Here is a 115,343-nt window from a genome sequence, read left to right as displayed (position 1 = left end):
CGCCAGCAGTTCCTCGTGCGAGAACTTGCCGAAGTCGGGAAGCGACGGCGCGGTGAACGTCTTGCGCGGGTCGGTGGGCCCGCTGGGCTGGACTCGCTCAGTCATGTCACATGCCTCCCTTGTCCTCGGTGCCGCCCGTGCCGCCGGCATCTGGGCCCGTTCCGCCACCGGACTCGGTCTTCGGCGTGTGCGGGTCCAGCTTCGGGTCGTAGTGCTTGGTGAGTTGCTGCTGCACAGCCCACATACGCTGACGGTGCCGCGCGTCCGTTTCCGCGTATCCGTTGTGCGCGCCCTGGATCGCCAGGCTCAGCGCCTCGATCTGGTCGGCGAACAGCTGCGACAGCGTGGTCAGATCCTCGTGCACAGCCAAATAGGCCGCATGGAGCGCCCCCACGGAGTCGAAGCCCTTGCCCAGATGGGCCTGGTTCAGCCGGGACGCCCCGATACGCGAAGGAGCGGCTTCCGAACTCCCCAGTTTCGTCAGCGCGTCGTCGACGCGTCCCTTGAAGGACTTGAGCGTCTCCAGTTCTTGCCGTTGCTTACCAGTGGACCACGCCACTTGTAACCCCCACCTCAACAACCCCGTGAGCCCTGCAATGAACCTCGCTAGCCTACCGACAGGTAGTCAGCCCCGCATCGTGCATTCCCTCAACTCACATGAGTACGAATACGGATAGCGCGCTACAGCCCCGCCCCCACCGCCGCCTGCGGGCGGATCGGCAGGCGGTTGACGGGGCGGCCCGTCGCGGCGCGGACGGCGGAGGCGACGGCGGCCGGGGCGGTGACGACGGGGACGGCGCTGATGGCCTTGGCGCCGAAGGGGGCGACGACGTCGCGTTCCTCGACGAGTTTGACGATGCGGATGTCGGGGGCGTCCAGCGACGTGGGGAGGGCGTAGCCCGCGAAGTCGGGGCGGCGGACCTGGCCCGCGTTGGTGCGGAGGTTCTCCGTCAGGGCGGCGCCCACGCCCTGGGTGATGCCGGCCTCGATGCGGGCGTGCGCCTGGGCCGGGTTGAGGACGCGGCCCACGTCCTGGGCGACGGCCATCTCGACGACGCGGACGGAGCCGAGTTCGACGTCCACGTCGACCACGGCGCGGACGGCGCAGAAGGCGATGCCCACGAACGCGTCGCCCTGGCCGGTCTCGTCCAGCGGCTCCGTGGGGTGGGGGCGGCACTGGGCCGTGGCCCAGAGCTCCTTGCCGTCGAGGGCCTCGGCGACGGTCGTGCTGAGGACGCCGTCGTACGAGGTGATGCGGCCGTCGGCGATCGTCAGCAGCTCCGTCGACATGCCGAACTGGGCCGCCAGTGGCTGGAGCAGCTGCGTACGGACCATGCGCGCCGCGCGCTCGACCGCGCCGCCGGAGACCCAGGTGTGGCGGCCGTGCGCGGCGGGGCCGCAGGGCGGCTGGTCGGTGTCGATGGGGGCGACGTGGACGTCGGTGACGCCCAGGACCTCCTGGACGATCTGCCGGGCGAGGGTGGAGAAGCCCTGTCCGGTCTCGACGGCCGCGCAGATGACGGTGGCGACGGAGCCGCTGACCTTCACCGTGGCGGTGGAGACCTCGTCGGCGCCCTCGGCGCCCAGCATGTGGACCATGCCGACGCCGTAGCCGACGCCGCGGCGGACGGCGGAGGGCTCGCCGGCACCCTCGGGGCCGCCGGGGAGCCAGTCCTCCTCCTCGGGGGAGGTCGCGGGGAGGGGGAAGTCGCGGACGGCGGCGAGGAGTTCGGCGACGGGCGCCGGGCAGGTGACCGTCTGGCCGGTGGGGAGGAGGTCGCCGGTGGCCATGATGTTGCGCATGCGGAGGTCGGCCGGGTCGAGGCCGAGTTTCGCGGCGAGCTTGTCCATCTGGCCCTCGTACGCCGCGCAGACCTGCATGGCGCCTTCGCCGCGCACGTGCCCGGAGGGCGGGTTGTTGGTGCGCACGGCCCAGCCCTCGACGAAGGCGTGCGGGACGACGTACGGGCCGCAGGCGAAGGCGACGGCGGCGGCGAGCGCGTCGCCGGAGGAGTCGGCGTAGGCGCCGGCGTCCATGAGGATCTGGGCCTCGACCTTCACCAACTTGCCCTCGGCGTCGGCGTGGTGGCGGTAGCGCAGCAGGGTCGGGTGGCGGTGGGCGTGGCTGAGGAACGACTCCTCGCGGGTGGCCGCGAGCTTGACCGGGTGGCCGGTGCGCAGCGCGAGGAGGCCGAGCGGGAGCTGGACGCCGGGGTCCTCGCGGTCGCCCATGGCGCCGGGCACACCGGTCACGACGATCTTGACGCGCTCGGGTTCGAGGGCGAACGCGGCGGCGGCCAGGTCGCGGTCGGCGTGCGGGTCGGTGGAGGCGGTGTAGATCTCGACGCCGCCGTCGGGCCGGGGGACGGCGAGCGCGGCCTCGGCGCCGATGGGCGCGGGGTCCTGGCGGCCGATGCGGTAGAGGCCCTCGACGACGACCTCGCCGGTGATCTCCGGGTCGCCGAAGCGCAGCGGGATGTGCCGGATGAGGTTGCCGTCGGGGTGCAACGGCTCGGCGGAGAAGGCCAGTTCGGGGTCGGTGACGGGCTCCAGCAGCTCGTACTCGACGGCGATGGCGGCGGCGGCGAGCCGCGCCGTGTCGGGGTGGTCGGCGGCGACCGCGGCGATGGGCTCGCCGTGGTGGCGGACGACGTCGGAGGCGAAGACCGGACGGTCGGCGACGCGGCGGCCGTGGGCGGCGTCGCCGGGGACGTCGGCGTGGGTGACGACGGCGTGGACGCCGGGCATGGCGGCGGCGGTGCGGGTGTCGATGGACAGGATGCGGGCGTGCGGGTGCGGCGAGCGCAGCACGGCGGCCCACAGCAGGCCCTCGGCCCACAGGTCCGCGGCGTACGGGAAGGTGCCCTGCGTCTTGGCGTCCGCGTCGGCCGCGGGCACGGAGACGCCGAGGCCCTGCGGGGGGCCGTCGGGCGCCGCGGGGGGCGCGGCGACGGCGGACACGGCGAGCGAGCCGAGCACGCCGGTCACGTCGTCCGGTCCGCCGGATCCGGCCGTTCCGGCGCTGCCGCCCATGCCGCCCGTCATGCCGTCGCCTTTCCGCCGCCGCCGTTCTGCGGCCCCGCCTGGTGCGGGATGCGTCCCGTCGCTGCGTCCGGCCCGTCGCCGGACTGGTGTGCCTGTGCTTCCTCCAGGGCCGCGGCGGCCTCGGCGCGCTCGTCGGCGACCTTGCGGACGGCTTCGAGCACGCCGCGGTAGCCGGAGCAGCGGCAGAGGTTGCCGCAGAGGGCCTGGCGGGTCTCCCGTTCGGTGGGGGCGTGGTTGCCCTCCAGGAGGTCGTGGACCGTCATGGCGAGGCCGGGCACGCAGAAGCCGCACTGCACCGCGCCGCACTCTGCGAGCGCGCGCTGCACGTCCGAGGGCCGTCCGCCCTCGGCGAGGCCCTCGACGGTGCGGATCTCGGAGCCGGCCGTGGTGGCGGCCGGGACGAGGCAGGACGCGACGAGCCGGCCGTCCACCTGCACGGAGCAGGCGCCGCACTCGCCCTGCGAGCAGCCGTCCTTGGCCCCCGCGAGGCCGAGGCGCTCGCGCAGGACGTAGAGCAGGGACTCGCCGATCCAGGCGTCGCTGACCGGCCGGTCGGTGCCGTTGACGCGCAGGACGTAGGAGGCGCAGGGGTGCTCGGTGGCCGGGGCCGGGGGAAGGAGCTCCTCGTCGGACAGCGGTTCCTCCGGCAGCGGCTGCCCGTCGGCGGAGGATCGGCCGGCGTCGGGGCGGCCGTCCTCGTGTCCGGGGCCGGCCGGGGACTCCGGAGCCTCCGAGGTCTCCGGAACCGCCGGGGTCTCCGGAACCGCCGGGGTCTCCGCGGCCTCGGGGGCCTCCGGGGTCGCGGGGCCCGTCGGTGCCGCGGCCTCGGCGGGCGGCTCCGGGGCGGACGCCGCGACGGGCTCGTGGGGGTGCGGGAGGTGGGGCTCGTGCGCGTCCGGCGCCGCGGCTTCGGTGCGCACCGGCTCCGGGGCGGACGGCTCCTCCACCGAGGCGGCGGGGGCGACGGGCGCGGGGGAGACGGTGGACGTGGCGGAAGCGACGGACGTGGAGGATGCAGCGGAAGGGCCGGACGCCGAAGGCTCGGCGAGCCCCGCGGCCCCGGCCGGGCCGGCGAGCCCCGCGGCGGCGGGCACGGCGGAGGCGGCCGCCGGGACGGGGGCCTCGGCCTCCGCCCGCTCGGCGGCGTGCGGCGTCACTCCGGGGGCGCCCGGGACGCCGTTCGCGACCTCCCAGGCGCCGGAGGCCGACGTGTCGCCCGTACCGGTGACGCCCATGGCGCCTCCCCCGGTGGACGGTCGCGTCAACCCGTCGCCCGCGTACGCGTTCGCCGTGTACTCCCCCGTCCCCTCGGGCGTGTCGCCCTGAACGGGCGAGGCCGCGGGGGCTTCCGGGGCACGTGAGGCGTGCGGGACTGACGGTAGGTCCCACTGGCCGGCCGACGGACCCGTCGCCCCGTCACCGACGGGCTGGTGCCAGACGCCGGCGCCGGTGTCGCCCGGCGCGGGGGCCGGCCAGGGCGCGGTGGCGTGGGGGTCCGGGTCCGCGGCGCCGGCGGATCCGCCCGCCCGCATCGCATCGGCCGACGCGGCCCGCCCGTGCGGCGCGTACGCGCCCGCGGCGTACTCGCCGGACTCGTCCACCGGGTCGTCCCCGGCGGCCGGGACGGACCACTGCCCGGTGGAGGCGTCCCCCGGGGCGTCGGGGAACGGCACCGGCCACTGCGCCGTGTCGTGCACCGTGTCGTGCTGCTGCCGGTCCGGCCCGCCCGGGGCCGCCGCGGGGGGCGCGTACGCGTCGGCGGTCACGGCCCATTCGCCCGAGTTGCCCGAGACGTACGGCCCGGCCGGCCAGTCGTCGACCGGCTCCGGCGCACGGCCGTCCGCGGGCCCCGCGGCCTGCTGCGGGACGGACGCCGGGGCGTGGGCGTGGGGCGCGTTCTGCGCCTGGCCCGGCGCAGCACCGGCCTGGTGACGCCCCGCCGACTGATGCGGAACGGAGTGCTGGGGCGCGGCGTGCTGGGGGCCGGCGTGCTGGGGCGCGGCCGGATAGGCGGGCGCCGCGTCCCAGCCGGAGGCGGCGGGCGGCGCGTAGCCCGTGCCGGGCGCGGCCAGCGGCGCCCAGCCGTTGCCGCCGCCCGGGTTCGGGTGCGCCAGGAGCTCGGGCGGGAGCTGGACGAACGCGGTGCCCTCGGCGTCGATCTCCACGCCGCGGGGCATCGGCTGCCAGCCGCCCTCCACGGGCGTCCGGGCGTGTCGCTTCTGATCGTCACTCACGCGAGTGCCCTCCCCAGTGCTCGGCGGGCCAGGGTCGCCACGGTACGCCGCAGGTGCAGCACGGCCGGCGGCAGGGTGCCGGGCTCACCGCCCTCCGGAGTGGGTACGGGATCGGGGATGCAGGCGGCGGCGACGTAGTCGCCGAAGGCGGTCAGCGCCTCGGGGGCCAGGGTGCGCTCGCCGTCCCAGTCGATGAGCGAGGCCACCCAGTGCTCGGCGTCGTAGGGCCGCAGCGGCATCGGCGCGACGGCGCCGACGGCGCAGCGCACCATGCGCCGGGCCGGGTCGAGGACGACGGCGACCGAGGCGGTGGCGCGGCCGGGGCCGGTGCGGCCGGTGGCCTTGAGGAAGGTCTGCGGGGCGTGCAGCAGGGGCACGCGGACGTAGCCGATGAGCTCGCCGGGGTGCAGCAGCTCGATCCCGGCGAGCAGCCGGCCGACGGGGATCTCGCGGTGCCCGGCGGGTCCGGCGATGACGAGGGAGGCCTCGAGGGCGGCGAGGACGGGCAGCGCGTCACCGGTCGGCGCGGCCGAGGCGATGTTGCCGCCGAGGGTGCCGGCGTTGCGGATCTGCGGCGGGCCGGCGGCGCGGGCGGCCGCGGCGAGGGCGGGGATGAGGGCGGCGAAGTCCGGCCGGCCCATCCGGGCGTGGGTGAGTCCGGCGCCGAGCAGGGCGTGGCCGTCCTGGTACTGCCAGCCGCGGATCTCGCTGATGCGGCCGAGGCCGACGAGCGCGGCGGGCCGCAGCAGTCCCGAGTTGACCGCTGCCATCAGATCGGTGCCGCCCGCCACGGGCACGGCCGCGGGCATGGCGGCCAGCGCCGCCACGGCCTCGTCCAGCGAGCCCGGCAACGTCACCGTGTGCGTTGCGTGCGGTGCGTGCGTGGTCAACCCAGCTGCCCCTTCCCCGGTCGTCCCGGCTGTCCCGGCCGTCCTCCCGCTTGCGTTCCGCCGTACGGTACGTGCTGACGGCCCGGACGTGGCAACTCTGGCACATCTTCCGAGTCCGCCGTCGCGAGGGTCCGCGAACGGCCCTCCGTTCCCGGCCGTCACCAGCGTCCCGTCCGGCTCCGGTTCCTCGGGGGCGCGGGCGCCGTCGGCGTCTCCCGGGCTCGCTCCCGGGCGCGGCGGGGGCGCCCTCCTGCCGCTCCGCTTCGGGGCGTATGGCCATCTTTGGGCGTTCCTTGTACGACTTACGGCGGTGTGTGAAGGTCCACCGTGCCAGGGGCGGGCGGCACGGACCGTCACCTTCCGCCGTGCCTCACACGATCGGGGAAGAGTCCTCGATCGGGCGTCCGAGGATGCCCGGGCGGCGCTGCTCGGGGCGGGGGCCGCCGGGCGGGCGGTAGGCCACGCCCAGGGCGTCGAGCCGGGGGTAGTGGGCGCGCATGCGCTGTTCGAAGCGGGCGAAGTCCCGCTCGGCGGGCGCCGGGAGCGCGGACCAGACGGTCTCGGCGAAGGCGGCGAGGCGTGGGAACGCCTGGTACTCGCGGCGCTGCTGGTCCTCCGTCACCTCGGTCCAGAGGTTGGCCTGGGCGCCGAGGACGCGCGCGGCCGCGTCGCCGGTGAGCTCCGGGGGGACGGGCTCGAAGCGGTAGACGTCCTCCAGGGTGCGGACGAAGCCGATGGGCACGGGCTCGTCGTCGCCGGGGGCCTGCCGGTGGTCGAGGTAGACGTGCCGTTCGGGGCACATGACGACGTCGTGGCCGGCGCGGGCGGCGGCGACGCCGCCCGCGCAGCCGCGCCAGGAGGAGACGACGGCGCCCCGCGACAGACCTGCTCCCGGCCGCCGGCCGTCCGGGATCCCGTCGCCTCCCAGGATCTCGTCCCAGCCGACGAGCCGGCGGCCGCGCGCGGCGAGCCACCGGTCGAAGTGCCGGACGAACCAGCTCAGGAGCTCCGCCTCGTCGGCCAGCCCCTCCGCTCTCGTCCGGGCCCGGGCGGCGGGGGAGGCGCGCCACTGGTCCGCGGGGCACTCGTCGCCGCCGATGTGGATCCAGGGCGAGGGGAAGAGGCCGAGGACCTCGGTGAGCACGTCCTCGTAGAAGGCGAGGACGGTGTCGGTGGGGGCGAGTACGTTCGGACTGATGCCCCAGGTGTCCAGGACGGTGAGGGAGGTGGTGTCGACGACGTCGGTGTTGCCCAGTTCCGGGTAGGCGGCGATGGCGGCCTGCGAGTGGCCGGGCAGCTCGATCTCGGGGACGACGGTGATGTGCCGTTCCGCCGCGTACGCGACGATCTCGCGGAGGTCGTCGTGCGTGTAGTGGCCGCCGTGCGGGCGGGGGTCCCACAGCGGGGAGGCGCGGTGCCCGATCTTCGTCCGCGCGCGCCAGGAGCCGGTTCCGGTCAGCCGGGGGTGGCTCCTGATCTCGATGCGCCAGCCCTGGTCGTCGGTGAGGTGGAGGTGGAGCACGTTGAGCTTGTGCGCGGCGAGCAGGTCGAGCCAGCGCAGGACGCCGTCCTTGGGTGTGAAGTGCCGTGCCACGTCGAGGAGGAGACCGCGCCAGCGGAAGCGGGGGCCGTCCTCGACGGCGACGGCGGGGAGGCGCCGGGAGCGCCCGGGGGTGACGGGGGCGCTGCGGAAGGCGTCCGGGCCGAGGAGCTGGCGCAGGGTCTGGGCGCCGTGCAGGACGCCGGCCGGGCCGCCGCCGTCGATGCGCACGCCGTCCTCGCCGGCCCGCAGCCGGTAGCCCTCGGGGCCGAACTCCCGCTCGACGGCGGGGTCGAGGCGCAGGGCAAGGCCCGTGCCGTCCGGCAGGGGCAGCCCGGTGCCCGCGCCGAGCACGGTGCGCAGGAGGCGGACGGTGCCCCCGGTGCCGGGTCCGGCGTCGATCCCGGTGCGGTCGTCGAGTACGGGTCCGGGGCCCGGCAGGCGCACGAGCCGGCGCGGGGCGGGGACGAGCCCGGTCGCGGTGTCCGTCATGGTGTCAGTCCTTGACCGCGCCGCCCGGTCCGGAGACCAGGCGCCGCTGCACGAGTACGAAGAAGACGAGGACGGGAACGGTCATCAGGGTGGACGCCGCCATGATGCCGCCCCAGTCGTTGCCCTCGTCCTTGAAGAAGACGAGGAGGGCCATCGGCAGGGTCGAGTTCTCGGTGGCGCTGATGATGAACGACTTCGCGAACAGGAAGTCGTTCCAGGTGGAGATGAACGAGAAGACGCTCGTCGCGACGAGCCCGGGGAGGACGAGCGGGAAGAGGATCCCCCACAGGAAGCGGGCGCGGCTCGCGCCGTCGAGGTACGCGGCCTCCTCCAGCGACTCCGGCACGGCCTTGACGAAGCCGCGCAGCATCCAGATCGCGAAGGGGAGGGAGAAGGCGAGGTGCGGGAGGATCAGCGCGCCCAGGGTGTTGAGGCCGACGCCGGGCACGGTGGCGCCGGCGTCGCGCAGCACGAAGAACAGCGGGATGGCCAGCGCCTCGACGGGCACCGTCTGCGCCACGAGGACCATGACCAGCAGCGTGGTGCGCAGCCGGAAGCGGAAGCGGGTGACGGCGACCGCCGCGAGGAAGGCGACGAGCGCCGAGGCGACGACCACGGTCCCGGCCACCAGCAGGCTGTTGAGGAAGTACCGCCCGAAGTCCTGCTGTCCGAGGACGCGGCGGAAGGAGCCGAGGGTGGGGTGCAGGGTCCACGGCCGCGGGCGGTCCGAGCGCACCTCCCCGTCGGGCTTGACGGCGGAGAGCACCATCCAGAAGAGGGGGAAGGCGGTGACGGCGGCGGCCAGCAGGGCCACGGCCTCGGCCGCGAGCCGCCCCGGGCCGCGCGGGACCGTGCTCATATCTCCTCCCCCCGGCGCCGCAGCAGCCTCAGGTGCACCAGCGTGACGGCGAGCAGGACGAGCAGCATCACCACGCCGATCGCCGAGCCGAGGCTGTACTGCGAGGAGGCGAACGCCTTCTGGTACGCGTAGACGTTGAGCGTGAGGTTCTGTCCGGCGATGCCGCCGCCGTTGGTCATGACGTAGATCTGGGTGAAGACCTTGAAGTCCCAGATGACGGACTGGAGGGTGACGACGGCCAGCACCGGCCGCAGCATCGGCGCCGTGACGTGCCGCCAGGTGCGCCAGGCCGAGGCGCCGTCGAGCGCCGCCGCCTCCAGCACCTCGCCGGGCACGGCCCGGATGCCCGCGTAGACGGTGACCATCACGAACGGGAAGGAGCACCAGACCACTTCGAGGAGGACGAGCGCGAAGGCGCTCCACCGGTCGTAGGTCCAGGAGTGGCCGTCGAAGCCGGTGAGGCCGAGCGCGGTCAGCGCGCGGTCCACCGGGCCGGTGTCGGGGTCGAAGAGGAAGAGCCACACCGTCGAGCCGGTGACCGCGGGCGTCGCCCAGGCGCCGAGCGCGGCGAGCATGAGGGCCAGGCGCGGCAGGGCGCGGACGCGGGTGAGGAGCACGGCGGCGGCGCAGCCGGTGGCGAGGGTGGCGAGGACGCAGGCGGCGGCGAAGCCGAGGGTGGCCACGAGCGCCCGGCGGAACTGCGGATCGCCGAACACCTCGCGGTAGTTGGCCAGTCCGCGGAAGGAGGTCGGGACGCCGCCGCTGACCTGGGCCTGGGTGTAGTCGAGGACGGAGACGAGGCCGAGCTGGTAGACGGGGTAGAGCAGGAGCCCGCCGAGGAGGGCGAGGGCGGGGGCGAGGTAGAGCCAGGGGGTCCAGGGGCGGGTGTTCCTGTTCATCGGCGGAACGCCTCGTCCATGCGGCGGGCGGCGGTGGCCGTCGCCTCGTCCACGTCCTTCCGTCCGCTGACGATCTCCTGGAACATCGTCGGCAGCACCTGTCCGGCGTCGATCGCCGACCAGCCCGGGGTGGCGGGGACGGCGACGGTGCCGGCGTCGAGGGTGCGCACGAAGGGCGCGGCGAAGGGCTGCCGGCGCGCGGCCGCGCGGCGGGCGTCGGCGGAGGCGGGCAGGAAGCCCATGGCGTCGAAGAGCCGGTCCTGGGTGCGGCGGGAGGTGAGTGACCTCATGAGGCCGACGGCGAGGGTGCGGTGCGAACTGCTCCTGAGCACACCGATGTTGTTCCCGCCCGCGAACGCCGGGGCGATGCTGCCCGGTTCGAGGCCGGGCAGCGGGACGACGGCGTAGCGGCCCTTGGCCGGGCCGCCGTCGACGGCCGCGCGGTTGAAGTCCCCGGCGATCGCCATGGCGGCGCGGCCGGAGGCGAACGCCTGGACCGTGTCGTTGCCGCCCATGGCGGCGCAGCGGCTCGCGGGGCAGTTGTCGTCGCCGAAGAGGGCGGTCCACTCCCGCACGCCGGCGCGGGACTTGGGGTCGTCGATCGCCGCGCGCCAGGTGCGTCCCGTGCGGCGGGCGACGTCGCCGCCGTGGGCCCAGACGAAGGGGAGGGCGCCGTAGGTGTAGGCGCCGCCGACGGCGATGCCGTAGAGGCGGGGCCGCTCGCGGTGGATCCGCCGTGCGGCGGCGGCGAGTTCGGCGAGGGTGCGGGGCGGGGCGAGGCCGAGGTCGCGGAGGACGTCGGTGCGGTAGTAGAGGGCGCGGACGCCGGTGAACAGCGGTGTGCCGTAGAGCTTTCCGTCCACGGTCACGGAGGCGAGGGCGGCGGCGTCGGCGGCGGGGCGGGCGGCGAGTTCGGCGGTGACGTCGGCGAGACCGCCGTCCCGGACGTAGCCGGCGGTGTCGGTGTTGCCGTACTCGACGAGGTCGGGGGCGCTGCGGGGGTCGTTGAAGGCGGCCTTGAGCTTCTGGGCGCGGGTGGCGACGGGGATGTAGTCGACCTCGACGCGTACGCCCCGGTGGTCGCGGACGAAGGCGTCGACGGCGTCGGCCACGACCTCCTCCTTGGGCCGGTTGTTCACCTCCCGGAACAGCCAGACGCGCAGGGTGCCCGTTCCGCGGTCGGCCGCCGGGGAGTTGGGGGAGGTGGAGGGGGCGCAGGAGACCGCGAGGGCGGCGAGGGCGAGGAGGACGGCGGCGGCGGTCCTGGCTGCGTGCGGCGCCATGGGGGCTCCCCTCCCGTTCGCGCACACCGCCGTTGCAGCATGCGCAACGCGCGTTTCCCGGTGCGCAATTGGGAGGAGGCTAAGGGCGTCCGTCCGCGCCCACAAGGGTCCGCGCCCGGAACGTGGCCCGGCGATGCGCCCCGTGCAACGCCCACGGCTCCCCGGACACGCCGCGCGTGCCGGGGAGCCGTGGGGGATCCCGGGGTGGGGCCGGGGGCGGGGGCTACTTCTTGCCGTCGCCGCCCTTGCCGCCCTTGTCGTCGCCGGCGCCCATGCCGTCGAAGATCTCCTTGCACATGGGACAGACCGGGTACTTCTTCGGGTCGCGCCCGGGCACCCAGACCTTGCCGCACAGGGCGACGACCGGGGAGCCGGAGAGCGCGCTCTCCATGATCTTGTCCTTCTGGACGTAGTGGGCGTAGCGCTCGTGGTCGCCGTCGCCGTGCGACACCTGCGGCGTCGGCTCTACGAGGGTGCCTGTACCTGCCCCGCGCTCGGGCTCAAGAGTGCTCATGGTCCCCAAGGGTACTGGGGAGCGCCGCGGTCGGCCGAGGGCCGTCGGCGCGCGCGGCACGGCCCGTCGCGGCGAGGTGCGCGGCCAGGCCGAGCGCGGCGGCCGCGGCGGTGGCCCAGGGCAGCGCGCGGGGCGCCAGCCCGGCGGCGAGGGCGGCGCCGCCGAGGGCGGAGCCGACGGCGCTGCCCAGGTAGAGGGCGGAGCCGTTGAGGGCCAGGACCACCGGGCCCCGGCCGGGACTCAGCTCCAGCAGCCGGTGCTGCTGGGGCACCTGGAGGGCCCAGCCGCCCGCGCCCCACACCAGCAGGGCCGCCCCGGCCGCGAGGGCGTGCGGCGCCAGGGCGGGAAGCAGCGCCTCGGCGGCGACGATCAGCGCGAGGACGGTCGTGACCGGGGCGGCCGCCCGGCGCGTGCGGTCCACCAGCGGGCCCGCCACGACGCTGCCGAGGACGCCGCCGAGGCCCCAGGCCCACAGGTAGGGGGTCACGGCGTGGACACCGCCGGCCTCCCGCAGGACGGGCGCGAGATAGGTGTAGAGGCCGAGGCTGGCGACGGCGGCGAGGAAGGAGACGCCGACGACCGGGGCGACGCGGCGGTCCGCGACGGCCGCGAGGCGGTCGCGGACGGACGCCTGCGGCTGCGCGGGCAGGGGCGGCAGCAGGCACAGCAGTCCGGCCAGGGCGGCCGCGCCCAGGGCCGTGAGCAGCCAGAGGGTGGCCCGCCACCCGGTGTGCTCGGCGAGCAGTACGCCCAGTGGGACGCCGAGGACCGTACCGCTGCCCATGCCGCCCATGACCAGGGCGAGCGCCCGGCCGCGCCGGGCGGCGGGGACCATCGTGGCGGCGGCGGCCGTGGACAGCGCGGCGTAGAGCCCGGCCCCCGCGCCGGCGGCCACGCGGGCCGCGACGAGGAGGGCGAAGGTGGGCGCCAGCGCGGTGAGGGCGTTCGCCACCGTGAACACCGCGAGGGAGCCGGTGAGCGCGGCGCGCGGTCGGCGCCCGGCGAGCAGGCTCGCGAAGAGCGGCGCCGAGACGGCGTAGGCGAGCGTGAAGGCGGTCACGAGCTGTCCGGCGAGGGCCACCGTCGTCCCCGTGTCGTCGGCTATCGCGGGCAGCAGCCCGGCCATCACATAGGCGTCCAGCCCCAGGGTGAACGAGCCCAGGGCCAGCAGCAGGACGTTGCGCACGGCGGTCTCCCCCATCTCTTCCGGTTGCGGTGGGCCGGGAGCGTAGGCAGCCCGCACGCGCGTTCGGAAATGCCCCGGCGGGCCCGTTTATGCTCGGTGCGCATGACTGACCCGAACGGTGTCGAACTCCGTCACCTGCGCTGGTTCCTGGCCGCCGTCGAGGAGCGCAGCTTCACCTACGCGGCCGCGCGGCTGGGCATCGGGCAGCCCGCCCTGACCCGCGCCGTCCAGTCCCTGGAGGCGGCCCTCGGCGCCCGGCTGCTGGAGCGCACCACGCGCAGGGTCGAGCCCACCCCGGCCGGACAGCGGCTGTACGACGAGCTGACGGTGGCCCTGGCCCGCCTGGACGAGGTCCTGCGCGCCCCCTGCCGGGACGCGCCGCTGCGGCTGGGCTTCGCGTGGCTGCTGCCGGACCGGGCGGCGGCCCTGGTCGAGGAGTTCAGGGCGGCCACCGGCGCGGGCGTCCGGCTGGTGCGGCGGGACGCCGCGTTCGCCGGTCTCGACACCGGGGACGTGGACGCGGCCGTGCTGCGCGGCCCGCTCCCGCCCGGGACGCGCGGGGTCGAGCTGTGCCGGGAGGACCGCGTGGCCGCCGTCCCCCGCTCCTCCCCGCTCGCCCGGCGCCGCGTCCTGGACTGGGCGGAGCTGGCCGAGCTGCCGCTGGTCGTCAACACGGTCAGCGGGACGACCGCGCCGGAGCTCTGGCCGGAGGACGCCCGGCCGGAGGTGGCCTGCACGGCCGGGAACGTCGACGAGTGGGTGGAGTCCGTGGCGGCCGGGCACGGGGTCGGCGTCGCGCCCCGGCCCGCCGCCGGGCGGCTGCCGCACCCCGGCGTACGGTACGTCCGGCTCAAGAACGCCCCGCCCGTGACCGTACGGCTCGCGCTGCCCGCGCGCGGGGCGCACCCGCTGGCCGAGCGGTGCGCCGCGCTCGCGGGCGGGACGGCTAGTTGAGACTCGGGTCGTCGGGGTAGGTGGCGACCATGGCCAGCTCGTTGCGCTGGCGGCGCAGCACCGACCGCCAGAGGCGGGCCGGGTCCGGGGAGGACACGTCCCCCGGCTCCGACTCCACGACGTACCAGGCGCCCTCCACCAGCTCGTTCTCCAGCTGGCCCGGGCCCCAGCCGGAGTACCCCGCGAAGATCCGCAGGGAGCCGACGACCGGTCCGAGCAGCTCGGGCGGGGCCTCCAGGTCGACGAGACCGATGGCGCCGTGCACCCGGCGCCAGCCGAGGGGCCCGTCGCCGGCGGAGGCACCCTGGGCGCGGCCGTCCCCCGGGACGACGGCCACGCCGAGCGCCGAGTCCAGCGAGACGGGCCCGCCCTGGAAGACCACGCCCGGCTCCCCCGCCAGGAAGGCCCAGGAGGCGAGGATGTCGGCGACGCCCACGGGGGTCGGCCGGTTGAGGACGACGCCGAGGGAGCCCTCCTCGTCGTGGTCGAGAAGCAGCACCACCGCGCGGTCGAAGTTCGGATCGGACAGCGCCGGCGTCGCGACGAGCAGTCGTCCTGTGAGCGAGGACACCTCGGGCATGGCGACATGATCCCGCATTTCCGGGCTCCGCGGGGAGGGGGAAGGGCGTGCCGGGGACGACGCTAACCGGTAGCGACTACTCCGTATGCGGAGCGTGTTGTTGCAAACCCATGACGTACGCGAAAGCCCCGATTGGCGCGGAGCGCCCCCTCCGGTCGCATTACCCTTTCTTCTTGCCCACTGCCCAACTCCAGGAACGCGAGATCCATGACCGGCCCTGACGATGTCCTGCTTGTCCACGGCGGTACCCCGCTCGAGGGCGAGATCCGTGTCCGCGGTGCGAAGAACCTCGTGCCGAAGGCCATGGTCGCCGCGCTGCTCGGCAGCGGCCCCAGCAGGCTGCGCAACGTCCCCGACATCCGGGACGTCCGGGTCGTCCGCGGCCTCCTCCAGCTGCACGGGGTGACCGTGCGCGCCGGCGACGAGCCCGGTGAGCTGGTCCTCGACCCCTCGCACGTGGAGAGCGCCAACGTCGCCGACATCGACGCGCACGCCGGCTCCTCGCGCATCCCGATCCTCCTCTGCGGCCCGCTGCTGCACCGCCTCGGCCACGCCTTCATCCCGGGCCTGGGCGGCTGCGACATCGGCGGCCGGCCGGTCGACTTCCACTTCGAGGTGCTGCGGCAGTTCGGCGCCACGATCGAGAAGCGCGAGGGCGGCCAGTACCTGGAGGCCCCGCAGCGGCTGCGCGGCACCAAGATCCGGCTGCCGTACCCGTCGGTCGGCGCGACCGAGCAGGTGCTGCTGACGGCCGTCCTGGCCGAGGGCGTCACCGAGCTGTCCAACGCGGCCGTGGAGCCGGAGATCGAGGACCTCATCTGCGTGCTGCAGAAGATGGGCGCGATCATCTCCATGGACACCGACCGCACCATCCGCATCACCGGTGTGGACTCGCTCGGCGGCTACAACCACCGCGCCCTGCCGGACCGCCTGGAGTCCGCCTCCTGGGCGAGCGCGGCGCTCGCGACCAAGGGCAACATCTACGTCCGCGGCGCCAGCCAGCGCGAGATGATGACCTTCCTCAACACCTACCGCAAGGTCGGCGGCGCCTTCGAGATCGACGACGAGGGCATCCGCTTCTGGCACCCCGGGGGCGAGCTCAACGCCATAGCGCTGGAGACGGACGTCCACCCCGGCTTCCAGACGGACTGGCAGCAGCCGCTCGTCGTCGCCCTGACCCAGGCGTCGGGCCTGTCCATCGTCCACGAGACGGTCTACGAGTCCCGGCTGGGCTTCACCTCCGCCCTCAACCAGATGGGCGCCCACATCCAGCTCTACCGCGAGTGCCTGGGCGGCTCCGCCTGCCGCTTCGGCCAGCGCAACTTCCTGCACTCCGCGGTCGTCTCCGGCCCGACCAAGCTCCAGGGCTCCGACCTGGTCATCCCCGACCTGCGGGGCGGCTTCTCGTATCTCATCGCCGCCCTGGCCGCGGAGGGCACCTCCCGCGTCCACGGCATCGAGCTCATCAACCGCGGCTACGAGAACTTCATGCAGAAGCTGCGCGACCTCGGCGCGAACGTCGAACTCCCCCAGGCCGCCTGACGCGTCCCCCTCTCCCCCACCGAAGGGCGGCTCCGGGGCTTCCTCGCCCCGGACCCGCCCTTTCACCATTTCTCCCGGGCGGGGGGCGGCACGCAGGGGCTGCGTGCCTTCGTGCCGTGCCCCCTAGCGGGCGGGGACCTGGGTGCGCGCTCCGCGCGGGGAGGCCGGGCCGGGGCCCGCGCTCCGCGCGGCAAGCGGGGCGTGCCCCTGCGCTTCACCCGGGCCGCGCCCCTTCCTGCCCCCGGCGGGCGGGGACCGGTGCCCGCGCTCCGCGCGGCAAACGGGGCTTCGCCCCCGCACCCCAGCCGGTGCACCCCAGCCGGGGGCTGCGCCCCCTGGCCCCGAACAGCCCCCCACACACTCAAGCGCCCACCGGGCGCGGCGGAAGCCCGGACGAGCCGCATCGCGCTGCTCGGGGCTGGATTCCGGACACAGGTGGGCGTCCAGGGCGCCCGGTGGTTGGGGGCGGAGGCGGCGCGGCCGCGTTGCGGGGTTGCGAAGGGGCGCGGCCCCCGGAAACGGTGAAAGGGCGGGGCGGGGGCGGAAAAAAAGGGGGCGGGAATGCCCGAGGGCGGCCGCTCCCGGTCGGGAGTGGCCGCCCTCGGCGCGGACCTGCTTACTTGCCCTTGGCGGCTTCCTTGAGCTTGGAGCCCGCGGAGACCTTCACGCTGTAACCGGCAGCGATCTGGATCGGCTCGCCCGTCTGCGGGTTACGGGCGGTGCGAGCGGCACGGTGCGTGCGCTCGAAGGTCAGGAAGCCGGGGATGGTCACCTTCTCGTCACCCTTGGCGACGACCTCACCGACGGTCTCGGCGAGGGCGGCCAGAACGGCGTCGGCGTCCTTGCGGGTCACCTCGGCACGGTCGGCCAGAGCGGCCACCAGCTCACTGCGGTTCATGTTGTACTCCCGTGTTCATCTTGCCAATGAGGCGTGAGATCGAAGCCGATGCTGCCAGGGCCCTCGGACAGTCCCCGGACCCGGGTCCGCCACTAGATCCCTCGCGCCCTGGGGGATGCCCCCCGGACGGAGTCCTCGGGGGAGCATCCTGCCCCCACCAGTGGCGGGAAAGCCAATCCGGCACCCTGGAGAGTCACACGGAAAGCGCCACAGCCTCGGGTGGGGCCGCGTTTCCGCGGCCCGATCACTGCCCGACACCCTATGGGGGCCGCACGAGCGCCGCGCCACGCGACGCGCCGTTCTCAGGCCGTCGTGGCGGCCGTCACAGCCGCTCCGGCGGCCTTCGCGGCCTCGCGGACCGCCCCGGCCACCGCCCCGGCGACCTTCTCGTTGAAGACGCTGGGGACGATGTAGTTGGCGTTGAGCTCGTCCTCGGTGACCACGTCGGCCAGCGCCTCCGCCGCCGCCAGCATCATCTCCGTGTTCACCGTCCGCGACTGCGCGTCCAGCAACCCCCGGAAGACACCCGGGAACACCAGCACGTTGTTGATCTGGTTCGGGAAATCCGAACGCCCCGTCGCCACCACCGCCGCCGTCCGCCGCGCCACCGCCGGATCCACCTCCGGATCCGGATTCGCCAGCGCGAAGACGATCGCCCCCTCCGCCATCGCCGCCACATCCGCCTCACCCAGCACATTCGGCGCCGACACACCGATGAAGACATCCGCGCCCCGCACGGCCTCCTTCAACGTCCCCGTCACCCCCTCCGGATTGGTGTTGTCCGCGATCCAGCGCAGCGCCGACTGCGGATCCGCACCCACCAGGTCCTCGCGCCCCGCGTGGACGACCCCGTGGATGTCGGCCACCACCGCGTGCTTGACCCCCGCCGCCAGCAGCAGCTTCAAAATCGCCGTACCCGCCGCGCCCGCACCCGACATGACGACCCGTACGTCACCGATCCCCTTGTCCACCACCCGCAGCGCGTTGGTGAGCGCGGCCAGCACCACGATCGCCGTACCGTGCTGGTCGTCGTGGAAGACCGGGATGTCCAGCGCCTCACGCAGTCGCGCCTCGATCTCGAAGCAGCGCGGCGCCGAGATGTCCTCCAGATTGATCCCCGCGAACCCCGGCGCGATGGCCCTGACGATCTCCACGATCGCGTCCGTGTCCTGCGTGTCCAGACAGATCGGCCACGCGTCGATCCCCGCGAACCGCTTGAACAGGGCCGCCTTGCCCTCCATCACCGGCAGCGCCGCCTTCGGCCCGATGTTCCCCAGACCCAGCACCGCCGACCCGTCCGTCACCACGGCCACCGCGTTCCGCTTGACCGTCAGCCGGCGCGCGTCCTCCGGATTCTCCGCGATCGCCATGCACACCCGCGCCACCCCCGGCGTGTACACCATCGACAGATCGTCACGGTTGCGGATCGGATGCTTCGACGCCATCTCGATCTTGCCACCCAGGTGCATCAGGAACGTACGGTCGGACACCTTCCCGACCACCACACCCTCGATACCGCGCAGCTTCTCCACGATCTCGTCCGCATGGGCCGTCGACGTCGCGGCGACCGTCACGTCGATACGCAGCCGCTCATGACCGGACGCGGTGACATCGAGACCCGTGACCGAACCGCCGGACGACTCCACCGCCGTCGTCAGCTGGCTCACCGCGGTACCGCCGGCGGGCACCTCCAGTCGGACCGTCATCGAGTACGAGACGCTAGGCGCCGTTGCCATGGCCGCTTCCCTGCTTTCCCTGATCACGATGTGCTGCGCGCGCACCGTCCGCGCGACGTTCGATCGTCCCACCTACCCACGGGTAGACGGTAACCGGGCGGGGGATTCCGGAAGACGGCTTTCATGAACGCGCGACGGGCGCCCTTCGGATGAAGGGCGCCCGTCGTGACGTTCAGCGGCACCGACCCGCCATGCTCGCCTCGCGGCAAGTGGTCGCTCGAAGCGACAAAGGTTGGGCCCGGGGGCTTGGATCGAGCCGGTGCCGTACTCAGGCTAACAAACGCCCCCGGAAAGTCATTCCCGGTGGCGCCCGTTCCGGTGGAATCCGGCCGGGCCGCCCCCTGCGGACGCCCGGACGCGCATCGCGGCCGTCAGTCGCGCAGCAGGTCCGGTACGCCGTCCGCGTCCGGCTCGTCCCGCTCCCCCGCCAGCACGGTCAGCCGCTGCGTGGCGCGGGTCAGGGCGACGTAGAGCACCCGCAGGCCCGCCGGGGACTCGTCGGCGATCTCGGCGGGCGTGACGACGACCGTCGCGTCGTACTCCAGGCCCTTGGCCTCCAGGCTGCCGAGCACGACCACGCGGTCGCCGAGCCCGGCCAGCCAGCCGCGCGCCTCGGCGCGGCGGGCCATCGGCACGACGACGCCGACCGTGCCCTCGACGTCGTCGAGCAGGTGCCGGGCCTCCGCGCGGACCGACGCCGCCAGGTCGGGGCCCGCGACGGCGAAGCGCGGCACCACACCGGTCGAGCGGACGGCGGACGGCGACTCCATCCCGGGCATCGCCAGGGCCAGCACCTTGGCGGCCAGCTCGGCGATCTCGGCCGGGTTGCGGTAGTTGACCGTCAGCCGGAAGCGGCGGCGCGGGCGGGTGCCCAGCGCCTCGTCCCGGGCGAGGCCCGCCTCGTCGGGGTCGGACCAGGACGACTGGGCCGGGTCGCCGACCACCGTCCACGTCGCGTGCCGGCCCCGGCGGCCGACCATGCGCCACTGCATCGGCGTCAGGTCCTGCGCCTCGTCCACGATGACGTGCGCGTAGTCCCGCCGCTCCTGCGCCAGCCGCTCCGCCCGCTCGCGGCGCGTCTCGCCGCGCTCCGGCATCAGCTCCTCCAGGCCGGTGAGCTGGTCGAGCGGGTCCGCCTCGCGGGGCTTCCGGGGCCGCGCCGGGGCGCCGAGCAGCGTCTCCAACTCGTCGAGCAGCGCCACGTCGTGGACGGACAGCGGGCCCTTGCCGTCGCCGTCGAGCCGGCCCAGGGAGCGGGCCAGCAGCCGCGTCTCGCGCGGGTTGAGGACCCGGCGCGTCCAGCGCGCCAGCCGGCGCTCGTCGGCCATCAGCGCCAGGACCTGACGGGGCGTCAACTCGGGCCACCAGGCGGCCAGGAAGGCCAGGAAGTCGTCCTCCGTGGTGACGTCCTCGTCGAACGCGGCGCGCGCCTCCGCGGCCAGCTCCGGGTCCGTGTAGCGCCGGGCGCCGCCGGCCTTGGCCCACAGGGCGTCCAGGATCAGCCGGCGGGCGCGCGGGCGCAACAGGTTGACCGGTGCCGTGCCGCCCAGGGCCGTCTGCCGGATGCGCTGCAGCTCCTCCGCGCCGAGCTCGACACGGGCGCCGAAGGCGACGACGCGCAGCCGGTCCGGGACCTCGCCGCCGTCGCGCGGCACCTCCAGCGCGCCGCGGGCCGCCTTGCGCAGCACCTTGAGCATCCGCGACGAGCCCTTGATCCGGGCCACGGCCGGCTCGTCGTAGGTGTCCGCCTCGGCGCCGTCCACCAGCGAGCCCAGCGCCCGGATCGCGACCTGGCCCTCCTCGCCGAGCGACGGCAGCACGCCCTCGGTGTAGGCGACGAGCAGCGGGGTCGGCGAGACGACGAGGATGCCGCCGGCGTAGCGGCGCCGGTCCTGGTAGAGCAGGTACGCGGCGCGGTGCAGGGCGACGGCGGTCTTGCCGGTGCCGGGGCCGCCCTCGACCTCGGTGACGGAGGCGGCGGGGGCGCGGATCACCAGGTCCTGCTCGGCCTGGATCGAAGAAACGATGTCCCTCATGGTGTGGCTGCGGGCCTGGCCGAGCGCGGCCATCAGCGCGCCGTCGCCGACCACCGGCAGCGCCTCGCCGTCCAGGGTGGTGCGCAGCTCCGGGCGGAGCAGGTCGTCCTCGACGCCGAGCACCCGGCGGCCCTTGGAGCGGATGACCCGGCGGCGCACGACCCGGCCGGGGGCCACGGGGGTCGCCCGGTAGAAGGGGGCGGCGGCGGGGGCCCGCCAGTCGATCACCAGCGGGGAGTAGTCGGCGTCCAGGACGCCGATGCGGCCGATGTGCAGGGTCTCGGCGATCTCGGCCCGCTCGTCGCGCACGGCGTCGTCGGCGGGCTCGACGGAGGTGTACGCGCCGTCCGGGCCCTTCTTGCCGTCCTTGCCGAGCAGCAGGTCGATCCGGCCGAAGAGGAAGTCCTCGAACTCGCTGTTGAGCCGGTTGAGATGGATGCCGGCGCGGAAGACCTGGGCGTCGCGCTCGGCGAGCGCCCCCGGTGTGCCGACCTGGCCGCGCTTGGCGGCGTCGTCCATGAGGAACTCCGCCTCGTGGATCTTCTCCTCGAGGCGCCGGTACACCCGGTCCAGATGGTGCTGTTCGGCACCGATCTCGCGGTCGCGGATCCCGTCCGCGGCCTTCTCAGGTTCCGTCGCCACCTGCGCGCTCGTGGCGTTCTGCGCGGCCACCCAGGCCCCCTTCTGTGTGCGTAGGGCAGCCTTCAACCGTACGCGAACAGGGGGACCTGGCGCACCTGTCAGGACATGGGAGGTTTGACACCTTCCTGTCCGTCGTTCCCCCTTGCGGTCTTCCTGTCCGCCGCCCGGCCGTCCGCCGGGTCCCCGTCCGCCACGTGGCCGTTCCCCGCGTGACCGCTCGCCGCCCGGCCGTTCATCGCCCGGCGGCGGTGGCGGGCGACGCGCTCGCGGTTGCCGCAGACCTCGCTGGAGCACCAACGGCGGCGCCGGCCGCGGGAGGTGTCGAGGTAGAGGAGGGTGCAGCTCTCGCCCTCGCACTGGCGCAGCAGGGCGCGGGCGGCTGGGTCGGTGAGCAGCTCGACGGCGTCGCGGGCGACCAGGGCCGCCAGCCCCGCGCAGTCCGGCGGCGCGGCCATGGCCCGGACCAGTCCGCCGTCGCCGTCGCGCACGGCGCGCGGGGCCGGAGGCGCGGCGGCGGCCAGGGCGTTGACGCGTTCGAGGTCGGCGTCGGCGGCGCGGGCGCCGGGCCCGCCGACGGCCTCGGCGTGCACCACGCGGTGCAGCAGGCCGCGCAGCGCGTGGAAGCGGCGCAGCCACGACGTGTCCACGCCGTCCAGCGGCGTGCCGGGCGGGACGACGCGGGCGCCGAGCAGCCAGCTGCGCAGCCGCTCGGGGGTGGCCAGGCGCTCGTACGGCTCCTCGCCGGGGCGCCCGGCCGCGGCGGCGGTGGCCATGAGGTCCAGGCAGAGCCGGCCGGAGTCGAACCGCAGGTCGTGAGGGGCCGCAGACATGTGCGTGTCACCTTTTCCCTGGGGGGATGCCTGTCGGGCGGTGCGCCCGTCGGTACGCCTCCCCACAGGGTGCCCGGCCGGGGGCCCGCCCGGAAGCCCCGCGGCCGCGCCTCAGCCCCGCAGGAAGCCGTCGCCGTGCGCGGAGATGTGGGCCTCCAGGGCGGTCAGCGCCTCCTGGGTGGCCTGCTCCGTGCCGCTGCCCCGCTTCTCCGCGTAGTACGCGGCGCCGAGCTTTCTCAGCAGGTCGCTGCCGGCGCGCTGCGCCTGCACCTCCTCGACCTTCTCCTTGCCCTGTTGCAGGGCCTGCTGGGCCTGTTCCTTGGCCCGGTCCAGAAATCCCGCCATGTTCGGCCTCCGTGGACGGACGGTACGAGGGTTTTCCTGCCGCTTGCCGCTCGGCGGATCAATTGTCGAGGGCGGCGCGGACAATCGGCAAGCGGCCGGGGTGCCCACCACCCCCGAGGGGGGCCGGGCGACAGCGCCCGCCTCGCGCTTCCGCACGGCGGCGCGCCGGGGGGCGGGGGCGCACCTCACCGCCCCGCGGCCCCCGCGCGCCTCCGCCGCACCACGACGCCGGCCGCCGCCAACACCGCGACCGCTCCCCCGGCAGCGGCGGCCACGGCCACCGGCCCACCGCCCCCGCCGGAGGCGGAAGCCGCGGGTGCCGCGGGGGCCCGGGGACCGGACGCGGCCTCGGTGGCGGCGGCCCCGGCAGGCGTGACGACGAGCCGGCCCGTCCGCCGTACCCGCCCGTGGTGGCTGACCACCGTTACGGGGTACGCCCCCGGCCCCAGCGCCGGGCGGATCCGTGCCGGGCCCAGGTAGCGGGGGTCGTCGCCGTCGCCGGCCCGGCTGTGGTCGCGGCGCAGCGGGACGGGCCGCTCGAAGGCGGGGGAGGTGGCGGTGAGCCGCCCGTCCTCCCCGGGGTCGGGGGACGCGTCGCGCCAGAGGACGTTCACCGTGCCGCCGGCCGCCGCGGGCCCGTGCGCGCGGGCCCGTCCCGGCCCGCCGGGCGCGGTGAAGAAGGCGGGCCCGCGCGTCCGGCCCAGATAGTCGCCGTCGCCGGGACGCGCCGCCCGGACGGCCACCGTCCGCTCGCCCCGGGCCCGTCCGTCCGGCCCGGTGAGGACGATGCTGTAGGTGCCCTCCTTGGCGTCCGGCGGCAGCGTCACGGCGCCGGTGAACATCCGGGGGTTGTTCCAGTGGCTGCCCCGCGGGTCGTGCACGAGCCGCACCGGCCGGGGCAGGAGGGGCGAACGGGCCAGGAAGGAGGAGCCGGTCGCGCCGGGGCGGAGGTCGTCGAACCACAGGGCGAGGCGCTCGCCCGGGCGCAGCACCCCGTCCTCGTCCGAGAGCCGGAACGACGGCGGCTTCTGCGGCCGCACCCGCACCAGGTCCCGGGCGACGGTCCGGCCGCCGACGCGGACGGCGAGCGGATACGCGCCGGGGCGGGCCGTCCACTCGACGGCGGGCCGCCCGCGATGGCCGGAGCCGCGGCGGCAGGGGGCGAGCCGGACGGGACGCCGGCCGAAGGCGGCCGAGTGGACGGTCACGGGCGTCCTGGGCCCGACGCCCTGCACGTCCACGTCGACCAGCTCCCCGGGCCGGTTCTCGAAAGCGCTGTTCAGCACGACGTGCACGGCGCCGCCCGCACCGTCCGCGATGGCGTCGGACGCCGCCGCCCCGCCCGTGAGCAGCACCGCACCGGTGACGGTCAGCACTGTGGCGGCCGCTCGGATCCCCTTCATGGCGCCACCCCCTCTGTCCAGTAAGAGGGCCGTCCCGGGCCCCTGGTTGCGCGCGTTCCGGCCGGGAGACCGGCCGCGGATACGGCGAAGGCCCCACCGCCGGGGGCGGTGGGGCCTTGCCTCACATGGGATGAGTGGAGATGGCGGGAATCGAACCCGCGTCCAACGGTGCGGAATCAGGGCTTCTCCGAGCGCAGTCCGCTGCGATTTTCTCGGCCCCGGAGATCACGCGGACAAGTCTCCGACGGGCTCAGTCACTGTTGGGTTTCCCACCAGGTCCCGTGACCGGACCTAGTGGTCGAGTTCCCTAGCTGATGCCAGGATCCGGGTCGGGAACGGCCCCGGGCTGACACTTCGCAGGTCGCTGCTCAGGCAGCGAGGGCGAAGGAATCGCGCTTGGTGTTGGCGATTATTGGTTGCGACATATGGTTTACGAGATCATTGCCGCTTCCTCGGCTCGCTTCCCCTGCTTCGACATCCGCTGTCGAAACCGATCATCCCCATGTTGTGTTTTCAAAGTGCAGCGCCCCTCGCGGGGCGTGCTGCGCACCATCGTACGTGACCAACAACGGCCGGTGCCAGTGAATTCCCGGGGCTCCCCCCGGAGGGGTCACCGGGCCGCGCGCTCGCGCTGACGCCGGCGGGCCGCCGCGATGGCGCGGTCGGACTCGCGGCGGTCCTGCTTCTCGCGCAGGGTCTGCCGCTTGTCGTACTCCTTCTTGCCCTTGGCGAGCGCGATCTCGACCTTCGCCCGGCCGTCCTTGAAGTAGAGCGCCAGCGGGACGATCGTGTGCCCCGTCTCGTTCGCCTTGGACTCCAGCTTGTCGATCTCGGCGCGGTGCATCAGCAGCTTGCGCTTGCGGCGCGCGCTGTGGTTCGTCCACGTGCCCTGGCTGTACTCGGGGATGTGCACGTTGTGCAGCCAGGCCTCGCCGCCGTCGATCTGCACGAAGCCGTCCACCAGCGAGGAGCGGCCCTGCCGCAGCGACTTGACCTCGGTGCCCGTGAGCACCATGCCGCACTCGTAGGTCGTCAGGAGGTGGTAGTCGTGCCGTGCCTTCTTGTTCTGGGCGACGAGCTTGCGCCCCGGCTCTTTCTCGTTCCGCTGCTTTCCCATGGTGCGGTCATTCTCGCACTAGGCCCCCGGTCCGAGGCCACTCAATACCGCGCGGGCCCGGGGCTCCGGATCGCCGTGGACGACGAGGTCGGGGGTGAGGCCGCCGTCCTCGACGGTGCGGCCGGCGGGGGTGCGCCAGTGGCCGACGGTCTGCTCGGCGACCGAGCCGTCCGACAGCCGGCGGGGCATCTGCACCGACGCCTTCCCGAAGGTCCGGGAGCCGACGAGGACGGCCCGGCCCCGGTCCCGCAGCGCGCCGGCGAGCAGCTCCCCGGCGCTCATGGTGCCGCCGTCCACCAGGACGACCAGGGGCCGCCGGGTGTCGCCCCCCGGCCGCGCGGTCAGCGCCCGCTGCCGGCCGCGGACGTCGTACGTGGCGACGAGGCCGCCGTCGAGGAAGGCGGACGCGGCGGTGACGGCCTCGGTGACCAGGCCCCCGGCGTTGCCGCGCAGGTCGAGCAGGACGCCCTCGCACGGCCCGGCCGCGCGTACCGCCTCGCGCACCGCGCGGCCCGTGCCCCGGGTGAAGGAGGCGACCTCGATCCGGGTGCCGGCGGCCGTGCCGTCGCGGAACCGGCCCGAGACGACGCTCCTGGTGCGCAGGCGCTCGCGGCGGAGCGTGCGCTCGCGCACCGCGCCCTCCGGGGCCGCCGCGTCCCCGGCCCGGACCAGCCCCAGCCGTACCGGGCTGCCCGTACCGGCCGTCCCGGAGGGGCCGCCGCGCAGCCGGGCGACGACGTCGGTGACCGGGCGGCCGGTCACCTCCACCCCGTCCACGGTGCGCAGCCGTTCGCCCGGCGTGATCCCGGCGCGGGCGGCGGGGCCGCCCCGTTCGACGCCCTCGACCTCCATCGCGCCGTCGGCGAGGCGGCGGACGGAGAGGCCGACCCCCACGTACTCGCCGCTCAGGGCGCGCTCGAAGCCCTGGTACTCACGGGCGCTGTAGACGCCGCCCCAGCGGTCGGACGCGACCGCCGCGGGGCCGTGGGGGCGGGCGGCGGACGGGGCGGGGCGCCTGCCGTCCTGCGCGCCGGCGGCGCGCGGCGCGGACGCCCCGGACGGGAGCCCGTGCCGGGCGTCCGCGCCCCACGACCCGGTGGCCGCTCCGGTGGCCAGCGTTCCGGCGAAGACCAGGGTCAGCACCGCGCCGCGACGGAGGCGGCGCCGCGGTACGGACATCGGCGGGCCGGACATGCGCGAGAGTCTAGGCCACCACCGGCCCCGCCACGGGGAGTTGACGGGGACGCCGCCCCCGTCCCGTCCGTACCGCGAACCCTCCGCTACACCTTCAGGTACTTCCACAGCGCGGCGAAGGCGGCCAGCGCGGGCATCAGCAGTCCGGTCGCGAGGACGAGCGGCAGCTTGGTCAGCACCGCGTCCCAGCCGATGAACTGGATGACGTCGATGTGGGTGGCGAGCAGGTTGTTGACCAGGAACTGCTGTCCGCACACCAGCAGGACGCAGGCGAGGATCCCGCCCAGCAGTCCGGCGACGGCCGCCTCCATGATGAACGGCACCTGGATGTAGAAGCTGGACGCGCCCACCAGCCGCATGATCCCGGTCTCCCGCCGCCGGCTGAACGCCGAGACGCGGACCGTGTTGACGATCAGCAGCAGGGCGACGACGAGCATCAGGAACATCACGCCCAGGGCGCCCCAGTTCATGTAGCGGAGGAGGTTGAAGAGACTCTTGAGGGTGTCCTTCTGGTCCTCGACGGTCTGCACGCCCGGGCGCTTCTGGAAGGCGCTGGAGATGACCTCGTACTTGGTGGGGTCCTTGAGCTTGATGCGGAAGGACTCCTGCATCTGGTCGGCCGTCACCACCGTGGCCAGCGGCTGGCTGCCGAACTCCTCCTTGTAGTGCTTGTACGCCTCCTCCGACGTCTCGAAGTGGATGCTCTGGACCAGCGGCATCTTCTCCAGATCGGCCTTGATCTGCTTCTTCTGCTCATCGGTGACGGCGCCCTTGGCGCAGGAGGAGAAGTTCGCCTTGTCGGTCTTGTTGCAGAGGTAGATCGAGACGTTGGCCTTGTCGTACCAGTAGCCCTTCATCGAGTTGACCTGCTCGTTCATCAGCAGCGAACCGCCGAAGAGGGCCAGCGACAGGGCGACCGACACGATCACCGCGAAGGTCATCGTGAGATTGCGGCGGAGACCGACGCCGATCTCCGACAGAACGAACTGGGCGCGCATGGCGTCCTTTCACTGCCTTTCCGTGCTGGCTGTTCAGTGCTGGTAGCCGTAGACGCCGCGCGACTGGTCGCGCACGAGACGGCCCTGGTCGAGCTCGATGACGCGCTTGCGCATCTGGTCCACGATCTGCTGGTCGTGGGTGGCCATGATGACGGTCGTGCCGGTCCGGTTGATCCGGTCGAGCAGCTTCATGATGCCGACGGAGGTCTGCGGGTCGAGGTTGCCCGTGGGCTCGTCGGCGATCAGCAGCATCGGGCGGTTGACGAACGCCCGCGCGATGGCCACCCGCTGCTGCTCACCGCCCGACAGCTCGCCGGGCATCCGGCTCTCCTTGCCGCCGAGCCCCACCAGCTCCAGCACCTGCGGGACGGCCTTGCGGATCTCGCCGCGCGGCTTGCCGATGACCTCCAGGGCGAAGGCCACGTTCTCCGCGACCGTCTTGTTGGGCAGCAGCCGGAAGTCCTGGAAGACGGTGCCCAACTGGCGCCGCATCTGCGGCACTTTCCAGTTGGAGAGGCGGGCGAGGTCCTTGCCCAGCACGTGCACCTGGCCGTGGCTGGCCCGCTCCTCCCGGAGCAGGAGTCTGAGGAAGGTGGACTTGCCGGAACCGGAGGAACCGACCAGGAAGACGAACTCGCCCTTCTCGATCTCGAGCGAGACGTCCCGGAGCGCCGGGCGGTTCTGCTTCGGGTAGGACTTGGAGACGTTGTCGAATCGAATCACGAGTGCACCACGTGCGACCTGGAGAGCGGCACGGAACGCCACGGTCGCGGCGCCCGTCGGTGTGCGTGACCATACGCGAACGACCCGTGTACGCGCAGTCGGCGTCCTGTGTTGACGGGTTTATTACCGCCTCCTACGGGGACAAATCGAGGACAATCGGGCCCCGGCCGGGGTGGAGCGGCGCCGGCGGTGTCCCCTCCCGGGTACCGGTCGCGCCGAAGGGCGGGAAAGCTGGCACAGTGGTAGGGGGAACCGCCCGGCTCTCTCTCACGTTGGACGTACCGGAGGAGGAATTCGCATGACATGCGACCGACTGGTGTGCGCCAACTGTGCAGCCCCGGTCAGCGAGGGCCGGTGCCCGGTGTGCCGGGCGAGCCGGGAGCGGCTCCAGCAGGAGGGCGGCCTCGCCGGCCTGACCCCCGCCACGCTGCTCGCACTGCTGGTGGCACTGGTCGCGGTGGCCATGCTGGCCCACGGCTTCGCGGGCTGAGCGAACGCGTGAGGGCCCGGGCGCGACAGCGCCCCGGGCCCTTCTCATGCCGCGTGCCTCAGGCCCCGCTCACGCGGGGGTGTTGCGGTTGATCACCCGCGGCAGGAGGCGGAAGCCGATGCCGCCCGCGATCATCGTCGCGGCGCCGGCCACGAGGAAGGTCGTCTGGCCGGCACCGGTCTGGGCCAGCTCCTCCTTCGGCTTGGCCTGCTGCACCGGCTTGACGCCGGCGCTGTCGGCGGCCGTGTTGCAGTTGCCGCTGCCGGTGTCCACGGGGCAGGTGGTGGCGTCGTCATGGCCGGGGGTGCCGTGGGGAGCGGGGCTCTCGCTGGTGCCGGGGGTGGGATTGCCGGTCGGGTCAGGCGTGCCCGTCGGGTCGGGCCTGCCGGTGGGATCCGGGTTGCCCGTCGGGTCCGGCTTGGACGTGGGGTCGGACGTCGGGTTCCCCGTGGGCTCGTGCGTCGGCTCCCGGGTGGGCTCGTGCGTGGGCTCCCGGGTCGGCTCGTGCGTGGGCTCCTGCGTGGGCTCCTGAGTCGGCGGGATCGTCGGCTCGTGCGTGGGCTCGTGCGTGGGCTCCTGAGTCGGCACGCCGGTGGGCGGATTCTCCGTCGGCTGCGGAATGCTCGTCGGCGGGATCGACGGGGCCGGCGTCGCCGTACCCTCGGGCCCGTCCGGGGCAGCCACGCCCCCGCTGCCGTGGACTCCGGCCGTCTTCGACAGCCCGCCCAGCGGGACGTCCACGCCGGCGGCCGAGGCCGCGCCCGCGGCCGTCAGCGAGGCGCCGGCGGCGATCACCGCGCCCGCGGTGATGCGCGCCATGCGCAGCCGCGTCTTGTTCGTCATATGCCTGCTACCCCCAGTAGCTGGTCTCGTCGGTGGGGCAGCCGTGCACCGGGCGGTGGTCCCGGGAGGTCCGCGAACGTCAGCGGTGGCCGTCGTACGGCCCGGTGTCGCCCCCCGCCACACGTATACCGGTGATACGCATGCCGCCCGCCACCCTCCCGAGTTTTCGGGCACACGTCAAGGCGGATCCGGGCCGTATGCCCGGATCCGCCCTGGTCAGTCCTACTTCTCCTGCTGTTCCTGCTGCTTGCGCCAGCGGATGCCGGCCTCCAGGAAGCCGTCGATGTCGCCGTCGAGGACCGCCTGCGGGTTGCCGACCTCGAACTCGGTGCGCAGGTCCTTGACCATCTGGTAGGGGTGCAGGACGTACGAACGCATCTGGTTGCCCCAGGAGTTGCCGCCGTCGCCCTTGAGCGCGTCCATCTTGGCCTGCTCCTCCTGGCGGCGCCGCTCGAGCAGCTTGGCCTGGAGGACGTTCATCGCGGTCGCGCGGTTCTGGATCTGCGAGCGCTCGTTCTGGCAGGAGACGACGATGCCGGTCGGGATGTGCGTGATGCGCACCGCCGAGTCGGTGGTGTTGACGCCCTGGCCGCCGGGGCCGGACGAGCGGTAGACGTCGACGCGCAGCTCGGACTCGTCGATGTCGACGTGGTCGCTCTGCTCGACCACGGGCAGCACCTCGACGCCCGCGAAGGACGTCTGGCGGCGGCCCTGGTTGTCGAAGGGCGAGATGCGCACCAGGCGGTGGGTGCCCTGCTCGACCGAGAGCGTGCCGTAGGCGTAGGGGGCCTGGACGGCGAAGGTGGTCGACTTGATGCCGGCCTCTTCGGCGTACGAGGTCTCGTAGACCTCGGTCTTGTAGCCGTGGCGCTCGGCCCAGCGCAGGTACATCCGCTGGAGCCGCTCGGCGAAGTCGGAGGCGTCCACGCCGCCGGCCTCGGCGCGGATGTTGACCAGGGCCTCGCGGGCGTCGTACTCGCCGGAGAGGAGGGTGCGGACCTCCATCTCGTCGAGCGCCTTGCGGACGGCCGTCAGCTCGGCCTCGGCCTCGGCCATGGTGTCGGCGTCGCCCTCGGCCTCGGCGAGCTCGAAGAGCACCCCGAGGTCGTCGATGCGGCCGCGCAGCGTCTCGGCCTTGCGCAGCTCCGCCTGGAGGTGCGAGAGCTGACTGGTGATCTTCTGCGCCGCTTCCGGGTCGTCCCACAGGGACGGGGCGGCCGCCTGCTCCTCGAGCACGGCGATGTCGGCCCTCATCCTGTCGAGGTCCAGGACGGCCTCGATCGACCCCATGGTGGAGGAGAGGGACTTGAGCTCTTCGGATACATCAACGACTGCCACGCACCCAGCCTAACCGCTGCGCGGGGCGGGGCGCCCCGGTCCGGCGTTCACGGCAGCTCGCCCTGGGGCGCGTCCGTGCGGTGGACGCCGGGCCCGGTCCCGCCCGAGTCGTGGCCGGCGGTGGCGTACCAGCCGCCCACGCCCGCCGCCGCGGCCAGCGCCACGGCGGCCGCGCCCAGCTTGATGCGGCGGCGTCTGCGCTCCTCGGCGGGGGTGCGGCGGCGGGCCGAGCCCGCCCGGCGCTCACCGGCCGCGCGGGGCGCCCGTGCCGTGCCGTGCGCTCCGCCCGCGAGCTCCTCCGGGCCCGGTACGCGCATGCTGGTGTGGGTGTCGCGGCTGGAGTCGAAGGCGGGGGCCGGGACGAGCGGGACGGCCCCGCGGCGGGGCGCCTCGGCGGCCGTGGGCGGCGGGGCGTACGCGGCGCCGGGCGCCGGCTCGCCGCCGTCCGCCGGTTCGGTCCCGGTGCCCGGTTCGTCGATGTCGAGCGGCGGCAGCCCGGCCAGCGCGGGCAGCAGCTCGCGCAGCCGGGAGCCGAGCTCGGGGGCGCGCAGCCGGGAGGCGGGCGCCTTGGCGAGGCACTGCACGATGAGCTGCCACAGCTCGTCGGGGATGCCGGGGAGGGGGGCGACCGTCTCGGTGACGTGCCGGCGCAGCACCGCCCCGGGGTGGCCGCCGCCGAACGGCGTGAAGCCGGCGAGGAGTTCGTAGAGGACGGTGGCCAGGGCGTAGACGTCGACGGACGCCCTCGGCGGCAGGCCCTCGACGATCTCGGGGGCCACGTAGTCGGGGGTGCCGATGACGCTGCGCGGGGCCGTGGCGCGGCCGCGGTCGCGGGCCGGGCGCGGGGCGTCGACGAGGCGGGCGATGCCGAAGTCGGTGAGCAGCGCGGGGTGGGCGCCGCCCGGGCCGAGCGGACCCTCCATGTCGAGCAGGACGTTCTCGGGCTTGACGTCGCGGTGGACGATGCCGGCCCGGTGGGCGGCGGCGAGTCCGTCGGCGACGTCCGCGACGATGGCGACGGCGGCCTCGGGGGCCAGCCGGCGCTCGTGGTCGAGCCGGGTCCGCAGGTCGGTGCCCCGGACGAGGTCCATGACGAGGGCGAGGTCGGCGCCGTCCACGACCAGGTCGCGGACGCCGACCACCCGGGGGTGGTCGAGGCCGAGCAGGGCCGCCCGTTCCTGGACGAAGCGGCCGACGAGCTCCTGGTCGGACGCCAGGTCCTCGCGCAGGAGCTTGATGGCGACCGGGCCCTCGGGCCCCTCGCCGAGCCACACCGTTCCGGCGCTGCCCCGGCCGAGGACCTGGTGGGCGGTGTACCGGCTGCCGATCTTCCGTGCCAAGACTGTTCCCCGACTCCTCAGACATCCCGACAGGCGCGTCGCCGACCAACCTACGCGGCTGAGGGGATGCTAGGGGCACCGGCCGGTGCCCATCCTCACTTCCGCGGCACAAGCCGCCCGATCCGGTGGGCCGGGGGCCCGCGGCCCGGGCCCGGGGGCTACCGGCCCGAACTGTGGCTCGCGATCCAGTCCTTGGCGTCCGTGACCCAGTCCCACGCCGCGTCCCAGAAGTTCTTGCCGTCGGCGACCCAGTCCTTGAGCGGGGTGAACTCCCACACGGCCCAGGAGCCGAGGACCAGGATCACGATCAGGAACAGACAGCCCTTGAGGCAGCCGAGGCCCGGGATGCGCATGGGGTTGGCACTGCGCTGCCGCGGCGGGCGGGGTTCGCGCCGGGGGGCGGGTTCGGGCGCCGGCGGGGCGTACGGCTGCGGCTGGGGCGCCTGCGGGGGCTGCTGGTAGCGCGGCTCCGGGGCGCGCCGGGGCGGGCGCTGCGGCGCGTACGGCTGCTGGGGCTGCCGGTACTGCTGTTGCTGATGCTGCTGGTGTTGCTGGTGTTGCTGGGGCGGCTGCGGCGACTGGCGGTACGGCGGCTGCGCCGGTGCCTGCGGGGGCGCGTACTGCTGGGGCTGCTGGGGCTGCTGCGGTGCGGGGCGGCGCGTGGGGCGACGGCGCAGCGGGTCCTCACTGGGGTCCAGGTACTGCACCTGCGTCTGGTCGTTGCGGTCGCGGGCCGCGCGCAGCTGGGTCTGCCAGGGGTGCGGGCCGTCGGCCTGCGGCGGTCCGGGGTCGACGGGCGGCATGGCGCGCGTCGGGTCCGCCCCGCCGTAGGAGCCCGCGGGGAGCACCTGGGTGGGGCCGGCGTCCGCGCCGGCACCGGCCGGGAGCACCTGGGTGGGCCCCGCGTCGGGGGCGGCGCTCGGCAGGACGCTCGTCGCGGCGTCGGGGTCGTAGCCGGCGTTCCGGCCGTACGGGCCGGGGGCGCCGGTCGTGGGCGGCAGCACCTGGGTGGGGTCGGCGTCGCCGGCGCCGCCCGCCGGGGGGAACTGGCCCGCGGCGCCCTGGCCCGTGCCCGGCACCACGGCCGGCTGCGGGTCCGGGGCGAGCAGCGCGGCGACGCCCAGCGCCGCCTCGGCCTGGGCCGCGCTCGCGTGCACGCCGACGCCGGCGGCGACGACGCGCAGGGCGCGGGCCAGGTTCTCGGCGCTCGGCCGCTCCTCGGGGCGCTTGCGCAGACAGCGCTCGATGACCGTCCACAGCGGCTCGGGGACGGTGGTGGGGCGGCGCGGCTCGGCGCTCAGGTGCTGGTGCAGCACCTCCAGGGCGGTCGCCCCGGCGAACGGGGGCCGGCCGGTGACCAGCTCGTACAGCAGGATGCCCGCGCCGTAGATGTCGACGGCGGAGGTCTGCGGGCGGCCCTCGGCCGACTCGGGGGCGACGTAGGCGGGGGTGCCGACGAACTCGTGGGTGCGGGTGAGGCCCGGGGAGTCGGCGAGGCGCGCGATGCCGAAGTCCGTCAGCATCGGGTGCATCCGCCCGCCGTCGTCCTTGAGGAGGACGTTGGCCGGCTTGAGGTCGCGGTGCACGACGCCGTCCGCGTGGCTGGCCGCCAGCGCGTCGGCGATCTGCGCAGTGAGCAGGGCGGCGGCCACCGGGGTGAAGGGGCCGTTCTCGCGCAGGTAGCGGTGCAGGTCCGGGCCGTCGATCAGATCCATGACGAGGGCGAGCAGATCGCCCTCGACGACGAGGTCGCGGGTGCGGACGATGTTGGGGTGCGTGAGCCGCAGCAGGACGGAGCGCTCGCGCAGGAAGCGCATCACCACGTCCGCGTCGTTGGCCAGCTCCTCCTTGAGGACCTTGATCGCGACGGTCTCGCCCGGCTGCCCGGCCACCGCCGCCTCGGCTCCCGCGGCCTCTCGCTGGCGGGCCCGCCAGACGGTGCCCGTGGCCCCGCGCCCGAGCGGCTCCTCGAGCAGGTACTTGCTGCCTACCGGCCGCACGTCATGCGCTCCCTGGTCGTGATCCGGACCGTGCTCCGGTCCCGGTGTCGAACTGTGTGACGGCCTCTCCCCGAGCCCGGCCCTCCGCCCACTGTAGTGCTGTCCCGCGAACCGTCGCCTTGACGAATCCCCGGGGCCCAGGGGAAAGACGCGTGTTCCGGACGGTTGGTTGCCGCCGGTTGCTGCGGGAATGTCCTGGGGCGGTCGGCGGCCGGACGGAAAGCGGCCGACACCGGTCGTCGGCGGTCAGTCCGCGTAGCGGACTCAAGGGGAAATCCCCCGCGATCCGGTCGCCGATCGTTCGCCCGTGGACGTTTTCCTTCCCTTTCCTTCCTTCTTCGACTTCCGTTCGAGCCGCGGGCCCGCCCGTTCATGATCACGAAACGGCCGTCGCCGGGCGCGCTGTCGGCGGCAGGTGCGAGGATGCTCGCAGCACGGAGCGGTGGGGGCGGAGCGCAGGCCCCGCGCTCCGTGGTGACCTGTACGTGCCGAAGTGCCCGTGCGCGCCGGTGGGGGGCGGTCCTTTCCCGTCGGTACCAGGGCAGGAAGGGACTGTGGACGCCGATGCAGATCCGGCTGACCGTCCTCGGGCCACCGCTCGGCGGGCACGCCGCGCACGCCTGCGACGTTCTGGTGACCGCTCCCGCGGGCACCGCCCTCGCCGGGGTGGCGAGCGGCCTCGCCGCCGCCCTCGCGGCGGCCGGCTCCGACCTGGGCGGCGGAGCCGTCGTCGTCCACGCCGGCCAGGAGCGGCTGGACGCGCAGCGCTGCGCGCTCGGCGAGCCCCCGCTGATCGACGGCGCCGTGCTCTCCCTGGGCGCCCCCGCCGACCCCGAGCCCCCGTTCGAGCACGTCACGGGCACCACGGCCCGGCTGCACGTCGTCTCCGGCCCGGACGCGGGCGGGGTGCACCTGCTGCACGGCGGCGAGGTCAGGATCGGCCGCTCCTCGTCCGCCGACATCCCGGTGGACGACCCCGACGTCTCCCGTCTGCACTGCGCGGTCACCCTCTCCGAGGACGGCCGCGTCACCCTCCACGACCTCGGCTCCACCAACGGCACCACGCTCGACACGACCCCGGTCGACGACCGCCCGGTCCCCCTCCGCCCCGGGGCGCTGCTGCGGGCGGGCGAGTCGACGCTGGTGCTCCACACCCCGGACGCCCCGGAGGCCGGGCCCGCCCGCGCCCCGCTCCCGACCTCGCCCGACGGCGAGGGCCGCCTCCGGGTGACACCGCTGACCGCCGCCCCGCAAGGGCCCGGGGGGCGCGCGGACGCGGCGGGGAGCGCGCAGGGGAGCGCCGCGGCACGGCGGGGCGCGGCGCCCGGCCCGGCCGCCGGGGGGCCCGGTGTGCGCGGGGCCTGGGCGGACGGCGGCCCGGCCGCCGGGACGGTGGAGGCGCCGGGGTCACGCGGGGGTGCGGGCGGTGGTGCGCCCGCAGATGCGCATGAGGACGCGGGGGTGGTCGCCTCCGCCCGTGCGGACGGCGGCGTCGTCACCTCCGCCGGTGCGACGGTGACGCACCGGGGCGCGGGCGGGGGCATGCCCCCCGGCGCCCACGGGCGCGATCCGCACGTGGGCGCGGGGGCCTCCGCCGGGAGCCCCGGTACGGCCTGGGGCGCGGCCGACGGCCCGCGCGCCGCCGCCCCGCCGCCCGGCGCGGCGGAGCCGCCGCGGGGCGCCGCCCGGTACGCGACGGGCAGCGGGCCCGGGCGCTGGTCCTCCGCCGGATCCGGCACGGCGGGCGGCGGGCCGGCGCCACGCGTGCCCGCACAGGGCGGCGAGGCGGGCGCGGCGGCGCACGAAGGCGCAGCGGCGCACGAAGGGCACGAAGGAGCAGCGGCGTACGAAAGGGCGGCGGCGCACGAAGGGCGCGAAGGAGCCGGTGGCGGGCCCGTGGGCCCCGGCGCCCCGCCCCTCGCCGTGCGCCGGGGCGCCGGCCCGGAGGAGCGCGCGGTCACCGGAGCCGCGCGGGACGGGGACCACGCCCCGGAGGAGCCGGACGCCCGCGCGGCCCGCCACTCCGTCGTCCCCCAGCGGGAGCCCGAGGCGGTTCTCCCCCGCCCCGGCGGCCCGGAGCACCGGACGCCGGCCCGGGGCGTTCCGGCCGGTCAGGGGCGTACGGACCCCGAGGCGCCGGCGTGGGGCGCCCGCACCCCGGGGTACGGCACCGGTTCCGGAGCGGCCGCGCCGCGGCCGGCGCGGGACGGCTCCGTCGCCGTGACGGCCGTCGACGGCGACACCGTCCTGCGCGCCCCCCAGCAGCGCACCGGGGAGCCGTCGTGGACGGCGGGGACGACCCCGCGGGACGACGGCGCGCACCCGGCCGGTACCGCGGCCGGCACCACGGCCGGCCTGGGCACCGCCCATATGCACCCCGGCCCCGGCACCCCGGAGGAGGCGGCCCCTGCCTCCGACGCCAGGCGCCCGCGCAACCGCGGCATAGCGGCCTGGGCGCGCCGCCTCGCCGGGGGCCGCGGCGCTCAGCAGCCGCGCCCGGAGGAGGACGGCGGCCCGGGCGCCGTCCCGTCCCCGAGGACGCCGGCCCCGGCGGAGGCCGCCGCGGCGCTGCGCGAGCGCTGGCCCGACCCGGCGGCCGTGCTGCTGACCGCGCTCGGCCCGGGCCCGCGCCTGTGGGAGCGCGGCCCGGACCATCCGGACCTGCTCACCGTCCGCCTGGGCACGGCCGACCGCTACGTGCCCGGCCCGCGGGGCGGCGGGGGCGCGCTGCTGCCCGGCGTGCCGGTCACCGTCGGCCTGCGGCAGGCGGGTTCGCTCGGGCTGGCCGGGCCGCGGGTCCGGCTGGCCGGCCTGGCCCGCTCCGTCCTGGCCCAGCTGGCCGCGCTGCACTCGCCGTCGGTGCTGGAGTTCGTCCTGATCGCGGCGGACCCGCTGCGCACCGCCGCGGAGCGGCAGGCGGAGTGGGCCTGGCTCGGCTGGCTCCCGCAGCTGCGCCCCGCGCACGGCCAGGACTGCCGGCTGCTCGTCGCCTACGACCGGGAGCAGGCCGCGGCCCGCACCGCGGAGCTGGTGCGGAGGCTGGACGACGGCCCGCTGGGCCCGAGCTGGCCGGCCGCGCCGGAGGAGCGGGTCGTGGCGCTGGCCGAGGCGCACCGCGGTCCGCGCACGGTGGTGGTCGTCGACGGCGACCCGGGCACCCCGGCGCTGCGGGAGTCCCTGGCCCGGCTGGCGGCGCGCGGCGGCGCGGCCGGCATCCACCTGATCTGTCTCGCGGACGCCCCGTCCACGACGGCGAGTTCGCCGGTGACGGCGGCCCTGGAGACGGCGCGGGCGGCCTCGCCCGCGTTCCCGCACTGCGGGGCGGTGGCCCTGGTCGGCGGGGACGTGGCCACGGTCGTCCACGTCATCGAGCACGCCCCGCGCGGCGCGGAGGTGCCGCCGCCGGGCGGCACGGTCGTCGCGGCGCTCGACGCGGTGTCGGGGGCGTGGGCCGAGCGGTTCGCGCGGGCGCTGGCGCCGCTGCGCGTGGCGGATGCGGCGGAGGGGGACGCCCGTTCGGCGCGGGTCGCGGCCCTGCCCCGCAGCGCGCGGCTGCTGGACGAGCTGGGGCTGGCCCGGGCCACGCCGGCGTCCCTGACGGCGCGCTGGGCCTCGGCCACCGATCCGGGCAGCCGCCCGGGCGGCCGGGCCGTCGCCGTCCTGGGCGCGGGCCCGCACGGCCCGCTGTCGGTGGACCTGGCCGCGGAGGGGCCGCATCTGCTGGTGGAGGGCGGGCCGGGCAGCGGCAAGACCGAGCTGCTGCGCTCGCTCGCCGCCTCCCTCGCGGCCGCGGACCGTCCGGACCGGCTCTCCCTCGTCCTGGTGGACGGGGCGGCGTCCGAGCGCGGCGACGGCCTGCGGATGTGCACGGATCTGCCGCACGTCTCGACGTACCTGGCCGCCGCCGACCCGCTGCGGATGCGGGAGTTCGCCCAGGCGCTCGGCTCCGAGCTGAAGCGGCGCGCGGAGCTGCTGGGCACGCTGGACTTCGCCGCGTGGCACGAACGGCACTCCGCGCCCCCGGCGCAGCCGGTGCCCGCCCGCCGGCCGGAGGGCGGCGTCACCTCCGACGGCCTGGAGCCGCCCGCCACCGGCACGCTCCAGCTGCGCGCGGCCCGGTCCGCCGGCGGCCCCGCGCACACCGCGGAGAACGCCCTGCCCCGCCTCGTCGTGCTCGTCGACGACCTGGACGCGCTCGTCGCCCCCGCCCTGGGCAGTACGGGCCGGCCGGCCGCGGGGTCCGTGGTGCGGGCCCTGGAGGCGGTCGCCCGGGAGGGCGAGCGCCTCGGTGTCCACCTGGTCGCCGGCACCGGCCGCCCGGACCGCACGGCGGAGACGGCCGCGGCCGGACGGGCCGCGCTGCGGGCCGTGTTGGAGATCGCCCCGGCGGCGGACGGCGGCGGCGCCGCGGACGCCCCCGTGCCGGGTCGCGGCCGGCTGCACCGGGCGGCTGGCGCGGCGACCCCGTTCCAGGCGGGCCGGGTCACGGGCCGGATCCCGCGGACGGCGACGCAGCGCCCGACCGTCGTGCCCCTGGACTGGCAGCGCATGGGCGACCCGCCGACCCGGCGCCCCCTGCGCGAGCTGGGCAACGGCCCGACGGACCTGGCCCTGCTGGCGAGCGCCCTCCAGCGTGCCGCGCAATCGGCGGGCGCCCAGCCCGCTCCACCCCTGCTCCGATAGGGAGTTCACCCGTCCACGGCATGAGCACCACGGCCCCGGGCCGCGTCACCCGACCGCGCCGCCGGTCGCATTCGGACAGCTTCCCCGGCGCGCACGGCGCCCCGTGCCAGCCCTCAAGGGCGGCAAGCCCGTCGTCCCCGAGGGCGCGGTGGCGCCGTGGCCGCACATCACCGACGAGGACCGGAGCGCGGTGCTGCGCGCCCTGGACGACGCGACCGCTGCTGACGGCGACGCCGGCGCTGTTCGCCTGCGGCAACACCGCCGTCGACGTCGCCATGAACACCCAAGGGGTGCTCATCGAGCGCGCCTACGGCCGGGCCATCCTGGGCGGCTTCCACGCGATGTCCAGCCTCGGCGGCATCGCGGGCGCCGCCCTCGGCGGCATCGCGGCCTCCCGGGACATCGCCACCGGCGCGCACTTCACCGCCGCCGCGGCCGTGCCGGCGGTCCTGGCCGGCGTCGCCGCGGCAGCCCTGCTGCCCGGCCCCCGGACCGGGGACGCGGATCCCGGCCCCCTGCCGGCCCTGCCCGGCAGGGGACTGTGGATCCCCGGTCTCATCGCCTTCTGCGCGCTGATGGGCGGGGGCGTCATGAACGACTGGGGCGCCGTCTACCTGCGGGACGTCGCCGGCGCCTCGGCCGGGACGGCCGGCGCCGGGTTCGCCGCCTTCTCCGCCGGCGTGGTGCTCGGCCGGCTCTCCGCCGACCGGATCCGCGCCCGGACCGGGCCGTGTCCGCCGTGGGCTACACCGGCTTCCTCGCCGGGCCCCGGTCATCGGAGGGATCGCGGAGGCAACGGACCTGCGGACCGCGATGCTCGTGGAGGTGCTGCTGACGGCGGGCATGGGCGTGCTCTCCGTACGGCTGCGGCGCCCGGGACGGCACGGCTGAGCGGGTGCCCGGCGAGCGCCGCGAAGGGGCGGGCCCGACCGTGCGCCGCCGGCTCCCCCGGCGGCCTGGCCCCACCGTCCCCACGTGCCGCGATACCGCATCACATCCCGGTCACGATCGGCGAGTTGACACGCGCCCCGGTATTGCGGCCGCCTCGGCCGGGGCGTAGGACAGTCGCACGGGAGTGCGGACGCGGCCAGTCACGGCGTACCCGGCGCAGATGACGCATCCGTCCTGCGCGGACGCCGACGTGCGTAAGCACCATGTCCGTTCACGGCGACCGGCACGAGCGCGAGTACGGGAGGGCGGCAATGGGTGCGACACGACGGGGGACGCCCCGGAACCGCGCGGCGCGCAGCGCGCTCGCGCACCTCGCGGCGGGCGCCCTGGCGCTGACGGCGGCGGCCTGCGGCAGCGACGACGCGAAGAAGGAAGCCCCCTCCCCCGACCTCATACGCCACACCGTCCGGCTCCCCCGGCTCAACGGCCAGAAGATCAAGGTCACGGCGGTCTGGACGGGCACCGAGCAGAAGAACTTCACCGAGGTCCTCGACGAGTTCAGCAAGCGCACCGGCGCCGAGGTGGCGTTCGTGCCCAGCGGCGACGACATGTCGTCGTTCGTCGGCTCGAAGATCACGGGCGGCGACCCGCCGGACGTGGCGATGCTGCCGCAGCCGGGCGTGCTGCGGGAGTTCGCCGGCAAGGGCTGGCTCAAACCGCTGAACGCCGAGGCCGCCGCGGAGCTGCGGAAGAACTTCGGCAAGGGCTGGCAGGACCTCGGCTCCCACAAGGGCACCCCGTACGGCGTCTACTTCAAGGTCACCAACAAGTCCCTGGTCTGGTACAACACCAAGATCTTCGACGCCGCCGGCGTGAAGGAGCCCAGGACCTGGGCGGAGCTGCTGAACGCCGCCCAGGTGGTCGCCGACTACGGCGTACCCGCGGTCTCCGTCGGCGGCGCGGACGGCTGGACGCTCACCGACTGGTTCGAGAACGTCTACCTGTCGCAGGCGGGGCCCGAGAAGTACGACCAGCTCACCACCCACAAGATCAAGTGGACGGATCCGTCCGTCACGGACGCCCTGACGGCGCTCGGCCGGCTCTTCGGCCGGAAGGAACTGCTGGCGGGCGGCAACAAGGGCGCCCTCCAGACCGCCTTCCCCGCCGCCGTCGGCCAGACCTTCGCCAAGGGCGAGGACTCCAAGGCCGCCATGGTCTACGCGCCGGACATCGCGGCCGCGGCCATCGACGGCACCAACGCCAGGATCGGTACGGACGCGAAGGTCTTCCCCTTCCCCGCGGTGGGCGGTGAGCCACCGGTCGTGACCGGCGGTGACGTCGGCGTGGCGCTCAAGGACAACGCGGCCGCGCAGGCGCTGCTGACCTTCCTGGCCTCCCCCGACGCGGCGCGGATCTGGGCCGCCCGGGGCGGCTTCCTCTCCGCCAACAAGAACCTGGACGCGGCCGCCTACCCCGACGACACCCGGCGCAGGATCGCCAAGGCGCTGGTGGCGGCGGGCGACGGCTTCCGCTTCGACATGTCCGACCAGGCGCCCGCGGCCTTCGGCGGCAAGCCGGGCCAGGGCGAGTGGAAGGACCTCCAGGACTTCCTGCGGAACCCCGGGGACGTGGCCGGCATCCAGCAGCGGCTGGAGGCCGACGCGGCCAAGGCGTTCAAGAACTGACGGGGGGCATCCGGTGAGCACCGTGTCGACCCGCGCCACCCGCAAGGGCGTCGTCCGCACCCGCCCCCTGGTGGCCGCCGCCTTCCTCCTGCCCGCCCTGGCCCTGCTGGGCGCCCTCGTCGTCTACCCCATCGGGTACTCCGTCCACCGCAGTTTCTTCGACGCGTCCGGCAACGGCTTCGTGGGGTTCGACAACTACCACGAGGTGTTCTCCGACGAGCGGATCCGCACGGCCCTGAAGAACAACGTCGTCTGGGTCGTCGTGGCCCCCGGCCTCGCCACCGCGCTCGGCCTGGTCTTCGCCGTGCTGACTGAACGGGTGCGCTGGGGAACGGCGTTCAAGCTCGTCGTCTTCATGCCGATGGCGATCTCGATGCTCGCGGCGGGCATCATCTTCCGGCTGGTGTACGAGCAGGACCCGGACCGGGGTGTCGCCAACGCCGTGTGGGTGGGGGTCCACGACACCTTCGCGGCGTCCGCCCCCTACCCCGGCGCCCACCCCCGGCCGGACGGCGGCCTGGCGGCGGACCCGGACGGCGCGTTCACCACCACATCCGCGCTGCGGGCCGGCAGTCCCGCGCCGGTGCCCCTGGTGGCGGTCAAGCCCCGGTACGCGAAGGGCGAGCGGGACGCGCAACCCCCGCGGGCCGAGCCGGGGAAGGTGACCGGGACGGTCTGGCTCGACTTCACCCGCGGCGGCGGGGGCACCCCGGGCCGCGTCGACCCGGGCGAGAAGGCCCTGTCGGGCGTGAAGGTCGAGGCGGTGCGCGACGGCCGGACCGTCGCGTCGGCGACGACCGGCGCCGACGGGACGTTCACGCTGCCCGCCGCGGCCGACGGCGCCCGGCTCCGGCTGCCCGCCGCGAACTTCGCCGAGCGCTACCGCGGCGCCGAATGGCTCGGCCCGACCCTGGTCACCCCGTCCATCATCGGCGCCTACATCTGGATGTGGGCGGGCTTCGCGATGGTCCTCATCGCGGCGGGCCTGGCGGGCGTGCCGCGCGAACTGCTGGAGGCGGCCCGGGTGGACGGCGCGAACGAGTGGCAGGTCTTCCGCCGGGTCACGGTGCCGCTGCTGGCACCCGTGCTCGGCGTCGTGGTCATCACCCTGGTGATCAACGTGCTGAAGATCTTCGACCTCGTCTACATCATCGCCCCCGGCTCCAGCCTGCCGGACGCCAACGTGCTGGCGCTCCAGCTCTACCAGTCGTCCTTCGGCACGGCCGTCAACCAGGGCCTGGGCAGCGCGATCGCCGTGCTCCTGCTGGTGCTGGTGCTGCCCGTCGTGATCGTGAACATCCGGCGCATCCGCAAGGAGGGACGGCGATGACCGCCTTGGACGCGACGCCGCGTGTGACGGCCGTACGGGGCCGGCGGCCGTGGCCGGCGCGCCTGGCCGCCCGGCTGGGCGGCGGGGCGGTGCGCCTCGTCCTCGTCGCCGTCGGGCTGTTCTGGCTGATGCCGACCGTCGGCCTGCTGCTCTCCTCCCTGCGGGACCGCTCGGACATCGCCTCCTCCGGCTGGTGGCAGGTCTTCGCCCACCCCGGACAGCTGACCGGGGCGAGCTACGACACCCTCTTCCACAACGACAAGGTGATGCACTCGCTGCTCACCACCACCCTGATCACCGTGCCGGCGACCGTGCTGGTGATCCTGGTCGGGGCGTTCGCGGGCTACGCCTTCGCCTGGCTCGAATTCCCGGGGCGGGACTGGTGGTTCATGGGCGTGGTGGGTCTGCTCGTCGTCCCCGTGCAGGTCGCGCTGATCCCGGTGGCGAAGCTCTTCAACGCCCTGGGCATCTTCGAGTCGACGCCGGGCGTGGTGCTCTTCCACACCGCCTTCGGCCTGCCGTTCGCCATCTTCCTGCTGCGGAACTTCTTCGCGGAGATCCCCCGCGAGCTGCTGGAGGCGGCCCGGCTGGACGGGGCGGGCGAACTGCGCATGTTCCTGCGGGTGGTACTGCCGCTGGGCGGCCCGGCGATCGCCTCGCTGGGGATCTTCCAGTTCCTGTGGGTGTGGAACGACATGCTGGTCGGGCTGATCTTCGCAGACAGCGGCAACCCGCCGATCACGGTGGCCCTCCAGCAGCAGGTGCGGCAGTTCGGCGACAACGTGGACATCCTCGCGTCGGGCGCCTTCCTCTCCATGGTCGTCCCGCTGGCGGTCTTCTTCGCCTTCCAGCGGCAGTTCGTCAGCGGTGTGATGGCGGGGGCGGTGAAGTGACCCCGCCATCGGGCGGTTTCGAGCCGTCCGAGGCGCAGGCGTACCGCGAGACCGCCCCGCCGCGCACGAACACCGTCGACTCCTCGCGGCACAGCGCGCCGAGCACGCGCGACTTGGCGTACTCGGCGCGCTGCGCCCGGAACCAGCGCCCGCCGACGGTGGTCGTGTCCCACACGGCCCAGACCCGGGTGCCCGGCGGCAACCGCCCGATCCTGCGCCGCAGTTCGGACGCGCCGGTCTCCTCGCCGTAGAGGGTGCCGGAGGCGGCCGCGGTGCGCCGCAGCGTCAGGTCGCGCAGACCGGTGAAGTCGCGCGGGTAGATCAGGGCGGTGCGGCGCTCGTGGTGCGGCAGGAACAGCACCGCGTCGCCCGGCCGCGCCAGCCGGCCGACGGCGGCGGCCACCCGGGCCGGCTCGTCGCCCCGGCTCGCCGGGAGCCGCTCGCGCTGGTGGACGGCGAACTGCCCCAGGAAGGACGCCACGACGGCCGCGACACCGGCCGCCACCGCCACCCCCCGCCACGGCAGGAACCCCAGCAGCCGCTCCGCCCCGGCGGCGGCCAGCAGCGGCACGCCCGCGAGGCAGAACAGCAGATAGCGGTCGAGGAAGACGGGCGTGCTCTGCGACGCGGCGTACAGCAGGACGGGCGGGACGAGCGCCAGGGGCAGGGCCACGGCGTGCAGCGGGAGGCGGGGCGCCTCCGGCGGGCCGGAGCGGGGCAGCGGCGCGAGCAGGGCGAGGGCGGCCAGCGCGAGGGTGACGGCGGCGACGGCGCTCCCCGGGCCGGCGAAATCGAGGACCAGCGCCCGCACCTGCGCGGAGCCGGGCGTCCTGATCCAGGAGACCTGTCCGCTCTGCCCCCGGGAGAAGAGCGCCAGCGGCGCGACGGCCGCGCAGGCGGCCAGGGCGGCGCAGGCCCAGCCGCGCCACGTCCGCCACGGCACGCACGAGACGAGCAGCGTCAGACCGTGCGCGGGCAGCAGCAGGACGGCGAACTCGTGCAGCAGCCCGGTCACCGCGACGGCCGCCCCGTAGGCGGCCCAGCGGGCCGCGGATCCGCGCTCGGCCGCGCGGACCAGCAGCAGGGTCGCCAGCGCCGCGCCCGCCGCGACCAGCGCGTACGACCGGCCCTCCTGCGCGTAGTGGCCGACGAACGGGTTGACCGCGTACAGCAGCCCCGCCCACAGGCCCACGCGCGGCCGGGCGAGCCGGCTGCCGAGCACCCCGACGAGGGCGGCGGTGCCGGCGGTCGCGGCCACCGACGGCAGCCGCAGCGTCACCTCGTCGGCCCGCACCGCGAGGACGACGTGCATCAGCAGGTAGTAGAGGCCGTGCACGACGTCGACGGAGCCGAGCAGGCGGAGGATCTCGGTGACGGAGCGGCGGGCCACCTGGAAGGTGGCCCCCTCGTCGCGCCACATCGACCCGCGGTCCAGCCCCCAGAGACCCAGGGCCGCCGCCACGGTGGCGGGGGCCAGCGCGGCCGCCCGTCCCGCCGCTCCCGCCGGCCCCGCCGCCCGGGTCGCCCCCATCGCCGTCCCTCCCGCCGCTCGGCCCACTCGGCCACTCGGCCCCACACTGGCCCGGTTCGTCGTACATGCCGGATAAAAATGAGTTCCGTGACAGTGAACGAGAGCGGAACCCCTGTCAGACCGCACGCTCCCGGCACGCTGCCCGCCGGCCTGGTCGACGTCGTGGTCATCGGTTACGACGACGCCGCGCACATCGCGGACGCCGTCCGCTCCGCCCTCGCCCAGGGACCGGCCGTCGCCCGGGTCGTCGCCGTGGACGACGCCTCCACCGACGGCACCGGCGCCGTCCTCGACCGGCTGGCCGCGCGCCACCCCCGGCTCCGCGTCATCCACCGCCGCGTCAACAGCGGGGGCTGCGGCACCCCCCGCAACGAGGGCCTGCGCGCCGCCGGCTCGCCCTATGTGATGTTCCTCGACAGCGACGACGTGCTCCCCCCCGGCGCCGTGGACGCCCTGCTGGGCGCCGCGCTGCGGCACGGCGTCCCCGTCGCGGCGGGCCTGTGCGTCCGCCGCGAACTGCCCGGACGGGTCGACACCCACTGGCAGCCCGGCCTCTACCGCACCGCCGCCCTGCACCCCTCCCCCGAGCACCACCCGGCCCTCCTCCACGACACCCTGTGCGTCAACAAGCTCTACGCCCGCTCCTTCCTCACCGAGCACGCCGTCCACTTCCCCGAAGGCCCTTATCCCTATGAGGACTTCGTCTTCAGCGCCCGGCTCCTCGCCGCCGGACCGGCCGTCGCGACCGTCCCCGACACCGTCTACGTCTGGCACGTGCGCCGCCGCGCCGCCCGGCCCTCCATCTCGCTCGACCGCGACCGCATCGCCAACTGGCACGCCCGGGTCCGGGCCCACCGGCGCGGCGTGGAGATCTACCGCGCGGCCGGACGGGAGCGGCTGGCCCTCGCGGCCCGCGTCAAGTTCCTCGACCACGACCTGCGCATATACGTCCGCGAACTGCCCCGGCGCGACGCCCGCTACCGGGAGGCCTGGTGGCGCGCCGCCCGGACGTGCCTGGCGGGGTACGGCGAGGCCGAACTCGCGGCCGCCCGGGCGCCCGCCCGCTGGATCGCCCGGGTGGTGCTGGCCGCGCCGGCCCCCCGCGACCTGGACCGGCTCGCCCAGCTCGCCGCCCGCCCGGCGCGACTGCTGCCGCCCTACGCCGTGGCCTCCGGCCGGCCCGTGTGGGCCGACGACCTGCCGGCCGCCGTCCTCGACGGCCTCACCACAGCGCCCGCCCGGCACCTGCCCGTCACCGTCGACGCGACGCTGCGCCTCCGGCGGCGGGCCGACCTGGCCCTGCGCGTCCACGACCTCTACGGCCGCCTCGCCGCGGCCCGGCCGCACACGGTCTCCCTCGAACTCCGCCCGCGCGACGGCTCCCCGGCCCTCTTCCTCCACTCCCCCCTCACCCCCGACGGCACCGGCTGGACCGCCCGCATCCGCTTCGCCCTCGGCCCGCTGGCCCGGCGGGGCACGCACTCATGGGACGTCCGCGTAGGACTCCACGACGCCCAAGGCGACGTGCTCCGCACCGCCGTCCGTGCCGTCGGCCCCTCGCGCCGCCCCTGCGCCCTCCTCCCGAACGCCCGGCACGTCCTACTGATCGTGCGCCCCCGCACCACCGCGGCAGGCACCCTCTCCCTCCGCACCCTCACCGGCCCCCAAGCCCTCTGGACCACCCTGACCACCCGCCTCCATCGTTCAGGTTGATCGTTTCCCGTCATGTGCGGGACCTGCTGACCGATCAGCTTGTGCCGGGTCAGAGGAAGAGGGCAGCGAGACGCGGAAGGCGCCGGCACATCTCCTGGGTGTCGTCGAAGTGGAAGTGCTCACCCATGTCGATGCCACCGCCAGTTCCGGGTATCGCCTGAGTGTCCCGGTGTCGCTCCATGGCCTGGTAGAGGTCTTCCGTACCGCTGGTGACTCGTTCGAAGGCGTGAGCGGCGGCATAGTTGACCGCTTCGGAGAACAGGGCTTCGCCGGACAGGCCGTTCGCAGCTTCGCTCACGAGTGGGTGCCCAGCCAGGCTGTCCGGACAGACTGCCGCCTTCTCGCACCAGTGGCGGCCCAGGGCGATGAGGCCGGCACGGAAGTCGATGAAGCCGTCGTCGGAGCAGCCGTCACCAATGAGGTAGGCGGCGGCCCACAGGTCCCAGCGGTACAGGGCGGCATGCACTTCCTCGAAGCGTTCTTGGAAACCGAGGATGAAGTGCGCTGACTGCATGGCCAGATGGTCGGTCAGCACCTGGGCGAAAGGGCTGTCTACCGTGCTGTTCGCGCGGGCGTTCCCGATGGTGTTCCAGAATTCGTCGATGTCCACGGCAGAACCCTGTCACCTGGGTATGACAAGGCTGCCTCGTGCGGTGGCCAATGTCGGCTTCACTCTCGACAAACCCGGGCACCGCCCCGGACCCAACGCCATCCGCGTCCTGGCCGACGTCCGCCGCCGAGGCCCCCCGGATTCCTGGCCGTGGCCACGCCTGCAACAACGCCGCACCCGAGACCTCCAGCTCCCGGCCCGTGCCCTGGGCTACCGGCTTGTGCTCGACTACCGCACCGACCAGCCAGGCATCCAGCCCGGGCACTCCGGCGCCGTCATGATCGAGGGCACCTGGTACCGTCCCGCCCTCCCCCATCCCCTGATCGACGCGACCATCGGCCTGCACGCGCAACGGATCGACGGCGCAACCTGGGCCGGGCACATCGCCGCCCGCGCCCCGTTCCGGCTCATGGCAACACAACGCCCCGATACCGAGGGGCACCAGCGGCTGATGTGCCCGGCCGGCGCCGGCAACTCCAATGCCCGCTGAAACCTTCAAGCCTGGGCACCCACTCCCACATCACGGGACAACCCGATCGCGACCATCGGCTCATCCACGCCCATCCCCTCCCACCAGACCTGTCACCGTGGCCGACACGACAGAAACGACAGCTACCGTAGCCGGTGACGACCGTTTCGTCGTCGCTCAGAACACCGCTTCGTCGGTGCCCCAAGAAAAGGGCGGGGCGGGGGCGGAACCCCTCCTGCACCCGCCGGCACTTCCGCCGGCACCGGGCCCGTCACCGGTCCACCTCCTCGAACAGCTCCTCCCACCGGTCCAGGACCACCGGCAGTGCGAACGCCGAGACCCGCTCCCGCGCCGCCCGCCCGTACCGCTCCCGCACCCCCGCGTCCCCCATCACGCCACCCAACGCCCGCCCGAACGCCTCCACGTCCCCCGGCGGCACCAGCACCCCCGTCACCCCGTCCGCCACCAACTCCCGCACCCCGCCGGAGAGATCGAAGGACACACACGGCACCCCGCAGGCGGAGGCCTCGGCGAGGGCCATCGGACGGCCCTCGTACTCGCTGGTGAGGGCGAGAACGGAGAGCTCGCGGTAGGCGGCGGCCACGTCCCGCACCGTGCCGCGGAAGCGGACCCGGTCGGCCACCCCGAGCCGCGCCGCGCGCGAGCGCAGCGCCGCTTCCTCCGGCCCGTCGCCGAAGAGGTGCAGTTCCCAGTCGGGGAACGGGCGACCGGCCGCGGCGAAGGCGTCGATCAGCCGGTCGAGCCGTTTGACCGGGTCGAGCCGGCCGACGGCCCCGACCCGCCGGGTGTCGAGCGGCGCCGGCGGCCCGGGGTCGAACGGCAGGGGGTTGGGGACGACCGCCACGTTCGGCAGGCGCAGCCGCCGGAACTCCGCGGCGTCCGCCTCGCTGAGGAAGACGGACTTCTCCAGTGCGGGGTAGTGCCGTTGGATCAGCCGGAGGTTGGCCGTGGCGGCGGCCTGCGCGAAGGACTCGTGGTACTGCCCGAGGCACTTCAGGTGCGCCCGCTCCACCCCCGCCAGCCAGTCCACCGCCCAGGGCGAGCCGGCCACCACGTACCCGTCGCGGACGGCCGCGAAGCGCCGGGCGAGCCGGGCGCGGGCGCGCCGGCCGTCCCGCCGCGCGGCGTGGGCGGCGCGCAGCCGGGCGAACCCCGGCAGCTCGCCGGGCGCGGCGGGCGAACGGTGGAGCGTGGCCCGCGTGTAGGCGGGGCGGGCGTGGAAGGCGTACGGCTCGGTGCTGGGGCGGACGCCGATCAGCTCCACGCGGTGGCCGCGCTCCGCGAAGCCCTGGGCGAGGGTGTGCAGCACTCGCTGCGAACCGCCCATCGAGTCGACGTCGACACCGACGAGGAACACGTTGCGCCGGCGGCTCACCGGGCACCTCCCGCGCCCAACTCTCCCAGCACCTCGGCGAAGAACAGGTCGACCACGGCCTTGCTCGACGCCCCCGTCTCGTACGGGTTGAACCGCGCCCGGAACCGCTCGTACGCCCCCTCCCACTCCTCGCGCACCGCCCCCAGGTCCCCGAGGGCGGCGACGAGTTCGCCGGTCGTGGTGATCAGCGGTCCGGGGGCGATGTCCGGCAGGTCGTAGTAGGTGCCGCGGAGCGCGGTCCGGTACCGGTCGTAGTCGTCGGCGTAGAGCAGGACGGGCCGGCCGAGGTTGACGTAGTCGAACATCACGGAGGAGTAGTCGGTGAGCAGCGCGTCCGAGGCGAGGAGCAGGTCGTTGAGGTCGGCGAACTGCCGTCCGTCGCGCACCGCGTGGCCCAGCTCGCGGGGGACGGTGTAGCGCTCGTAGTAGTGCGGGCGGACGACGACCGTCCAGGCCCCGCCGGTGCGGCGGACGAGCTCGGCGAGGTCCGCCCGGACCGACGCGCCGCTGCCGCGCGCCCCGTCGCGGAAGGTGGGGGCGTAGAGCAGCACCCGGGAGCCGTCGGGGATCTGGAGCCGTTCGCGGGCGGCGGCGGCGCGCTCGCGCTGGGCGGGTTCGTTCCACCGGACGAGGGCGTCGTTGCGCGGGAGTCCGGTGCGCAGCAGGGTGCCGGTGTAGCCGTTGGCGCGGACGAAGGTGCGCTCGAACTCCGGGCTGGGGGCCACCAGGGCGTCCCAGCGGCCGATCATGGCCTGGTGGGCGCGGCGCCGGCCGGGGCCGGCGAGCCGGAGCTCGGGGACGTCGAAGCCCATGTGTTTGAGGGCCTGGCCGTGCCAGGTCTGGAGGTAGCGGGTGCCGGGGCGCTTGGCGAGGTGCGCGGGGAAGCCGTGGGAGTCCACCCAGTAGCGGGCGCGGGCGACGGCGCGGACGTGCTCCCAGCTGCCGCGGCGGACGAGGGTGACGCCGTCGGGGTAGCCGGCGCGGCTGCCGCTGTAGGACCAGACGGCGCGCAACGGGAGGCCGCGGCGCACGAGTTCCTCGTGGATGCAGCGGGGGCTGTCGGCGTAGCCGCGGCCCTCCAGGGCCTCGAAGACGACCAGGTCGTCGGCCATGGGCAGCCGGTGGAGCCCGCGGCAGGCGAGGGCCCGGGCGCCGGGCCCGGTGGCGCGGCGGGCGAGCCGGCGGGCGGGGGCGAGGCGGGGCGCGAGGGCCTCGGCGCGGGCGCGGGCGCCGGTGCGCTCCCATCGGATCTCCAGGCGGCCCGCGCCGCGGTCCTCGCAGCCGACGCGGACGTCGTGGCCGTCGATCCGGGCGCGCAGCCCGGGGGCGCCGGGGGTGGCGAGGAGCGGGTCGGCGCGGTGCAGGCCGAGGCGGTCGAGGGCGACGACGGGGTGGCGCCGGCCGGCGAAGCCCTGGGGGCCGAGGCGGGCGCGGCCGAGGTCGAGGACGAGGTCGGCGGTGCGGACGGTCGCGTCGTCGGGGGCCGGGGCGTAGGCGAAGGGCACGGTGAGGGGGGCGGCCCGGACGGCGAGGCGCAGTTCGGCGGTGACGGGCCCGGCGAGCAGCCGCGCGGGGTCGTGCGTGCGCAGGGAGAGGTGCAGGCGGGTGCCGAGGGGCGTGACGCCGGTGACCTCGTGGCGCAGGGCGGCGGTGGCGAACGGCTGCTCCGCCACGTGCCAGTCGGTGATGTCCAGCTCGGCGGCGGCATGGGCGTCGGGGGGCAGGTCGGCGCCCCAGTAGGTGCGGCGGTCGACGCGGACGGTGTGCCGGGGGGCGATCAGCGGGCGGTCGAGGGTGCGGGCGCAGTCGGCCGCCTCGGCGTGCCGGCCGGCGCCCAGCAGGTACTGGCAGATCCGCTGCTCGCGCGGGAGGGCCGCGATGGCGCGTGGGGCGAGGCCGGCCAGGTAGGGCGTGACGACGGCGGCGAACTCCCGTGCCCAGCCGGGGCCTTGGTGGGGCAGGTCGCCGAGGTGGAGGCGGATGTCGTGGCGGAGGAACGCCTCGTCCTTGGCGGGTCTGAGGGCGGCGTGGCCCCTCTCCTCCAGGAAGGCGTCGGTGAGCCGGGCGACGGCGACGCGGTCCATGACGCCGCGGAGGCGGTGGCGGCCGGCGGTGATGGAGGCGGCCCGGGGGTCGAGCCGCCAGGTGTAGACGGGCCAGGGGACGACGGCGAAGCGCTCGGCCAGGGTGTAGGCGCGGGCGCTGAAGTCCTGGTCCTCGTAGTGGACGCCCTCGGGGAAGCGGAGGCGGTGCCGGGCGAGGAAGTCCGTGCGGTAGAGCTTGTTGGTGGAGAGGTGGTCGAGGAAGAACTCGGGGGCCTCGGCGATGCCCGCCACCTCCCGCGGTTCCTCGAAGAGACGGGGGTACCACAGGCCGGTGGCGCCGGTGTCCTCGAAGAGCCGGGTGACCTCGCCGGCAACCAGGTCGGCCCCGGTGCGTTCGGCCGTGAGCAGCAGGGACTTGCAGGCGTGGTACGGGAGTTCGTCGTCGCTGTCGAGGAACATCACGTACGGCGCCCGGGCGGCGCCGATGCCCGCGTTGCGCGGGGTGCCGCAGCCGCCGCTGTTGACGGGGAGCCGCAGCGGGCGCACCCGGGGGTCGGCGGCGGCCAGGCGGCGGACGACGGCGGGGGTGGCGTCGGTGGATCCGTCGTCCACGACCAGGGCTTCGAGGTTGCGCAGCGACTGGGCGAGGACGGACCGCACGGCGCGCGGGAGCCGTTCCGCGTCGTTGTGGACGATCACGACGACGCTGACGTCGGGATGGCGGCGTGCGGCGGGCATGGGTCACCTCGTCTCCGATGGGCTCCGGGGCTCCGGATCACTACTCAGAGAGTAGGCGGCACCACTGACAGTCACCCTCCCGGCGGTCCGTCTCCGCAGCGCGGCGAGGGCGAGGACGGCCGCGGCCCCGGTGAACATGACGATGTCCTTGAAGGCGTGCCGCCGGGATCCGCCCAGCTCGGGCCAGGGGATCCCGGCGATCTGCGGCACGAGCGGCATCCAGAACCACACCTGGCGCGCGGCGGCCCCGCGCACCACCACCGACGCGACGAGCGCCGGAAGGATCACCAGCGCGTAGTGCACGAAGGACGGCCGCGACACCAGGAACGCCGCGAGCATCAGCAGCGCCCCGCACTCCACCAGCCGCAGCGCCTCGTCGCCCCCGGCCCGCCAGCGCGTCCGGGCGCACCACAGCGCGGCGAGGGCGGCGCACGCCCCCAGGGCGAACGCCAGGTGGTGCGGCACGCCGAGCCGGGGCAGGACGGCGGTCCACGAGGCGTCGTACGGAGCGGCGTAGTCGTCCTGCCCGTGCAGCAGGAACGGCAGCGTCTTGGTGAGGAACAGCTGCGGCCGGGGCATGGCGAGCGCCGCCGCGACGGAGACGGCCACGGGCAGGCCCACCGCCCAGGCCAGCGCCCGCCACCGGCGGGCGAGGACGAAGAGGAGGAGCAGCGGCACGAGCATCGGCTTGAGGGCGATCGCCGCGCCGACGACCGCCCCGGCCGCGCTCCAGCGGCCGCGCAGCGCGAGCAGCAGGGCGGCGGGGTAGGCGACGACGGAGGCGGCCGTCCAGTTGCCGAGGTGCACGATGGCCTGGAAGGGCAGGAAGAGCCCGAGCCCCGCGACGACGGCCGCCGCGAGCCGGCTGTCCGCCCGGACGTCGAAGATCCGCAGGGCGAGCACCACGCCGGCGAGGACGAGCGCGGCGGTGACGAACGGCACCGCGCGCGTCAGCGTCCGGTCGGAGAACGGCGCCTGGGGCAGCGCCGCGAAGACCGCGCCGGGCAGATAGAGGAAGCGCTTGTCGGCGTAGGGCGACCCGCCGTCGAGCAGGGCGCGTGCCGCCCGGACGACGACCGCGTTGTCCATGCCCGTCCGCCGGACGCCCAGCATCCGCCCGGCGCTGAGCAGGTACACCAACAGCGCCGCGCCGAGCACCGGCCAGGGGGCGCGCCCCCGTGCCCGGTGCGCGAGCCCGTCCTCGTCCGTCCCGTCCTTCCCCCGCACGGCCACTCCCGCCCTCCTCATCGTTTCTCCACCTCCAGCAGCGCGAACCCGCCCGGTCCGCGGACCGTCCGCCGCAGCGCCGGGTCGTCCGGCCGCAGGCCGGGGGCGCCGTCCTTCTGCAGCACCCAGCGCGCCCCGTACCGGCCGAGCAGGCCGAGCCGTTCGGCCCGGGAGGCGGAGGGCGCGTAGTAGCGCCGGGTCGCCTCGCGGCGCTCCCGTTCGTCCGGCAGGAAGACGTCGGGCCAGGCCGGCGCGACGGTGTAGGGCCCGTAGGCGGGCAGCATGCGCAGCGCGAAGTAGTCGTTCGTCATCACCGTGGCGCCGGCGGGGAGTTCACGTCCCGCCCAGCCGAACGAGGGCCAGGGTGCGACGGCCTGGACGTGGGCGCGCACGGTGCGTGCGGCGCGCGCCGGCAGCGCGTACGCCACCGCGCCCGCCTGGGCACACGCGCCCGTCAACAGCGCCGCGCCCGTGACCGCGGCGAGGGCCCGGCGGGTCCGGCCGGCGGCCTCCGCCGTCGCCACGGCGAGGGCGAGCTGGGCGGGCAGCAGGACGGCGGGCAGGACGCGGCACCACGCCCAGTGCCCGCTCCACGCGCCCGCCGCGAAGACCGCCGCGCCGGAGGCGAAGAGCAGGACGAGCGGGTCGCGCCGGTCGCGCCGCCACCGCGCGGCCAGCGCCACGGCCCCCGGCGCGAGCAGCCAGAACCTCCCCACCAGGTGGGCGGCGAGCGGCCGGTGGATCGCGTCGAGCCCGTCAGCGCCGCCGAGTTCGAAGAAGGGGTAGTAGGGCCAGGCCCACAGCGCCCCGAGCGCGAGCCCGCCCGCCGCCGCCACCTTCCGCCACACCCGGCGCCCGCCCCGCGCCAGCACCGCCGCCACCCCCAACACCGCGACCGCGCCGGTGAATTGGTGCACCAGCAGCACCACGGCGAGCAGCAGCCCCAGGGTCAGGAAGGCGGCGAACGACCGGTCGTCCGCGACCGCGCGCCGCAGCAGCGCCCACAGGTGCAGGGCGGCGCCGAGCGCGAGGGTGCTCGGGTAGGCGAGGGTCAGGGCGAGCGAGGTCAGTCCGGGCATCCCGCTCCAGGCGAACAGCCGCGTCCCCTGGAGCAGCAGCACGCACAGCAGGGCGAGCGGCACGGCGGCCGGACGGCCGGTCAGGGCGCGGACGAAGGCCGCGACGCCGGTGGCGAACGCGACGAACCCGGCGAGCGCGGCCAGGTGCAGCACCTGGAGGCCGTCCAGGCCCGCGGCCCGCGCGGCGAGCGCCAGCACGACGGTCCACGGCGAGTAGTAGGGGCTCGGGACGTCGGCGTCGACGAGCGGATGCCCCGGGTGCGGCAGGTCGGCCCGCAGCCGCTCCACGACGGCCGCGTGCATCCCCAGGTCACCGGCCCAGGGCAGCCGTACGGCCGACACCAGCAGCAGGAGGGCGGGGAGCAGGGCGGCGCCCCACAGCGCCCGCTGCGCGCCGGCGGCGCGAAGGGTCACGGCGGCGCGGGTCAGCGGGCCCGCCCGCCGCCCGCGCGCAGGGTTCTGACCCGCAGCCGCCAGGGCACCGCGACGGACTCCAGCTGCACGGCCAGGTTCATCTTCGACTCCCCCACCGTGCGGTCCTCGAAGTGGATGGGCACCTCCACGACCGTGAAACCGGCCCGCAGCGCCCGGTACTTGGTCTCGACCTGGAAGCTGTAGCCCGCGCTGTCGACGGTGTCGAGGTCCAGGGCGCGCAGGGCCGCCGCGCTCCAGAGGTTGAAGCCGCCGGTGATGTCGCGCAGCCGGGTGCCGAGGATGGTGCCGGCGTAGGCGTTGGCCCAGCGCGACAGCAGCCTGCGGTGGGCGCCCCAGGCGGCGGAGAGCGTCCCGCCGGGCACGTAGCGGCTGCCGACGATGACGTCCGCGCCCGTCGAGAGGGCCACCCCGAGCAACTCGGCGATCTTGTCGGCCGGGTGGCTGCCGTCGGCGTCCATCTGCAGCACGTACGCCGCGCCGTCCTCGACGGCCCGCGTCATGCCGGCCGCGTAGGCCCGCCCCAGGCCCTCCTTGGCGGTGCGGTGCAGGACGGCCATGCGGGAGCGGCCCGGCTCGTTGTACTTCTCGGCCAGCTGCTCGGCGACGGCGCCGGTGCCGTCGGGGCTGGCGTCGTCCACGACCAGCAGCCGCAGCCCCTCCAGGGGCAGGGCCATCAGCGCCTCCGCCATCATCGGGAGGTTCTGCGCCTCGTTGTAGGTGGGCATCACCACGGTCGTCGCGGTGCGGCTCCACTCGGCGGGCAGGGGGGTCATGACGGTGTGCGGAACGCTCATGGGACTGTCCTGTCGCTCGGGGTCGTGGGTCAGGCCGCGGAGAAGCGGATGGCCGCGTCGGGGATGGCGGTGCCGCACCAGACGCGGGCGCCGTCGCGCAGTTCGTTGTCGGCGCCGACGTCGGCCCGGTCGCCGAGGACGGCGCCGTCGAGGACGGTGCGGGGGCCGACCCGCGCCCCGGCGCCGACCATGGACGCGCGCACCCGCGCGCCCTCCTCGATGCGCGCCCCGTCCAGGACGACGCTCCCCTCGACCTCGGCGCCGGCCGCCACGCGGGCCCCGGCGCCGACGACCGTGCCGCCGCGGAGCCGCGCCCCCGGCTCGACGTGGGCGCCCGGCAGCACCAGGTGCTCGCCGGGCTCGCCGGGCACGGCCGGGGAGCGGACGACGCCGCGCACCAGGTCCGCGGAGGCCTGGACGAAGGAGGCCGGACGGCCGAGGTCGAGCCAGTACGAGGCGTCCACGACACCGTGCAGCAGCGCGCCCGCGGCCAGCAGGCCGGGGAAGGTCTCGCGCTCCACCGAGACCGGCCGGCCGGTGGGGATGGTGTCGATGACCTCGCGGCGGAAGACGTAGCAGCCGGCGTTGATCTGGTCGGTGACGATCTCCTCCGGGCGGCGGGGCTTCTCGGTGAAGGCCAGGACGCGGCCGTCGGCGTCGGTGGGCACCAGCCCGAACGCCCGGGGGTCGGCGACCCGGGTCAGGTGCAGGGTCACCTCCGCCTGCGCCCGCTCGTGGCGGCGCAGCAGGGCGCGGACGTCGAGCCCGCTGAGGATGTCGCCGTTGAAGACGAGGACGTCGTCGCCGGGCCCGGCCTCCAGCGCGTCGGCGGCGGCGCGGATCGCCCCGCCGGTGCCGAGCGGCACGTCCTCGGTGACGTAGGTCAGCCGGAGGCCGTGGGCGGATCCGTCGCCGAAGTACGGCTCGAAGACCTCGGCGAGGTAGGAGGTCGCCAGGACGACGTGGTCGACCCCGGCGGCCCGGGCGCGGGCGAGCTGGTGGGCGAGGAAGGGCACGCCGGCGGCCGGGACCATGGGCTTGGGGGTGTGGAGGGTGAGGGGCCGGAGCCGTGTGCCCCTGCCGCCGACGAGGAGTACCGCCTCTGTCATGCCACCGCCCTCACACCTTGTCGTCGCATCGTCGCACTGCGTTAGTTTTCGCGGGAAATTACACTACAATCGGCTGTCTGCGTGCAATGTCCGCTATGCGTGGCGAACGTATCGGGAGATGCCCTTGCGACAGGTGAAGGCAAGAGGGAAACGTCGGGGCGGCCCGTCGGAGCTGCTGGCACTCGGCCGGGAATTCGCGAAGTTCGGCACCGTCGGCGGCATCGGGATCTTCGTCAACTTCGGCGTCTTCAACCTCTGCCGGGGCATCACCGGCCTCCCCGTCGTCCGGTGCAGCGTGATCGCCACCGTCGTCGCCATCGCCTTCAACTACCTGGGCCTGCGGTACTTCACCTACCGCGACCGCGCCCGCGGCCGCCCCAGCCGGGAGGTCGTCCTCTTCGCCGTCTTCAGCGCCGCCGGTCTGATCATCGAGAACGGGGTGCTCTACGTCGCCACCTACGCGTTCGGCTGGGACACCCCGTTCCAGAACAACGCGTTCAAGTTCCTCGGCATCGGCACGGCCACCCTCTTCCGCTTCTGGGCCTACCGGGCCTGGGTGTTCCGGATCGGCCGCGGGCCGCGGCACGCCCCGCGTCACGACGCCACCGCCGGCGTCCCCGACGAACCCGCCGCGTACCGCCCCGAGACCACCGCGCCTCCACCGTAGGAACCACACCGGCCCAGGGCAGCAGCCGGGGGCGGCCGGGCCGCCAACTCCGGTGGAACCGGCGGGGACCGGAACGTGAAAAAGGGCCCGGAACACGGGAAAGGGGGCGGCCCCGGGTGTTCACCCGGGGCCGCCCCCTTTCCTCACCGCCGTCAGGTGTGCGTGCGCAGCAGCGTCCGCATCGTCCGCATGGCCACCGACAGGTTCGCCAGGTCGAACGAGTCCGAGCCGCGGATCTCGTCGAGGGTGGTGCGCGCCCGGGCCAGGATCGGCGCGTTCTTCTCCTCCCACGCCGTGAAGCGCTGCTCCGGCGTCGAGGAGCCGTTGCCCACCGAGAGGATGTCGGCGGTCAGCGCGGCGTGGCAGGCGTACAGGTCCTCGCGGATGGAGGCGCGGGCCATGGACTGCCAGCGGTCGGAGCGCGGCAGCTCGATGATCCGGTCCATCAGCTGGCTGATGTGCAGCCGGTCGCCGAGGTCGTAGTAGACCTCCGCGACGAACAGGGCCTCCTTGCCCGTGCGCTCCGCGATGGCGACGATGTCCAGCGCCGGGAAGACCGAGGAGAAGCCGGCCACGCGGACCGCCAGCTCGTCGGGGACCCCGGCGGAGGCGAGCTCGTCGTGGATGGACTTCCACCACTCGAGGTCGTCGCCGCGCAGCAGCTTGGGCAGCTCGGCCCAGACGGTGGCCACGCCGTCCCGGAAGTAGTCGATGGTCTCCGCGAGGGCGAGCGGCTGCGGGCGGTTGTTGAGCAGCCAGCGGGTGCCGCGCTCGACCAGGCGCCGCGAGTGCAGCCGCACCCGCGTCTGGACGTCGGCGGCGACCGTGTTGTCCAGCGCCTCGACCGCGTCCCACACGGCGTTCAGGCCGAAGATCTCGCGGGCCGCGGTGTGCGCCCGGACGATCTCCTCCAGGGACGCCCCGGTCTCCTCCCGCAGCCGGTGCAGGAAGGTCGAACCACCGGAGTTGACCGTGTCGTTGACGAGGACGGTCGTCACGATCTCGCGGCGCAGCGCGTGGTGGTCGATCTGCTCGCCGAAGGACTGCCGCAGGGCGGTCGGGAAGTAGGCGTACAGCAGACGCTGCAGGTACGGGTCGTCCGGCAGGCCGGTGGCGAGCAGTTCCTCGGCCGTGGTGATCTTGATGTAGGCGAGGAGGACGGCCAGTTCGGGCTGGGACAGCCCGCGTCCGGCGGAGAGCCGCTCGCGGATCTGCCGGTCGGTCGGCAGGAACTCCAGCGCGCGGTCCAGGTGGCCCTCGCGGCTGAGGCGGCGCATGATCCGGTGGTGGGCGTGGAGCAGGCTGGGGGCCTGCGCCACGGCGTTGGCCAGGGCGACGTTCTGCGCGTAGTTGTTGCGCAGGACCAGCTCGCCGACCTCGTCGGTCATCTGGGCCAGCAGCTTGTTGCGCTGCTTGACGGTCATGTCGCCGTCGGACACCAGGGAGTTGAGCAGGATCTTGATGTTCACCTCGTGGTCCGAGGTGTCCACGCCGGCGCTGTTGTCGATGGCGTCGGTGTTGACCTTGCCGCCCGCCAGGGCGAACTCGATGCGGCCGAGCTGGGTCAGGCCCAGGTTGCCGCCCTCGCCGACGACCTTGACGCGCAGGTCCCGGCCGTCCACCCGGATCGGGTCGTTGGCCTTGTCGCCGACGTCCGCGTGGGACTCGGCGGAGGACTTGATGTAGGTGCCGATGCCGCCGTTCCACAGCAGGTCGACAGGGGCGCGCAGGATGGCCTTCATCAGCTCGGCCGGGGTCATCTTGGTGACGCCCGCCTCGATGCCGAGGGCCTCGCGGACGTGCGCGTTGACCGGGATCGACTTGGCCGTGCGCGGGTGGATGCCACCGCCCTTCGAGAGCAGCGCCCTGTCGTAGTCGGCCCACGACGAGCGGGGCAGCTCGAACAGGCGCCGGCGCTCGGCGTAGGAGGCGGCCGCGTCCGGGGTCGGGTCGAGGAAGATGTGCCGGTGGTCGAAGGCGGCGACCAGGCGGATGTGCTCGGAGAGCAGCATGCCGTTGCCGAAGACGTCGCCGGACATGTCGCCGACGCCGACGACGGTGAAGTCGTCGGTCTGGGTGTTGTGGCCCAGCTCGCGGAAGTGGCGCTTGACCGACTCCCAGGCGCCGCGGGCCGTGATGCCCATGCCCTTGTGGTCGTAACCGGCCGAGCCGCCGGAGGCGAAGGCGTCGCCCAGCCAGAAGCCGTACGACTCCGCGACCTCGTTGGCGATGTCGGAGAAGGTCGCGGTGCCCTTGTCGGCGGCGACGACGAGGTAGGTGTCGTCCTCGTCGTGGCGCACGACGTCCTTGGGCGGGACGACCTCGCCGCCGACCATGTTGTCGGTGATGTCGAGCAGGCCCGAGATGAAGGTCTTGTACGAGGCGATGCCCTCGGCCAGCCAGGCGTCGCGGTCCACCGCCGGGTCGGGCAGGCGCTTGCCGACGAAGCCGCCCTTGGCGCCGACGGGCACGATGACGGTGTTCTTCACCATCTGTGCCTTGACCAGGCCCAGGATCTCGGTGCGGAAGTCCTCGCGCCGGTCGGACCAGCGCAGACCGCCGCGGGCGACCTTGCCGAAGCGCAGGTGCACACCCTCGACGCGCGGCGAGTAGACCCAGATCTCGAACGCCGGGCGGGGCGCCGGCAGGTCCGGGATGGCCTGCGGGTCCAGCTTGATCGACAGGTAGTCGTGGGGCCTGCCGTCGGCGTCGCGCTGGAAGTGGTTGGTGCGCAGGGTGGCCTTGATGACGGTGAGGAAGGCCCGCAGGATGCGGTCCTCGTCCAGGCTCGCCACCTGGTCGAGTGCCCCGTCCAGCTCCTCCAGCAGCCCGTCGATCAGCTCGTTGCCCGCCCGCTGGAGCGCCGGGGACATCCGGGCCTCGAACAGGTTGACCAGGAGGCGGGTGGTGTGGACGTTGTTGCTGAGGGTGTCCTCCATGTAGGACTGGCTGAAGGTCACCCCCGCCTGCCGCAGGTACTTGGCGTAGGCCCGCAGCACCATCGCCTGGCGCCAGTCGAGGCCGGCGCGGAGCACCAGCCTGTTGAAGTTGTCGTTCTCCGCGGCGCCGGTCCAGACGGCGGCGAACGCGTCCTGGAAGCGGCCGCGCGCGTCGTCGCCCTCGACGTGCTCGGGCATCCGCAGGCCGAAGTCGTAGATCCAGGCCGTGGTCCGGTCGGAGCAGCGCAGCTCGTACGGACGCTCGTCGACGACCTCGACGCCCAGGCGGCTGAGCACCGGCAGGACGGCCGAGAGCGAGACGGACGCGCCCGTGCGGAAGATCTTGAAGCGGCGCTCGCCGGGGCCCGCCCCGACCGGCTCGTAGAGGCTGAACTCGAAGTCGCGGTCGCCGTCGCCGGTGGTCAGCTTCTCCAGGTGGCCCAGGTCGCTGACGGCGGCGCGGGGGCTGTGGTCGGCCTTGTAGCCCTCGGGGAAGGCGTGCGCGTAGCGGCGCAGCAGCTCGGCGGCGCGCTCCTCGCCGACCTCGGCGGTGAGCGTCTCGGCGAAGCCGTCGGCCCAGGAGCGGGCGGCCTCGACCAGCCGGGCCTCGATGCGCTCCTCGTCGGCCTCGGTGAGCTCGGGCAGGGTGGAGCCGGGCTCGACGCGGACGACGAAGTGCAGCCGGGAGAGGACCGATTCGGTGTTCCAGGCGGTGAAGTCGACGCCGGCGCCGTTCAGCTCCTCCTTGAGGATGTCGATCAGCCGCAGCCGGACGCCCGTGGTGTAGCGGTCGCGCGGCAGGTAGACCAGGGCCGAGTAGTAGCGGCCGTACTCGTCGCGGCGCAGGTACAGCCGCAGCCGGCGGCGCTCCTGGAGGTAGAGCACGCTGGTGGCGATGGACCGCAGCTGGTCGGCCGGGGTCTGGAAGAGCTCGTCGCGCGGGTAGGTCTCCAGGATCTGGAGCAGGTCGCGCCCGTCGTGGCTGTCGGGCGAGAAGCCGGCGTCGGCCAGCACCTGGGCGACCTTGCGCCGGATGACCGGGACGCGGCGCACCGACTCGGTGTACGCGGCCGAGGAGAACAGGCCCAGGAAGCGGCGCTCACCGGTCACGTTGCCGTCGGCGTCGAACTTCTTGACGCCCACGTAGTCCAGGTAGGACGGGCGGTGCACGGTGGCCCGGCTGTTGGCCTTGGTGAGGACGAGCTGCCGGTGCTCACGGGCCTTGGCCCGGGCGTCGGCCGGGAGCCGGCTGAAGGAGGCCGAGGCCGGGCGGGACAGCGGGGCGTGGTTGCCCTCGTGGTGGCCGTGGGCGGTGTGGGCCGGGTCGGAGCGCAGGATGCCCAGGCCGGTGCCGGGGACGGCGGTGAGCGCGTCCTCCTCGCCGCCGTCGGCGGAGGGCACCTTGGTCAGCTCGTACTCGCGGTACCCCAGGAAGGTGAAGTGGTCGGCGGCGAGCCAGCGCAGCAGCTCGCGGGCCTCGTCCACCTCGGTGACCGGGAGGTCGGCGGGGGCCGGCTCCTCCGGCAGGCCGTCGGCCAGCCGGAGCGCGGCGTCGCGCATCTTCTCCCAGTCCTCGACGGCCTCGCGGACGTCGGACAGGACGCGCAGCAGGTCGGCGGCGATCTGCTTGAGGTCGCCGCGGTCGGTCTCGCGGTCGATCTCGACGTGGATCCAGGACTCGACGAGGGCGTCGTGCGGCAGCGGGGCGTTCGCGCCGGTGCCGTGCGCGTCGCAGCTGGAGCCGAGGACCTCCAGCAGGCGGCCGGTCACGTCGCGGCGGACGACCATCTGCGGGTGGATGACGACGTGGATGCCGCGGTTCTGCCGGGACAGCTCGTTGGTGACGGAGTCCACGAGGAAGGGCATGTCGTCGGTGACGACCTCGACGACGGAGTGGCTGCACGTCCAGCCGTTCTCCTCGACCGTGGGCGTGTGCACCCGGACGTTGGCGGTGCCCTGCGGCCGGTTCTCGGCGAGACGGTAGTGCGACAGCGCGGCGCCGAAGACGTCGACGGGGTCGCGGCCCGTCAGGTCCTCGGGGGCGGTGTGCAGGTAGTAACGCTGGAGGTAGGCGGTCAGGGCGTCCCCGGCGAGCCCGCCCTCACCCTCCGCACCGGTCGGTGGTTGCCCCCCGGCCGGGCCGTTCTCGGCGACGCGGGCCGCCCGCACGAGCAACTCGGCCTTGGCTTCGTCCAGCTTGGTCTGCATGTCCTCTGGCTCCTGTCGCGCGCCGTTGCGTGACATCGGTGGTGAAGGCATCACGCCGGGACGCGGTATCTCCGGTCGTCTTCGACGGTATGCCGGGATGAGGGGTGACCGGGCCGATCCGGAGGAACTGTGGCAGACCTGTGAAGAGAGCTGCCGGCGCCCGACGGGCCCGGTTCCGGGTGACAGCGCAGGCCCGGGCGTCGTGGCGCTCCGGGCGCGGGCCGGCGGCGTCGTCGCCCCTGGCGGATATCGCGCTGATCACCCGGTAAGGCTATCGCTCTTCCGGGGGAGCTCGTCATGAGGCGATTGTGGCAAAACCCGGCGCGCGACTTTGACGCTCCGGACAGTGCCCGGCCCGCCGCGCCCCCCCTGCGGCCGGCTCCCCGGCCTCAGCCCACCAGCCGTTCCGCCGCCTCGACCGCCTCCTCCAGCGTGTCCGCCACCGGCACACCGGCCGAGGCCAGACTGGCCCGGCTGTGCGAACCACCGCTGTAGAGCACCGCCTTCGACCCGGCGTGCGCCGCGGCCAGGGCGTCGTCCAGCGCGTCCCCCACGACCACGACCCGCTCCACGGGTATGCCCTCCAGCGCCGCCAGGTGCCGGACCATCTGCGCCGCCTTGCCCTGGTCGCTCCGGCCGGTGCGGCCGTCCACCCGGACGAAGTGCCGGTCTATGCCGTACGTCCGGACCAGGGGTATCAGCTGCTCGTGCGGCGCCAGCGAGCACAGCGACTGCGTCCGCCCGGCCGCCAGCCGTTCCTCCAGCAGCCGCGCGGCCCCCTCGGCCAGCGCGACGTCCACCGCGTGGGCGGCGTAGTGCCGGTGGAAGGCCTCGTCCATCGCCAGCCACTCCTCCTCGGAGGGGAGCCGGCCCATGAGGCGTTCGTAGAACCTGGGGACGGGCACGCAGTACAGGTCCCGGTAGCGTTCGAGCGTGATCGGCGGGAGGCCGACCTCGGCGAACGAACCGTTGGTCGCCGCGAGGACGGCATCGACGTCGTGGAGCAGCGTGCCGTTCCAGTCCCAGACGATGTGGGCGCCGTGCTGAGTCATGTCACGACGGTACCGGGGGCCACTGACAACGCCCCGTCCCGGGCACCGGGCCTCAGACCAGGTTGGGGATCTCCTGCACCCCGAACCACATCAGCTCGTGGTCCTCGGCGCCGTCCACGACGAACCGGGCGTCGTCGTCGCCCAGGTCCGCCGCGCCCAGCGCCGCCGCGGCGGCCGCGACGTCCGCCTCGGCGTCGTCCGCGTCCACGTGCACGGCGGCCGCCTTCGACAGCGGCACCGGCCGGGCCAGCCGCACCTCGCCGACCGCGTCCCGGTCCAGACCGAAGCCCGGGTCCACGGTCACCTCGGCGTCCGGCACGTCGACCGCCACGACCACCCGGCGGCGCGCCGCCTCCGGGTCGGCGGCGAGCCGGCGCAGCGAGCCCAGCGCGGCGCGCCCGAGCGCGGCGTACTCCAGTTCCTCCATGTCGTCGGAGGTGTACCACTCGCGCAGCGCGGGGGTGACGGCGTAGGCGTCGACGGGGGCGGGGCCGAGCTCGCCCGCCTTGTGCGCCTCGGCGAGACCGGGGAGGGTCAGGGGGACGTAGACGCGCATGACCGCCGCTTTCCGGAGTACCTACGGTTGTGCTGCCAGCATACGGGGGCGAGTCCCCCTTCGAAGTGCGGGGAGCCCCCGGCCCGCCCTCCCACCGCACCCCCGCACACCGCCGTGACCAGGGCCGATCGAGGGACGGCCGCCCTGATAGGTGAATCGCCCGGCCCTGTGCGAAGCCCTTGTCCGGGCGGGCGGCGCGCCGGTAGAAGATCCCCGACCGAAGGGGGCGACGACATTGAACAGGACCACCGGGCCGGGCCGGAACGCGGGCCGCCGGAGCGCACCGCCGCGGCGCACCGACTCCCGCCGCCCGGGCGGCGGGTACCGGACGCGGGCCGGCATCCCGCGCTACTGGTTCGCCGAGCAGCTGCTGCTCACCCTCAGCGGGCAGCGCCCGGTCCACCGCATGATCGGGCACACCCTGCCCGCCGCCTACGACCTGCTCGCCGAGCTGGCGCCCCGCGCGCCCCTGCGGCCGGCGGCCCCGGGCGGGCGGGCGCCCGTCGTCCACCGCTGCGACGAGTTCCAGCCGCGGCCCGGGGTGATCGAGGCGTACGCCCGGATCGTCTCCGGGGACCGGCTGGAGGCGCTGGCCTTCCGGCTGGAGCAGGGCACGGACCGGCGCTGGCGGTGCTCGGCGGTGGAGCTGGGCTGCGCCCGCGCCTGAGACCGGCGGCCCCGGGAGGCCGGGAGCCGGAAACGCCGCCGGGGCGGGACACCCTCCGTGTCCCGCCCCGGCGGCCGGCTCCCGCGGCTCACTTCTTGCGGCGGCGGCCGCCGTTCTTCTGGGCCTTGCGGCGCTCGGCCCGCGTCATGCCGTCCGCCGGCGAGCGGGTGACGGAGTCGTCCTCGAAGTCGCCCTCGATGATGCCGCCCTCGCCGTCCACCGTCGGGGCGGAGAAGTGCAGCCGGTCCGGCCGCTGCGGGGCGTCCAGGCCCTTGGCGCGGATCTCCGGACGGGCCGCGGCCGGCACGGCATCCTCGATCTTCTCCAGGGACGGCCCCTCGGCGCCGGGCTGCACCGGCACCTCCTCCAGCTGCTGGTCGACCTGGACCTCCAGGTTGAACAGGTAGCCGACGGACTCCTCCTTGATGCCCTCCATCATCGCGGTGAACATGTCGAAGCCCTCACGCTGGTACTCGACCAGCGGGTCCTTCTGGGCCATGGCCCGCAGGCCGATGCCCTCCTGGAGGTAGTCCATCTCGTAGAGGTGCTCGCGCCACTTGCGGTCCAGCACCGACAGCACCACGCGGCGCTCCAGCTCGCGCATGATGTCGGAGCCCAGCTGCTCCTCGCGCGCCGCGTACTGCTCGTGGATGTCGTCCTTGACGGACTCGGCGATGAACTCGGCGGTCAGGCCGGCGCGGTCGCCCGCGGCCTCCTCCAGCTCCTCGATGGTCACCCGCACCGGGTAGAGCTGCTTGAAGGCGCCCCAGAGCCGCTCCAGGTCCCACTCCTCGGCGAAACCCTCGACCGTCTCGGCCTGGATGTAGGCGTCGATGGTGTCGTCCATGAAGTGCTTGATCTGCTCGTGCAGGTCCTCGCCCTCCAGGACGCGCCGGCGCTCGCCGTAGATGACCTCGCGCTGGCGGTTGAGGACCTCGTCGTACTTCAGGACGTTCTTGCGGGTCTCGAAGTTCTGCTGCTCGACCTGCGACTGGGCGGAGGCGATGGCCCGGGTGACCATCTTGTTCTCGATCGGCACGTCGTCGGGGACGTTGGCCATGGCCATCACGCGCTCGACCATCTGCGCCTTGAACAGCCGCATCAGGTCGTCGCCCAGCGACAGGTAGAAGCGGGACTCGCCCGGGTCGCCCTGACGGCCGGAGCGGCCGCGCAGCTGGTTGTCGATACGGCGCGACTCGTGCCGCTCCGTGCCCAGGACGTAGAGCCCGCCGAGCGCCTTGACCTCCTCGAACTCGGCCTTGACCGCGGCCTCGGCCTTCTCCAGGGCGGCGGGCAGCGCGGCCGCCCACTCCTCGATGTGCTCCTCCGGGTCGAGGCCGCGCTGGCGCAGCTCGGCCTCGGCGAGGTCCTCCGGGTTGCCGCCGAGCTTGATGTCCGTACCGCGGCCGGCCATGTTGGTGGCCACCGTGACGGCGCCCTTGCGGCCGGCCTGGGCGACGATCTGCGCCTCGCGCTCGTGGTGCTTGGCGTTGAGCACCTCGTGCGGGATGCCGCGCTTGGCGAGCTGCTGCGAGAGGTACTCGGACTTCTCGACCGAGGTGGTGCCGACCAGGATCGGCTGGCCCTTCGCGTGCTTCTCCGCGATGTCCTCGACGACGGCGTCGAACTTCGCGACCTCGGTGCGGTAGATCAGGTCCGACTGGTCCACGCGCTGCATCGGGCGGTTGGTCGGGATCGGCACCACGCCGAGCTTGTAGATCTGGTGGAACTCGGCGGCCTCGGTCATGGCCGTACCGGTCATTCCGGAAAGCTTGTTGTAGAGGCGGAAGAAGTTCTGGAGGGTGATCGTGGCGAGCGTCTGGTTCTCGTCCTTGATGTCCACCCCTTCCTTCGCCTCGATCGCCTGGTGCATGCCCTCGTTGTAGCGGCGGCCGGCGAGGATACGGCCGGTGTGCTCGTCGACGATCATGACTTCGCCGTCCATGACGACGTAGTCCTTGTCACGCTTGAACAGTTCCTTCGCCTTGATGGCGTTGTTGAGGTAACCGACGAGCGGCGTGTTGACCGATTCGTAGAGGTTGTCGATGCCCAGCCAGTCCTCGACCTTGGTCACGCCGGACTCGTGGATGCCGACCGTGCGCTTCTTCTCGTCGACCTCGTAGTCGCCGGTCTCCTCGATGCCCTTCTGCGGGTTGGCCGGCTCGCCCCGCTTGAGGCGCGTGACCAGCTTGGCGAAGTCGCCGTACCACTTGGTGGCCTGGTCCGCCGGGCCGGAGATGATCAGCGGCGTACGGGCCTCGTCGACGAGGATCGAGTCGACCTCGTCGACGATCGCGAAGTTGTGACCGCGCTGCACCAGCTCGTCCTTCGACCACGCCATGTTGTCGCGCAGGTAGTCGAAGCCGAACTCGTTGTTGGTGCCGTACGTGATGTCGCAGCCGTACTGCTCGCGGCGCTGGGCCGGCGTCATGTTGGCGAGGATGCAGCCGACCGACAGACCGAGGAACTTGTGGACCCGGCCCATGAGTTCCGAGTCGCGCTCGGCCAGGTAGTCGTTGACCGTGATGAGGTGCACGCCGTCGCCCGACAGCGCGTTCAGATAGGCGGGGAGCGTGCCCACGAGGGTCTTGCCCTCACCGGTCTTCATCTCCGCCACGTATCCCAGGTGCAGCGCGGCGCCGCCCATGAGCTGGACGTCGTAGTGACGCTGGCCGAGCACGCGCTTGGCGGCCTCGCGGACGGTCGCGAACGCCTCCGGCAGCAGGTCGTCGAGGCTCTCGCCGTCGGCGTAGCGCTGCTTGTACTCATCGGTCAGGGCGCGCAGCTCGGCGTCGGAGAGGTTGATGAAGTCCTCTTCGATGGAATTCACCTGGTCCGCGATGCGGTGCAGCTTGCGCAGGATCTTGCCTTCTCCTGCACGCATGATCTTGCCGAAGACGGACACGTAGGCTGACTCCTTGCCGGTCGGGCCTGGCACTGACTGTCCCCGCCACCGGCGGGGAGGGGGTGCGCGGGCACGACGGGACAGTCCCCGCCGCAACGGCCATCGTAAGCGAGGACCCCGCCGCGCCGGGAGGTCCGTCATTCCCGAGGCCGCCTGTCACCCGCACGATGAACGAACGGGACGGCCGCGGAGTGCCCGCCGGGGGTAACCGGCGGGCACCGTGTTGCCACCGCCGTGACACCCTCTGCGGGCATGGAAGCAATATCGCTCACGACCCGGCGGCTGGTGCTGCGCCCCTTCCTGCCCTCCGACGCCCCTGCCGTGCACGCCGCCTGCCAGGACCCGGAGATCGCGCGCTACACGCCGGTGCCCTCCCCGTACACGGCGGAACACGCCCGCGCTTTCGTGACGGAGAGCTGCCCCACGGGCTGGCGCGACGACACCGAGTACACCTTCGGCGTGTTCACCCGGGACGACGGGCGGCTGACGGGCGCGATGGCGTTGATACGGCTCGCCCTGCACGAGCCCGCCCGGCAGGCGGAGATCGGCTACTGGACGGCCAAGGAGCGGCGCGGCCGCGGCTACACCGCGGAGGCGGCCCGCGAGGTCGTCCGCTGGGCGTTCGAGGACCTGGGCGCGGAGCGGCTGGAGTGGATCGCCGAGGCGGGCAACCGGGGCTCCCGCGCGGTCGCCCTCGGATGCGGCTTCCGGATGCAGGGCACCGTGCGCGGCCTGATCGTGCACAACGGCACGCGCCGCGACGCCTGGACGGCCACGCTGCTCCCCTCCGACCTGGGCCTCCCCTCGGCGACGCCGTACCTGCCCCATCCCGGGCGCGACTGAGCGCCACCCGGCCCGGCGTCCGGGCCCGTTGTCAGTGGCCGGTCCTAGGGTGACCGCATGACGACAACTGCCGCCTACGCCAAGGGCCCTGGGGCCGCCGTCCGACTCTCCGCCGACGAGGCGCGCCGCATGGCGCTGCGCGCCCAGGGGCTGCTCGGCGCGCCCGACCGGCGGGCCGGGGTGCGCGGGGTGCTGCGCCGCCTGGGCGCGGTCCAGCTGGACACGATCTCGGTGCTGGCCCGTTCGCACGAGCTGGTGCCGTACGCCCGGCTGGGCGCGGTCGGCCGGACGGCGGTCGAGGAGGCGTACTGGGCGGGCGCACCGGGGCCCGCGCACGGCTTCGAGTACTGGTCGCACGCGGCGTGCGTGCTGCCCATCGAGGAGTGGCCGCTGTTCGCCTTCCGGAGGCGGGCGTTCCGTGAGCGGGGCCACCGCTGGCATGTGATGGAGGACGCGGAGCGCTCCTGCGCGGCGGTGCGCGAGCGGCTCGCCGCCGAAGGGCCGCTGACGGCCACGCAGTTGGGCGGCGCGAAGAACGGCGGCCCCTGGTGGGACTGGTCCGAGACGAAGATCGCCGTCGAGTGGCTGCTGGACACGGGCGAGGTCGTCTGCACCGAACGCCGCGGCTGGAAGCGGGTGTACGACCTGGCGGAACGGGCTGTTCCGGACGCCCTGTTCCACGACGACCTGGACGACGCGGCCTGCATACGGCGGCTGGTGGCGCAGGCGGGTGCGGCCCTGGGCGTGGCCACCCGGGCCGATCTCGCGGACTACCACCGGCTCAAGGGCGAGCAGGTCGACGCGGTGCTGCCGGAGACGGGCCTGGTGCCGGTCGAGGTGGCGGGCTGGTCACGGCCGGCGTGGGCCGATCCGGAGGCGCTGGCCGGGGAATCGGCGGCGAAGGGCCGCCGGCACCGTACGACGCTGCTGTCCCCCTTCGACTCGCTGATCTGGGACCGGCCGCGCACGGAGCGGCTCTTCGGCTTCACGCACCGCCTGGAGGCGTACGTGCCCCGGGCCAAGCGCGTCCACGGCTACTTCGCGATGCCGCTGCTGGCCGGCGGGCGGCTGGTGGGCCGGGTCGACCCGGCCCGCGAGGGCCGCACGCTCGTGGCCCGGCAGGTCTCCCTGGACGGCCCGGCGGCGGTCCCCCGATGGCGCGGGCCCTCCGGGAGGCGGCGGAGTGGGTGGGCTGCGACGCGGTCCGCGTCGAGCGCTGCGACGACGCGGCCCTGGCGAAGGCGCTGACGAGGGCCCTGGCGTGACGCCCCTCGCACCGGGCCGGCTCGCCCCGGCCCGCCTCAGCGAATCTCGAGGATCTTCTCCCGCATCGCGTACACCACCGCCTCCATCCTGGAGTGCAGCTGCAACTTCTCCAGGATGTTGCGGACATGGTTCTTCACCGTGTTCTCGCTGATGAACAACTCCTTGGCGATGTCACGGTTGTTCATGCCCGTCGCGACGAGCTTGAGGACCTCCAGCTCGCGGTCCGTGAGCCGGGGGGCCGGCACGAGGCGGCGCTCGTCGGTGCGCTGGATCATCGACTTGAACTCGGTCAGGAGCTTGGACGCCATCGAGGGGCTGATCTGCGACTGGCCGTCGGCCACGGCCCGGATCGCGGTCGCCACCTCGTCGGTGGAGATCTCCTTGAGCAGATAGCCGGTGGCCCCGGCCTTGATCGCGTCGTAGAGGTCGGCCTCCTCGTCGCTGATCGTCAGCATGATGATCTTGGCGCTGGGGGCCACCTCCTTGATGGAGGTGCACGCCTCGATGCCGCCGCGCCGGGGCATCCGGACGTCCATCAGCACGATGTCGGGCAGGAGGTCGGCGGCCTTGTCCACGGCCTCCGCCCCGTCCCCGGCCTCGCCGACGACGAGGATGTCCTCCTCGTGGGCCAGCACGATCTCCAGGCCCCGGCGGAAGAGCGCGTGGTCGTCCACGACCAGGACCCGGATCGGTTCGTCCCGGGAGGGCTCCGCGGCCCGGTCCTCGCTGGCGCCCGCGGCGCCGTCCTCACCGGGCCCGGAGACGGGTCCGAACCTGTCCGCCATCGTTCCTCCCCCTGAAGGCCGTGGCCTCGCGGTGTGCACTGTTGCCGGAGCCCCAACCGGTCCCGGCGGGCCGGTCGTTGCCGCCCGCCCATGATTCCATGCCGGACGGCGGCCCGGTGCGGCGCCGACCGCACGACGGTGTCCCGGAGTCCACCGGACTCCGGGACACCGTCACGGGGCACCCTTCGGGGTCACCGCGCCGCGGGGCCCGGGTCAGCCGCCGAGCGCCCCTCCCGCGCCACCGGGCATCTCCTCGGCGAACGCGTCGGTGTTGAGGTGGATGACGCCGTAGTCGTAGGCGTGCCGCCGGTAGACGACGCTCGGCATCTTGTTCTCCGCGTCGACGAACAGGTAGAAGTCGTGCCCGACCAACTCCATTTCGTAGAGCGCCTGATCGAGCGACATCGGAGCGGCGGTGTGGGTCTTCTCGCGGACCACGACGGGGCCCTCGCCCCGGATCTCCAGCGACCCCATGCGGGTCACCGGAACCTCACCGGCCGACTCCTCGGTGACGAGCCGGCCGTTCGCGTCGAACGCCGCGGCGCCGACGGCCGCCGGGACCTCGCTCGCCGGGATCCGTCCGTTGTTCCGGCGGCTGAGCCGCTTGTCGTGCTGCTTGCGCAGCCGCGCCTCGAGCTTGGCCGTGGCCAGGTCGAGCGCGGCGTAGGGATCTGTCGCGGCGGCTTCCGCCCGGATCACCGGTCCGCGTCCGCGCACGGTGATCTCCACTCGGTCCGAGCGGTCGGCCTGCCTGGGGTTGGGCTCCTTGGACACCTCCACGTCGAGGCTGATCACCTTGCCGTCGAGCTTCTGGATCTTGTCCAGCTTCAGCTTCTCGGCCACGTGCTTGCGAAAGCGCTCGGGCACCTCTGTCTTGCGGCCCTTGACGACGATGTCCACGCAGAACTCCGTTCCCGGATCACTCCGCCGACGATGCGGAGCGCATCCCTCTTGCATCAGACCCCGGGGATCCCCGGAGCCACCGACACGGCGGTTTCACCTCCTCCTCCCCCTGCTGCAAGATCTACATCCACCCGTTCTCCAGCTTCTTCGAAGGCGCACAAAAGGCGCCATCCGGAGATACGAGGCATAGCTCCTGCGATTCCTCACAACCGAACATATCTCGCCCGGAAGCCCGTCGGTACCCCCAACCTCGGCGTACCTCCATTCAGGTGCTCTCCGGCCGTTTCCCTGAAGAACGACGGGGGTTAACGGCAAGTTCCGCTTGACATGCGCCCCGCGTCCGTAGACCCGTACCGGCCTCCGGGTCGCTCCCTGGGCGGTACGGCCACGACCGCCGCACCCACGACCCGGCCGCCCGCGGCACGGACCGCGCGCGCCGCCTCGGCCAGGGACGCCCCCGTCGCCATCAGGTCGTCCACCAGCACCACCGGAGCACCACCGGACCAGCGCCGCGCCGGCCCGCCGGCCACCGCCATGGCGCCCGCGACGTTCGCACACCGTGCGGAGGCGGCCAGCCCCACCTGGTCGGCCACGGCCCGGCGCTGCCGCAGCGCCGCCGCCACCCGCGCGTCCTGCCCCGCGCGCCGCAGCGTCCCGGCCGCCACGACGGCCAGCCGCCGCACCGGATCGTGCCCCCTCCGCGCCACGGCCGAGCGCGCGGAAGGCACCGGCACGAGCACCAGGGGCCCACCCGCGTCCCTCCCGCCCCGTCCCCGGCCAACCGCACCGGCCCGCCGCACCGCGCCCGCCAGCGCGCCGCCCAGCGCCTCGGCCAGGACGAGGGCTCCCCGCTCCTTGTGCGCGAGCAGCACCGACCGCGCCGCGTCGGCGTACCAGGCGGCGGCGTACACGGGCGGAAGCCCGTCGGGCACCGGATCCGGCCAGGCCCGCCGGGGTCGCCCCGTCAGCTCCTCCCGGCACTCCTCGCACAGCACACACCGCTCCGCTCCGCACCCCGCGCACTCGGCCGGCAGCACCAGCCCGGCGATCTCCCGCCACCACCCCCGCATGCGCCCACTGTGCCGCCCCGCCCCGGCCGCCGCCACCCCTGTGGATAACTCAGCGTGACCCCTGGCCACGCATTCCGGACGGCCGCGTCCACCCCTGGCGGGAGCCATCCACCCCTCGGCCGGGATCACGCTCCACCCAACACCCGATCACTCCGACCGACCCGACCGGCCTGACCGACCCGACCGGCCCGACCACCCCACCAGTAACACCGCACCCGACCACTCCGCCGGCCCCGACCCCTCCGATCAGCCGGCCCTATCCCGGATAAACCGGCGCCGACCCCTTCTTCGCCACCGGCTTCCAGTTCGTGTCCGGCAACAGCCGGACGATCCCGCCGTCCTGCTCGGCGAGCAGGGCCTGTGCCTTGCCCGCGCCCTCCGGCGCCGCCACGCCCGTCACGCCCGTGATGCCCGGCAGGGCCGACGTGTTGGACGGCGAACCGTCCGTGTCGATGAACTCCACCTGCTGGAGCCCGCCCTGCTCGCTCCCCGCCACCAGCAGCCGGCTTCCGCCGGCCCACGAAACGGCGTCGACGTCCACCAGTTTGGGCGCGACCGTCCGCAACTCCCGTACGGCCAGCCCCGGACGTCCCCCGCCGCCCTGCCGCTCCACGCGGCCCAGCCGCAGCACCGACCGGTCGCCGTTCGTCACCAGCAGCGCGACCCGCACCCCGTCGGCCGCGACCCGCACACCGGTGATCCGCTGCCCCTTGAGCCCGTCCACCGGGACCTCCTCCGGGGTGCCCGTACCGCCGCGCAGCCGCAGCAGCCGCGGCCGGTCCGGATCCTGGTCGGCCACCCACAGATCCCCCAGCCCGTCCCAACTCGGCGCGGTCAGGCCGCCCTTGGAGCCACCGCGGACCGTCAGCCGGGGCTCGCCGGCCGCCGCCCCGGAGGCCAGGTCGGCGACGTGGAGCGTCTGCCCGTTCAGCGACACCCCCGCCGCCCGGCGCTCCGCCCGGTCCACCGCGACGGACCGCAACTGCGGCCCGCCGTCCGCGCCGAACGGCCCGGCCACCCGCTGCGGCCCCTCCCCGTCCGCCAGCCCCACCAGCCGGTGCTGCTCGTCGAGGAAGTACTGCCGGTCGGGCCGGCCGGCGGTCTGGTCCGGACCGTAGCCCCGGGCGTCCGCGCGGTCGAGCGAGCACAGCGTCCCGCCCTTGCCCTGCAGCGTCACCCGGTCGACCCGCGCCGACTCCTGTGCGGTGTAGAAGAGTTGGGCCGCCATCCGCAGACAGCGGTCCTGCCCGACCCCCTCGGCCTGCTCGCTGAGCCGCACCTTGAGGCTGTTGGAGTCGTCGAGCGAGAGCCGCTCGTCCTCCAGCCGCGTGCCCGCCGGGAACGACGACGTCGCGACCGGCTCCAGCCAGCTCGTGGGGCCGTCGAGCAGCGCCCGCACCGCGGACGTCACCGTGTCTATGCGCTTGCGCAGGTAGACGGGGTCCGCGACGAGCACGTCCCGCGCCTTGCCACCCGCGCCCGGCACCGGCTCCGCGAAGTAGAACTTGTTGACCGACCGGTAGATGCGCTGGAAGTCCGACAGCCCCATCACGAGCCCCGGCGGCAGGGCGTCGATCCGCCACTCGCCGTCCTCGCGCGTCAGGTGGATGCGCGAGCGGTAGTCGCGGGCGTCCGGCCGGTAGGCGTGCTTCGCGTCCACCTGCGCGACCTGCTTGCCGGTCAGCGTGACCGTCAGCTCCGTGCCCCGGTCCCCGCCGCCGGCCCCGACCTGCACCTGCGGAATCGGTTCCGCCAGCACGGTCGTGGACGCGGTCGGCCGCCACTGCCGCTTGGCGTTCTTCGCCAGGTACATGCGGGCCGTGGCGTAGTCCGGGTCGTCGCTGGTCGTCGCCTCCAGGAAGCCCTTGACGAGCTCCACCGGCGGCTCGTTCTTGCGCGGCGGAACGCCGTACACGCGCACCTGCGCGTCGGCGTCCGCGCGCTGCGAGGAGTCGACGGAGTCCACCTCGCCGCTGTCCGGCATCGACGCACAGCCGGCCAGCAGCCCCCCGCAGACCGCCGCCACCAGCAGCGCCACGCCCGGCCGACGGTGCCGGACGGCCCTGTTCACGCTCCTCACACCCGCCTCCGGTCCTGCGTGCCCGTCCGTCCGTCCACCGGCGCGCCACCGGGCCGGGCCACCACGCGCGCGCCGTTGCCCGGCAGGGCCGCCGGGTCCACGGCCGGCGCGGACTGACGCGTCTGCGCGGGTACGGACGCGCCGCGGCGCGCCGTCGAGAGGGGCACGCCCGACTCGTCGAGCCCCCGCTTGCGCCGCGAATCCGCCGGCTCCAGCGGGATCGGCGAACCCCGCAGCGTGTCGCCCGCCGCGCACGGCAGCGTCAGCCGGAACTGCGAACCGCCGCCCGGCTCGCCCCACGCCTGCAGCCAGCCGCCGTGCAGCCGCGCGTCCTCCACCGCGATGGACAGGCCCAGGCCCGTCCCGCCCGTCGTCCGGGCGCGCGCCGGGTCCGCCCGCCAGAAGCGGTTGAACACCCGCGTCGCCTCGCCCGGCTTGAGCCCCACACCGTAGTCGCGGACGGCCACCGCGACCGCGCCGCCGGCCATCGCCAGCCGTACGACCACGTCCCGGCCCTCCCCGTGCTCCACGGCGTTGACGACGAGGTTGCGCAGCACCCGCTCGACGCGCCGGGAGTCCGCCTCCGCGACCACCGGCTCCTCCGCGCCCTCCACGCGCACGCGGCTGCCCTTGCGCTCCGCCAGCGGCAGCGCGCCCTCGATGACCCGGTTCACCACGTCCCGCAGGTCCACGGGCTCCGCCTCCAGGGCGGCCGCGCCCGCGTCGAACCGGCTGATCTCCAGCAGGTCCGCCAGCAGGGACTCGAAACGGTCGAGCTGCCCGCACAGCAGCTCCGCCGAGCGTGCCGTGACGGGGTCGAAGCCGTCCCGGGCCTCGTGGATGACCTCCGCCGCCATCCGCACCGTGGTCAGCGGCGTCCGCAGCTCGTGCGACACGTCGGAGACGAACCGCCGCTGCATCCGCGACAGCTCCTCCAACTGCTGGATCTTCACCTGGAGGTTCTGCGCCATCTTGTTGAACGACTCGCCGAGCCGGGCGATGTCGTCCTCGCCGCTGACCTTCATCCGCTCCTGGAGCACCCCCGCCGCGAGCCGCTCGGAGATGCTCGCGGCCATGCGCACCGGCGTGACGATCTGCCGGACGACCAGCCAGGCGATGGCCCCGAGGAGGACGACGAGGAAGACCCCCGCCGTCGCGAGCGTGCCCTTGACCAGGCTCAGCGACCGCTCCTCCTGCGTGAACGGGAAGAGGTAGTAGAGCTGGTACGACTTGCCGTTGATGTCGTAGAGCCGCTTGCCGACGACGAGCGCGGGCTCGCCCTCGTCGGAGCCGTTGCGCCGGATCGACGTCGGCTCCTCGTACGCGCCGGACTGGGTCTCCAGCTTGCGGCGCAGATCCTGCGGAATGCTGCGCTCCGGGTCGATGTCCCCGGAGGCGCGCGGCCCCCGGGTGCCCATGTGCGTCGGGTCCGTACCGCCCTCGCTGAGCGCCACCACGTGGTAGACGCCCTGGCCGCCGCTGGCGAGCTGCTGGACGAGCCCGGTCAGCCAGGCACCGGGGTCGGGGTTGCGCCCGCCCGCCCGGGAGCCGTCCTGGCCGCCGCCGTCGGCGCCGGTGGCACCCGCGTCGGCCGCGTCCCGGGCCGCCTTGAAGCCGCCCTCCGCCTGGCTCTGCGCGGCGTTGCGCTTGGCCTCCAGGAGGCCGTTCCGCACCTGCCCGATGACGACGAGCCCCAGCAGCAGCACCACGCCCAGCGACATCAGCAGCGTCGTGGCCACCACCCGCAACTGGATGTTGCGCCGCCACAGCCGCATCGCGGGCAGCAGCGGACGGCGCACCCAGCGCGCGTACAGCCGCAGCACCGGATGGACGGGCGCGGCGGCGGCACCGCCCGGCAGCAGCAGCCCGGCACGCCAGAGCCGGCGGAAGAGGGATATGCCGCCCGCCGTCTCGGCCGGCAGCCCCGCGCTCCGCTCCGGCGCGGCACCGCGCTCGCTCACGTCAGCTCGGCCCGGCCTTGTAGCCGACGCCGCGGACCGTCACCACGATCTCGGGACGCTCGGGGTCCTTCTCCACCTTCGAGCGCAGTCGCTGCACGTGCACGTTGACCAGCCGCGTGTCGGCCGCGTGCCGGTAGCCCCACACCTGCTCCAGCAGGACCTCACGGGTGAACACCTGCCACGGCTTGCGGGCCAGCGCCACCAGCAGGTCGAACTCCAGCGGCGTCAGGGCGATCGCCTGCCCGTCCCGCTTCACGGAGTGGCCCGCCACGTCGATGACGAGGTCGCCGATCGTCAGCTGCTCCGGCGCCGGCTCCTCCGACCTGCGCAGCCGGGCGCGGATCCGCGCCACCAGTTCCTTCGGCTTGAACGGCTTGACGATGTAGTCGTCGGCGCCCGATTCCAGGCCGACCACCACATCCACCGTGTCGCTCTTGGCGGTCAGCATCACGATCGGCACACCGGATTCGGCGCGGATCAGCCGGCACACCTCGATACCGTCCCGGCCGGGCAGCATCAGATCGAGCAAAACAAGATCAGGTTTGGCCTCGCGAAATGCGGCGAGTGCCTTGTCGCCGTCGGCTACAAACGACGGCTCGAAACCCTCACCCCGCAGCACGATTCCGAGCATCTCGGCCAGTGCGGTGTCGTCGTCAACGACAAGGACGCGTCCCTTCATATCGACATCATCCCATTACCCGATCGTGACCTGTCACACAGCTCCGCCAGAGCGCTCTCGGTCACGGGGGAAACAACGCCGTTTTCCGTGACAATCGCGGTCACCAGCTCGGGTGGTGTGACGTCGAACGCAGGGTTGTAGGCCTGCGCCCCAGGCGGCGCGACCGCCACACCCGTCACAGGCGCGGCCCCCGCCTCGGGCGCCGGGACGGTCACCGGGAACTCCGTGACCTCATTGCCGGGACGCTGTTCCACCTCGATCCCCGCCCCGTCCGGCGTCCCGGGGTCGACGGTCGAGCAGGGCGCGACGACGACGAACGGCACATGGTGGTAGCCGGCCAGCACGGCCAGCGGGTAGCTGCCCACCTTGTTGGCCACCGAGCCGTCGGCGGCGATCCGGTCGGCCCCGATGAGGACGGCGTCCACCTCGCCCGCCGCGAACAGCGAGCCCGCCGCGTTGTCCGCCAGCACGGTGTACGCCATCCCGGCGCGCGCCGCCTCGTACGCCGTGAGCCGCGCGCCCTGGAGCAGCGGACGCGTCTCGTCCACCCACAGGCGCCGCAGCCGTCCCGCCTCATGGGCGGCCTTGACGACGGCGAACGCCGTGCCGTCGCCACCGGAGACGAGGGAACCCGTGTTGCAATGCGTGAGGATCTGGTGCGCGCCGCCCGGCAGCAACTCGTCGAGCAGACCGAGCCCATGGCGGGCCATCAGCTCACTGGCCCGGGCGTCCTCCCGGTGGATCGCGCGCGCCTCGGCGAGCGCCGCCTCCCCTGCGCGCCGTGCGTCGGCCCCCTCCTTCGCCGCCGCCCGGTACGCCTCCAGGGCCCTGCCGACCCCCACCGCCAGATTGACGGCGGTGGGACGGGCACCGGCCAGCATGCCGGCGGATTCCTCGACGTCGAAGCCCCGCACCGCCGCGAGTGCGACACCGTACGCACCCGCCACACCGAGCAGCGGCGCACCCCGCACCGCCAGGCCCTGTATCGCCTCGATCAGCGCCGGTACATCCGTACAGACCAGCTCGACCTCCTCGCCGGGCAGCCGGCGCTGGTCCAACAGGACGATCACCGGGCCTTCGGGCGGCTCCTCCCAGCGCAGAGCGGCGGGGGCGGGAGAACCGGCGGCGTCCGTGCGAAGCGCGTACTGATCGGCCATTCATCCAGTCTGCCCCTGGCGGCCCGAGTCTTGAAGGCCGCCTGGCGCCCTCTCCCTCTTACGAGCCCAGGGCGTGCGACGGGCACCGTGACACGATGTTCGGGTAACGGGTTTGGTCATGGCCCGGCGGCCGGAACGGCGGGCGGGCCCAGAAGGAGCGACAGAACATGAACGACTCTCCGGGCCCCGGCGCGCCCGGGCCCTCCCCCTCCGGCCAGCCCCCGGGCTGGCCGCCGCCCGGCGGGCAGCAACCCGGCTGGGGCTGGGGCCACACCCCCTGGGCTCCCCCGCCGCGCGCTCCCCAGCCGGGCGTCATCCCGCTGCGTCCACTCGGCGTCGGCGAGATCCTTCAGGGCTCGCTCAGCACCATGGTCAAGCACTGGCGGGTCGTCCTGCCGGTCGCCTTCGGCGTCTCGCTGGTCACCCAGGCCGTCGCCACCGTCGTCACCGGTCTGTGGCGCGAGGACAGCGAAGCCCTGGAGAACCTCAGGGACAACGCCAGCCCCAGCCGGGTGGTGGAGGCCATGGGCGACAGCATCGGCACCATGGGCGTCACCATGGTGATCGGCCTCATCGGCTCGATCATCGCGGCGACCATGCTGACCGTGGTGGTGAGCCGCGCCGTCCTCGGCCAGTCCGTCACGGCCGGAGAGGCCTGGCAGAGCTCCCGGCCGCAGCTCGCGCGCATGGCGGGCCTGCTCCTCCTCATCCCCCTGCTGATGGTGGCCTTCCTGGCCGTCTGTACGGCGCCGGGCCTGCTGCTCTACGCGGCCGGCGCCGACGCCGTGGGAGCCGCCCTCGCCCTTTTCGGGGCCCTTGGCGGCATGGTCGGCACGATGTGGCTCTGGATCCGCTACTGCCTCGCGGCACCGGTCCTGGTGCTCGAAAAGCAGGGCGTGATCGCTTCCATGCGACGCAGCGCCAAGCTGGTCCGGGGCGCTTGGTGGCGGATATTCGGCGTGCAGATCCTGGCTTTGCTGCTGCTTTTCGCCGTGGCCATGATCGTGGAGATACCGGTGGGCATCGTTCAATTGATCGCTGCTGGTGATCTTGAAAGTGCCACCACGTTCAGCTGGACTTCGGCGGTCATTACGGGGGTGGGGGCCGTTATCAGCTCGACCCTCACACTGCCTTTCACCGCCGGTGTGACCGCGCTGATTTACATGGACCAGCGCATTCGCCGTGAGTCCCTGGACGTGGAGCTCATTCGCGCCGCCGGCCAGGCCCCGGTCGGCTGAACGGTTTGTGCCCGCCCTATCCGGGGGCGGGCACACATGCGGGCGGGGCGCCTCTGGTGGGGAACGCAAAAAGCCGTGGGTTCCGGATCGTTTTCACGATCCGGAACCCACGGCTTTTCTTCAAATTTAGTTCGGCGGCGTCCTACTCTCCCACACGGTCCCCCATGCAGTACCATCGGCGCTGAAAGGCTTAGCTTCCGGGTTCGGAATGTAACCGGGCGTTTCCCTAACGCTATGACCACCGAAACACTATGAAACAATCAACAAACCAACCGGCAAAGGTCGTTCGTGGTTTCAGAACCAACACAGTGGACGCGAGCAACTGAGGACAAGCCCTCGGCCTATTAGTACCAGTCAACTCCACCGGTCACCCGGCTTCCATATCTGGCCTATCAACCCAGTCGTCTACTGGGAGCCTTACCCCATCAAGTGGGTGGGAGTCCTCATCTCGAAGCAGGCTTCCCGCTTAGATGCTTTCAGCGGTTATCCCTCCCGAACGTAGCCAACCAGCCATGCCCTTGGCAGAACAACTGGCACACCAGAGGTTCGTCCGTCCCGGTCCTCTCGTACTAGGGACAGCCCTTCTCAAGACTCCTACGCGCACAGCGGATAGGGACCGAACTGTCTCACGACGTTCTAAACCCAGCTCGCGTACCGCTTTAATGGGCGAACAGCCCAACCCTTGGGACCGACTCCAGCCCCAGGATGCGACGAGCCGACATCGAGGTGCCAAACCATCCCGTCGATATGGACTCTTGGGGAAGATCAGCCTGTTATCCCCGGGGTACCTTTTATCCGTTGAGCGACGGCGCTTCCACAAGCCACCGCCGGATCACTAGTCCCGACTTTCGTCCCTGCTCGACCCGTCGGTCTCACAGTCAAGCTCCCTTGTGCACTTACACTCAACACCTGATTGCCAACCAGGCTGAGGGAACCTTTGGGCGCCTCCGTTACCCTTTAGGAGGCAACCGCCCCAGTTAAACTACCCACCAGACACTGTCCCTGATCCGGATCACGGACCCAGGTTAGACATCCAGCACGACCAGAGTGGTATTTCAACGACGACTCCACACACACTGGCGTGCATGCTTCACAGTCTCCCACCTATCCTACACAAGCCGAACCGAACACCAATATCAAGCTGTAGTAAAGGTCCCGGGGTCTTTCCGTCCTGCTGCGCGAAACGAGCATCTTTACTCGTAGTGCAATTTCACCGGGCCTATGGTTGAGACAGTCGAGAAGTCGTTACGCCATTCGTGCAGGTCGGAACTTACCCGACAAGGAATTTCGCTACCTTAGGATGGTTATAGTTACCACCGCCGTTTACTGGCGCTTAAGTTCTCAGCTTCGCCCCACCGAAATGGAGCTAACCGGTCCCCTTAACGTTCCAGCACCGGGCAGGCGTCAGTCCGTATACATCGCCTTACGGCTTCGCACGGACCTGTGTTTTTAGTAAACAGTCGCTTCTCGCTGGTCTCTGCGGCCACCCCCAGCTCCGAGTGCAAAACTCATCACCAGGAATGGCCCCCCTTCTCCCGAAGTTACGGGGGCATTTTGCCGAGTTCCTTAACCATAGTTCACCCGAACGCCTCGGTATTCTCTACCTGACCACCTGAGTCGGTTTAGGGTACGGGCCGCCATGAAACTCGCTAGAGGCTTTTCTCGACAGCATAGGATCATCCACTTCGCCACAATCGGCTCGGCATCAGGTCTCAGCCCCATGTGTGACGGATTTGCCTATCACACGGCCTACACCCTTACCCCGGGACAACCACCGCCCGGGCTGGACTACCTTCCTGCGTCACCCCATCACTCACCTACTACCACCTCGGGTCACCGGCTCCACCACTCCCCTACACTCCGAAGAGCTCAGGGCGGCTTCACGGGCTTAGCATCAGAGGATTCGATGTTTGGCGCTTCAAAGCGGGTACCGGAATATCAACCGGTTGTCCATCGACTACGCCTGTCGGCCTCGCCTTAGGTCCCGACTTACCCTGGGCAGATCAGCTTGACCCAGGAACCCTTAGTCAATCGGCGCACACGTTTCCCACGTGTGTATCGCTACTCATGCCTGCATTCTCACTCGTGAACCGTCCACAACTACCTTCCGGCGCTGCTTCACCCGGCACACGACGCTCCCCTACCCACCACAACAACCGTTAGGTCTCATGCTGCAGTGACACGACTTCGGCGGTACGCTTGAGCCCCGCTACATTGTCGGCGCGGAATCACTTGACCAGTGAGCTATTACGCACTCTTTCAAGGGTGGCTGCTTCTAAGCCAACCTCCTGGTTGTCTCTGCGACTCCACATCCTTTCCCACTTAGCGTACGCTTAGGGGCCTTAGTCGATGCTCTGGGCTGTTTCCCTCTCGACCATGGAGCTTATCCCCCACAGTCTCACTGCCGCGCTCTCACTTACCGGCATTCGGAGTTTGGCTAAGGTCAGTAACCCGGTAGGGCCCATCGCCTATCCAGTGCTCTACCTCCGGCAAGAAACACACGACGCTGCACCTAAATGCATTTCGGGGAGAACCAGCTATCACGGAGTTTGATTGGCCTTTCACCCCTAACCACAGGTCATCCCCCAGGTTTTCAACCCTGGTGGGTTCGGTCCTCCACGAAGTCTTACCTCCGCTTCAACCTGCCCATGGCTAGATCACCCCGCTTCGGGTCTTGGGCGCGCTACTAGGTCGCCCTCTTCGGACTCGCTTTCGCTACGGCTTCCCCACACGGGTTAACCTCGCAACACACCGCAAACTCGCAGGCTCATTCTTCAAAAGGCACGCAGTCACGACACCGAGTGCAAGCACTCGATGCGACGCTCCCACGGCTTGTAGGCACACGGTTTCAGGTACTATTTCACTCCGCTCCCGCGGTACTTTTCACCATTCCCTCACGGTACTATCCGCTATCGGTCACCAGGGAATATTTAGGCTTAACGGGTGGTCCCGCCAGATTCACACGGGATTTCTCGGGCCCCGTGCTACTTGGGTGTCTCTCAAACGAGCCGCTGACGTTTCGACTACGGGGGTCTTACCCTCTACGCCGGACCTTTCGCATGTCCTTCGCCTACATCAACGGTTTCTGACTCGTCCTGCCGCCGGCAGACGACAGAAGAGAGATCCCACAACCCCGCATACGCAACCCCTGCCGGGTATCACACGCATACGGTTTGGCCTCATCCAGTTTCGCTCGCCACTACTCCCGGAATCACGGTTGTTTTCTCTTCCTGCGGGTACTGAGATGTTTCACTTCCCCGCGTTCCCTCCACACTGCCTATGTGTTCAGCAGCGGGTGACAGCCCATGACGACTGCCGGGTTTCCCCATTCGGACACCCCCGGATCACAGCTCGGTTGACAGCTCCCCGGGGCCTATCGCGGCCTCCCACGTCCTTCATCGGTTCCTGGTGCCAAGGCATCCACCGTGCGCCCTTAAAAACTTGGCCACAGATGCTCGCGTCCACTGTGCAGTTCTCAAACAACGACCAGCCACCCCACACCCGACACCAAGCATCGAGTTCACTGGGGCCGGCACCGAAGGACAGCCATACGCCGTACCCTCAGACACCCAACAGCGTGCCCGACCAGACCAGTTCACCCCACCTGCGTTCCACGCCGAAGCAGTACTAACAGAGAAGGCTCACCAAGCCGGCCGACTAGTCAACGTTCCACCCATGAGCAACCGTACGAGACATTCGCTCGTAGTCGGCTATGTGCTCCTTAGAAAGGAGGTGATCCAGCCGCACCTTCCGGTACGGCTACCTTGTTACGACTTCGTCCCAATCGCCAGTCCCACCTTCGACGGCTCCCTCCACAAGGGTTGGGCCACCGGCTTCGGGTGTTACCGACTTTCGTGACGTGACGGGCGGTGTGTACAAGGCCCGGGAACGTATTCACCGCAGCAATGCTGATCTGCGATTACTAGCAACTCCAACTTCATGGGGTCGAGTTGCAGACCCCAATCCGAACTGAGACCGGCTTTTTGAGATTCGCTCCACCTCACGGCATCGCAGCTCATTGTACCGGCCATTGTAGCACGTGTGCAGCCCAAGACATAAGGGGCATGATGACTTGACGTCGTCCCCACCTTCCTCCGAGTTGACCCCGGCAGTCTCCTGTGAGTCCCCATCACCCCGAAAGGCATGCTGGCAACACAGAACAAGGGTTGCGCTCGTTGCGGGACTTAACCCAACATCTCACGACACGAGCTGACGACAGCCATGCACCACCTGTACACCGACCACAAGGGGGCGACCATCTCTGGCCGTTTCCGATGTATGTCAAGCCTTGGTAAGGTTCTTCGCGTTGCGTCGAATTAAGCCACATGCTCCGCTGCTTGTGCGGGCCCCCGTCAATTCCTTTGAGTTTTAGCCTTGCGGCCGTACTCCCCAGGCGGGGCACTTAATGCGTTAGCTGCGGCACGGACGACGTGGAATGTCGCCCACACCTAGTGCCCAACGTTTACGGCGTGGACTACCAGGGTATCTAATCCTGTTCGCTCCCCACGCTTTCGCTCCTCAGCGTCAGTATCGGCCCAGAGATCCGCCTTCGCCACCGGTGTTCCTCCTGATATCTGCGCATTTCACCGCTACACCAGGAATTCCGATCTCCCCTACCGAACTCTAGCCTGCCCGTATCGAATGCAGACCCGGAGTTAAGCCCCGGGCTTTCACATCCGACGCGACAAGCCGCCTACGAGCTCTTTACGCCCAATAATTCCGGACAACGCTTGCGCCCTACGTATTACCGCGGCTGCTGGCACGTAGTTAGCCGGCGCTTCTTCTGCAGGTACCGTCACTTGCGCTTCTTCCCTGCTGAAAGAGGTTTACAACCCGAAGGCCGTCATCCCTCACGCGGCGTCGCTGCATCAGGCTTGCGCCCATTGTGCAATATTCCCCACTGCTGCCTCCCGTAGGAGTCTGGGCCGTGTCTCAGTCCCAGTGTGGCCGGTCGCCCTCTCAGGCCGGCTACCCGTCGTCGCCTTGGTAGGCCATCACCCCACCAACAAGCTGATAGGCCGCGGGCTCATCCTGCACCGCCGGAGCTTTCCACCCACCGAGATGCCTCGGCAGGTCATATCCGGTATTAGACCCCGTTTCCAGGGCTTGTCCCAGAGTGCAGGGCAGATTGCCCACGTGTTACTCACCCGTTCGCCACTAATCCACCACCGAAGCGGCTTCATCGTTCGACTTGCATGTGTTAAGCACGCCGCCAGCGTTCGTCCTGAGCCAGGATCAAACTCTCCGTGAATGCTTACCGGACTCATACCGGTTCAACACTCGCGTTGAGCGGAACAGCCAGGCGGAATAAGCCCGGCCGTTCACAGCGTCCTCGCTGTGTTTTTCAAAGGAACCTCATCCCAACCGGTCAAACCGGCCGGAACGGGGTTGTTTTATAGTCTGGCGTTGACTTTTGGCACGCTGTTGAGTTCTCAAGGAACGGACGCTTCCTTCGCTCCTGTTTCACCAGGCGCTCCGGGCGCTTCCCTTCGTTGTTTCCAACCTTACCAGATCCGATTTCTCGTTTCCGGCCCCCTGCTGGATCGGGGCTTTCCCGCCTTTCCGCTTTCGCGGCCCGGCGTGATCACTACTTTAGCGGATTTCCCCGGCGACTCCTAATCGGAGTCCGGAACCGAATTCCGGCATGCCGAAATCCATCCCGTTCAGGGGCCGTGCAGTAGGAATCCCGCCGACTGGCGTGAATCGCTGCCGCGAAAAACCGATACGGCTCCGTGGCAGCTCGGAGTACATTACGGATCCGTCGCCCCGGTGTCAACCCTGGCGTCGGGCGCCTCGGTCGAGGCGTCTCAGTCGAGGTCGCGGAGCCGTCCGCCGGCGTCCGGCTGGGCGGTCTCGACGCGGCGGAGCAGCTTGGTCAGGAGCTCGCCGAGCTTGCCGCGGTCCTCGCCGGAGAGGTCCTGGAGGAGCTCCTCCTCGAAGACCGAGGCGAGGCGCATCGCGTCCAGCCACTTCTCGCGCCCGTCGTCCGTGAGGCCGACGATCACCCGGACCCGGTTGCTGCCGTCGCGCTCCCGGGTGACGAGACCCTCCGCGACCATGCGGTCGATGCGGTGCGTCATGGCCGCCGGCGTCAGACCCAGCCGCTTGGCCAGGTCACCCGGGCCCAGGCGGTAGGGGCGGCCGGCGAGGACGAGGGCCTTGAGGACCTCCCACTCGGCGTTGCTGATGCCGAGCTCGGCGGTCTGCCGGCCGTACGCGACGTTCATGCGCCGATTGAGCCTGCTGAGCGCCGAGACCACCTTCTCGACCTGCGGGTCCAGGTCCTGGAACTCGCGCTGGTAGGCGGCGATCTGCTCTTCGAGGCTCGGCTCGGCGGGGCCGGGGGTGTCAGCCATGAGCGGCAGTATGACACGACCCCTTGCCGCTAAAGCCCTTCGGTGTGTACTCTTTAGCTTCGAACTTTACTACTGAAGTCTTCAGGCCTGGACTGTTGCCCTGCGGAGCCGGTCCGGGCTCTTCTCTGCCTAGGGGGTGAGTGTGACCACCGCGATGGGCGCAGCACTGCGCCGGATCCAGCTGGGCAACGCGCTGAGCGCGTTCGGCAACGGCTTCACGGTCCCGTACCTGTTCATCTATGTGTCGCAGGTGAGGGATCTCGGTGCGACCACGGCGGGTGTCGTGCTCGCGACGTTCGCCGTCGCCGCGCTGCTCGTGCTGCCGTTCATCGGCCGCACGATCGACCGCCGGGGTCCGCTGCCCGTCGCCGTCGCGGGTACGGTCTCCGCCGCCGTCGGCTCCATGGGGCTCGGGCTGGCCGGCAGCGAGCCGACGGTGATCGCCGCCGCGGCGGCGCTGGGTGCCGGTATAGCGGTCATCCAGCCGGCTCTGGCCACGATGATCGTGTGGTGCTCGACGACCACCACGCGGTCGCGCTCGTTCGCCATGCAGTTCTTCCTCAACAACCTCGGTCTCGGCATCGGCGGCCTGCTGGGCGGCCAGATCGTGGACACGGCCGATCCGTCGAGCTTCGTGCGGCTCTTCGCGATCGAGTCGGCGATGTTCCTGGTGCTGGGGGCGACGGTCGCGACCGTGCGGCTGCCGAAGGCGCCGCGGGTGGAGGACGCGATACTGGCCGACGGCTCCGCCGGGAGCGGCTGGCGGACGCTGCTGTCGGACCGGGCGATGGTGCAGCTGCTGGTCCTGGGCTTCGTGATGTTCTTCGCCTGCTACGGCCAGTTCGAGTCCGGTCTCGCGGCCTACGCGGTGGAGGTCACCCGTATCTCCCCGTCGACGCTGGGCATCGCCCTGGCGGCGAACACGGCGGCGATCGTGTTGACGCAGTTCATCGTGCTGCGCCTGGTCGAGCGGCGCCGGCGGAGTCGCGTCGTCGCGCTGGTGGGGCTCATATGGACGGTGGCGTGGATCGCCGCCGGGATCTCGGGGCTCATATCGGCCTCGCACGCCGTCGCGGCCACGCTGCTGATCTCGACCTTCTCGCTCTTCGGCGTCGGCGAGTCGATGCTGTCGCCGACGATGGCGCCGCTGGTGGCCGATCTGGCACCGGCCCGGCTGGTCGGTCAGTACAACTCGGCGTTCGCCCTGGTGAAGCAGTTGGCGCTGGCGGCCGGTCCGGCCGCGGGCGGGATGATGGCGGGTGCCGGGCTGTACGCGCCGTACATCGTGCTGCTCGTCCTGTGCTCCCTGGGGATATCGGTGCTGGCGCTGCGGCTGGGCGGCAGGCTGACGCCCGCGCAGGACAATCCGCTGCGGGCCGCCGAGGAGCGGCGGGCGGAGGCGGCTGTCGCGGGGGCCGAGGCCTCCGCGATCGCGGCGGAGGCCGACCGGCGGATGCCGTTGGGCGTCTGACGGCGGCAGCCGGCACCCGCGCGGCCGGCGCGCCCGCCGTGCGTCGATCCCGTCTCCAGGAGCCGGTCTCCAGACGAGCCCGTCCCTACACGTGGGCGGGCTTCTGCGGGAGGGCGAATTCGCACCAGACGGCCTTGCCGCCGCCGGGGGTGCGCCGCGAGCCCCAGGAGGAGGCGATGGTCGCGACGATGGAGATGCCGCGGCCGGCCTCGTCGCCCGGTTCCGCGCGGCGGCGCCGCGGGAGGTGGTCGTCCCCGTCCGTGACCTCGATGATCAGGCGTCGGTCGGTGCGGCGCAGGCGCAGGCGCATCGGGGGTGTGCCGTGCTGGAGCGAGTTGGCCACGAGTTCACTCGTGGCCAGGACGCCCAGGTCGCGGAGGTCAGGGGGGAAGCGCCAGCTGGCGAGGACGCCGGAGGCGAAGGCGCGGGCGCGGGGCGCGGCCTCGACACCGCCGAGCAGTTCGAGCGCGGCGTTGTGGAAGAGCTCGGCGTCGTGGCCGGTGCGGGCGGGGTGCTGGAGGACGAGGACGGCGACGTCGTCGTCGTGTTCCTCGGTGATGCCCAGGGTGCGGATGAGGCGGTCGCACATGACCTGGGGCGATCCGGTGGCGCCGGCGAAGGCGCGCTCGAGGGCGGTGACGCCCTCGTCGATGTCCTCGTGGCGCCGCTCGACGAGGCCGTCCGTGTAGAGGACGGCGCTGGAGCCGGGGCCGAGGGGGACGCTCCCCGAGGTGTGCAGCCAGCCGCCGGTGCCCAGCGGGGGGCCGGTGGGCTCGGCGGCGCGGTGGACGGTGCCCTCCGGGTCGCGGACGAGGATCGGCAGATGGCCGGCGGAGGCGTAGACGAGGCGGCCCTCGTTGGGGTCGTGGACGGCGTAGACACAGGTGGCGATCTGGGTGGCGTCGATCTCCGCGGCCAGTCCGTCGAGGAGCTGGAGGACCTCGTGGGGCGGCAGGTCGAGGCGGGCGTAGGCCCGGACCGCCGTCCGGAGCTGGCCCATGACGGCGGCGGCGCGCACCCCGCGGCCCATGACGTCGCCGATGACCAGGGCCGTGCGTCCGGCGCCGAGGGTGATCACGTCGTACCAGTCGCCGCCGACGGCGGTGTCCTTGCCGCCGGGCTGGTAGGTGGCGGCGACGCGCAGGTCGTCGGGCTGCTCCAGCTCCTGGGGGAGGAGGCTGCGCTGGAGGGTGACGGCGGCTTCCCGCTGCCGGCGTTCGCTGGTGCGCAGCCGCTCGGCGGCCTCCACCTGGTCGGTGACGTCGGCGGCGAAGACGAGGACGCCGGGCCGGGTGCCGGCCGCTTCCGCCGGAGCCTCTCCGGTGCCGGCGGGGCAGGGTGCGGCCCCGACCTGGAGGGGGGAGCAGGTGAAGGTGTAGTAGCCGTGCCGGGCACGGGTGTCCCGGCCGGTGCCGCCCGCGGTGTCGGCCGTGGTGACCCGCCGCGACTTGACGGTGCGGGACCGGCCGCTGCGCAGGACCTGGTCCATGAGGGCGAGCAGGCCGAGTTCCTCCAGCTCGGGGAGGGCCTCGCGGGCGGGCGCGCCCGGGGTGCGGGGGCCGAAGAGGGCGGCGTAGGCGTCGTTGACGTAGGCGATGCGGTGGTCCGGCCCGTAGACGACGGCGACGAGGGCCGGCACCTGGCCGAGGACGTCGTGGACGGAGAGCCCGTCGAGGGTGGGGACGGGCGCGGTGTGCGGCCCGGAGCCGGTGCGGGCCGCGGGGACGGCGCCTGCGGCGGCCGGCGCGGTGGCGGTCTTGCGGTCGGCGCGGGCCGCGGCTCGGCGCTGTGTGCCGGGGAGCCGGGCGCTCCAGCGGGTGAAGTTCACTGAGGATTACCTCGCGGAGTCGGTCCGGATCAGCTCGGCGACGTGGGGTGGTGAAGCCGCGCGCCCGGTGCGGGGGCGCTGGTGGCGGTGCGGGGGCCGGCCCCCGGGGGAATGCAGCAACCGTCCAAATCCTCGCGATCGTTACTCTTCGGAAGTGCGAACCCACCCATGGTCACACGTCCAGTGTGGCCGACCGGACTGACATCCGTGAGACGTCGGAGCCGTCGCCGGGAGTTCCCCGCTCCGGCGTCGGCGTGGCGCGTGCGTCAACTGGCCTCCGGGTGACGGCCGGTGCCCGCGGCGAGTTCGAATTCCGCCCGGGGGTTCTCCACCGAGCCGAGCGAGACGATCTCCCGTTTGAAGAGCCCGGCGAGGGTCCATTCGGCGAGGACGCGTGCCTTGCGGTTGAAGGTGGGGATGCGGCTGAGGTGGTAGGCGCGGTGCAGGAACCAGGCGGGGTAGCCCTTGAACTTCTGTCCGTAGACGTGGGCGACGCCCTTGTGGAGGCCCAGGGAGGCGACGGAGCCGACGTAGGCGTGGCGGTAGTCGCGCAGGGAGTGGCCGCGCAGCGAGCACAGGACGTTCCCGGCGAGGACCTTCGACTGGCGGACGGCGTGCTGGGCGTTGGGCGCGCAGTACACGCCGTCCTTGCCGGCCGTGAGGTCGGGGACGGCCGCGGCGTCGCCGGCGGCCCAGGCGTGGTCGGTGTCCTCGACCCGCAGGTCGGGGTGGCAGCGGACGCGGCCGCGCTCGTCCAGCGGGAGGTCGGTGGCGGCGAGGACGGGGTGCGGCCGGACGCCGGCGGTCCACACGAGGGTGCGGGCGGGGTGGCGGGATCCGTCGCTGAGCACCGCGACGCGGTCCTCGCAGGAGTCGAGGCGGGTGTCCAGGCGGACGTCGATGTTGCGGCCGCGCAGCTCCCGCAGGGCGTAGCGGCCCATCTCGGGGCCGACCTCGGGGAGGATCCGGTCGGTGGCCTCGACGAGCAGGAAGCGCAGGTCGTCCGGGGAGAGGTTGTGGTAGTAGCGGGCGGCGTAGCGGGCCATGTCCTCCAGCTCGGCCAGGGCCTCCACGCCGGCGTAGCCGCCGCCGACGAAGACGAAGGTGAGGGCGGCGTCGCGGACCTCGGGGTCGCGGGTGGAGGAGGCGATGTCGAGCTGTTCGAGGACGTGGTTGCGCAGGCCGATGGCCTCTTCGACGGTCTTGAAGCCGATGCCGTGCTCGGCGAGGCCGGGGACGGGCAGGGTGCGGGAGACGGAGCCGGGGGCGACGACCAGTTCGTCGTAGTGGAGGGTGATGTCACCGGCGCCCTCCTCCTCGGTGGCGAGGGTGCGCACGTGCGCGGTGCGCGCGGCGTGGTCGACGGAGGTCGCCTCGCCGACGAGGACCTCGCAGCGCTTGAGGGTGCGGCGGAGCGGGACGACGACGTGGCGCGGCGAGATCGATCCGGCCGCGGCCTCGGGGAGGAAGGGCTGGTAGGTCATGTACGGGTCGGGGCTGACGACCAGGACCTCGGCCTCGCCCTTCCGGAGCCGCCGCTGGAGGTGCAGCGCGGCGTACATGCCGACGTAGCCGCCGCCGATCACCAGAATGCGCGTCGGTCGCCGCACCGCCGATTCTTTGGCCAAGGCAGTCCCTTCGCGTCCTCGCGTTCACAGCTCTCTCCCATGACGCATCGGGTGCCGGGGTTTGTCCACAGGGCCGGGCCGAACATATGACTGGCAGCGAACCCGACCTGCCGCCCGTCTTGTTGCCTCTGTCGCAAGGAGGTCCGCAGGTCAGCAAGGATGCGCCGGGGTGGTGAAGGGGTGCGCAATCAACCGGCCCGGGGCGCGTACTCCCATTGGGGGTGGGCTGTGCGGAACTACCCCCTTCTTTCTTGACCTGGGCTCAACTATGTTCGTACTTCGTCGGGGCGCCGAAAGCGACGTGCCCCGGCAGTCAGGGCGGGGAGTCTCCGGGGGGAGACGTCATAACCGGGGGAAAACATGCCAATTCAGGGCACTCATTGGTCGACCGCTGTCGCGCCTTCGGACGGCAACGGCGGCCGTAGCACACCGCTGCGCGTCGACGCCCAGCGCAACCTGGAGCACGTGCTGAGGGCGGCTCGCGAGGTCTTCGGCGAGCTGGGGTACGGGGCGCCGATGGAGGACGTGGCGCGCCGCGCCCGCGTGGGCGTCGGCACGGTCTACCGGCGGTTCCCGAGCAAGGACGTACTGGTCAGGCGGATAGCGGAGGAGGAGACCGCACGGCTGACCGAGCAGGCGCGCACGGCCCTGGGCCAGGAGGACGAGCCGTGGTCGGCGCTGTCGCGGTTCCTGCGCACCTCGGTCGCCTCGGGCGCGGGGCGGCTGCTGCCGCCGCAAGTGCTGCGCGTCGGCGTCGAGGGGGAGCACACGGAGCCGGCCGTGCCGCCGCAGGCGCGGGTGCCGCAGCAGCGGCAGCCGGGCGGGCCCGGCGGCCAGCTCCACGAGCTGCGGCTCGTCGAGCAGCGGCCGGCACCGGCCGAGGAGCGGGACGGCTCGGGCGCCACGGCGCTGCTGGAGGTCGTCGGGCGCCTGGTGGACCGCGCCCGGGCCGCCGGGGAGCTGCGGTCGGACGTGACGGTCGCCGATGTGCTGCTGGTGATCGCCACGGCGGCGCCCTCGCTGCCGGACGCGGCGCAGCAGGCGGCGGCGTCCTCGCGGCTGCTGGACATCCTGCTGGAGGGGCTGCGGTCGCGGCCCGCCGCGTAGCGGCTGCCGCCGGGCGGGCTCCGGTGTGTTCCACCGCTGTGCTCCACCGGGACGTCTGATCGGGTGCGCCTCCGTGGGCGTGCCCGAGCGGGCGAGTGTCCGGACGCGGGCCCGCGTCCGTGACGGGCACGCATCCCGGTGGGCGCCCGTCCCGGCGGATGCGCATCCCTGGTGAGCACTTGTCCGTGGTTCGAGCACCGGACGACCCGGCCGTCGGCGGCGACATCGTTCACCGGCATTCCAGGTACACCGGTACACCGGTACCACCGGTACACCCGAAAGGAGAGTGGGCATTCGGAAGGGCGTTCCCGGCCGAGTGGCCGTCGGCTGAGCGCCGGTTGACCGCCGACCGGCGCATGTGCCCGGCGGACAGCGGCCGTTGAGGCGGCGGCTCCTCACGCTCCGGTGTGCGAAGGTTCCCCGGACGAGTGGTTGCCGTTCGTGTGTCCGCGCGTGCGCAGGCACCTGTGCGACGCTGGCCGCTGTTCGGTGTCCGGCGTGCACGGGAGCCTCCGCTATGGGAGTTGACGGGCGGGAAGAGCCGTACGGGAGCGAGGAGTCGGGCTCCGCGGCGTCGCACCGCGCTGTGCCCGGCGTGCCGGGCCAGGGCGGTCCGCGCGGTCGCGGGCGGGGCCACCACGGCGGCGGGCCGAGCCTGCCCCAGCAGCGCGGGAGCGCGTGGGGCGGCGCCTTCGACGCCGCTCTCTCGCGCTCGCCGAGCGACGCCCCCGGGCAGCCGGAGGCGGAGCCGCGCGACGCGGAGGCGCGGGCCGACAACCCGCCGGGCGAGGACGGCGGCCGGGGCGACCCCGGTGACGGCGCCGGCGGCGCCGACGGCAAGGCTGCCGAATCTGCGGGAGAGTCCGGCGACGAGCCGGATGAACCCGATGAACGGGACACCCCGCCGTCCGACGCCGAGTTGATCGCCCGGCTGCGCGACGGCGAGGACCCGGGGGCGGATTCCTACGCCCTGCTCTACCGCCGGCACGCCGACGCGGTCCGCGGGTACGCGAGGAGTTGCTGTCGCGACGTCCACACCGCCGAGGACCTCACCAACGAGGTCTTCGCGAGCACGCTCCAGGCGGTGCGGCGGGGCGCGGGGCCGGACACGGCGGTGCGCGCGTATCTGCTCACCACCGTGCGCCGTGTCGCCGCCGCCTGGGCGAAGACGGCCCGCCGCGAGCACCTCGTCGAGGACTTCGCGGACTTCGCCGTCGCGGCCGCCTCGGCGGCGGACGGCGGCGACGACGACGCCTCCGGCGCCGAGGTCCACGCGATGCGGCAGGCCGAGACGTCCCTCGCGGTGCAGGCGTTCCGCAGCCTGCCCGAGCGGTGGCAGATGGTGCTCTGGCACACCACCGTCGAGGAGGAGTCGCCGAGCCAGGTCGCGCCGCTGCTCGGGCTGACTGCCAACGCCACGGCCGTGCTGGCCCACCGGGCCCGCGAGGGGCTGCGCCAGGCGTATCTGCAGGCGCACGTCAGCACCTCGCTGACCTCGGCGGGCAGTTGCGCCCAGTACGCGGACCGGCTCGGCGCCTACGCGCGCGGCGGGTTGCGCATGCGGGCCGAGCGCGGGCTGCGCAAGCACCTCGCCGAGTGCGCCCGCTGCCGTACGGCCGCCCTCGAACTCGCCGACGTCAACGCGCGGCTGCGCGCGGTGCTGCCGGTGGCGGTCGTCGGCTGGTTCACCGCGGGCGCCTCGGCCAAGGCCGTCGCGGGGCTGGCGGCGGGAGCCGCCGGGGCGGGTGCGGCGGCGGGCGGTGCGGGTTCCGGTGGCACCGGGTCCGCCGGTGGCGCGGCGGCCGGTGAGGGGCTGGGCGCGCCCGCGAAGGTGGCGCTCGGCGCCGGGGCGGTGCTGACGGCGGGTGCCGTGCTCGCCTACGCGCTGGCCGGCGGCTCCGGAGGGCCGGCGCGGAAGCCGGAGGCCCGGCGCCCGGCCGCTCCGGTCGCGCCGTCGCACCGGCGGGAGCCCACGCCCCCGCCGCGTCCCACCGCGCCGCCCTCCGCGCCACCGTCCTCACCGGCGGCTCCGGCCGAGCCGCGGCGGGTGGCCGCGCGGGCCGTCGCCGTCTCCCCCGCGCCGTCCACCCCGGCCCCGCCGTCCTCCACGACACCGAGCCCGGAGCCGTCCCCGCCACGTCCGCCGCATCCGCCGCGGCCCGCTCCCCCGCCCCGTCCGACGCCGTCGCCGCCGCGCCCGAAACCGCCCAAGCCCGTCCCGCCGGCGCCCGTGACCGTCCACCACCTCAACGAGCTGGACTTCGACGCGCTGGGGGACGGCGGCGACGACCGGGAGCCGGAGGTGCGGATCGACGAGGGCAGCCTGATGTGGCAGCGGGACGGGCTGCGCGTCGGCGGCCATACGTACCTGCACGGGGTCAGCGTCGGCACGACCTCCTCCGTCGCCCTCGACCTCAACCGGCCCTGCACGGAGTACGACGCGATGGCCGGGGTGGACGACCTGTCGCTCGGGACGGGCGCGGTGCGGTTCTCCGTCCTCGGGGACGGGGAGCGGCTGTGGGAGTCGGAGCTGCTGCGGAGCGGGGACGCGGCGGTGCCGGTGCATGTGCCGCTGGAGGGGCGGCGGAAGGTCCGGCTGGAGGTGGAGGGGGTGTCGCCGTACGGGGACGTGGCGTTGGCGGACTGGGCGTTGGCGCGGCTGGTCTGCTCGTAGGAAGGCCCTTGGGCCACCGTTCCCTCGCACGCTCCGGCACACCCCTCTCTCAGAGGCTCCGCCGCACCACACCCCCCGCCACCGCCCGCTGCCTCGGTGCCCCCGCGCCCGTCCAGCACGTGCCCCGCCGCGCGAGCAGTCTCCGCAGCCACACCTCCACGGAGACGATCTCGGCCAGCCCGTCCAGTGGAAGGTCCGCCCCCTCCGCCGCGGCCTGCAGCGCCCCCCGGACGACCGCCGACTCGACCAGCCCCGCGTCCGCCAGCAGCGGTGCGTCGAAGAGCTGCCCCAGCGGGGCCGCGTAGGCGCGCAGGCCGGCGCGTACCGCCGCGGCGTGCGCCGCGTGCGAGGTGGCCCCCCAGCCTGGCGGCAGGTCACGGATGCCCGAGCCCGACAGGACCGCGCGCAACACCGCCGCGCGCGCCCCGGGTTGAACACGGAGCGCCTCGGGGAGCGCGCGGCAGGCCCGTACGACCTGGTTGTCGAGGAAGGGGGCGTGCAGCCGCTGCCCCCGGATCTCGGCGGCCTGTTCGAGCACGCGGTGGTCGGCGGCGTACCGGCCGAGCGCGGCGGCGGCCCGCTGCTCCCCCGGCCGCCGCGGTGGCCCCGACGGCCGCACGGCCGCGGCCTGGAGCCGGACCGACACCTCCGCCAGCGCCTCGCCCGTCAGCCACCGCGCCGCGGGCCCGGGCCGGCACCAGGTGAGGGCCGCCAGCGAGGCGTCCACGGCCCCGCCCGGCGCGCCGCCCGCGGCGGCGGCCCCGGAGGACAGCAGCCGGGCGGCCACCTCCTCCAGCCCCTCCCGGCAGGAGGTGCGCGCCAGCCGGCGCGCCGCCCGGTAGACCGTGAAGGGGACGACCGCCGAGTGCGCCGCCGGACCGGCCGCGCGGGCCAACGCCGTGACCGGGCGCACCAGATGCCGTCTGCGACGGCCCATCAGCAGATCCGCCAGCCGCGCCGGATGGGCGTCCAGCACCTGCCGCGCCCCGTGCCCCGTCAGGTGGTCGGCGCTGCCCGCGGCGAGCCGGCGGCGGTGGCGTTCGGCGGTGACGAGGGAGGGCCCCGGCTCGTCGGTGAGCGGGCCGCTCATCAAGTCGGCGTAGGGCAGGGCCTCTTCGGCCGCGGCCACGACGACGTGGTGGAGCCGGGGATCGGCCGCCAGCGCGCGGGCCCGTTCGAGCTCGGACTCGCGCGCCCGTCCGCCGCCCGCCACCAGGTCGTTGAAGGTGACGACGAGCAGCCGCTCGCCCGCCCCGGCGCCGTGTCCCGGCGGCGTCCCCGGCAGGCCGGGCAGCCCGGCGGCGAGCAGGGCGAGGGTGGCGGAGGCGCTGCCGCCGGAGAGGTCGGCGCCGATGCCGGGCGCCGGGACGCCGCGCGCCGCCCGCCGGAAGGCCGGCCCCATGCCGGGGACGGGACCGGGGTCGCGGCCGCCGGGGAACCCCGTGGCGAGGTCCGGCGCGTGGCGCGGCGCGGCGAAGCGGGTGCGCACCGCCTCGACGAGGGCCTCGCGCACGCCCTCGACGGCCTGCTGGGCGTCGGCCTCGGGGGCGGCGACGGCGAGCGAGGCGGTCGGCTCGTACCCCACGACGTCCCGGGCGCCGTCGCGCACGATCAGCGCGTGCCCCGGGGGTACGCGCCGCACGCCCGCGTAGGGCGTGCCGTCGCCGAGCGCCTCCGGGGAGTCGGGGCAGGCGAGGAACGCGGCGAGGTACCCCACGTCGAGCTGGGCCTCGACGAGGTCGGCCAGCGGCAGGGCGGCGGTCGCGTACGCGGTGCCGCCCGCCCAGGCCGTGTGGAAGACGGGCCGCGCGCCGGCCAGGTCCCCGGCGACGGTGATGCGGCGGCCGATCTGGGCGACGGCGGTGTAACTGCCGGGCCAGGCGGTCAGATGGCGCAGCGCGCCGCCGCGCGCGGCGAGCAGCCCGGCGCGCAACTGGTCGTCGTCGGCGCCGCAGCGGCCGAGGACGGCGAGCCGGGTGACGAAGGAGGAGTTCCGGGACGGGCCCCCGTCGGCGTGGACGACGCGCACCTCGTCCGGCCGCCAGTCGCCGACGGCCCACAGCGGATCCGGTTCCTCCCACAGGAGTTGGGCGCCCACGGGGTGCACGGCCGGGGCGCCGCCTCCGGAGCCGGCCCCGGAGGCGGTGCAGCTCCACCCCACCAACCAGCGCATCGCCGCCTCCACAAGCTGTGGACAACCATCGGGTAGCAGTCATCATGCACAGCGAGGCGGACGACGCGACATGGAACGGGCGACTCCCGATCACCCTCGATACGTCAACGGGCCCCGAACCGGGGCGAAATGGCGTCACGTCCTGGCCCGTGCGCACACCATGCTGCCACGGTTGACGGCGTATGAAACCGGTTCGGCGGACGCGCCGGACGTCCGGCGGGGCGGGCGCACGACCGGATCCGGCCGTTTTCGGCACGGCGGCCGGCGGGGCCCACCGGCCCCTCAACTGCCGTGCCGCGGCGCATTTTCCGGCCCCTCCGGGGCGGGCAACGGCGCAGTCCGGGAGGCGCGAGCCGCACCTCCCGGACCGGTCCGCCGCCCGCGGGGAATGAGGCGACGGCTTCCCCCAGCCCACTGGATCCAGTCAGCGGGCCGACCCACGCGACACCCATGGAACCGCCCCGGCGATGGCGGATACAAGGCGCACGGCGGGCGCACGGCCACACACAGCCGGAGCACGTGCCCCTCGGTGCACGCGCATGCGGACCAGAATCTCGCCATCCGGGACAACGCCCCTTAACGGTCGGGATGTGGGGAACTACGCTGGGTTTACGAATGCCCCGCGCCTATGCCGGGGCGGGCATCGTTGTTGCCGAGGGGTGCGCATGTCCAGGGAGCCACGCGGACCGAACGAGAAGCTGGGCACCGTCCTCGCTCTCGCGGGGATCAGCAACGCCGGTCTGGCGCGGAGGGTCAACGACCTCGGTGCGCAGCGGGGATTGACGCTCCGGTACGACAAGACGTCCGTGGCCCGCTGGGTGTCGAAGGGCATGGTCCCGCAGGGCGCGGCCCCGCACCTCATCGCGGCGGCGATAGCGGGCAAGCTCGGCCGGCCCGTCCCGCTGCACGAGATCGGGCTCGCCGAGGCGGACCCCGCACCGGAGGTGGGGCTCGCGTTCCCGCGCGATGTCGGCCAGGCGGTGCGCTCCGCGACCGAGCTGTACCGGCTGGATGCCGCCGGCCGGCGCGGCGGCGGCAGCATCTGGCAGAGTCTCGCCGGTTCGTTTTCCGTCAGCGCGTACTCCACCCCCGCCTCGCGCTGGCTGATAACCCCGGCCGACAGTTCGGTGGCGCGCGATCCGGAGCAGGCGGCCGGCACCGTCCCGGACTGCGGGCTCCCGCAACGTGTCGGCCACAGCGACGTCGCCAAGCTCCGGGAGGCCGCGGACGACGCGCGCCGCTGGGACTCCAAGTACGGCGGCGGCGACTGGCGTTCGTCGATGGTGCCGGAGTGCCTGCGGGTCGACGCCGCGCCGCTGCTCCTCGGCTCGTACACCGACGAGGTGGGCCGCGCGCTCTTCGGCGCCACGGCCGAACTCACGCGCCTCGCCGGGTGGATGGCCTTCGACACGGGCCAGCAGGAGGCCGCGCAGCGGTACTACATCCAGGCCCTGCGGCTGGCCCGCGCCGCCGCCGACGTCCCGCTCGGCGGCTACGTCCTCGCCTCGATGAGCCTCCAGGCCACCTACCGCGGCTACGCGGACGAGGGCGTCGACCTCGCCCAGGCCGCCCTGGAGCGCAACCGCGGCCTGGCCACGGCCCGCACGATGAGCTTCTTCCGCCTCGTCGAGGCGCGCGCCCAGGCCAAGGCGGGCGACCAGCCGGCCTGCGGGGCCGCGCTCAAGGCCGCCGAGGGCTGGCTGGAGCGGGCGCGTTCCGGCGACCCGGACCCGTCCTGGCTGGACTTCTACACCCAGGAGCGGTTCGCCGCGGACGCCGCCGAGTGCTACCGCGACCTGCGCATGCCGCGGCAGGTGCAGCGCTTCACCGAACAGGCGCTGTCGCGGCCCACGGAGGAGTTCGTGCGCTCGCACGGGCTGCGGCTGGTGGTCTCGGCCGTCGCCGAGCTGGAGTCCGGCAACCTCGACGCGGCGTGCGCGGCGGGGGTGCGGGCGGTCGAGGTCGCGGGGCGCATCTCCTCGGCGCGCACCACCGAGTACGTCCGCGACCTGCTGCACCGGCTGGAGCCGTACGGCAACGAGCCGCGGGTGGTGGAGCTGCGGGAGCGGGCGCGGCCGTTGCTGACGATGACGACGGCGGTCTGACTCCTGGGCGCCACGGCGCCGTTGCTCGCGCATCGTCCCTGGTCCGGGGATGTTTCGGCCCGTTGTCAGTGGCGCACGTCATCATAGGGACCGTGAGTCGGCGAGAGCGGGTACCGGCGGTCGGTGCGGGGAGCGCGGGGAGGTGACCCAATGGCGGCGTACGACGCGGCGTACGACGGTGACGTGCTGGTGATCGGGGGCGGCATCGTGGGCCTGTCGACGGCCTACGCGCTCACGCGTGCCGCGCCGGGCACGAGGGTCGTGGTGCTGGAGAAGGAGCCCGGCCCGGCCCGCCACCAGACCGGGCGCAACAGCGGGGTGATCCACAGCGGGCTCTACTACCGGCCGGGTTCGCTGAAGGCGCGGTTCGCGGTGCAGGGCGCGGCGGAGATGGTGAAGTTCTGCACCGAGCACGGGCTGCCGCACGAGGTCACGGGCAAGCTCGTCGTCGCCACGGACCACGCCGAGCTGCCCCGCCTGCACGCCCTCGTCCAGCGCGGCCGGGAGAACGGCATCCCCGTACGGGAGTTGGGGCGCGCCCAGATAGCCGAGTTCGAGCCGGAGGTGCGCGGCATCGGCGCCATCCACGTCGGCACCACGGGCGTCTGCGACTTCGGCGCCGTCGCCGCGTGCCTGGCCCGCCTCGCCGAGGACGCGGGGGCGTCGGTGCGGTACGGGGCGGAGGTCCGCGTGATCGGCCGACGCGGCGCCGCCGTCGCGGTCCGTACGGCGGACGGCACGGTGCTCCGGGCCCGCGCCCTGGTCAACTGCGCGGGGCTGCACAGCGACCGGATCGCGCGGCTGGCCGGTGACGACCCGGGCATGCGGATCGTCCCCTTCCGGGGGGAGTACTACGAGCTGGCCCCCGCCGCCCGGGCCCTGGTCCGCGGTCTCGTCTACCCGGTGCCCGACCCGGCCTTCCCCTTCCTCGGCGTCCACCTCACCCGGGGCGTCGACGGCCGCGTCCACCTCGGGCCCAACGCCGTTCCCGCCCTGGCCCGCGAGGGGTACGCGTGGCGGGCCGTGCGCCCCGCCGAGCTGGCCGGCACGGCCGCGTACCCCGGCGTCTGGCGGCTGGCCCGCCGCCACTGGCGGTACGGGGCCGACGAGGTCCGCCGCTCCCTCTCCAAGCCCGCCTTCACGGCCGCGGTCCGGCGCCTGCTCCCCGGCGTGACCGCCGACGACCTGATACCCGCCCCGTCCGGGGTCCGCGCCCAGGCGGTCCTGCGGGACGGCTCGCTGGCCGACGACTTCCTCTTCGCCGGCTCGCCGCGCATGGTGCACGTACTGAACGCGCCGTCCCCGGCCGCGACGGCGTCCCTGCCGATCGGGCGGGAGGTGGCGCGGAGGGTGCTGGCGGAGCTGCGCTGAGGGCTGGAGGCGCTGGGGCTGGGGCTGGGGCGCTTTCGGAACCGGGAGGCTCTTCGGGATCGGGAGCCTCTTCGGAACCGGGAGCCTCTTCGGGACCGGAAGGCTCTTCGGAACCGGAAGGCGCATTCGGCACAGGAGGGCGCATTCGGCACCGGGAGGCGCTTCCGGCACGCCCGTACTATGGAAGGACTGTGTCCGAGAACCACGCCGCCACGGCCTCCCAGCAGACCACCGCCCCCGCCGTCCCCGCCCCGGGCCGACGCCGGGAGCCGATGTTCCCTGACGGCCCGGCCCCGGACCCGGCCGGCTCGCACCACGAGCGCCGCATCCGCTCCTTCCAGCCGCGCCGCAGCCGCGTCACGGCCGGGCAGGGCGAGGCGCTGCGCCGCCTGTGGCCGAAGTGGGGCCTGGACATCGACGGCCTGAGCCGGATCGACCTGGGCGAGCTCTTCGGCGACCCCGCCATGCCGGTCGTCCTGGAGATCGGCTTCGGCATGGGCGAGGCCACGGCGCAGATGGCCGCCGCCGCCCCCGGCACCGGCATCCTCGCCTGCGACGTGCACACCCCCGGGCAGGGCAACCTGCTCGCGCTCGCCGAGCGCAACGGCCTGACGAACGTCCGGGTCGCCAACGGCGACGCGATCATCCTGCTGCGCGAGATGCTCGCCCCCGAGTCCCTCGCCGGGATCCGCGTCTACTTCCCGGACCCCTGGCCCAAGAAGCGCCACCACAAGCGCCGGCTGATCCAGCCGGAATTCCTGGCCCTGGCCGCGACCCGGCTGGCCCCCGGCGCCCTGCTCCACTGCGCGACCGACTGGGAGCCGTACGCGGAGCAGATGCTGGAGGTCCTGACCGAGGCCCCCGGCTTCGAGAACACCCAGCCCGACGGCGGCTTCGCCCCGCGCCCCGGGTTCCGCCCGCTGACCCGCTTCGAGGGCCAGGGCCTGGAGAAGGGCCACGTGGTGCGCGACCTGCTGTTCCGCCGCGCCTAAAGCCGCCCGTCGCCCGTCCGGCGGTGGTTAAGGTCAACGGGTGCATGAGTCCCAGCAACGGCCCGCCCCCGCGGGCCCTATAGCCCCGCCGCCCGCCCCGGCCTTCCGGCACTACCGCCCCCGCCGCGCGCTCTGGGACAACAAGGCCGTACGCGCCGGCACGCTCGTCCTGCTGCTGGCCCTGTGCGGCCTGCTGATCCTCGCCCTGGTGCGCGAGCAGACCGGCACGGCGGGCTTCCTGGTGGGCCTGGGGCTGGCGGTCCTCCCGGTCCCACTCCTGATCGCCGCCTTCCGCTGGATGGACCGCGTCGAGCCCAAGCCCTGGCGCAACCTGGTCTTCGCCTTCGCCTGGGGCGCCTGCGCGGCCACCCTCGTCGCCCTCCTCGCGAACGGCTACGCCACGAAGTGGCTCATGAACACGATCGACATCGCCCACCGCGAGGAGGCCGGCTCCTTCGGCGCGACCTTCGTGGCCCCCGTGGTGGAGGAGTCCGCCAAGGCCGTGGCCATCCTCCTCCTCTACCTCTACCGCCGCCGGGACTTCAACACCACCGTGGACGGCGTGGTGGTCGCCGGCATGACGGCCACCGGCTTCGCCTTCACGGAGAACATCCTCTACCTCGGCAACGCCTACGCCTCCGACCAGTCCTTCGGCGCCTCGGGCTTCACCACCACCGCGGCCACGTTCGTCGTCCGCGTCCTGATGTCCCCCTTCGCCCACCCCCTCTTCACCTCCATGACCGGCCTGGGCTTCGGCATAGCCGCCGCCCTCCCCGCCCACCGCCGCGCCCTGCGCACCCTGATCCCCTGCGTCGGCCTCCTCACGGCGATGGTCCTCCACTCCGTCTGGAACGGCTCCGCCTCCCTCCCCGGCCTCGGCTTCCTCATCGTCTACGCCCTGTTCATGGTCCCGGTCTTCGGCACCCTCACCTGGCTGACCATCTGGTCCCGCCAGACCGAACTCCGCACCATCCGCACCCACCTCCCGGAGTACCAGGCCGCGGGCTGGCTCACCCCGCCCGAGCCACTGGCCCTCTCGTCGATGCGGGCCCGCGCGATCGCCCGCGACGTCGCCAAACGCCACGGCGGCAAGCCCGCGGCCCACGCCGTCGCGGAGTACATCTCCTTCGCCACGTCACTGGCCTTCCTCCGCCAGCGCGCCTACGCGGGCCGCATGGACACCGACTTCCCGGCACGGGAGCAGGAGCTGCTGTACCACCTGTGGCAGCGCCGGGCCGTCGCCCAACCGGCGCTGGAGCGGGCGTCGTTGTCGGTGGTCCGCCCCGTTATGACGCCCCCGTCGTACGGGGTGGCGGGCCCGTACAGCCCGACTCCACCCGCGGCAGCGGGCCCAGTCTGGCAGCGACAGCCTTACGGTTCAGGGCCCGGGGAACGTCGGTGACGCCGTGCTGATTCCCCGTGGAGCGCCGGGGAATCAGCACGCGAAGTAACGTCAGGACTAGGCGTCGGTGCCCTCGCCAAGGACTCCTCGATCAGCCCATCGCGCCCGATGAGCGCGAATGCAATCCAGCCTTACCTGGTGCTCCTTGACCTTCCGCAGGAGGCCGACGGCCTTCTGCGTCAGACCGTCGATGACCTCGAAACCATCGGTCAGTTGCAGAGCCCCCCGATCAAATCGGACGTGGCAGTTGGCGCAGAGGCACAACACGTTCTCCACCACGTCATCCCCGTTATGGGGCTTCCCCAGAGCTTGAATGTGGGCGGCCTCGCTGTACGCTTCGCCACCTGGCGAGACGACCATGCGGAGTCCACAGATCTGGCACGTGTTGTTGTAGAGCCTCTTCACTTCCCTGACGACCCTGGAGTCGCGTAGCAGCCGCTCAGAGGTGACCACCCGCCGCACTTGCTCTTCGAGCGGCGTATCAGAAGCTCCATCGGGAGAGACGGGCTTCGGCTCGGCGATCTCGCCGGGAGCAAGCTTGACGAGCTTGAACTGACAGACGCGGAAGCCTTCCTTGCCCACGGTCATCCAGTGGTCAGCGACACGGTAAAGGCCGCGGTACTCATAACCACCCATCGCTCGGCGCCGCTTACCTTTACTGATCTTCAAGCCACGGATCACCCGCACCGGGTGGCCCAGCGCCTCGTTGAGGAGGAGGCCAGCGTTGCCGGGAGAATCCATGGTCTGATCGGCTACGAGCCGCCCCGTATCCCGGTCCCGCCCGCCTTCGCCGGTGTAGATGATCTCCAAGTCGCCATCTACATCATCGATATAGCCGCCCGAGAGGACGATCGAATCGACCCCCTCCCGGGCCGTACCCGAGATCCCCTGCCCAAGCTGTCGATGCACCCCCGCTGCATGCAGCTCCGCGTGGCCCTTGAACCACTGGCCTTCGACCACGCCTGGAGGGGTACCGAAGCTCACCGGATTCGCCTTCGTCATGCACGCATACTGCCAAGTGACCGCTCAATACGGTGTACGGGGGCGTCGAGCTGATTCTTCCCTGGCGGCCTGCGTGGCAGGGGCTTCTGCGGCTCCCGCCCCCGAACTGCCCGACTGCGGGGGCACTTGCTCGGACACCCCCAGCGGTGGCCGAGTAGCGGGTGGGCTGCTCGGGACCTGTGTGGGGGCGGGAGCTAGCCTCGGAGGCAGGCTTACGTATGACGTCTGCTGATGACTCTGATGCGGAGGTTGCCGCTATGGCAGGGATTGCTGGTGCAGTGACGCGGGTTCCGGCGGCTGTGACGGCTGCGGTCGGGCTGGTCGGGGGATACAGCGTGGCCCGGGTCACGAAGAAGCGGCCGTTGGGCGGGGTCGCGCTGGGGGTTGCCGGGGTGGTCGCGGCGCGGCAGTGGGCCGGGAAGGTGGGGTCCGGGAAGGCGGCGGCGTTGACCGGGCTGTATCTGGCCGGGTTCGCGGGATCTCATCCGCTGGCGAAGAAGGTGGGGGCGTGGCCTTCTGTGCTGGGGGTCACGGGAGTTGTGGCGGGGGCGTCGTGGGCCGTGGAGCGGACAGCGGCGAAGGGCTGATGTGACGGGCGGGGCCCAGGGGTTCACCCCGGGCCCCATGGCAGGGAATCCCCGTTACTCCGACGCCTCCGTCAGGCGCTCCAGCTCCTCCTCCGTCAGCTTCAGGTCCGTCAACGCCAGGAGCGGGCGGAGCTGTTCGGGGGTGCGGGCGCTGGCCAGGGGGGTGGCGACCGTGGGGCGGGAGGCGAGCCAGGCGAGGGCCACCGTGGCCACCTCGACGCCGTGTGCCGCGGCCACCTCGTCGAGGGCGGCGAGGACGCGGAGGCCGCGGTCCGTCGCGAGGTGCTTGGCGGCGCCCTCCGCTCGGGCGCTGTCGACCGTCGTGCCGGGGCGGTACTTGCCGGTGAGGAAGCCGGAGGCCAGGGCGTAGTAGGGGACGGCGGCCAGGCCGTGGCGGGCGGCGACGTCGGCGAGCGGGCCCTCGTACGTGTCGCGGGAGACGAGGTTGTACTCGGGCTGGATCGCGACGTACTTGGCGAGGCCGGCGGAGTCGGAGAACTCCAGGGCGGCGGCGAGGCGTTCGGCCGTGACGTTGGAGGCGGCGATCTCGCGGACCTTGCCCTCCCTCACCAGGGCGTCGAGGGTGGTGAGGTAGTCCTCGACCGGCAGGGACGGGTCGTCGTAGTGGGTGTAGTAGAGGTCGATGCGGTCGGTGCGGAGACGGCGGAGGGAGCCCTCGACGCCCTCTCTGACGGCCGTGGCGGACAGGCCGCGCTTCTCGGGGATGCCGGCACCGACCTTGGTGGCGACGACGATGTCGTCGCGGTTGCCACGGGCCGCCATCCAGTTGCCGATGACGGTCTCGGACTCGCCGCCGACGTTGCCGGGGGCCCAGGCGGCGTAGACGTCGGCGGTGTCGACGAAGTTGCCGCCGGCCTCGGCGTAGGCGTCCAGGACGGCGAAGGACTGCTGCTCGTCGGCGGTCCAGCCGAAGACGTTGCCGCCCAGGGCGAGCGGGTGGACGGACAGACTGCCGATCTTCCGGTTCTGGGTCATGTTGTCTGCCAGCGTGGCCGCCGGCCCGGTTATTCCATGGGACAGCCGGGCCGGCCGGGCCGTTCCACGGGAGGTGCGGGGGGCGTGGGCGGCGTGGGCGGCGCGGGCCAGTCGACCAGGGCCCTCGCGGGCAGGGGCTCGGTGTGCACGGACAGCGGCGTGGCGATGTCCTCCAGGGCGCGGCCCTCGGCCGGGACGGCCAGGAAGGCGGCGACCACCCCGGCCAGGCACATCAGCGTCGCGCCGATCTGGAAGGCGAGGACCGCGTCGCCGACGACCCCGCTGCTGGTGAGCTCGGCGAAGAGCAGCGGGCCGCTGATGCCGCCCGCCGCCGTGCCCACCGCGTAGAAGAAGGCGATGGCCATGGCGCGGGTCTCGGTCGGGAAGACCTCGGAGACGGTGAGGTACGCGCTGCTCGCGCCGGCGGAGGCGAAGAAGAGGACGACGCACCAGCAGGCGGTCAGCGTGAACGCGGTCAGGAGCCCGGCGTCGAAGAGCCAGGCCGTGACGAACAGGAGGGCGCCGGAGAGCAGGAAGGTGGACGAGATCATGACGCGCCGGCCGGCGGTGTCGAACAGCTTGCCCAGGAAGAGCGGGCCCAGGAAGTTGCCGACCGCTATCACGGCGAAGAAGTAGCCGGTGCGCGACGTGGAGACGCCGAAGAACTTGGTGAGGATCTCCCCGAAGCCGAAGGTGATGGCGTTGTAGAGGAACGCCTGGCCGATGAAGAGCGCGAGCCCCAGCACGGCGCGGCGCCGGTAGTCGGTGAAGACCGTACGGGCGATGTCGCGGAAGCCGGTGCTCTTGCGCTGGCGGATGGTGATGGTGCCGGCGGCCGGCTCGAGCGGGGTGCCCTTCTCCTCCTCGATGCGCCGCTCGATCGCGTCGACCAGCGTCTCGGCCTCGTCCGCCCGGCCGTGGATGAAGAGCCACCGCGGGCTCTCCGGGACGTGCCGGCGGACGAGCAGGATGACGAGGCCGAGGACGACGCCGAGCCCGAACGTCAGCCGCCAGCCGACGTCCTTCGGGAAGAGGCGGGTGTCCAGCAGGAATATCGCGAGCAGCGATCCGGCGATGGCGCCGAGCCAGAAGCTGCCGTTGATGATGAGATCGACGCGGCCCCGGTAACGGGCCGGAATCAGCTCGTCCACGGCCGAGTTGATGGCCGCGTACTCCCCGCCGATGCCGAAGCCCGTGATGAAGCGGAAGGCGAAGAACCACCAGGACGAGTACGAGAGCGACGTCAGCGCCGTCGCCCCCAGGTAGACGGCGAGCGTCACCATGAACAGCCGTTTTCGCCCGAAGCGGTCGGTCAGCCGGCCGAAGAAGAGGGCGCCCGCGCAGGCGCCCGAGACGTAGAGCGCCGCGGCCACGCCGGTGACCTGGGCCCCTGTGATGGGCAGGCCGCTGCCCTGCTCGGAGAGGCGCCCCGCGATGTTGCCGACGACCGTGACCTCCAGGCCGTCGAGGATCCAGACGGTGCCGAGGCCGATCACCACGGTCCAGTGCCACCGGGACCAGGGCAGCCGGTCCAGGCGTGAAGGCACGGAAGTGCTGATGGTCGCGGTCGTCACACCATCTGAGTTCCCGATCGTCCACGGAACATTCGCGGCAAAATTCCGCAGAGAGGCGTGGCGGGTACCCACCGGGAAAACAACGGCGCGCGGGGGCTCGTACGAGCTCCCCCGCGCGCCTCACCCCGGTCGAAGGGGCCCTCCGCCGGGCCCTGCGCAAGCGCGCTTCGCAGGCGCCCGTCCCGGGTTCTAGGGGTGCAGGCCCTTCGAGCGCAGCCAGTGCAGCGGGTCCACCGGGTGCCCGCCGTGCGGGCGGACCTCCAGGTGCAGGTGCGGACCGGTGACGTTGCCGGTCGCCCCGACCCGGCCGATGACCTGGCCGGGCGCGACCTCGCCGTGGGTGACGACCATGGACGACAGGTGGCAGAACCACAGCTCCGTCCCGTCGTCGAGGCGCAGCACGATGCGGTAGCCGTACGAGCCGGCCCAGCCGGCGTGGGTGATCCGGCCGCCGCTGACGGCCTTGACGGGGCTGCCCGTCGGGGCGGCGAAGTCGGTGCCGGTGTGGCGGTGCGACCACATGCCGCCGTGCGAACCGAACCGGGCCGTGATCCGGTACGAGGAGACGGGCAGGACGTAGCGGTGCTTGGCGCGCGCCATGCCCTCGGCGGCGCGCCGGGCCTCGGCCCGGGCCTTGCTCGCCTTGGCGGCGGCCTGCCGGGTGGCGGTGGTCTGCGGGCCGGTGGCCTGTGCGGCGGCGCGGGCGGCGGCCTCCGCGGAGTGGTGCGCGGCGCCCCGGACGGCGGAGCCGGCCTGGTGGCCGGCGCCCGCCGCGGTCTGCCGCGCGTGCGCCACGGCCTGGTCCGCCTGGGTCGCGGCCGCGCGGGCCTTCGCCGCGGCCATCCGCTGGGCGTCGGCCGCCGCCCGCTCCTGGGCGGGGGACCCGGCGGCGTCGTGGTGGGCGGCGGGGTCGGCCTGCTGGAGGATGCGGGCGCGCAGCGCCTCGCCGGCGTCGGCCGGGCCCTGGGGCGCGGCGTGAGCCTGAGCATCGGCCTGGGCCTGGGCCTCCGCATGCGGCCGGGTCCCGGTCGCCGCCGTCGCGGCGGTGGCGTCCTCGTCCCCGGACGCGGACGCGTACACGCCCCCGCCCGCCGCCGGATCCACGTCCGGCACGGATATCGGGGCCGGGCGCTCCTGCGCGGTCGCCACGCCGGCGCCCGCGCCGACCGCGGCGATCACTCCGGCGCCGAGCACCGCGCCGCCGCGGGCCATCGTGCCGCCGCGCTGCCTGGGCACCCGGTGCCGGCCGCGGACCGGGCCCTCGCCGTCCGCAACCGGGCCCCGGCCGTCGGGAGCCGGCTCGCCGGAAGGATCCGGTCCCGGCCAGGAGACGTGCGAACTGTCCTCGCCTGTGGGGCTGTTGGACGCCACGGGGGCGCTCTCCTTTCCTTCCTTCTCGCCTACCGGGTTAGCTGACGGGTTCGGAGGAGGAAGGTCTCCTACGGGCCGGCCCGAGGACCGTCCGATGCACCCCACGGGTTGGTGGTTCCCCGGTTCCCTCTGGTGTCCACGGGATTCGGCGAAGGCGCGCGGCGCCGCCTCTTGTGGCGGTGGAGGACCGCGTTGCGTTATCGAACGTTAATAGACAGGACTGGTGGTTTCCAAGCCGAAAGCGTGAATCCGGGGGGCGCTCGGAGAGAACGGGGAGCGTTCCGCACTGATGGTGTGTCACCCGTGATGCAGCGTGCCGGGGGGCGCGCCCTCAACGCCCCGGGTGCGCCCTCAGGTGGTCACGGCCATGGCCGTCGACGCGGTGGACGGCCAGCAGGGCCATGTCGTCGTCGGTGTGTCCGCCCGCGTGCCGGGCCACGTCCGCCGCGAGGAAGTCCAGGAGGCCGTCCGGGCTCCTGGACTGCAGTCCCGTCAGCCGCTCCCGCGGGTCGTAGAAGACGCCGGCCGCGTCCCGCGCCTCCGTCACCCCGTCGGTGAACAGCAGGAGCGTCGTGCCCGGCGGGAAGTCCCACTCCTCGACCCGGTCCGGCCAGTCCCCCTCCCCCAGGTCACCCATGCCCAGCGGCAGCGCGGGCGTGCGCGGGTGGGTCTCGCCGACCGAGCCGTCCGGATGGAGCAGCAGCGGGGGCGGATGGCCGCGGTTGACCAGGCGCAGGCGGCGGGTGCCGCCGTGCGGGACCTCGGCGAGGACGGCGGTGGTGAAGCCCTCGAACTGGTCGAGGTTCGCCCGGCGGTCGCCCTCGCGGCGGAGCGCGCTCTCCAGCCGGTGCGCCACGCCGTCCAGGGTGCGCTCCTGCTCCGCCGCCTCGCGGAACGCGCCGATCACGACGGCGACGGCCTCGACGGCGCCGAGTCCCTTGCCGCGGACGTCGCCGACGATCAGGCGGACGCCGTACGGGGTGTCCTGCACCGCGTACAGGTCGCCGCCGATCCCGGCGTCCGCCTGCGCCGCGACGTAGCGGGCCGCGATGCGCAGGCCGCCGACGCGGGCGGGCGGCACGGGCAGCACGGCCCGCTGCGCCGCCTCGGCGATGCCGCGCGCGGACCGGAGGCGGCTGTCGCTGCGGCGCACGACGCGGTTGATGCCGAGGGCGAGGAGGGAGACGGTCAGGACCGTCACGTTCTCGGTGACGGACTCGCCGGTGCTCGGGGAGCCGCGGTGGACGGTGATGTCGACGGACGCGAGGACGGCGATCGCGGCGACGACGGCCGTGGCGCGGGCGGAGAGGAGGGACGCGGCGACGAGGGGGGCGGCGGTGAAGAAGGGGGCGGAGTTGTAGTTGGGGGGTGTGAGGGAGGCGAAGACCTCGCCGGCGACGAGGAGGAGGGCGGGGAGCCAGCAGGCGGCTCGCCAGAGGGGGTTGGGGCGGGTGGGGGTGACGACCGCCGGGTCCCGAGCGGCGGCCTCTCCTCCCTCTCGCTTCCCCACCGTGTTCTCCTGCGGGTTGTGAGGTTTTCGCGGGGTGGTGCCGTGCGGGTTCTGCGCACGCCGCGTCCGCGCGGGTTCTGCGGGGGCGTCACGTGGAGGGCGGGCTCCGCGCGGTCCCGCTCCGGGCGCTCCGCCTCGCGGTTCCTTGCGGGGCGCCCCCGCCCCGGGCTCCCTTTCGGGGACGCTCACCCTCGCGAGGGTTCTCGTCCCACGATGGCCCGGGCGGGAGGGGGTGGCCAGTGGGGGTGGGCCGGGTGGGGGGTGGGTTCGGAGACGCCCGGCACCGGGCCCCGGCTACGCCTGCCCGGGCCGGGCGCTCCGGTCGTCAGACGCTCGGCCGGCGGGTGCGGGCCCTCCGGGGGCGGGAGGCGGACTCGGCCGTCCGGGCGGGACGGGCCTCGCCGGAGCGGGGGGTCTCGCCGGGCGGGAGCGTGGCACGGCCCGTCCGGCCCGCACCAGTCGTCCGGCCGGTACCGGCGGTCCGGCCCGCACCGGTGGTGGTCCGGTCGGAACCGATGGTGGTCCGGTCGGAACCGGTCGTCTGGGCGGCGCGGCCCGACGAGGCGGCCTGGGCCGCGCCGCCGTTCCCGCGGCCGCGGCCGCGGGAGCCCCGGCCCGCACCCTTCGAGCGGGACGAACCCTTCGCCGAGCCCGAGCCCGAGCCTGCACCCGAGCCCGAGCCCGGGCCCCGACCGTCCCCCGCGCCCTTCGGCGCACCCTTCGACGCAGCCGCCGGCTGGGCCGGGACCGGGATCGTCACGGGAACACCGCTCGGCTCACGGGCACCCGTGATGCGGGAGAGCTCCGCGTCGCCCGGGGCGACCCGGGTCACCCGGGGGCTGATCTTCGCCGTCGTCATCATCCGCGTCATCTCGCGGCGCTGCTCGGGCAGGACGAGGGTGACGACCGTGCCGGACTCGCCGGCGCGGGCCGTCCGGCCACCGCGGTGGAGGTAATCCTTGTGGTCGACGGGCGGGTCGATGTTGACGACCAGGTCGAGGCCGTCGATGTGGATGCCACGGGCCGCGACGTTGGTCGCGATCAACGCGGTGACCTGCTCGGTGCGGAACTGCTCCAGCGTCCGGTTGCGCTGCGGCTGGCTCTTGCCGCCGTGCAGCGCGGCCGCCCGTACGCCCTCCGAGAGCAGCCGCTTGGCCAGCCGGTCGGCACCGCGCTTGGTGTCGACGAACATGATCACGCGGCCCTCGCGGGCGGCGATCCGGGTGACCGCGCCCCGCTTCGCCTCGACGTCCTCGACGTGCAGGAGGTGGTGGTCCATGGTGACCACCGCGCCGGCGGACGGGTCCACGGAGTGCGTGACCGGGTCGCTGAGGAAGCGGCGGACGAGCCGGTCGACGTTGCGGTCGAGCGTGGCCGAGAAGAGCATCCGCTGACCGCCCGGGGCCACCTGCTCCAGCAGCCGCGTGACCTGCGGCAGGAAGCCCATGTCGGCCATCTGGTCGGCCTCGTCGAGGACCGTGATCGCCACGTCGCCCAGCGCGCAGTCGCCGCGCTGGATGAGGTCGGCGAGCCGGCCCGGCGTGGCGACCAGGACCTCGGCGCCGCGCGCGAGCTGGTTGGCCTGCCGGCCGATGGACATGCCGCCGACGACCGTGGCCGTACGCAGCTTCAGCGCCGCCGCGTAGGGCGCCAGCGAGTCGGTGACCTGCTGGGCCAGCTCACGGGTCGGCACGAGGACGAGCGCGAGCGGACGGCGGTGCTCCGCCCGGCGTCCCGCGGTCCGGGCCAGCAGGGCCAGGCCGAAGGCCAGGGTCTTGCCGGAGCCGGTGCGGCCCCGGCCGAGGACGTCACGGCCCGCCAGCGAGTTGGGCAGGGTGGCGGCCTGGATCGGGAAGGGCTCGGTGACGCCCTGCGCCGTCAGCGTGGACAGCAGCGCGGCGGGCAGGCCCAGGTCCGCGAAGGCGGCCACGGGCGGGAGCGCCGGCGTCGTGCTCACCGGAACCGCGAACTCCGCGGCCTCGGACGGCGCCGCGCCCCCGGCGGGACGGGCCGGCCGACGGCGCGCCGGCCGGCCGCCGCCGCTCGGAGCGGTGCTGCGGGACGGTCGGGCGGGGCGGGCTGAGCTGGGCATCAAGGACCTTCCCTGGCTGGGCGCGCTGGTGCGGAAGCGATGGCGAACGGGACGGGCGACGAGGCGACGATGGGGCCCGCACCCAGTGGTGCGGGCCCCATCGCCTCGTACTGCGGGGGTCGTCAGATGCTGACGATGTTCTCCGCCTGCAGGCCCTTCGGGCCCTGGGTGACGTCGAAGGACACCTTCTGGCCCTCGAGCAGCTCACGGAAGCCCTGGGCGGCGATGTTCGAGTAGTGGGCGAAGACGTCGGGGCCGCCGCCGTCCTGCTCGATGAAGCCGAAGCCCTTCTCGGAGTTGAACCACTTCACGGTGCCGGTAGCCATGCTTTTCTCCTAGCGGAATGGGGTGGGCACCGCGCCGGTACGAAGGAACGGACCGGCAGCCGGCAGGGCCGGCATAAACAAAAATGCGCCATCGGCTACATGACCGAGGCGCACACGAGTTCATGGGTACCACAACTGCAACTCGAACAACCGTACCACACCCTCCGTGCGCCGCACCCCCTCATAAGTCGACCCCCAGCGCCCGCGCGTGCCGGTCGGCCGCCACCTCGGCGTCCGCCTCGTCGAGGTAGACCTCGCAGACGAGCCGGCCGTCGGAGGTCAGATTGTGCTCCAGCTCCCAGAGGGACACCTCGCCCCCGCCCTCCAGCAGGAACGCGTGCTCGTAGAAGCGGCACCAGGTCGCGTCCCGCCCCGGCCCGCGCCGCCGCGGCTTGGTGATCAGCGCGATGTGGTGGCCGAGGGCGCCCTGGAGGATCTCGCCGACCACCTCGCCGGGCCCGTCCTGGTTCTCCGCGCGGCGCAGCAGCCGGCGGGCGTGGTCGGGCGACGCCTCGGAGACGTACTCGCGGCGGGGCCGGCCGGGGGCCATGGCCAGCAGCAGCTCCTCGGCGAGCCAGGCCGGCAGCTCCTCGTCCTCGCGGCCCGGGCCGATGCCGCCGCCGATCCGCTCGTGCACCCGGCGCTCGGCCTCGTCGAGGGCGTCCTCGCGGGCGTACAGCTCGTACTGGAAGCGGCCCTCCGGGCCCGTGTCGTGCTCCAGCTCGTGGAGCAGCAGGCTGCTGCCGTCCGCGAGCAGGAAGACGTGCCGGTAGGTGTGGCAGCGCAGCGGGCGGGAGCCGTCGTTGCGCTGGCGGTACGAGCGGAGCTCGGCCTGGTGCATCAGGGCCGTGCGCAGCCGCTCCAGCAGGGGCTCGGCGATCTCGAAGCCGTTCTGGGCGCGCGCCAGCAGCGCGGCCACGTGCTCGGCGGGTGTCGGCTCGGCGCGGCCCTCGCCCCCGCCCGTGTGCGTCTGCTCCATGCCCTCGACCTCCCGGCCCGCTCCTGCGCACCTCGCGCACTTACCGTAGCGGCGCGGGCACGCGGCGGGGGCGGGGTTTGCCGTTATCCGCCGCCGGACGGAGGACGGCCGAACGCCCGGCCGAGGACGGGGCACGCGGCACGGCCCCGGCGCGCCCATCGGACGTGCGGCGCAAGGGAGTTCACCGCACGCCGGTCCCGTACGCCCGCGCCCCGAGGCAACCCCCGCGCCTCCGCTTCCTTCTTACTCGCGGGAGGTGACCGCCTCCCCCAACGGGTCAGAGGAGGAACGGCCATGTCCCTGCACTACCCGCGGGCCCTCCGGAACCACTTCCCGCACCCCGCCCCGGCCGCCGCCCACGGCCGCCGGCACGCGGCCGCCCCGGCCGCCGACGGGATCACGATCGACTACAAGCGCCGCACCGCCGTCGCCGGGGGGCGCGAGATCCGGCTCACCTTCGTGGAGTTCGAGCTCCTGGCGCACCTGGTCACGCGGCCGCTCCAGGTGCACACCCGGCGCCAGCTGATGGCGTCCGTCTGGGGGCCGACGGCCCTGGGCGGCGGACGCACGGTGGACGTGCACATCGCCCGTCTGCGCGGCAAGCTCGGCCCCGGCTACCGGGAGACGATCCTGACCGTCCGGCACGTGGGGTACGCCTACGACCCGTCGCGCCTCGGCCCGGCGGCGTCCCGCACCGGGGCGTGAGGGCGCGACGGCGGCGCCCCCGCGCCCGCTCACCCCGCCAGCCCGTGCTCGGCCGCCCCGCTGCCGTCGGCGGTCGGGACCGCCCGCCCGGTGGGCCGGCGGCCGAGCCACCAGCCGGCCGCGGCGAGGACGGACAGCAGGAGCCCGGCCCCGACGAACGAGCCGCCCGGGGCCGCGTCCACCGCGTACGGCAGGAGCAGCAGGCCGGCGGCGCCCGCCGCGCGGGTGACGGACTGATGGGCGGTCAGCAGCGCCACCCGCTCGGCGGGCGCGAAACGGGAGAGCCGGGCCCGCAGCGTCACCGCCGTGACGGGGAACAGCAGTCCGCCGGCCACGCACAGCGCCACCGCCGCCGTCAGCGTGGTGGCCAGGCCGAGGCCGGCGAGCGCCACCCCGGACAGCACCCAGGCGGCGCAGTAGGTGCCCAGCCAGCGGCGACCGGCCGGCAGGCCGGGGGTCAGCAGATTGCCGACCAGGGCCCCGGCCGCCGTCGCCGCGAGCGTGAGCCCGTACCCGGCGGCGCCCTGGCCGAGCCGGACGGCGATCAGCGGCGGCAGCCCCACCGTCGGCACGGCCGCCGCGAACTGCGCCACCCCGCTCACCGCGACGGCGGCGGCCACCGGCCGGTGGGCGCGCAGCAGCCGCCGGCCGGCCGCCGGGGGACGCTGCGCCGCGGCGCGCCCCACGACGCCGGCCGCGTGGCGGCCGAGCCAGGTCAGGGCGGCCGCCGAGACGGCGAAGGTGAGCCCGTCGATGGCGTAGAGCTGGATCTCGGGGACGAGGAGGAGGACGGCGCCCACGCTCCCCTGGCCGACGACGGCGGCGATCCGCGCGGTCAGGTCGAACAGCCCGCTCACTTCGTGGAGGTCCACCACCCCGTCGCAGGAGGCGAGTTGGGGGATGAGCGCGCCGAGGTTGGGGTCGAAGACGGCGCCGAGCACCCCGAGCATCAGCACCAGCCCCAGCAGCACCGTCAGCCCCGTGCCGTCCGGCGTCCACAGCAGCGGCACCGACAGCGCGAGGAGCGCGCGTGCCGCGTCCACCCGGGCCAGCGCGCGCCAGCGCATGAACCGGGCCACCCCCTCGCGGGCACCGGCCAGGACGACGTACGGAAGTGATTCCGCGACGGCGACCAGGCCGGTGAGCGGCGAGGAGTGCGTCGACTCCCAGACGATCCACATCGTGGCGATCGCGTAGAGGCGGTCACCGATGACGGACAGCGTCATCGAGAGCCACAACACGCGCACCGGCCGTCTGCGCAGCAGCCGTATGTACCCCATGTCGGCCCCGGTCCCTCCGGCATGTCACGGGCGGACCTGTCACGCTAAGGGACGGTGAACGGGCCTTTACGGCAAAGGGGTTGGACCGGGCACGCTTGCACTCGTTCGTGGGGATCCGCCGGTACCAGGCCCGGCCGGGCGCATTTCCTCCCCTCACGGCCGCGGAGAGGTGGTGCGCCGCCCCCGGAGCCGCCTTCCGGGACGGAAGCGCCCCGGGAGACGGAAAACCGCAGGACGCCGGTCGGGCGTCCTGCGGTTT

The 115,343-nt window shown here is 73.6% G+C and carries 80 protein-coding genes, 3 rRNA genes, 1 other RNA gene, 2 pseudogenes and 1 riboswitch (1 of these 87 cut by a window edge); of the genes and pseudogenes, 24 read left to right on the top strand and 62 right to left on the bottom strand.

The window, feature by feature from the left end:
* From AC230_RS28955 to AC230_RS28905, 11 genes and pseudogenes are all read right to left on the bottom strand, one after another.
* Window positions 1–105, bottom strand: partial view of a WXG100 family type VII secretion target gene (locus AC230_RS28955; protein ID WP_049719286.1) — the start only. 1,545 nt of this gene lie to the left of the window's left edge; the window shows 105 of its 1,650 coding nt (coding positions 1–105); its start codon is at window positions 103–105; its stop codon lies beyond the left edge, outside the window.
* A 1-nt stretch (window position 106) separates the two neighbouring features.
* On the bottom strand, window positions 107–559 hold the full coding sequence (locus AC230_RS28950) for a hypothetical protein (RefSeq protein ID WP_049719285.1): 453 nt from the start codon (window positions 557–559) through the stop codon (window positions 107–109).
* Window positions 560–681: 122 nt separating this feature from the next.
* Complete coding sequence (locus tag AC230_RS28945) at window positions 682–3,045, bottom strand: xanthine dehydrogenase family protein molybdopterin-binding subunit (RefSeq protein WP_241833396.1); 2,364 nt, start codon at window positions 3,043–3,045, stop codon at window positions 682–684.
* Window positions 3,042–5,279: a 2Fe-2S iron-sulfur cluster-binding protein gene (locus AC230_RS28940; RefSeq protein ID WP_078871652.1), complete on the bottom strand. Its 2,238-nt coding sequence runs from the start codon at window positions 5,277–5,279 to the stop codon at window positions 3,042–3,044. Before AC230_RS28940 ends, AC230_RS28945 begins: the two co-directional genes overlap by 4 nt.
* A complete protein-coding gene (locus tag AC230_RS28935; protein ID WP_049719283.1) occupies window positions 5,276–6,169 on the bottom strand; it encodes an FAD binding domain-containing protein in 894 nt (297 codons plus the stop codon). Before AC230_RS28935 ends, AC230_RS28940 begins: the two co-directional genes overlap by 4 nt.
* Before the next feature lie 370 nt (window positions 6,170–6,539).
* Window positions 6,540–8,201, bottom strand: a complete 1,662-nt coding sequence (locus AC230_RS28930) for a beta-N-acetylhexosaminidase (protein WP_049719282.1) — start codon at window positions 8,199–8,201, stop codon at window positions 6,540–6,542.
* Between the two features lie 4 nt (window positions 8,202–8,205).
* Complete coding sequence (locus AC230_RS28925) at window positions 8,206–9,060, bottom strand: carbohydrate ABC transporter permease (RefSeq protein ID WP_049719281.1); 855 nt, start codon at window positions 9,058–9,060, stop codon at window positions 8,206–8,208.
* Window positions 9,057–10,082 carry a carbohydrate ABC transporter permease gene (locus tag AC230_RS28920; protein WP_422125657.1) on the bottom strand — a complete coding sequence of 342 codons (1,026 nt, stop codon included), beginning with the start codon at window positions 10,080–10,082 and terminating at the stop codon, window positions 9,057–9,059. Before AC230_RS28920 ends, AC230_RS28925 begins: the two co-directional genes overlap by 4 nt.
* A pseudogene (locus tag AC230_RS28915) lies at window positions 9,965–11,242 on the bottom strand (extracellular solute-binding protein); the annotation flags it as partial. The pseudogene AC230_RS28915 and the gene AC230_RS28920, both read right to left, overlap by 118 nt.
* Window positions 11,243–11,465: 223 nt before the next feature.
* A complete protein-coding gene (locus AC230_RS28910; protein WP_078871651.1) occupies window positions 11,466–11,756 on the bottom strand; it encodes a DUF3039 domain-containing protein in 291 nt (96 codons plus the stop codon).
* The gene (locus AC230_RS28905; RefSeq protein ID WP_241833395.1) at window positions 11,743–12,957 is read right to left on the bottom strand and encodes an MFS transporter; all 1,215 of its coding nucleotides are present in this window, start codon (window positions 12,955–12,957) and stop codon (window positions 11,743–11,745) included. Before AC230_RS28905 ends, AC230_RS28910 begins: the two co-directional genes overlap by 14 nt.
* 87 nt (window positions 12,958–13,044) lie before the next feature.
* Here AC230_RS28905 and AC230_RS28900 point away from each other — a divergent pair, with 87 nt between their 5' ends.
* A complete protein-coding gene (locus AC230_RS28900; RefSeq protein ID WP_049719277.1) occupies window positions 13,045–13,896 on the top strand; it encodes a LysR family transcriptional regulator in 852 nt (283 codons plus the stop codon).
* On the opposite strand, the gene AC230_RS28895 is transcribed toward AC230_RS28900, so the two are convergent.
* A complete protein-coding gene (locus tag AC230_RS28895; protein ID WP_049719551.1) occupies window positions 13,889–14,476 on the bottom strand; it encodes a YqgE/AlgH family protein in 588 nt (195 codons plus the stop codon). The two genes, AC230_RS28900 and AC230_RS28895, sit on opposite strands and share 8 nt — an antisense overlap.
* 207 nt (window positions 14,477–14,683) lie before the next feature.
* Between AC230_RS28895 and murA the strand changes: the two genes are divergently transcribed.
* Window positions 14,684–16,018 carry a UDP-N-acetylglucosamine 1-carboxyvinyltransferase gene (gene murA, locus AC230_RS28890; RefSeq protein WP_049719276.1) on the top strand — a complete coding sequence of 445 codons (1,335 nt, stop codon included), beginning with the start codon at window positions 14,684–14,686 and terminating at the stop codon, window positions 16,016–16,018.
* Window positions 16,019–16,634: 616 nt separating this feature from the next.
* On the opposite strand, the gene AC230_RS28885 is transcribed toward murA, so the two are convergent.
* From AC230_RS28885 to ftsE, 11 genes are all read right to left on the bottom strand, one after another.
* Window positions 16,635–16,916, bottom strand: coding sequence for an HU family DNA-binding protein (locus AC230_RS28885; protein ID WP_004951951.1), 282 nt, complete (start codon window positions 16,914–16,916; stop codon window positions 16,635–16,637).
* A 302-nt stretch (window positions 16,917–17,218) separates the two neighbouring features.
* On the bottom strand, window positions 17,219–18,652 hold the full coding sequence (locus tag AC230_RS28880; RefSeq protein ID WP_049719275.1) for an NAD-dependent malic enzyme: 1,434 nt from the start codon (window positions 18,650–18,652) through the stop codon (window positions 17,219–17,221).
* A gap of 371 nt (window positions 18,653–19,023) precedes the next feature.
* Window positions 19,024–21,360 (bottom strand): HelD family protein, encoded by a 2,337-nt coding sequence (locus tag AC230_RS28875; RefSeq protein WP_049719274.1) that lies wholly within the window; start codon window positions 21,358–21,360, stop codon window positions 19,024–19,026.
* Window positions 21,361–21,428: 68 nt separating this feature from the next.
* Entirely contained in the window at window positions 21,429–22,160 is a 732-nt protein-coding gene (locus tag AC230_RS28870) for a CGNR zinc finger domain-containing protein (protein WP_049719273.1), read from the bottom strand.
* 111 nt (window positions 22,161–22,271) lie between these two features.
* Window positions 22,272–22,505 (bottom strand): hypothetical protein, encoded by a 234-nt coding sequence (locus AC230_RS28865; RefSeq protein ID WP_049719272.1) that lies wholly within the window; start codon window positions 22,503–22,505, stop codon window positions 22,272–22,274.
* Between the two features lie 185 nt (window positions 22,506–22,690).
* Window positions 22,691–23,908 carry a hypothetical protein gene (locus AC230_RS32825; RefSeq protein WP_157868674.1) on the bottom strand — a complete coding sequence of 406 codons (1,218 nt, stop codon included), beginning with the start codon at window positions 23,906–23,908 and terminating at the stop codon, window positions 22,691–22,693.
* A 132-nt stretch (window positions 23,909–24,040) separates the two neighbouring features.
* Window positions 24,041–24,410: a transfer-messenger RNA gene (ssrA, locus tag AC230_RS31655) on the bottom strand.
* Window positions 24,411–24,518: 108 nt separating this feature from the next.
* Complete coding sequence (gene smpB / locus AC230_RS28855) at window positions 24,519–25,025, bottom strand: SsrA-binding protein SmpB (RefSeq protein WP_049719270.1); 507 nt, start codon at window positions 25,023–25,025, stop codon at window positions 24,519–24,521.
* A gap of 18 nt (window positions 25,026–25,043) precedes the next feature.
* On the bottom strand, window positions 25,044–26,219 hold the full coding sequence (locus AC230_RS28850; RefSeq protein ID WP_049719269.1) for a S41 family peptidase: 1,176 nt from the start codon (window positions 26,217–26,219) through the stop codon (window positions 25,044–25,046).
* An 86-nt stretch (window positions 26,220–26,305) separates the two neighbouring features.
* Entirely contained in the window at window positions 26,306–27,217 is a 912-nt protein-coding gene (gene ftsX / locus AC230_RS28845) for a permease-like cell division protein FtsX (RefSeq protein WP_049719268.1), read from the bottom strand.
* Window positions 27,218–27,250: 33 nt separating this feature from the next.
* Window positions 27,251–27,940: a cell division ATP-binding protein FtsE gene (gene ftsE, locus AC230_RS28840; RefSeq protein ID WP_049719267.1), complete on the bottom strand. Its 690-nt coding sequence runs from the start codon at window positions 27,938–27,940 to the stop codon at window positions 27,251–27,253.
* A 298-nt stretch (window positions 27,941–28,238) separates the two neighbouring features.
* Between ftsE and AC230_RS28835 the strand changes: the two genes are divergently transcribed.
* Window positions 28,239–28,430, top strand: coding sequence for a hypothetical protein (locus tag AC230_RS28835; protein WP_049719266.1), 192 nt, complete (start codon window positions 28,239–28,241; stop codon window positions 28,428–28,430).
* 69 nt (window positions 28,431–28,499) lie between these two features.
* Here the strand turns inward: AC230_RS28835 and AC230_RS28830 are convergent, their stop codons facing one another.
* From AC230_RS28830 to AC230_RS28815, 4 genes are all read right to left on the bottom strand, one after another.
* The gene (locus tag AC230_RS28830) at window positions 28,500–29,273 is read right to left on the bottom strand and encodes a hypothetical protein (protein WP_049719265.1); all 774 of its coding nucleotides are present in this window, start codon (window positions 29,271–29,273) and stop codon (window positions 28,500–28,502) included.
* 222 nt (window positions 29,274–29,495) lie between these two features.
* Entirely contained in the window at window positions 29,496–30,611 is a 1,116-nt protein-coding gene (gene prfB, locus AC230_RS28825; RefSeq protein WP_078871650.1) for a peptide chain release factor 2, read from the bottom strand.
* 47 nt (window positions 30,612–30,658) lie between these two features.
* Window positions 30,659–31,951 carry a serine/threonine-protein kinase gene (locus tag AC230_RS28820; RefSeq protein ID WP_049719263.1) on the bottom strand — a complete coding sequence of 431 codons (1,293 nt, stop codon included), beginning with the start codon at window positions 31,949–31,951 and terminating at the stop codon, window positions 30,659–30,661.
* A 158-nt stretch (window positions 31,952–32,109) separates the two neighbouring features.
* On the bottom strand, window positions 32,110–33,951 hold the full coding sequence (locus AC230_RS28815; RefSeq protein ID WP_049719262.1) for a serine/threonine-protein kinase: 1,842 nt from the start codon (window positions 33,949–33,951) through the stop codon (window positions 32,110–32,112).
* 564 nt (window positions 33,952–34,515) lie between these two features.
* Here AC230_RS28815 and AC230_RS28810 point away from each other — a divergent pair.
* The 5 genes from AC230_RS28810 to AC230_RS28790 all read left to right on the top strand — a co-directional run bounded on the left by AC230_RS28810 (window position 34,516) and on the right by AC230_RS28790 (window position 43,433).
* Window positions 34,516–38,634: an FtsK/SpoIIIE domain-containing protein gene (locus tag AC230_RS28810; protein WP_049719261.1), complete on the top strand. Its 4,119-nt coding sequence runs from the start codon at window positions 34,516–34,518 to the stop codon at window positions 38,632–38,634.
* A gap of 275 nt (window positions 38,635–38,909) precedes the next feature.
* The gene (locus tag AC230_RS32820; RefSeq protein WP_157868673.1) at window positions 38,910–39,749 is read left to right on the top strand and encodes an MFS transporter; all 840 of its coding nucleotides are present in this window, start codon (window positions 38,910–38,912) and stop codon (window positions 39,747–39,749) included.
* Window positions 39,750–39,836: 87 nt separating this feature from the next.
* A complete protein-coding gene (locus AC230_RS28800; protein ID WP_049719259.1) occupies window positions 39,837–41,210 on the top strand; it encodes an ABC transporter substrate-binding protein in 1,374 nt (457 codons plus the stop codon).
* Between the two features lie 22 nt (window positions 41,211–41,232).
* Window positions 41,233–42,540 carry a carbohydrate ABC transporter permease gene (locus tag AC230_RS28795; protein ID WP_049719550.1) on the top strand — a complete coding sequence of 436 codons (1,308 nt, stop codon included), beginning with the start codon at window positions 41,233–41,235 and terminating at the stop codon, window positions 42,538–42,540.
* Window positions 42,537–43,433 carry a carbohydrate ABC transporter permease gene (locus AC230_RS28790; RefSeq protein WP_049719258.1) on the top strand — a complete coding sequence of 299 codons (897 nt, stop codon included), beginning with the start codon at window positions 42,537–42,539 and terminating at the stop codon, window positions 43,431–43,433. Before AC230_RS28795 ends, AC230_RS28790 begins: the two co-directional genes overlap by 4 nt.
* Here AC230_RS28790 and AC230_RS28785 read toward each other — a convergent pair.
* Complete coding sequence (locus AC230_RS28785) at window positions 43,402–44,964, bottom strand: glycosyltransferase family 39 protein (protein ID WP_053161411.1); 1,563 nt, start codon at window positions 44,962–44,964, stop codon at window positions 43,402–43,404. The genes AC230_RS28790 and AC230_RS28785 overlap by 32 nt on opposite strands.
* Window positions 44,965–45,057: 93 nt before the next feature.
* Here AC230_RS28785 and AC230_RS28780 point away from each other — a divergent pair, with 93 nt between their 5' ends.
* Window positions 45,058–46,677, top strand: coding sequence for a glycosyltransferase (locus tag AC230_RS28780; protein ID WP_053161410.1), 1,620 nt, complete (start codon window positions 45,058–45,060; stop codon window positions 46,675–46,677).
* Window positions 46,678–46,726: 49 nt separating this feature from the next.
* Here AC230_RS28780 and AC230_RS28775 read toward each other — a convergent pair whose 3' ends face one another.
* Window positions 46,727–47,287, bottom strand: a complete 561-nt coding sequence (locus AC230_RS28775; RefSeq protein WP_049719257.1) for a DUF4240 domain-containing protein — start codon at window positions 47,285–47,287, stop codon at window positions 46,727–46,729.
* A gap of 43 nt (window positions 47,288–47,330) precedes the next feature.
* Here AC230_RS28775 and AC230_RS28770 point away from each other — a divergent pair, with 43 nt between their 5' ends.
* Entirely contained in the window at window positions 47,331–47,777 is a 447-nt protein-coding gene (locus tag AC230_RS28770; protein ID WP_049719256.1) for a hypothetical protein, read from the top strand.
* Between the two features lie 250 nt (window positions 47,778–48,027).
* Here AC230_RS28770 and AC230_RS28765 read toward each other — a convergent pair whose 3' ends face one another.
* From AC230_RS28765 to manB, 6 genes are read right to left on the bottom strand one after another with little or no spacing between them, the layout of a single operon-like run.
* Window positions 48,028–49,152, bottom strand: coding sequence for a glycosyltransferase (locus AC230_RS28765; RefSeq protein ID WP_241833394.1), 1,125 nt, complete (start codon window positions 49,150–49,152; stop codon window positions 48,028–48,030).
* Complete coding sequence (locus AC230_RS28760) at window positions 49,149–51,935, bottom strand: bifunctional glycosyltransferase/CDP-glycerol:glycerophosphate glycerophosphotransferase (RefSeq protein WP_049719255.1); 2,787 nt, start codon at window positions 51,933–51,935, stop codon at window positions 49,149–49,151. The genes AC230_RS28765 and AC230_RS28760 overlap by 4 nt, the downstream gene beginning before the upstream one ends.
* Window positions 51,936–51,938: 3 nt before the next feature.
* Window positions 51,939–53,168: a glycosyltransferase 87 family protein gene (locus AC230_RS28755; protein WP_053161408.1), complete on the bottom strand. Its 1,230-nt coding sequence runs from the start codon at window positions 53,166–53,168 to the stop codon at window positions 51,939–51,941.
* Between the two features lie 11 nt (window positions 53,169–53,179).
* Window positions 53,180–54,655 carry a hypothetical protein gene (locus AC230_RS28750; RefSeq protein WP_053161406.1) on the bottom strand — a complete coding sequence of 492 codons (1,476 nt, stop codon included), beginning with the start codon at window positions 54,653–54,655 and terminating at the stop codon, window positions 53,180–53,182.
* Between the two features lie 11 nt (window positions 54,656–54,666).
* A complete protein-coding gene (locus tag AC230_RS28745; protein WP_049719254.1) occupies window positions 54,667–55,470 on the bottom strand; it encodes a polyprenol monophosphomannose synthase in 804 nt (267 codons plus the stop codon).
* Between the two features lie 29 nt (window positions 55,471–55,499).
* Window positions 55,500–56,579: a mannose-1-phosphate guanylyltransferase gene (gene manB / locus AC230_RS28740; RefSeq protein WP_049719253.1), complete on the bottom strand. Its 1,080-nt coding sequence runs from the start codon at window positions 56,577–56,579 to the stop codon at window positions 55,500–55,502.
* Window positions 56,580–56,712: 133 nt separating this feature from the next.
* Between manB and AC230_RS28735 the strand changes: the two genes are divergently transcribed.
* Window positions 56,713–57,246, top strand: a complete 534-nt coding sequence (locus AC230_RS28735) for a GtrA family protein (protein ID WP_422125656.1) — start codon at window positions 56,713–56,715, stop codon at window positions 57,244–57,246.
* A gap of 152 nt (window positions 57,247–57,398) precedes the next feature.
* Here AC230_RS28735 and AC230_RS28730 read toward each other — a convergent pair whose 3' ends face one another.
* The 3 genes from AC230_RS28730 to AC230_RS28720 all read right to left on the bottom strand — a co-directional run bounded on the left by AC230_RS28730 (window position 57,399) and on the right by AC230_RS28720 (window position 64,001).
* A complete protein-coding gene (locus AC230_RS28730; RefSeq protein ID WP_049719252.1) occupies window positions 57,399–62,393 on the bottom strand; it encodes an NAD-glutamate dehydrogenase in 4,995 nt (1,664 codons plus the stop codon).
* Between the two features lie 389 nt (window positions 62,394–62,782).
* Window positions 62,783–63,445 carry an HAD family hydrolase gene (locus AC230_RS28725; RefSeq protein ID WP_049719251.1) on the bottom strand — a complete coding sequence of 221 codons (663 nt, stop codon included), beginning with the start codon at window positions 63,443–63,445 and terminating at the stop codon, window positions 62,783–62,785.
* Between the two features lie 52 nt (window positions 63,446–63,497).
* Window positions 63,498–64,001, bottom strand: a complete 504-nt coding sequence (locus AC230_RS28720) for a DUF6912 family protein (protein ID WP_049719250.1) — start codon at window positions 63,999–64,001, stop codon at window positions 63,498–63,500.
* 235 nt (window positions 64,002–64,236) lie between these two features.
* Here AC230_RS28720 and AC230_RS28715 point away from each other — a divergent pair, with 235 nt between their 5' ends.
* The gene (locus AC230_RS28715; protein WP_049719249.1) at window positions 64,237–64,668 is read left to right on the top strand and encodes an Rv3235 family protein; all 432 of its coding nucleotides are present in this window, start codon (window positions 64,237–64,239) and stop codon (window positions 64,666–64,668) included.
* A gap of 88 nt (window positions 64,669–64,756) precedes the next feature.
* On the opposite strand, the gene secA is transcribed toward AC230_RS28715, so the two are convergent.
* Window positions 64,757–67,573, bottom strand: coding sequence for a preprotein translocase subunit SecA (secA, locus tag AC230_RS28710; protein WP_049719248.1), 2,817 nt, complete (start codon window positions 67,571–67,573; stop codon window positions 64,757–64,759).
* A gap of 252 nt (window positions 67,574–67,825) precedes the next feature.
* On the opposite strand from secA, the gene AC230_RS28705 reads away from it, so the two are divergent.
* Entirely contained in the window at window positions 67,826–68,416 is a 591-nt protein-coding gene (locus AC230_RS28705) for a GNAT family N-acetyltransferase (RefSeq protein ID WP_049719247.1), read from the top strand.
* A gap of 57 nt (window positions 68,417–68,473) precedes the next feature.
* Window positions 68,474–69,681 (top strand): annotated as a pseudogene (locus AC230_RS28700) (winged helix-turn-helix domain-containing protein).
* A gap of 36 nt (window positions 69,682–69,717) precedes the next feature.
* On the opposite strand, the gene AC230_RS28695 reads toward AC230_RS28700, so the two are convergent.
* The 7 genes from AC230_RS28695 to mtnA form a co-directional block, all read right to left on the bottom strand.
* Window positions 69,718–70,467 carry a response regulator gene (locus tag AC230_RS28695; protein ID WP_049719246.1) on the bottom strand — a complete coding sequence of 250 codons (750 nt, stop codon included), beginning with the start codon at window positions 70,465–70,467 and terminating at the stop codon, window positions 69,718–69,720.
* A 213-nt stretch (window positions 70,468–70,680) separates the two neighbouring features.
* Window positions 70,681–71,367 carry a ribosome hibernation-promoting factor, HPF/YfiA family gene (gene hpf, locus AC230_RS28690; protein WP_049719245.1) on the bottom strand — a complete coding sequence of 229 codons (687 nt, stop codon included), beginning with the start codon at window positions 71,365–71,367 and terminating at the stop codon, window positions 70,681–70,683.
* 308 nt (window positions 71,368–71,675) lie between these two features.
* Complete coding sequence (locus AC230_RS28685) at window positions 71,676–72,440, bottom strand: ComF family protein (protein WP_049719543.1); 765 nt, start codon at window positions 72,438–72,440, stop codon at window positions 71,676–71,678.
* A 256-nt stretch (window positions 72,441–72,696) separates the two neighbouring features.
* A complete protein-coding gene (locus AC230_RS28680; RefSeq protein WP_241833393.1) occupies window positions 72,697–74,511 on the bottom strand; it encodes an LpqB family beta-propeller domain-containing protein in 1,815 nt (604 codons plus the stop codon).
* A gap of 5 nt (window positions 74,512–74,516) precedes the next feature.
* Window positions 74,517–76,481: an MtrAB system histidine kinase MtrB gene (mtrB, locus tag AC230_RS28675; protein WP_049719243.1), complete on the bottom strand. Its 1,965-nt coding sequence runs from the start codon at window positions 76,479–76,481 to the stop codon at window positions 74,517–74,519.
* A 1-nt stretch (window position 76,482) separates the two neighbouring features.
* A complete protein-coding gene (gene mtrA / locus AC230_RS28670) occupies window positions 76,483–77,160 on the bottom strand; it encodes a two-component system response regulator MtrA (RefSeq protein WP_004946863.1) in 678 nt (225 codons plus the stop codon).
* A complete protein-coding gene (mtnA, locus tag AC230_RS28665) occupies window positions 77,157–78,317 on the bottom strand; it encodes an S-methyl-5-thioribose-1-phosphate isomerase (protein WP_049719242.1) in 1,161 nt (386 codons plus the stop codon). Before mtnA ends, mtrA begins: the two co-directional genes overlap by 4 nt.
* A gap of 167 nt (window positions 78,318–78,484) precedes the next feature.
* Here mtnA and AC230_RS28660 point away from each other — a divergent pair, with 167 nt between their 5' ends.
* Complete coding sequence (locus AC230_RS28660; RefSeq protein ID WP_078871644.1) at window positions 78,485–79,555, top strand: DUF7847 domain-containing protein; 1,071 nt, start codon at window positions 78,485–78,487, stop codon at window positions 79,553–79,555.
* Between the two features lie 129 nt (window positions 79,556–79,684).
* Here AC230_RS28660 and rrf read toward each other — a convergent pair.
* The 4 genes from rrf to AC230_RS28640 all read right to left on the bottom strand — a co-directional run bounded on the left by rrf (window position 79,685) and on the right by AC230_RS28640 (window position 85,911).
* Window positions 79,685–79,801: ribosomal RNA gene (rrf, locus tag AC230_RS28655) — 5S ribosomal RNA — on the bottom strand.
* 78 nt (window positions 79,802–79,879) lie between these two features.
* Window positions 79,880–83,002 (bottom strand): 23S ribosomal RNA (locus tag AC230_RS28650).
* 278 nt (window positions 83,003–83,280) lie between these two features.
* Window positions 83,281–84,806 (bottom strand): 16S ribosomal RNA (locus tag AC230_RS28645).
* The 16S, 23S and 5S rRNA genes sit together here, the layout of an rRNA operon.
* Before the next feature lie 556 nt (window positions 84,807–85,362).
* Window positions 85,363–85,911 carry a MarR family winged helix-turn-helix transcriptional regulator gene (locus AC230_RS28640; protein ID WP_049719241.1) on the bottom strand — a complete coding sequence of 183 codons (549 nt, stop codon included), beginning with the start codon at window positions 85,909–85,911 and terminating at the stop codon, window positions 85,363–85,365.
* A 142-nt stretch (window positions 85,912–86,053) separates the two neighbouring features.
* Between AC230_RS28640 and AC230_RS28635 the strand changes: the two genes are divergently transcribed.
* The gene (locus AC230_RS28635) at window positions 86,054–87,382 is read left to right on the top strand and encodes an MFS transporter (protein WP_049719240.1); all 1,329 of its coding nucleotides are present in this window, start codon (window positions 86,054–86,056) and stop codon (window positions 87,380–87,382) included.
* A gap of 85 nt (window positions 87,383–87,467) precedes the next feature.
* Here AC230_RS28635 and AC230_RS28630 read toward each other — a convergent pair whose 3' ends face one another.
* Both AC230_RS28630 and AC230_RS28625 read right to left on the bottom strand, forming a co-directional pair.
* Window positions 87,468–89,210 carry an ATP-binding SpoIIE family protein phosphatase gene (locus AC230_RS28630; RefSeq protein ID WP_049719239.1) on the bottom strand — a complete coding sequence of 581 codons (1,743 nt, stop codon included), beginning with the start codon at window positions 89,208–89,210 and terminating at the stop codon, window positions 87,468–87,470.
* A gap of 266 nt (window positions 89,211–89,476) precedes the next feature.
* Window positions 89,477–90,820 (bottom strand): NAD(P)/FAD-dependent oxidoreductase, encoded by a 1,344-nt coding sequence (locus AC230_RS28625; protein ID WP_107082262.1) that lies wholly within the window; start codon window positions 90,818–90,820, stop codon window positions 89,477–89,479.
* Window positions 90,821–91,198: 378 nt separating this feature from the next.
* Between AC230_RS28625 and AC230_RS28620 the strand changes: the two genes are divergently transcribed.
* Together AC230_RS28620 and AC230_RS28615 are read left to right on the top strand one after the other, a co-directional pair.
* A complete protein-coding gene (locus tag AC230_RS28620) occupies window positions 91,199–91,945 on the top strand; it encodes a TetR/AcrR family transcriptional regulator (RefSeq protein WP_049719238.1) in 747 nt (248 codons plus the stop codon).
* Window positions 91,946–92,462: 517 nt separating this feature from the next.
* A complete protein-coding gene (locus AC230_RS28615) occupies window positions 92,463–94,619 on the top strand; it encodes a sigma-70 family RNA polymerase sigma factor (protein WP_049719237.1) in 2,157 nt (718 codons plus the stop codon).
* Window positions 94,620–94,668: 49 nt separating this feature from the next.
* Here the strand turns inward: AC230_RS28615 and AC230_RS28610 are convergent, their stop codons facing one another.
* Window positions 94,669–96,792, bottom strand: coding sequence for an asparagine synthase-related protein (locus AC230_RS28610; protein WP_049719236.1), 2,124 nt, complete (start codon window positions 96,790–96,792; stop codon window positions 94,669–94,671).
* A 665-nt stretch (window positions 96,793–97,457) separates the two neighbouring features.
* Between AC230_RS28610 and AC230_RS28605 the strand changes: the two genes are divergently transcribed.
* The 4 genes from AC230_RS28605 to AC230_RS28590 all read left to right on the top strand — a co-directional run bounded on the left by AC230_RS28605 (window position 97,458) and on the right by AC230_RS28590 (window position 102,662).
* Window positions 97,458–98,897 carry an NsdA family TPR-like regulatory protein gene (locus AC230_RS28605; protein WP_049719235.1) on the top strand — a complete coding sequence of 480 codons (1,440 nt, stop codon included), beginning with the start codon at window positions 97,458–97,460 and terminating at the stop codon, window positions 98,895–98,897.
* Window positions 98,898–99,047: 150 nt separating this feature from the next.
* Window positions 99,048–100,268 (top strand): L-2-hydroxyglutarate oxidase, encoded by a 1,221-nt coding sequence (lhgO, locus tag AC230_RS28600; RefSeq protein WP_049719234.1) that lies wholly within the window; start codon window positions 99,048–99,050, stop codon window positions 100,266–100,268.
* 272 nt (window positions 100,269–100,540) lie between these two features.
* The gene (gene trmB, locus AC230_RS28595; protein WP_078871690.1) at window positions 100,541–101,260 is read left to right on the top strand and encodes a tRNA (guanosine(46)-N7)-methyltransferase TrmB; all 720 of its coding nucleotides are present in this window, start codon (window positions 100,541–100,543) and stop codon (window positions 101,258–101,260) included.
* Window positions 101,261–101,300: 40 nt separating this feature from the next.
* Window positions 101,301–102,662, top strand: a complete 1,362-nt coding sequence (locus tag AC230_RS28590; RefSeq protein ID WP_049719232.1) for a PrsW family intramembrane metalloprotease — start codon at window positions 101,301–101,303, stop codon at window positions 102,660–102,662.
* A gap of 57 nt (window positions 102,663–102,719) precedes the next feature.
* Here the strand turns inward: AC230_RS28590 and AC230_RS28585 are convergent, their stop codons facing one another.
* Window positions 102,720–103,664 carry a YDG/SRA domain-containing protein gene (locus AC230_RS28585; protein WP_078871643.1) on the bottom strand — a complete coding sequence of 315 codons (945 nt, stop codon included), beginning with the start codon at window positions 103,662–103,664 and terminating at the stop codon, window positions 102,720–102,722.
* Window positions 103,665–103,921: 257 nt separating this feature from the next.
* Between AC230_RS28585 and AC230_RS28580 the strand changes: the two genes are divergently transcribed.
* A complete protein-coding gene (locus AC230_RS28580) occupies window positions 103,922–104,251 on the top strand; it encodes a hypothetical protein (protein ID WP_422125649.1) in 330 nt (109 codons plus the stop codon).
* Between the two features lie 54 nt (window positions 104,252–104,305).
* Here the strand turns inward: AC230_RS28580 and AC230_RS28575 are convergent, their stop codons facing one another.
* The 7 genes from AC230_RS28575 to AC230_RS28545 form a co-directional block, all read right to left on the bottom strand.
* Entirely contained in the window at window positions 104,306–105,247 is a 942-nt protein-coding gene (locus AC230_RS28575) for an aldo/keto reductase (protein ID WP_049719229.1), read from the bottom strand.
* A gap of 29 nt (window positions 105,248–105,276) precedes the next feature.
* The gene (locus AC230_RS28570) at window positions 105,277–106,839 is read right to left on the bottom strand and encodes an MFS transporter (RefSeq protein ID WP_338399832.1); all 1,563 of its coding nucleotides are present in this window, start codon (window positions 106,837–106,839) and stop codon (window positions 105,277–105,279) included.
* Between the two features lie 171 nt (window positions 106,840–107,010).
* Window positions 107,011–108,192, bottom strand: a complete 1,182-nt coding sequence (locus AC230_RS28565) for a M23 family metallopeptidase (protein ID WP_241833391.1) — start codon at window positions 108,190–108,192, stop codon at window positions 107,011–107,013.
* A 12-nt stretch (window positions 108,193–108,204) separates the two neighbouring features.
* Window positions 108,205–108,353: riboswitch (cyclic di-AMP (ydaO/yuaA leader) on the bottom strand.
* A 170-nt stretch (window positions 108,354–108,523) separates the two neighbouring features.
* Window positions 108,524–109,702 (bottom strand): PP2C family protein-serine/threonine phosphatase, encoded by a 1,179-nt coding sequence (locus tag AC230_RS28560; RefSeq protein ID WP_078871642.1) that lies wholly within the window; start codon window positions 109,700–109,702, stop codon window positions 108,524–108,526.
* Between the two features lie 325 nt (window positions 109,703–110,027).
* On the bottom strand, window positions 110,028–111,794 hold the full coding sequence (locus tag AC230_RS28555; RefSeq protein WP_078871641.1) for a DEAD/DEAH box helicase: 1,767 nt from the start codon (window positions 111,792–111,794) through the stop codon (window positions 110,028–110,030).
* A 122-nt stretch (window positions 111,795–111,916) separates the two neighbouring features.
* The gene (locus tag AC230_RS28550) at window positions 111,917–112,120 is read right to left on the bottom strand and encodes a cold-shock protein (RefSeq protein WP_049719228.1); all 204 of its coding nucleotides are present in this window, start codon (window positions 112,118–112,120) and stop codon (window positions 111,917–111,919) included.
* A 181-nt stretch (window positions 112,121–112,301) separates the two neighbouring features.
* A complete protein-coding gene (locus AC230_RS28545) occupies window positions 112,302–113,099 on the bottom strand; it encodes a DUF6227 family protein (RefSeq protein WP_049719227.1) in 798 nt (265 codons plus the stop codon).
* A 294-nt stretch (window positions 113,100–113,393) separates the two neighbouring features.
* Between AC230_RS28545 and AC230_RS28540 the strand changes: the two genes are divergently transcribed.
* Window positions 113,394–113,804 carry a winged helix-turn-helix domain-containing protein gene (locus AC230_RS28540; protein ID WP_053161404.1) on the top strand — a complete coding sequence of 137 codons (411 nt, stop codon included), beginning with the start codon at window positions 113,394–113,396 and terminating at the stop codon, window positions 113,802–113,804.
* 29 nt (window positions 113,805–113,833) lie between these two features.
* Here AC230_RS28540 and AC230_RS28535 read toward each other — a convergent pair whose 3' ends face one another.
* Window positions 113,834–115,084: an MFS transporter gene (locus AC230_RS28535; RefSeq protein WP_049719226.1), complete on the bottom strand. Its 1,251-nt coding sequence runs from the start codon at window positions 115,082–115,084 to the stop codon at window positions 113,834–113,836.
* Between the last annotated feature and the right edge of the window lie 259 nt (window positions 115,085–115,343).

Source organism: Streptomyces caatingaensis (genome assembly GCF_001187435.1).
In the GTDB taxonomy this organism is placed as follows: Bacteria; Actinomycetota; Actinomycetes; order Streptomycetales; family Streptomycetaceae; genus Streptomyces; species Streptomyces caatingaensis.
The sequence above is the reverse complement of the archived record's forward strand: the minus strand, read 5'-3'. Positions and strand labels throughout refer to the sequence as shown.

Bases quoted from the DNA above. Each gene is read 5' to 3' on its own strand.
- AC230_RS28945 (WP_241833396.1), bottom strand. From the start codon at position 3,045: ATGACGGGCGGCATGGGCGGCAGCGCCGGAACGGCCGGATCCGGCGGA.
- AC230_RS28930 (WP_049719282.1), bottom strand. From the start codon at position 8,201: ATGACGGACACCGCGACCGGGCTCGTCCCCGCCCCGCGCCGGCTCGTG.
- AC230_RS28925 (WP_049719281.1), bottom strand. From the start codon at position 9,060: ATGAGCACGGTCCCGCGCGGCCCGGGGCGGCTCGCGGCCGAGGCCGTG.
- AC230_RS28910 (WP_078871651.1), bottom strand. From the start codon at position 11,756: ATGAGCACTCTTGAGCCCGAGCGCGGGGCAGGTACAGGCACCCTCGTA.
- AC230_RS28905 (WP_241833395.1), bottom strand. From the start codon at position 12,957: ATGGGGGAGACCGCCGTGCGCAACGTCCTGCTGCTGGCCCTGGGCTCG.
- AC230_RS28900 (WP_049719277.1), top strand. From the start codon at position 13,045: ATGACTGACCCGAACGGTGTCGAACTCCGTCACCTGCGCTGGTTCCTG.
- AC230_RS28895 (WP_049719551.1), bottom strand. From the start codon at position 14,476: ATGCCCGAGGTGTCCTCGCTCACAGGACGACTGCTCGTCGCGACGCCG.
- murA (WP_049719276.1), top strand. From the start codon at position 14,684: ATGACCGGCCCTGACGATGTCCTGCTTGTCCACGGCGGTACCCCGCTC.
- AC230_RS28885 (WP_004951951.1), bottom strand. From the start codon at position 16,916: ATGAACCGCAGTGAGCTGGTGGCCGCTCTGGCCGACCGTGCCGAGGTG.
- AC230_RS28880 (WP_049719275.1), bottom strand. From the start codon at position 18,652: ATGGCAACGGCGCCTAGCGTCTCGTACTCGATGACGGTCCGACTGGAG.
- AC230_RS28870 (WP_049719273.1), bottom strand. From the start codon at position 22,160: ATGTCTGCGGCCCCTCACGACCTGCGGTTCGACTCCGGCCGGCTCTGC.
- AC230_RS28865 (WP_049719272.1), bottom strand. From the start codon at position 22,505: ATGGCGGGATTTCTGGACCGGGCCAAGGAACAGGCCCAGCAGGCCCTG.
- AC230_RS32825 (WP_157868674.1), bottom strand. From the start codon at position 23,908: ATGAAGGGGATCCGAGCGGCCGCCACAGTGCTGACCGTCACCGGTGCG.
- smpB (WP_049719270.1), bottom strand. From the start codon at position 25,025: ATGGGAAAGCAGCGGAACGAGAAAGAGCCGGGGCGCAAGCTCGTCGCC.
- AC230_RS28850 (WP_049719269.1), bottom strand. From the start codon at position 26,219: ATGTCCGGCCCGCCGATGTCCGTACCGCGGCGCCGCCTCCGTCGCGGC.
- ftsX (WP_049719268.1), bottom strand. From the start codon at position 27,217: ATGCGCGCCCAGTTCGTTCTGTCGGAGATCGGCGTCGGTCTCCGCCGC.
- AC230_RS28835 (WP_049719266.1), top strand. From the start codon at position 28,239: ATGACATGCGACCGACTGGTGTGCGCCAACTGTGCAGCCCCGGTCAGC.
- AC230_RS28830 (WP_049719265.1), bottom strand. From the start codon at position 29,273: ATGACGAACAAGACGCGGCTGCGCATGGCGCGCATCACCGCGGGCGCG.
- AC230_RS28810 (WP_049719261.1), top strand. From the start codon at position 34,516: ATGCAGATCCGGCTGACCGTCCTCGGGCCACCGCTCGGCGGGCACGCC.
- AC230_RS32820 (WP_157868673.1), top strand. From the start codon at position 38,910: ATGAACACCCAAGGGGTGCTCATCGAGCGCGCCTACGGCCGGGCCATC.
- AC230_RS28800 (WP_049719259.1), top strand. From the start codon at position 39,837: ATGGGTGCGACACGACGGGGGACGCCCCGGAACCGCGCGGCGCGCAGC.
- AC230_RS28790 (WP_049719258.1), top strand. From the start codon at position 42,537: ATGACCGCCTTGGACGCGACGCCGCGTGTGACGGCCGTACGGGGCCGG.
- AC230_RS28785 (WP_053161411.1), bottom strand. From the start codon at position 44,964: ATGGGGGCGACCCGGGCGGCGGGGCCGGCGGGAGCGGCGGGACGGGCG.
- AC230_RS28760 (WP_049719255.1), bottom strand. From the start codon at position 51,935: ATGCCCGCCGCACGCCGCCATCCCGACGTCAGCGTCGTCGTGATCGTC.
- AC230_RS28745 (WP_049719254.1), bottom strand. From the start codon at position 55,470: ATGAGCGTTCCGCACACCGTCATGACCCCCCTGCCCGCCGAGTGGAGC.
- manB (WP_049719253.1), bottom strand. From the start codon at position 56,579: ATGACAGAGGCGGTACTCCTCGTCGGCGGCAGGGGCACACGGCTCCGG.
- AC230_RS28730 (WP_049719252.1), bottom strand. From the start codon at position 62,393: ATGCAGACCAAGCTGGACGAAGCCAAGGCCGAGTTGCTCGTGCGGGCG.
- AC230_RS28725 (WP_049719251.1), bottom strand. From the start codon at position 63,445: ATGACTCAGCACGGCGCCCACATCGTCTGGGACTGGAACGGCACGCTG.
- AC230_RS28720 (WP_049719250.1), bottom strand. From the start codon at position 64,001: ATGCGCGTCTACGTCCCCCTGACCCTCCCCGGTCTCGCCGAGGCGCAC.
- AC230_RS28705 (WP_049719247.1), top strand. From the start codon at position 67,826: ATGGAAGCAATATCGCTCACGACCCGGCGGCTGGTGCTGCGCCCCTTC.
- AC230_RS28695 (WP_049719246.1), bottom strand. From the start codon at position 70,467: ATGGCGGACAGGTTCGGACCCGTCTCCGGGCCCGGTGAGGACGGCGCC.
- AC230_RS28685 (WP_049719543.1), bottom strand. From the start codon at position 72,440: ATGCGGGGGTGGTGGCGGGAGATCGCCGGGCTGGTGCTGCCGGCCGAG.
- mtrA (WP_004946863.1), bottom strand. From the start codon at position 77,160: ATGAAGGGACGCGTCCTTGTCGTTGACGACGACACCGCACTGGCCGAG.
- mtnA (WP_049719242.1), bottom strand. From the start codon at position 78,317: ATGGCCGATCAGTACGCGCTTCGCACGGACGCCGCCGGTTCTCCCGCC.
- AC230_RS28660 (WP_078871644.1), top strand. From the start codon at position 78,485: ATGAACGACTCTCCGGGCCCCGGCGCGCCCGGGCCCTCCCCCTCCGGC.
- AC230_RS28640 (WP_049719241.1), bottom strand. From the start codon at position 85,911: ATGGCTGACACCCCCGGCCCCGCCGAGCCGAGCCTCGAAGAGCAGATC.
- AC230_RS28620 (WP_049719238.1), top strand. From the start codon at position 91,199: ATGCCAATTCAGGGCACTCATTGGTCGACCGCTGTCGCGCCTTCGGAC.
- AC230_RS28615 (WP_049719237.1), top strand. From the start codon at position 92,463: ATGGGAGTTGACGGGCGGGAAGAGCCGTACGGGAGCGAGGAGTCGGGC.
- AC230_RS28610 (WP_049719236.1), bottom strand. From the start codon at position 96,792: ATGCGCTGGTTGGTGGGGTGGAGCTGCACCGCCTCCGGGGCCGGCTCC.
- AC230_RS28605 (WP_049719235.1), top strand. From the start codon at position 97,458: ATGTCCAGGGAGCCACGCGGACCGAACGAGAAGCTGGGCACCGTCCTC.
- lhgO (WP_049719234.1), top strand. From the start codon at position 99,048: ATGGCGGCGTACGACGCGGCGTACGACGGTGACGTGCTGGTGATCGGG.
- trmB (WP_078871690.1), top strand. From the start codon at position 100,541: ATGTTCCCTGACGGCCCGGCCCCGGACCCGGCCGGCTCGCACCACGAG.
- AC230_RS28585 (WP_078871643.1), bottom strand. From the start codon at position 103,664: ATGACGAAGGCGAATCCGGTGAGCTTCGGTACCCCTCCAGGCGTGGTC.
- AC230_RS28580 (WP_422125649.1), top strand. From the start codon at position 103,922: ATGGCAGGGATTGCTGGTGCAGTGACGCGGGTTCCGGCGGCTGTGACG.
- AC230_RS28575 (WP_049719229.1), bottom strand. From the start codon at position 105,247: ATGACCCAGAACCGGAAGATCGGCAGTCTGTCCGTCCACCCGCTCGCC.
- AC230_RS28555 (WP_078871641.1), bottom strand. From the start codon at position 111,794: ATGCCCAGCTCAGCCCGCCCCGCCCGACCGTCCCGCAGCACCGCTCCG.
- AC230_RS28550 (WP_049719228.1), bottom strand. From the start codon at position 112,120: ATGGCTACCGGCACCGTGAAGTGGTTCAACTCCGAGAAGGGCTTCGGC.
- AC230_RS28545 (WP_049719227.1), bottom strand. From the start codon at position 113,099: ATGGAGCAGACGCACACGGGCGGGGGCGAGGGCCGCGCCGAGCCGACA.
- AC230_RS28540 (WP_053161404.1), top strand. From the start codon at position 113,394: ATGTCCCTGCACTACCCGCGGGCCCTCCGGAACCACTTCCCGCACCCC.
- AC230_RS28535 (WP_049719226.1), bottom strand. From the start codon at position 115,084: ATGGGGTACATACGGCTGCTGCGCAGACGGCCGGTGCGCGTGTTGTGG.